The 115,343-nt window shown below is 48.4% G+C and carries 106 protein-coding genes, 1 rRNA gene and 2 pseudogenes (1 of these 109 running past the window's edge); 37 read left to right on the forward strand and 72 right to left on the reverse strand.

Features of this window, described 5'->3' with window-relative positions; translation table 11 throughout:
- Together ACWJJX_RS16755 and ACWJJX_RS16760 are read right to left on the reverse strand one after the other, a co-directional pair.
- Nucleotides 1-336 (reverse strand): 16S ribosomal RNA (locus tag ACWJJX_RS16755); the annotation flags it as partial.
- A gap of 292 nt (nucleotides 337-628) precedes the next feature.
- On the reverse strand, nucleotides 629-1,513 hold the full coding sequence (locus ACWJJX_RS16760) for a nucleotidyltransferase-like protein (protein ID WP_003155463.1): 885 nt from the start codon (nucleotides 1,511-1,513) through the stop codon (nucleotides 629-631).
- Between the two features lie 202 nt (nucleotides 1,514-1,715).
- Here ACWJJX_RS16760 and ACWJJX_RS16765 point away from each other — a divergent pair, with 202 nt between their 5' ends.
- A complete protein-coding gene (locus ACWJJX_RS16765; RefSeq protein ID WP_077721967.1) occupies nucleotides 1,716-2,069 on the forward strand; it encodes a YgzB family protein in 354 nt (117 codons plus the stop codon).
- A gap of 34 nt (nucleotides 2,070-2,103) precedes the next feature.
- Here ACWJJX_RS16765 and perR read toward each other — a convergent pair whose 3' ends face one another.
- On the reverse strand, nucleotides 2,104-2,541 hold the full coding sequence (perR, locus tag ACWJJX_RS16770; protein ID WP_003155465.1) for a peroxide-responsive transcriptional repressor PerR: 438 nt from the start codon (nucleotides 2,539-2,541) through the stop codon (nucleotides 2,104-2,106).
- 124 nt (nucleotides 2,542-2,665) lie between these two features.
- A complete protein-coding gene (bcp, locus tag ACWJJX_RS16775; protein ID WP_146283699.1) occupies nucleotides 2,666-3,139 on the reverse strand; it encodes a thioredoxin-dependent thiol peroxidase in 474 nt (157 codons plus the stop codon).
- A 157-nt stretch (nucleotides 3,140-3,296) separates the two neighbouring features.
- Here bcp and ACWJJX_RS16780 point away from each other — a divergent pair, with 157 nt between their 5' ends.
- A complete protein-coding gene (locus ACWJJX_RS16780) occupies nucleotides 3,297-4,586 on the forward strand; it encodes a glutamate-1-semialdehyde 2,1-aminomutase (protein ID WP_007408567.1) in 1,290 nt (429 codons plus the stop codon).
- Between the two features lie 210 nt (nucleotides 4,587-4,796).
- Complete coding sequence (locus ACWJJX_RS16785) at nucleotides 4,797-5,861, forward strand: aromatic acid exporter family protein (RefSeq protein WP_003155468.1); 1,065 nt, start codon at nucleotides 4,797-4,799, stop codon at nucleotides 5,859-5,861.
- 78 nt (nucleotides 5,862-5,939) lie between these two features.
- Here ACWJJX_RS16785 and ACWJJX_RS16790 read toward each other — a convergent pair whose 3' ends face one another.
- The 5 genes and pseudogenes from ACWJJX_RS16790 to fabL form a co-directional block, all read right to left on the reverse strand.
- Nucleotides 5,940-7,682, reverse strand: coding sequence for an ABC transporter ATP-binding protein (locus ACWJJX_RS16790; protein ID WP_145956745.1), 1,743 nt, complete (start codon nucleotides 7,680-7,682; stop codon nucleotides 5,940-5,942).
- An 82-nt stretch (nucleotides 7,683-7,764) separates the two neighbouring features.
- Nucleotides 7,765-8,295 (reverse strand): nucleoside tri-diphosphate phosphatase, encoded by a 531-nt coding sequence (gene ntdP, locus ACWJJX_RS16795; protein WP_003155475.1) that lies wholly within the window; start codon nucleotides 8,293-8,295, stop codon nucleotides 7,765-7,767.
- Between the two features lie 135 nt (nucleotides 8,296-8,430).
- Nucleotides 8,431-8,697, reverse strand: coding sequence for a YgaB family protein (locus tag ACWJJX_RS16800; RefSeq protein ID WP_102421933.1), 267 nt, complete (start codon nucleotides 8,695-8,697; stop codon nucleotides 8,431-8,433).
- A gap of 160 nt (nucleotides 8,698-8,857) precedes the next feature.
- A pseudogene (locus ACWJJX_RS16805) lies at nucleotides 8,858-9,010 on the reverse strand (gamma-type small acid-soluble spore protein); the annotation flags it as partial.
- A gap of 83 nt (nucleotides 9,011-9,093) precedes the next feature.
- Nucleotides 9,094-9,846, reverse strand: a complete 753-nt coding sequence (gene fabL, locus ACWJJX_RS16810) for an enoyl-[acyl-carrier-protein] reductase FabL (RefSeq protein ID WP_003155478.1) — start codon at nucleotides 9,844-9,846, stop codon at nucleotides 9,094-9,096.
- 81 nt (nucleotides 9,847-9,927) lie between these two features.
- On the opposite strand from fabL, the gene ACWJJX_RS16815 reads away from it, so the two are divergent.
- Nucleotides 9,928-10,152: a hypothetical protein gene (locus tag ACWJJX_RS16815; protein ID WP_003155479.1), complete on the forward strand. Its 225-nt coding sequence runs from the start codon at nucleotides 9,928-9,930 to the stop codon at nucleotides 10,150-10,152.
- A 6-nt stretch (nucleotides 10,153-10,158) separates the two neighbouring features.
- Here ACWJJX_RS16815 and mutY read toward each other — a convergent pair whose 3' ends face one another.
- Nucleotides 10,159-11,256 (reverse strand): A/G-specific adenine glycosylase, encoded by a 1,098-nt coding sequence (mutY, locus tag ACWJJX_RS16820; protein ID WP_252206737.1) that lies wholly within the window; start codon nucleotides 11,254-11,256, stop codon nucleotides 10,159-10,161.
- Nucleotides 11,257-11,481: 225 nt separating this feature from the next.
- On the opposite strand from mutY, the gene ACWJJX_RS16825 reads away from it, so the two are divergent.
- Complete coding sequence (locus ACWJJX_RS16825; RefSeq protein WP_003155481.1) at nucleotides 11,482-12,465, forward strand: metal-dependent hydrolase; 984 nt, start codon at nucleotides 11,482-11,484, stop codon at nucleotides 12,463-12,465.
- Here ACWJJX_RS16825 and ACWJJX_RS16830 read toward each other — a convergent pair.
- From ACWJJX_RS16830 to ACWJJX_RS16855, 6 genes are all read right to left on the reverse strand, one after another.
- Complete coding sequence (locus ACWJJX_RS16830) at nucleotides 12,462-15,047, reverse strand: YfhO family protein (RefSeq protein WP_454023128.1); 2,586 nt, start codon at nucleotides 15,045-15,047, stop codon at nucleotides 12,462-12,464. The genes ACWJJX_RS16825 and ACWJJX_RS16830 overlap by 4 nt on opposite strands.
- Before the next feature lie 36 nt (nucleotides 15,048-15,083).
- Nucleotides 15,084-16,064, reverse strand: coding sequence for a glycosyltransferase family 2 protein (locus tag ACWJJX_RS16835; protein ID WP_003155484.1), 981 nt, complete (start codon nucleotides 16,062-16,064; stop codon nucleotides 15,084-15,086).
- A 210-nt stretch (nucleotides 16,065-16,274) separates the two neighbouring features.
- Nucleotides 16,275-17,135 carry an alpha/beta fold hydrolase gene (locus ACWJJX_RS16840; RefSeq protein WP_070081525.1) on the reverse strand — a complete coding sequence of 287 codons (861 nt, stop codon included), beginning with the start codon at nucleotides 17,133-17,135 and terminating at the stop codon, nucleotides 16,275-16,277.
- Complete coding sequence (locus tag ACWJJX_RS16845) at nucleotides 17,128-17,463, reverse strand: SdpI family protein (protein ID WP_070081524.1); 336 nt, start codon at nucleotides 17,461-17,463, stop codon at nucleotides 17,128-17,130. The genes ACWJJX_RS16840 and ACWJJX_RS16845 overlap by 8 nt, the downstream gene beginning before the upstream one ends.
- A gap of 85 nt (nucleotides 17,464-17,548) precedes the next feature.
- Nucleotides 17,549-18,076: an SH3 domain-containing protein gene (locus ACWJJX_RS16850; RefSeq protein WP_454023129.1), complete on the reverse strand. Its 528-nt coding sequence runs from the start codon at nucleotides 18,074-18,076 to the stop codon at nucleotides 17,549-17,551.
- 131 nt (nucleotides 18,077-18,207) lie between these two features.
- Nucleotides 18,208-18,477 carry a YfhJ family protein gene (locus ACWJJX_RS16855; RefSeq protein ID WP_003155492.1) on the reverse strand — a complete coding sequence of 90 codons (270 nt, stop codon included), beginning with the start codon at nucleotides 18,475-18,477 and terminating at the stop codon, nucleotides 18,208-18,210.
- Between the two features lie 123 nt (nucleotides 18,478-18,600).
- On the opposite strand from ACWJJX_RS16855, the gene ACWJJX_RS16860 reads away from it, so the two are divergent.
- The 3 genes from ACWJJX_RS16860 to ACWJJX_RS16870 all read left to right on the forward strand — a co-directional run bounded on the left by ACWJJX_RS16860 (nucleotide 18,601) and on the right by ACWJJX_RS16870 (nucleotide 20,160).
- On the forward strand, nucleotides 18,601-18,753 hold the full coding sequence (locus ACWJJX_RS16860) for a small, acid-soluble spore protein K (RefSeq protein ID WP_003155495.1): 153 nt from the start codon (nucleotides 18,601-18,603) through the stop codon (nucleotides 18,751-18,753).
- Nucleotides 18,754-18,896: 143 nt separating this feature from the next.
- Nucleotides 18,897-19,808, forward strand: a complete 912-nt coding sequence (locus ACWJJX_RS16865) for a trypsin-like serine peptidase (RefSeq protein ID WP_454023130.1) — start codon at nucleotides 18,897-18,899, stop codon at nucleotides 19,806-19,808.
- Nucleotides 19,771-20,160: a DUF2606 family protein gene (locus tag ACWJJX_RS16870; protein WP_071391450.1), complete on the forward strand. Its 390-nt coding sequence runs from the start codon at nucleotides 19,771-19,773 to the stop codon at nucleotides 20,158-20,160. Before ACWJJX_RS16865 ends, ACWJJX_RS16870 begins: the two co-directional genes overlap by 38 nt.
- Before the next feature lie 39 nt (nucleotides 20,161-20,199).
- Here the strand turns inward: ACWJJX_RS16870 and ACWJJX_RS16875 are convergent, their stop codons facing one another.
- From ACWJJX_RS16875 to recX, 3 genes are all read right to left on the reverse strand, one after another.
- The gene (locus ACWJJX_RS16875) at nucleotides 20,200-21,393 is read right to left on the reverse strand and encodes an MFS transporter (RefSeq protein ID WP_025650229.1); all 1,194 of its coding nucleotides are present in this window, start codon (nucleotides 21,391-21,393) and stop codon (nucleotides 20,200-20,202) included.
- A gap of 146 nt (nucleotides 21,394-21,539) precedes the next feature.
- Nucleotides 21,540-21,851 carry a YfhH family protein gene (locus tag ACWJJX_RS16880; protein ID WP_025650230.1) on the reverse strand — a complete coding sequence of 104 codons (312 nt, stop codon included), beginning with the start codon at nucleotides 21,849-21,851 and terminating at the stop codon, nucleotides 21,540-21,542.
- A 6-nt stretch (nucleotides 21,852-21,857) separates the two neighbouring features.
- Nucleotides 21,858-22,649, reverse strand: a complete 792-nt coding sequence (gene recX / locus ACWJJX_RS16885) for a recombination regulator RecX (protein ID WP_003155502.1) — start codon at nucleotides 22,647-22,649, stop codon at nucleotides 21,858-21,860.
- A gap of 91 nt (nucleotides 22,650-22,740) precedes the next feature.
- Here recX and ACWJJX_RS16890 point away from each other — a divergent pair, with 91 nt between their 5' ends.
- The 3 genes from ACWJJX_RS16890 (at nucleotide 22,741) to ACWJJX_RS16900 (ending at nucleotide 24,070) form a co-directional block, all read left to right on the forward strand.
- Nucleotides 22,741-23,640: a TIGR01777 family oxidoreductase gene (locus ACWJJX_RS16890; protein WP_454023131.1), complete on the forward strand. Its 900-nt coding sequence runs from the start codon at nucleotides 22,741-22,743 to the stop codon at nucleotides 23,638-23,640.
- A 57-nt stretch (nucleotides 23,641-23,697) separates the two neighbouring features.
- Nucleotides 23,698-23,808 carry a YfhE family protein gene (locus ACWJJX_RS16895; RefSeq protein ID WP_003155504.1) on the forward strand — a complete coding sequence of 37 codons (111 nt, stop codon included), beginning with the start codon at nucleotides 23,698-23,700 and terminating at the stop codon, nucleotides 23,806-23,808.
- A 70-nt stretch (nucleotides 23,809-23,878) separates the two neighbouring features.
- Nucleotides 23,879-24,070 carry a YfhD family protein gene (locus ACWJJX_RS16900; protein WP_003155508.1) on the forward strand — a complete coding sequence of 64 codons (192 nt, stop codon included), beginning with the start codon at nucleotides 23,879-23,881 and terminating at the stop codon, nucleotides 24,068-24,070.
- Nucleotides 24,071-24,108: 38 nt separating this feature from the next.
- Here ACWJJX_RS16900 and ACWJJX_RS16905 read toward each other — a convergent pair whose 3' ends face one another.
- From ACWJJX_RS16905 to mprF, 3 genes are all read right to left on the reverse strand, one after another.
- Nucleotides 24,109-24,693, reverse strand: coding sequence for a nitroreductase family protein (locus tag ACWJJX_RS16905; RefSeq protein WP_007408549.1), 585 nt, complete (start codon nucleotides 24,691-24,693; stop codon nucleotides 24,109-24,111).
- A 76-nt stretch (nucleotides 24,694-24,769) separates the two neighbouring features.
- Nucleotides 24,770-25,654, reverse strand: a complete 885-nt coding sequence (locus ACWJJX_RS16910; RefSeq protein WP_454023132.1) for a PhzF family phenazine biosynthesis isomerase — start codon at nucleotides 25,652-25,654, stop codon at nucleotides 24,770-24,772.
- A 92-nt stretch (nucleotides 25,655-25,746) separates the two neighbouring features.
- The gene (gene mprF, locus ACWJJX_RS16915; protein ID WP_353575401.1) at nucleotides 25,747-28,317 is read right to left on the reverse strand and encodes a bifunctional lysylphosphatidylglycerol flippase/synthetase MprF; all 2,571 of its coding nucleotides are present in this window, start codon (nucleotides 28,315-28,317) and stop codon (nucleotides 25,747-25,749) included.
- Between the two features lie 168 nt (nucleotides 28,318-28,485).
- On the opposite strand from mprF, the gene ACWJJX_RS16920 reads away from it, so the two are divergent.
- Entirely contained in the window at nucleotides 28,486-28,968 is a 483-nt protein-coding gene (locus ACWJJX_RS16920; RefSeq protein ID WP_003155512.1) for a MarR family transcriptional regulator, read from the forward strand.
- Nucleotides 28,969-29,076: 108 nt separating this feature from the next.
- A complete protein-coding gene (locus tag ACWJJX_RS16925) occupies nucleotides 29,077-30,669 on the forward strand; it encodes an MFS transporter (protein WP_454023133.1) in 1,593 nt (530 codons plus the stop codon).
- Here ACWJJX_RS16925 and ACWJJX_RS16930 read toward each other — a convergent pair.
- The 5 genes from ACWJJX_RS16930 to ACWJJX_RS16950 form a co-directional block, all read right to left on the reverse strand.
- Nucleotides 30,629-31,171, reverse strand: coding sequence for a YfiT family bacillithiol transferase (locus tag ACWJJX_RS16930; RefSeq protein WP_064778748.1), 543 nt, complete (start codon nucleotides 31,169-31,171; stop codon nucleotides 30,629-30,631). The two genes, ACWJJX_RS16925 and ACWJJX_RS16930, sit on opposite strands and share 41 nt — an antisense overlap.
- A gap of 25 nt (nucleotides 31,172-31,196) precedes the next feature.
- A complete protein-coding gene (locus ACWJJX_RS16935; protein ID WP_007408543.1) occupies nucleotides 31,197-31,469 on the reverse strand; it encodes a ribonuclease inhibitor Barstar in 273 nt (90 codons plus the stop codon).
- 22 nt (nucleotides 31,470-31,491) lie between these two features.
- On the reverse strand, nucleotides 31,492-33,903 hold the full coding sequence (locus ACWJJX_RS16940; protein ID WP_454023134.1) for a PEP/pyruvate-binding domain-containing protein: 2,412 nt from the start codon (nucleotides 33,901-33,903) through the stop codon (nucleotides 31,492-31,494).
- A 256-nt stretch (nucleotides 33,904-34,159) separates the two neighbouring features.
- Nucleotides 34,160-35,248 carry an acyltransferase family protein gene (locus ACWJJX_RS16945; protein ID WP_454023135.1) on the reverse strand — a complete coding sequence of 363 codons (1,089 nt, stop codon included), beginning with the start codon at nucleotides 35,246-35,248 and terminating at the stop codon, nucleotides 34,160-34,162.
- Nucleotides 35,239-35,841, reverse strand: a complete 603-nt coding sequence (locus ACWJJX_RS16950) for an NAD(P)H-dependent oxidoreductase (protein WP_003155520.1) — start codon at nucleotides 35,839-35,841, stop codon at nucleotides 35,239-35,241. The genes ACWJJX_RS16945 and ACWJJX_RS16950 overlap by 10 nt, the downstream gene beginning before the upstream one ends.
- A 232-nt stretch (nucleotides 35,842-36,073) precedes the next feature.
- Here ACWJJX_RS16950 and ACWJJX_RS16955 point away from each other — a divergent pair, with 232 nt between their 5' ends.
- Nucleotides 36,074-36,625: a PadR family transcriptional regulator gene (locus tag ACWJJX_RS16955; RefSeq protein ID WP_146283712.1), complete on the forward strand. Its 552-nt coding sequence runs from the start codon at nucleotides 36,074-36,076 to the stop codon at nucleotides 36,623-36,625.
- Between the two features lie 37 nt (nucleotides 36,626-36,662).
- On the opposite strand, the gene cyoE is transcribed toward ACWJJX_RS16955, so the two are convergent.
- The 21 genes and pseudogenes from cyoE to ACWJJX_RS17060 form a co-directional block, all read right to left on the reverse strand.
- Nucleotides 36,663-37,610 (reverse strand): heme o synthase, encoded by a 948-nt coding sequence (gene cyoE, locus ACWJJX_RS16960; RefSeq protein WP_454023136.1) that lies wholly within the window; start codon nucleotides 37,608-37,610, stop codon nucleotides 36,663-36,665.
- Between the two features lie 243 nt (nucleotides 37,611-37,853).
- Nucleotides 37,854-37,928, reverse strand: a pseudogene (locus ACWJJX_RS16965) (hypothetical protein); the annotation flags it as partial.
- 72 nt (nucleotides 37,929-38,000) lie between these two features.
- Complete coding sequence (locus tag ACWJJX_RS16970; protein WP_070081514.1) at nucleotides 38,001-38,858, reverse strand: VOC family protein; 858 nt, start codon at nucleotides 38,856-38,858, stop codon at nucleotides 38,001-38,003.
- Between the two features lie 16 nt (nucleotides 38,859-38,874).
- Complete coding sequence (locus ACWJJX_RS16975) at nucleotides 38,875-39,279, reverse strand: DoxX family protein (RefSeq protein WP_014304646.1); 405 nt, start codon at nucleotides 39,277-39,279, stop codon at nucleotides 38,875-38,877.
- Nucleotides 39,280-39,445: 166 nt separating this feature from the next.
- Nucleotides 39,446-41,263 carry an ABC transporter ATP-binding protein gene (locus tag ACWJJX_RS16980; protein ID WP_454023137.1) on the reverse strand — a complete coding sequence of 606 codons (1,818 nt, stop codon included), beginning with the start codon at nucleotides 41,261-41,263 and terminating at the stop codon, nucleotides 39,446-39,448.
- The gene (locus ACWJJX_RS16985) at nucleotides 41,244-42,977 is read right to left on the reverse strand and encodes an ABC transporter ATP-binding protein (protein ID WP_454023138.1); all 1,734 of its coding nucleotides are present in this window, start codon (nucleotides 42,975-42,977) and stop codon (nucleotides 41,244-41,246) included. Before ACWJJX_RS16985 ends, ACWJJX_RS16980 begins: the two co-directional genes overlap by 20 nt.
- A 296-nt stretch (nucleotides 42,978-43,273) precedes the next feature.
- Nucleotides 43,274-45,598 (reverse strand): peptidase G2 autoproteolytic cleavage domain-containing protein, encoded by a 2,325-nt coding sequence (locus ACWJJX_RS16990; protein WP_176283200.1) that lies wholly within the window; start codon nucleotides 45,596-45,598, stop codon nucleotides 43,274-43,276.
- A 188-nt stretch (nucleotides 45,599-45,786) separates the two neighbouring features.
- Nucleotides 45,787-47,373, reverse strand: coding sequence for an alpha-glucoside-specific PTS transporter subunit IIBC (locus ACWJJX_RS16995; protein WP_059366640.1), 1,587 nt, complete (start codon nucleotides 47,371-47,373; stop codon nucleotides 45,787-45,789).
- A gap of 16 nt (nucleotides 47,374-47,389) precedes the next feature.
- The gene (locus ACWJJX_RS17000; protein WP_077721947.1) at nucleotides 47,390-48,151 is read right to left on the reverse strand and encodes a MurR/RpiR family transcriptional regulator; all 762 of its coding nucleotides are present in this window, start codon (nucleotides 48,149-48,151) and stop codon (nucleotides 47,390-47,392) included.
- A gap of 68 nt (nucleotides 48,152-48,219) precedes the next feature.
- A complete protein-coding gene (gene glvA / locus ACWJJX_RS17005; protein ID WP_454023139.1) occupies nucleotides 48,220-49,569 on the reverse strand; it encodes a maltose-6'-phosphate glucosidase in 1,350 nt (449 codons plus the stop codon).
- 170 nt (nucleotides 49,570-49,739) lie between these two features.
- Entirely contained in the window at nucleotides 49,740-49,922 is a 183-nt protein-coding gene (locus tag ACWJJX_RS17010; protein ID WP_003155535.1) for an H-type small acid-soluble spore protein, read from the reverse strand.
- Nucleotides 49,923-49,987: 65 nt separating this feature from the next.
- Nucleotides 49,988-51,796: a sigma-54-dependent Fis family transcriptional regulator gene (locus ACWJJX_RS17015; protein WP_063637095.1), complete on the reverse strand. Its 1,809-nt coding sequence runs from the start codon at nucleotides 51,794-51,796 to the stop codon at nucleotides 49,988-49,990.
- Nucleotides 51,797-51,902: 106 nt separating this feature from the next.
- Nucleotides 51,903-53,282: a dihydrolipoyl dehydrogenase gene (lpdA, locus tag ACWJJX_RS17020; RefSeq protein ID WP_102421918.1), complete on the reverse strand. Its 1,380-nt coding sequence runs from the start codon at nucleotides 53,280-53,282 to the stop codon at nucleotides 51,903-51,905.
- Between the two features lie 14 nt (nucleotides 53,283-53,296).
- Nucleotides 53,297-54,490, reverse strand: coding sequence for a dihydrolipoamide acetyltransferase family protein (locus ACWJJX_RS17025; RefSeq protein WP_017419130.1), 1,194 nt, complete (start codon nucleotides 54,488-54,490; stop codon nucleotides 53,297-53,299).
- Nucleotides 54,491-54,504: 14 nt separating this feature from the next.
- The gene (acoB, locus tag ACWJJX_RS17030; protein ID WP_094247150.1) at nucleotides 54,505-55,533 is read right to left on the reverse strand and encodes an acetoin:2,6-dichlorophenolindophenol oxidoreductase subunit beta; all 1,029 of its coding nucleotides are present in this window, start codon (nucleotides 55,531-55,533) and stop codon (nucleotides 54,505-54,507) included.
- A gap of 1 nt (nucleotide 55,534) precedes the next feature.
- Nucleotides 55,535-56,536 (reverse strand): acetoin:2,6-dichlorophenolindophenol oxidoreductase subunit alpha, encoded by a 1,002-nt coding sequence (gene acoA, locus ACWJJX_RS17035; protein ID WP_003155540.1) that lies wholly within the window; start codon nucleotides 56,534-56,536, stop codon nucleotides 55,535-55,537.
- 275 nt (nucleotides 56,537-56,811) lie between these two features.
- Entirely contained in the window at nucleotides 56,812-57,291 is a 480-nt protein-coding gene (locus ACWJJX_RS17040; RefSeq protein ID WP_057080400.1) for a DUF6884 domain-containing protein, read from the reverse strand.
- 157 nt (nucleotides 57,292-57,448) lie between these two features.
- Complete coding sequence (locus ACWJJX_RS17045) at nucleotides 57,449-58,432, reverse strand: tRNA dihydrouridine synthase (RefSeq protein ID WP_057080401.1); 984 nt, start codon at nucleotides 58,430-58,432, stop codon at nucleotides 57,449-57,451.
- Between the two features lie 884 nt (nucleotides 58,433-59,316).
- Complete coding sequence (locus ACWJJX_RS17050) at nucleotides 59,317-59,616, reverse strand: YfzA family protein (protein WP_077721943.1); 300 nt, start codon at nucleotides 59,614-59,616, stop codon at nucleotides 59,317-59,319.
- A gap of 737 nt (nucleotides 59,617-60,353) precedes the next feature.
- The gene (rlmD, locus tag ACWJJX_RS17055) at nucleotides 60,354-61,754 is read right to left on the reverse strand and encodes a 23S rRNA (uracil(1939)-C(5))-methyltransferase RlmD (protein WP_007408520.1); all 1,401 of its coding nucleotides are present in this window, start codon (nucleotides 61,752-61,754) and stop codon (nucleotides 60,354-60,356) included.
- A gap of 144 nt (nucleotides 61,755-61,898) precedes the next feature.
- The gene (locus ACWJJX_RS17060; protein WP_077721942.1) at nucleotides 61,899-62,762 is read right to left on the reverse strand and encodes a DNA-3-methyladenine glycosylase family protein; all 864 of its coding nucleotides are present in this window, start codon (nucleotides 62,760-62,762) and stop codon (nucleotides 61,899-61,901) included.
- 106 nt (nucleotides 62,763-62,868) lie between these two features.
- On the opposite strand from ACWJJX_RS17060, the gene corA reads away from it, so the two are divergent.
- From corA to ACWJJX_RS17075, 3 genes are all read left to right on the forward strand, one after another.
- On the forward strand, nucleotides 62,869-63,828 hold the full coding sequence (gene corA, locus ACWJJX_RS17065) for a magnesium/cobalt transporter CorA (protein ID WP_003155549.1): 960 nt from the start codon (nucleotides 62,869-62,871) through the stop codon (nucleotides 63,826-63,828).
- Between the two features lie 63 nt (nucleotides 63,829-63,891).
- The gene (locus ACWJJX_RS17070; RefSeq protein ID WP_454023140.1) at nucleotides 63,892-64,539 is read left to right on the forward strand and encodes a hypothetical protein; all 648 of its coding nucleotides are present in this window, start codon (nucleotides 63,892-63,894) and stop codon (nucleotides 64,537-64,539) included.
- A 50-nt stretch (nucleotides 64,540-64,589) separates the two neighbouring features.
- On the forward strand, nucleotides 64,590-65,450 hold the full coding sequence (locus ACWJJX_RS17075; RefSeq protein ID WP_069013137.1) for an NAD(P)-dependent oxidoreductase: 861 nt from the start codon (nucleotides 64,590-64,592) through the stop codon (nucleotides 65,448-65,450).
- A gap of 34 nt (nucleotides 65,451-65,484) precedes the next feature.
- Here ACWJJX_RS17075 and pdaA read toward each other — a convergent pair whose 3' ends face one another.
- Both pdaA and ACWJJX_RS17085 read right to left on the reverse strand, forming a co-directional pair.
- Nucleotides 65,485-66,276 (reverse strand): delta-lactam-biosynthetic de-N-acetylase, encoded by a 792-nt coding sequence (gene pdaA, locus ACWJJX_RS17080; protein WP_003155556.1) that lies wholly within the window; start codon nucleotides 66,274-66,276, stop codon nucleotides 65,485-65,487.
- A 100-nt stretch (nucleotides 66,277-66,376) separates the two neighbouring features.
- A complete protein-coding gene (locus ACWJJX_RS17085; protein WP_003155558.1) occupies nucleotides 66,377-66,562 on the reverse strand; it encodes an SE1561 family protein in 186 nt (61 codons plus the stop codon).
- Between the two features lie 145 nt (nucleotides 66,563-66,707).
- Between ACWJJX_RS17085 and yfkAB the strand changes: the two genes are divergently transcribed.
- Entirely contained in the window at nucleotides 66,708-67,829 is a 1,122-nt protein-coding gene (gene yfkAB / locus ACWJJX_RS17090) for a radical SAM/CxCxxxxC motif protein YfkAB (RefSeq protein WP_196616286.1), read from the forward strand.
- A gap of 6 nt (nucleotides 67,830-67,835) precedes the next feature.
- Nucleotides 67,836-68,669, forward strand: coding sequence for a mechanosensitive ion channel family protein (locus ACWJJX_RS17095; RefSeq protein WP_043866918.1), 834 nt, complete (start codon nucleotides 67,836-67,838; stop codon nucleotides 68,667-68,669).
- A 28-nt stretch (nucleotides 68,670-68,697) separates the two neighbouring features.
- On the opposite strand, the gene ACWJJX_RS17100 is transcribed toward ACWJJX_RS17095, so the two are convergent.
- Complete coding sequence (locus ACWJJX_RS17100; protein ID WP_088005349.1) at nucleotides 68,698-69,492, reverse strand: YfkD famly protein; 795 nt, start codon at nucleotides 69,490-69,492, stop codon at nucleotides 68,698-68,700.
- Nucleotides 69,493-69,562: 70 nt separating this feature from the next.
- Complete coding sequence (gene cax / locus ACWJJX_RS17105) at nucleotides 69,563-70,618, reverse strand: calcium/proton exchanger (protein WP_003155564.1); 1,056 nt, start codon at nucleotides 70,616-70,618, stop codon at nucleotides 69,563-69,565.
- Nucleotides 70,619-70,776: 158 nt separating this feature from the next.
- Here cax and ACWJJX_RS17110 point away from each other — a divergent pair, with 158 nt between their 5' ends.
- Nucleotides 70,777-71,955, forward strand: a complete 1,179-nt coding sequence (locus tag ACWJJX_RS17110) for an MFS transporter (protein WP_014304624.1) — start codon at nucleotides 70,777-70,779, stop codon at nucleotides 71,953-71,955.
- Between the two features lie 185 nt (nucleotides 71,956-72,140).
- On the opposite strand, the gene ACWJJX_RS17115 is transcribed toward ACWJJX_RS17110, so the two are convergent.
- The 3 genes from ACWJJX_RS17115 to ACWJJX_RS17125 are packed head-to-tail and all read right to left on the reverse strand — an operon-like array spanning nucleotide 72,141 to nucleotide 73,805.
- Complete coding sequence (locus ACWJJX_RS17115) at nucleotides 72,141-72,980, reverse strand: YihY family inner membrane protein (RefSeq protein WP_003155567.1); 840 nt, start codon at nucleotides 72,978-72,980, stop codon at nucleotides 72,141-72,143.
- A gap of 11 nt (nucleotides 72,981-72,991) precedes the next feature.
- On the reverse strand, nucleotides 72,992-73,318 hold the full coding sequence (locus ACWJJX_RS17120; RefSeq protein WP_014304623.1) for a hypothetical protein: 327 nt from the start codon (nucleotides 73,316-73,318) through the stop codon (nucleotides 72,992-72,994).
- Nucleotides 73,319-73,331: 13 nt separating this feature from the next.
- A complete protein-coding gene (locus tag ACWJJX_RS17125) occupies nucleotides 73,332-73,805 on the reverse strand; it encodes a low molecular weight protein-tyrosine-phosphatase (RefSeq protein ID WP_014304622.1) in 474 nt (157 codons plus the stop codon).
- A 155-nt stretch (nucleotides 73,806-73,960) separates the two neighbouring features.
- Between ACWJJX_RS17125 and ACWJJX_RS17130 the strand changes: the two genes are divergently transcribed.
- The 5 genes from ACWJJX_RS17130 to ACWJJX_RS17150 all read left to right on the forward strand — a co-directional run bounded on the left by ACWJJX_RS17130 (nucleotide 73,961) and on the right by ACWJJX_RS17150 (nucleotide 78,610).
- Nucleotides 73,961-74,176, forward strand: a complete 216-nt coding sequence (locus ACWJJX_RS17130; protein WP_003155571.1) for a DUF1128 domain-containing protein — start codon at nucleotides 73,961-73,963, stop codon at nucleotides 74,174-74,176.
- A gap of 334 nt (nucleotides 74,177-74,510) precedes the next feature.
- Entirely contained in the window at nucleotides 74,511-75,704 is a 1,194-nt protein-coding gene (locus tag ACWJJX_RS17135) for an MFS transporter (protein ID WP_024085014.1), read from the forward strand.
- A gap of 26 nt (nucleotides 75,705-75,730) precedes the next feature.
- Entirely contained in the window at nucleotides 75,731-76,492 is a 762-nt protein-coding gene (gene aroD / locus ACWJJX_RS17140) for a type I 3-dehydroquinate dehydratase (protein ID WP_024085013.1), read from the forward strand.
- Between the two features lie 64 nt (nucleotides 76,493-76,556).
- On the forward strand, nucleotides 76,557-77,441 hold the full coding sequence (locus ACWJJX_RS17145; protein WP_073981960.1) for a shikimate dehydrogenase: 885 nt from the start codon (nucleotides 76,557-76,559) through the stop codon (nucleotides 77,439-77,441).
- A 137-nt stretch (nucleotides 77,442-77,578) separates the two neighbouring features.
- On the forward strand, nucleotides 77,579-78,610 hold the full coding sequence (locus ACWJJX_RS17150) for a LacI family DNA-binding transcriptional regulator (RefSeq protein ID WP_025854009.1): 1,032 nt from the start codon (nucleotides 77,579-77,581) through the stop codon (nucleotides 78,608-78,610).
- Between the two features lie 20 nt (nucleotides 78,611-78,630).
- Here ACWJJX_RS17150 and ACWJJX_RS17155 read toward each other — a convergent pair whose 3' ends face one another.
- Nucleotides 78,631-79,146, reverse strand: coding sequence for a type 1 glutamine amidotransferase domain-containing protein (locus ACWJJX_RS17155; protein WP_003155578.1), 516 nt, complete (start codon nucleotides 79,144-79,146; stop codon nucleotides 78,631-78,633).
- A 220-nt stretch (nucleotides 79,147-79,366) separates the two neighbouring features.
- On the opposite strand from ACWJJX_RS17155, the gene ACWJJX_RS17160 reads away from it, so the two are divergent.
- The 3 genes from ACWJJX_RS17160 (at nucleotide 79,367) to ACWJJX_RS17170 (ending at nucleotide 85,767) form a co-directional block, all read left to right on the forward strand.
- The gene (locus ACWJJX_RS17160; RefSeq protein ID WP_454023141.1) at nucleotides 79,367-83,659 is read left to right on the forward strand and encodes a multifunctional 2',3'-cyclic-nucleotide 2'-phosphodiesterase/3'-nucleotidase/5'-nucleotidase; all 4,293 of its coding nucleotides are present in this window, start codon (nucleotides 79,367-79,369) and stop codon (nucleotides 83,657-83,659) included.
- A 210-nt stretch (nucleotides 83,660-83,869) separates the two neighbouring features.
- Nucleotides 83,870-85,009: a YibE/F family protein gene (locus ACWJJX_RS17165; protein WP_454023142.1), complete on the forward strand. Its 1,140-nt coding sequence runs from the start codon at nucleotides 83,870-83,872 to the stop codon at nucleotides 85,007-85,009.
- Nucleotides 85,006-85,767 carry a YibE/F family protein gene (locus ACWJJX_RS17170; RefSeq protein ID WP_454023143.1) on the forward strand — a complete coding sequence of 254 codons (762 nt, stop codon included), beginning with the start codon at nucleotides 85,006-85,008 and terminating at the stop codon, nucleotides 85,765-85,767. Before ACWJJX_RS17165 ends, ACWJJX_RS17170 begins: the two co-directional genes overlap by 4 nt.
- A 35-nt stretch (nucleotides 85,768-85,802) precedes the next feature.
- Here ACWJJX_RS17170 and ACWJJX_RS17175 read toward each other — a convergent pair whose 3' ends face one another.
- The 4 genes from ACWJJX_RS17175 to treP form a co-directional block, all read right to left on the reverse strand.
- Nucleotides 85,803-86,468 carry an NAD(P)H-dependent oxidoreductase gene (locus ACWJJX_RS17175; RefSeq protein WP_003155588.1) on the reverse strand — a complete coding sequence of 222 codons (666 nt, stop codon included), beginning with the start codon at nucleotides 86,466-86,468 and terminating at the stop codon, nucleotides 85,803-85,805.
- A 133-nt stretch (nucleotides 86,469-86,601) separates the two neighbouring features.
- Entirely contained in the window at nucleotides 86,602-87,318 is a 717-nt protein-coding gene (gene treR / locus ACWJJX_RS17180) for a trehalose operon repressor (RefSeq protein WP_014304613.1), read from the reverse strand.
- Between the two features lie 23 nt (nucleotides 87,319-87,341).
- Nucleotides 87,342-89,027 (reverse strand): alpha,alpha-phosphotrehalase, encoded by a 1,686-nt coding sequence (gene treC / locus ACWJJX_RS17185; RefSeq protein ID WP_072588259.1) that lies wholly within the window; start codon nucleotides 89,025-89,027, stop codon nucleotides 87,342-87,344.
- A 75-nt stretch (nucleotides 89,028-89,102) separates the two neighbouring features.
- Nucleotides 89,103-90,518, reverse strand: a complete 1,416-nt coding sequence (treP, locus tag ACWJJX_RS17190; RefSeq protein WP_454023144.1) for a PTS system trehalose-specific EIIBC component — start codon at nucleotides 90,516-90,518, stop codon at nucleotides 89,103-89,105.
- Nucleotides 90,519-90,788: 270 nt separating this feature from the next.
- On the opposite strand from treP, the gene ACWJJX_RS17195 reads away from it, so the two are divergent.
- From ACWJJX_RS17195 to ACWJJX_RS17205, 3 genes are read left to right on the forward strand one after another with little or no spacing between them, the layout of a single operon-like run.
- Nucleotides 90,789-91,049, forward strand: coding sequence for a spore germination protein (locus tag ACWJJX_RS17195; protein ID WP_007408496.1), 261 nt, complete (start codon nucleotides 90,789-90,791; stop codon nucleotides 91,047-91,049).
- 14 nt (nucleotides 91,050-91,063) lie between these two features.
- Complete coding sequence (locus ACWJJX_RS17200) at nucleotides 91,064-91,306, forward strand: spore germination protein (RefSeq protein ID WP_003155595.1); 243 nt, start codon at nucleotides 91,064-91,066, stop codon at nucleotides 91,304-91,306.
- Between the two features lie 15 nt (nucleotides 91,307-91,321).
- Complete coding sequence (locus ACWJJX_RS17205; protein WP_003155596.1) at nucleotides 91,322-91,753, forward strand: Hsp20/alpha crystallin family protein; 432 nt, start codon at nucleotides 91,322-91,324, stop codon at nucleotides 91,751-91,753.
- A 9-nt stretch (nucleotides 91,754-91,762) separates the two neighbouring features.
- Here the strand turns inward: ACWJJX_RS17205 and ACWJJX_RS17210 are convergent, their stop codons facing one another.
- Nucleotides 91,763-92,140 carry a DnaJ family domain-containing protein gene (locus ACWJJX_RS17210; RefSeq protein WP_070081496.1) on the reverse strand — a complete coding sequence of 126 codons (378 nt, stop codon included), beginning with the start codon at nucleotides 92,138-92,140 and terminating at the stop codon, nucleotides 91,763-91,765.
- Nucleotides 92,141-92,385: 245 nt separating this feature from the next.
- Here ACWJJX_RS17210 and ACWJJX_RS17215 point away from each other — a divergent pair, with 245 nt between their 5' ends.
- A complete protein-coding gene (locus ACWJJX_RS17215; protein ID WP_003155599.1) occupies nucleotides 92,386-94,323 on the forward strand; it encodes an LTA synthase family protein in 1,938 nt (645 codons plus the stop codon).
- Nucleotides 94,324-94,363: 40 nt separating this feature from the next.
- On the opposite strand, the gene ACWJJX_RS17220 is transcribed toward ACWJJX_RS17215, so the two are convergent.
- Nucleotides 94,364-94,807 (reverse strand): YfmQ family protein, encoded by a 444-nt coding sequence (locus ACWJJX_RS17220; protein ID WP_003155601.1) that lies wholly within the window; start codon nucleotides 94,805-94,807, stop codon nucleotides 94,364-94,366.
- 125 nt (nucleotides 94,808-94,932) lie between these two features.
- A complete protein-coding gene (nagE, locus tag ACWJJX_RS17225) occupies nucleotides 94,933-96,315 on the reverse strand; it encodes an N-acetylglucosamine-specific PTS transporter subunit IIBC (RefSeq protein ID WP_012117066.1) in 1,383 nt (460 codons plus the stop codon).
- A gap of 164 nt (nucleotides 96,316-96,479) precedes the next feature.
- Here nagE and map point away from each other — a divergent pair, with 164 nt between their 5' ends.
- The 4 genes from map (at nucleotide 96,480) to ACWJJX_RS17245 (ending at nucleotide 98,149) form a co-directional block, all read left to right on the forward strand.
- Complete coding sequence (gene map / locus ACWJJX_RS17230) at nucleotides 96,480-97,229, forward strand: type I methionyl aminopeptidase (protein ID WP_003155605.1); 750 nt, start codon at nucleotides 96,480-96,482, stop codon at nucleotides 97,227-97,229.
- A 56-nt stretch (nucleotides 97,230-97,285) separates the two neighbouring features.
- Nucleotides 97,286-97,597, forward strand: a complete 312-nt coding sequence (locus ACWJJX_RS17235) for a DUF3243 domain-containing protein (RefSeq protein WP_003155607.1) — start codon at nucleotides 97,286-97,288, stop codon at nucleotides 97,595-97,597.
- An 82-nt stretch (nucleotides 97,598-97,679) separates the two neighbouring features.
- Entirely contained in the window at nucleotides 97,680-97,835 is a 156-nt protein-coding gene (locus tag ACWJJX_RS17240; RefSeq protein WP_003155608.1) for a hypothetical protein, read from the forward strand.
- A gap of 179 nt (nucleotides 97,836-98,014) precedes the next feature.
- Nucleotides 98,015-98,149, forward strand: coding sequence for a YflJ family protein (locus tag ACWJJX_RS17245; protein ID WP_003155609.1), 135 nt, complete (start codon nucleotides 98,015-98,017; stop codon nucleotides 98,147-98,149).
- 40 nt (nucleotides 98,150-98,189) lie between these two features.
- On the opposite strand, the gene ACWJJX_RS17250 is transcribed toward ACWJJX_RS17245, so the two are convergent.
- Entirely contained in the window at nucleotides 98,190-98,849 is a 660-nt protein-coding gene (locus ACWJJX_RS17250) for an MOSC domain-containing protein (RefSeq protein WP_015239385.1), read from the reverse strand.
- Between the two features lie 67 nt (nucleotides 98,850-98,916).
- On the opposite strand from ACWJJX_RS17250, the gene ACWJJX_RS17255 reads away from it, so the two are divergent.
- A complete protein-coding gene (locus tag ACWJJX_RS17255; RefSeq protein WP_003155611.1) occupies nucleotides 98,917-99,189 on the forward strand; it encodes an acylphosphatase in 273 nt (90 codons plus the stop codon).
- On the opposite strand, the gene nosA is transcribed toward ACWJJX_RS17255, so the two are convergent.
- The 8 genes from nosA to ACWJJX_RS17295 form a co-directional block, all read right to left on the reverse strand.
- Entirely contained in the window at nucleotides 99,183-100,274 is a 1,092-nt protein-coding gene (gene nosA / locus ACWJJX_RS17260) for a nitric oxide synthase (protein ID WP_015417020.1), read from the reverse strand. The two genes, ACWJJX_RS17255 and nosA, sit on opposite strands and share 7 nt — an antisense overlap.
- A 123-nt stretch (nucleotides 100,275-100,397) precedes the next feature.
- Entirely contained in the window at nucleotides 100,398-101,192 is a 795-nt protein-coding gene (locus tag ACWJJX_RS17265; protein ID WP_031378875.1) for an MBL fold metallo-hydrolase, read from the reverse strand.
- A 51-nt stretch (nucleotides 101,193-101,243) separates the two neighbouring features.
- A complete protein-coding gene (locus tag ACWJJX_RS17270) occupies nucleotides 101,244-102,542 on the reverse strand; it encodes a citrate:proton symporter (protein WP_003155615.1) in 1,299 nt (432 codons plus the stop codon).
- A gap of 192 nt (nucleotides 102,543-102,734) precedes the next feature.
- The gene (locus tag ACWJJX_RS17275; protein WP_434686120.1) at nucleotides 102,735-103,697 is read right to left on the reverse strand and encodes a tripartite tricarboxylate transporter substrate-binding protein; all 963 of its coding nucleotides are present in this window, start codon (nucleotides 103,695-103,697) and stop codon (nucleotides 102,735-102,737) included.
- 12 nt (nucleotides 103,698-103,709) lie between these two features.
- On the reverse strand, nucleotides 103,710-104,390 hold the full coding sequence (locus ACWJJX_RS17280) for a response regulator (RefSeq protein ID WP_003155619.1): 681 nt from the start codon (nucleotides 104,388-104,390) through the stop codon (nucleotides 103,710-103,712).
- Nucleotides 104,387-105,991 (reverse strand): sensor histidine kinase, encoded by a 1,605-nt coding sequence (locus tag ACWJJX_RS17285; protein WP_025650266.1) that lies wholly within the window; start codon nucleotides 105,989-105,991, stop codon nucleotides 104,387-104,389. Before ACWJJX_RS17285 ends, ACWJJX_RS17280 begins: the two co-directional genes overlap by 4 nt.
- Nucleotides 105,992-106,174: 183 nt before the next feature.
- Entirely contained in the window at nucleotides 106,175-108,787 is a 2,613-nt protein-coding gene (locus tag ACWJJX_RS17290; protein WP_454023145.1) for an exosporium glycoprotein BclB-related protein, read from the reverse strand.
- A gap of 180 nt (nucleotides 108,788-108,967) precedes the next feature.
- A protein-coding gene (locus tag ACWJJX_RS17295) for an NTTRR-F1 domain (RefSeq protein ID WP_454023179.1) crosses the window boundary here: on the reverse strand, nucleotides 108,968-115,343 show its 3' portion. 860 nt of this gene lie beyond the right edge of the window; the window shows 6,376 of its 7,236 coding nt (coding positions 861-7,236); its start codon lies beyond the right edge, outside the window; it ends in the stop codon at nucleotides 108,968-108,970.

The following is a 115,343-nucleotide window of genomic DNA, read 5'->3' on the forward strand; positions in this document are numbered from 1 at the left end:
GTGTCTCAGTCCCAGTGTGGCCGATCACCCTCTCAGGTCGGCTACGCATCGTTGCCTTGGTGAGCCGTTACCTCACCAACTAGCTAATGCGCCGCGGGTCCATCTGTAAGTGGTAGCCGAAGCCACCTTTTATGTCTGAAGCATGCGGTTCAAACAACCATCCGGTATTAGCCCCGGTTTCCCGGAGTTATCCCAGTCTTACAGGCAGGTTACCCACGTGTTACTCACCCGTCCGCCGCTAACATCAGGGAGCAAGCTCCCATCTGTCCGCTCGACTTGCATGTATTAGGCACGCCGCCAGCGTTCGTCCTGAGCCAGGATCAAACTCTCCGATAAATGGATCACAGACTAAGTTCACTGCATCCTGCAGTAACGTCTGTGTGATCTGCATCATGCAGACCTTAGTTTGACTGACTACGCACATCGCTGTGCGATTTATTTAAAACTTTGAATTAACAGGTACGTTTTGTCTTGTTTAGTTTTCAAAGATCATCTCAACCTCATCTCGAGGCGACTTTTTCAGTATAACATTTCAGCGTTTTGCTGTCAAATGTTTTTTGTTTTTATTTCTCCGCCGCTGTGAGCTTTTTGGTGAAGCGCATCAGCGACGTTTAATAATATACCATGCCTATGATTCAGCGTCAACACTTTTTTTGAAAGAATATCCTCGATGATATACTTCCTGCCCTTTGGTCTCTATTTGAGATACTTCAACAAAGCCTTTTTCCGTCAGGTAATCAAGCATGACACCGAGATCTTGGGTGAAGTGCACCAGTTCAGGGTGCTGAAGCAATTCTCCAAACTGCCACATTTCTTTTTCTTTCATCACTTGAAAAAGGTGCGCAGAACCGATTTCAGCTTTTGAATGGATGAGAAAATCATTTGCTAAGAATAATAATTCAAGCCTTTTCTCCAAGCTTTCGTGACTCTCGACAAGTTCGGAATATAGCTTATATACCTGCGGCTCAATGTGACGGACCTGGTTCCAGACTGTCGTTTCGGGATAAAACCCCCGGTCAATCACTTCTATGCGGGCCAAGTGGTGAAGAGCGTGCACTACCGCATAATATGCATCCAGAAAATGATCAGCTTCAAAAAACGCTTTTCCTTCTACAAATCTTCTGATCAGCTTGCCGTATTCCATTCCGATCTTTAATTTCCGCTCGGCGAAAGGAAAAGTGCTGAGCCGGTCATTGAGTTCAGATATATATTCATTGCGGTCAAACAGCACTTTACCGTTGATGATCCAATCTATGACTCTTCTATTTGTCCCAAGCAGAATCCATTCCTGAAGCAGAGCATCCGTTACAATATGTAAAGAAGCGGTTTTGTGTTCGAATTCATAATGCTTTATAAAAAGAGGTTCATCAGCCTGTTTGACAATGACAAGCATGACCGCATCAAAGTTATCCGTGATGGATGATGCTTTACTCCTTCTCTCAATCATAAGGACGGCCAGCGTATCGGGATGACTTGCTCTTTCTTGGTAAATTGGACGGAGAAGATTGTCCATTACGATTCCTCCAATGCGATTGTTTCACTAGCTATTGTTTCTACATTTCTATGATAAAACATGAAAGTCCTTTTTTCTAAACACATTGCACTATTATAACAAATTTCCTTTCAGGTGCCATATTTATTCTTCCCTTTTCTTACGAAAACATGAAGAATATGCCATCTGTTTTGTGCTATAGTTAAACGAGAGGGGGATGGACATGGCGAAATACTCAAGCAAAATTAATAAGATCAGAACGTTTGCGTTAAGTTTGGTTTTCGTTGGGTTTATCATTATGTACATCGGGCTGTTCTTTAAGCAGTCTGTTTTGCTTGCCAGCTTGTTTATGATTCTCGGCCTGCTGTCGATCGGACTCAGCACCGCCGTTTATTTTTGGATCGGCATGCTGTCCACAAAAGCGATCCGGGTGATGTGCCCCGCTTGCGAGAAAGAAACGAAGATTCTGGGCAGAGTGGATATGTGCATGCATTGCAGAGAGCCGCTTACATTGGATAAAGGATTGGAAGGCAAAGCGTTCGATGAGTCTTATAACAGAAAAAACAGTGTAAAATAAACGAAGCTGACCGTATCAAAGCGGTCAGCTTCGTTTAGTGGTTTTCTTTTTTGGAACATTCTTGGCAGACGCCGTAAATCTCCAAACGGTGGTGGCTTACCTTAAACCCTGTGACGTGAGCAGCAAGCTGTTCCACTTCGTCAAGCCCGGGATAATGGAAGTCCACGATTTTTCCGCAGCTTTCACAAATGGCGTGATAATGGTCAGAGGTGACAAAGTCAAATCTGCTGGACGCATCTCCGTACGTCAGTTCCTTTACAAGCCCCGCTTCCCGGAATACACGCAAATTGTTATACACTGTCGCAACACTCATATTAGGGAATTTCCCTTCCAAGGCTTTATATATATCGTCCGCTGTCGGATGTGCCATAGAATCCACGAGATATTCCAGAATGGCATGACGTTGAGGAGTAATCCGGACTCCCGTATCCTTCAACGTGTCTAAGGCTTCTTTTAATTCATGTGCAGCCATCCGTCATGCACCTCTCTTCTAAAAAAGATTCTTACTTTATAATGTTTATAATTAGTGTACATCTTTTTCCGGTCTCCTGTCAAATGTAATCTGAAGAAAACCCCGTGAGTTCAGCATTTGTCCATTAATTAGACGCAATTTGTTCCAATTCGCGAAGCGCCTCGGCAACGTGATCTTTCACTTTTACCTTTCTCCACTCCTTCACAAGACGGCCTTCTTTGTCTAACAAAAAAGTGGATCGCTCGATACCCATATATTCTTTCCCAAAATTCTTCTTCAGCTTCCACACATCAAAAGCTTCCGCCAGTTTGTGCTCATCATCAACGAGGAGCTGGAAAGGAAGATCGTGTTTTTGCTTAAATTTTTCATGTTTATCACGGCTGTCAGTGCTTACTCCGATGATAACCGCATCAAGTCCCGCGAAACTTTCGTGCTGATCACGGAAATCACATGCTTCCGTCGTGCATCCGGGTGTCATGTCTTTCGGATAAAAATAGAGAACGACGTACTTCCCTTTAAAATCCGTCAGTGCTACTTCATCCCCGCTGTCATTCACTAATTTCATATCCGGTGCTGTTTGTCCGATTTCAATCGTCATTTCTTATACCTCCGGGTTTTTTATTAAGCGTATCCAATTCACGTTAAGATTACAACCGTTATCCCCCCGCTCTTTTCTGGAAGCATGAACCGTTGTGCTCGCAATGAAGCATGCTACAATAGAACATGATGTAAGGAGATATTAGGAGGGTCATTTTTTGTATACAAAATCAGTTGAACTTCATAAGGAAGCGTTAGAGCATATCGTCGGGGGTGTGAACAGCCCGTCCAGATCCTATAAAGCGGTAGGCGGCGGTTCACCCGTTGCGATGGAAAAAGCGAACGGCGCTTATTTCTGGGATGTAGACGGGAATCAGTATATCGATTATTTAGCGGCTTACGGCCCGATTATTACCGGACATGCCCATCCGCATATTACTGAAGCGATTAAAACAGCGGCTGAAAACGGCGTGCTGTACGGGACGCCGACCAAACATGAGGTCACTTTCGCCAAAATGCTGAAGGAGGCCATTCCTTCACTTGATAAAGTACGATTCGTAAACTCAGGCACTGAAGCGGTGATGACAACGATCCGGGTTGCACGCGCTTATACAGGCCGCACAAAAATCATTAAATTCGCCGGCTGCTATCACGGCCATTCTGATCTCGTACTTGTCGCTGCGGGTTCCGGCCCGTCTACGCTCGGCACCCCTGATTCCGCCGGCGTGCCGAAAAGCATCGCCAATGAGGTGATTACCGTTCCTTTCAATGACATTGAAAGCTACAAAGCCGCGCTGGATAAATGGGGTTCAGAAATTGCAGCGGTTCTCGTCGAGCCGATCGTCGGCAACTTCGGCATCGTTGAACCTGAAGAAGGATTTTTAGAACAGGTAAATGAGTTGACCCATAAAGCGGGCGCGCTCGTCATTTATGATGAAGTGATCACGGCGTTCCGTTTTATGTACGGAGGCGCGCAGGATCTTCTTCAAGTGAAGCCTGATTTAACGGCGCTCGGTAAAATTATCGGGGGCGGCTTGCCGATCGGCGCTTACGGAGGTAAAAAAGAGATCATGGAGCAGGTTGCTCCGCTCGGCCCGGCATATCAAGCCGGCACGATGGCCGGAAACCCGGCATCTATCCTATCAGGCATCGCCTGCCTGGAAGTGCTGAAGGAAGAAGGCGTTTACGAGCGGCTTGATGAGCTCGGCGCCAGACTTGAGCAGGGCATTCTCGCCCATGCGGAGACACATGGCATTACCATCACCGTCAACCGTTTAAAAGGCGCGCTCACGGTTTACTTCACTGATGAAAAGATCGTCAATTACGAGCAGGCGGAAAATACGGACGGAGAAGCATTCGCCAAGTTCTTCAAGCTGATGCTTGAGCGCGGGATCAATCTCGCTCCATCGAAGTATGAAGCTTGGTTTATCACAACCGCACATACTGAAGAGGATATCGACGCCACTTTACAAGCCGTTGAAGATGCGTTCAGACATATGAAAAAATAACTGCTGAAACAAGCGGGAGCCCGGGGCTTCCGCTTTTTCTTTTTGTCCGATTTGTGAGATAATGGTTTTTTCAAAAAAAGACCCTTGAATAATTGGTATGATCCCTGTATATTACTTTATTGTTTAGCAAATCAGCCGACAGGGAAATGTAAGTGTCAGCCGTTCGTTCGGCACATAATTTATTAGAGAAAGGAATGCACGCACAAACCAATGAAACTTGGTGCCCGCATTTTTAAAACAGGGATTGCGATTACGCTCGCGCTCTACTTAGCATCATGGATCGGACTTCCGTCGCCGATCTTTGCCGGGATTGCAGCTATATTTGCCATACAGCCCTCTATTTACAGGTCTTTTCTTATCATTATTGATCAGGTTCAGGCAAATATCATCGGCGCTGTCATCGCTACGGTATTCGGACTGATTTTCGGACCGAGTCCGATTATGATCGGATTGACCGCAGTGATTGTCATCACGATCATGTTAAAACTGAAAATTGAACACACCATTTCGATTGCGCTCGTGACGGTTATCGCGATTTTAGAAACACCGGGAAACAGCTTCCTGACGTTCGCTCTGATACGAACAAGCACCGTTATTTTAGGCGTGCTGTCTTCTTTTATTGTGAACCTTGTGTTTCTTCCGCCGAAATACGAAACGAAGCTGACTCATCATACGGTTGAATATACCGATGAGATCATGAAATGGATCAGGCTGACGATGCGTCAGTCCACGGAACACTCGATATTGAAAGAGGATATTGAGAAGCTGAAGGAAAAAATGATGAAGCTTGATCATACGTACCTTCTTTATAAAGAGGAGAGAAGCTACTTTAAGAAAACGACGTATGTAAAGTCGCGCAAGCTTGTTTTATTCAGACAGGCGATTATTACGGCAAATCGGGCGCTTGATACGCTGAAAAAGCTGCACCGCTATGAAAACGAGATTTATCATATGCCGGAGGAATTTCAGGAGACGCTGACAGAAGAAATTGATTATCTGCTTCATTGGCACGAAAGGATTCTGATGCGGACGGTCGGCAAGATCAAACCGCATGATGACGATGCTGAAGAAAGCATAAGATATAAACAGCTTTTGACGAAGTCTTTCTTGAAAAATCAGCAGAACTGCGAGGATGAACTGCTTGATTACAATATGCTCAGCATTATGGCTGCGGTTGCGGAATACCGCGAGCAGCTGGAGCATCTCGATACATTAATTACGAGTTTTCAGACATACCACCCGAAAGACAGCGAATTAGAAACAGACGAAGAGTAACCCGGTGCTTCCGTAAACCGGGTTTTTTTGCATTCAAAAAAACGTATGCCGCCCATTCGGACGGCATACGTTTTTGTATCAGTTCAAATTCTGAATCGTAAATAAGTGTCTGTACTGGCCGCCTCGGGCCATTAATTCCTCGTGCGTGCCGGTTTCGACGACGGCGCCGTTTTCCATGACGACAATTTTATCCGCGTGGGTAATCGTGGACAGCCTGTGGGCGACGATAAAAGTCGTCCGGTTTTTCGCAAGCTTTTCCATCGCTTCCTGAATGTAGTGTTCACTTTCAAGATCAAGAGCCGATGTCGCTTCATCCAAAATCAGCAGCGGCGGATTTTTTAAGAATACACGGGCGATCGAAATCCGCTGCTTCTGCCCGCCTGACAATTTGACGCCCCGTTCGCCGACTTTGGTTTCGTAGCCTTCGGGGAAGTTCATAATAAATTCATGGGCATTTGCCGCTTTCGCAGCCGCAACCACCTCATCCAGAGACGCTCCCGGTTTACCGATGGCGATATTTTCACGAATCGTCTCACTGAACAGAAACGTATCCTGAAGCACCATTCCGACTTGATTGCGGAGGCTTCTCGCTTCATAATCGCGAATATCTGTGCCGTCAATCAGCAGGCTGCCGCCGGATACATCATAAAAACGCGGTATGAGGCTGACAAGCGTCGATTTTCCGCCGCCGCTCATCCCGACGAGCGCGACGGTTTCCCCTTTTGTCACCTTTAAGGAAACGTCCTGCAAAATCGTTTCTTTTCCTTCCTCATAACGGAACGAGACATTTCGGAATTCAACTTCGCCCTTAATGCCGTCAGCTTTTAGTGCATTCGGTTTATCAGTCAGTTCATACGGCTCGTCGATAAATTCAAATATGCGGTCCATTGAAGCGATCGACTGGGTCAGCGTCGTCGATGAGTTGATCAATCTTCTGACCGGATTGTACATTCTGTCAATATAGCCGACGAACGCAACCATCGTCCCTACCGTCAGCGGGCCGTTTATGACAAAATAACCCGCAAATGCGATAACGAGCAGCGGCGCCAAATCCGTAATGGTGTTCACGACCGCGAACGTTTTCGCGTTCCAATTCGTATGACGGATCGCTTTGTCCAGAAAATGTCCGTTTTTTTCATCAAAATTGGCTTGTTCATAATCTTCAATGGCGAAACTTCTGATAACGGGCATCCCCTGAACTCTTTCGTGCAAATGTCCCTGAACTTGGGCGAGTGCCTGAGAACGCTCACGTGTCAGTTTTCGGAGGCGGCCGTAAAAGTATTTCACTGAAATTCCGTATAACGGAAACAAAATGACAGATATCAATGTCAGCTTGACATCGAGTGTAAACATAATACAGATGACGATCAGCACCGTCATCATATCAAGCCAGATATTCATCAGTCCCGTTATGACAAAGTCTTTTGTCTGTTCGACATCATTTATCACCCGGGAAATGACTTCGCCCGTTCTCGTGTTTGCATAAAACCTCAGGCTCAATTTTTGAATATGATCGAACAATACCCCCCTGATATCGTAGAGCACCCGGCTGCCCGTCCATTGCGCGAAGTATTGCCGATAGTACTCTACCGGGGGACGCAGAATTAAAAACAGCACGAACATGATGCCCATTATCGTGAATAGCGATGATGTTTTAGCGCTTGCCGTTCCGCTCCCTTGAATAATGTCATCGACCACGTATTTTAACAGAAGCGGGAGAGCCAGCGGGATGGAGAATTTTATAATGCCGATTAACACTGTGATAAAAATTTGTTTTTTATAAGGTTTTACAAATTGCATATAGCGTCTGATTACGCCCACACTTTATCCCCCTCTCTCTTTAAGGCGTGTGAGCCCATGTGAAAAACCTGTTGACACCCCAACAGGTTTTTTATTGTATTCTTTATTTTGTATAGCGCAGATACCGTTCATACCACATATCTACAAATTCCGGAGCAAACGGTCCTTTCCGCTGATGAATCCAGTGCAGCAGCGTATTCAGATACTCCTTCAGAATGCTGTCGATCTCTTTAGGGTAATTCATTGATTTGCGGTGGTCATCGTATTCATCCTCGTCAAGAATGTTATATGTCATATCCGGAAACACCTTGACATCCAAATCGTAATCAATATATTTGATGGCCTCTCCGTCATAAGCGAACGGCGAGCTGATGTTGCAATAATAGTGTACCCCGTCATCTCTCAGCATTCCGATGACGTTAAACCACTGACGGGCATGAAAGTAGCAGATCGCCGGTTCTCTCGTCACCCACGTCCGTCCGTCGGATTCCGTCACCATTGTCCGGTCGTTAGCTCCGATGATACACAATTCCGTACTTTTTAAAATCGTCGTTTCATTCCAAATTCGATGAAGCAGCCCGTTATGCTTATAGCTGTGAATTTGAATGGTTTCTCCTTCCTTGGGATATCCCATATTTCTCCCCTACTTTCTGTAAAGCCCTGCAGTCAATGCAGCCGCAATTGCTTTCCGACAAGTCTTTTCACTATTATAACGTTACGAATTAAAAAATGAAAATAAAAGAACCACTCCGCTTCCGGAATGGCACATTCATTTCTGCACATAGGAAGACGGCTTTTCCGTGCTGCGATAAGACTGGATGACTTGCTCTGTCTGCCTTTGGAATAACTCCTGTATGCCGGCCAGGTCTTTTCGCTTTGTCGCAATTTCGTCCTGTACATTGTTCAGCTTTGCATCTCTTTCCAGACTGATGAGTTCCGCTTCCACCTGCCGGCAGCGGTCAAGTTCTGACTGCAGCTCGAGAAGCTGATCCATGATTTTCATCTGTTCACTTACAAGCTTTTCAAACTCTGACATCGGGTTCCTCCTTAGGCTTTTAGGTTGATACTCCTTACCATTTCGATTTTACGCCGGAAAACCCTTTGACTCATTCTGTAGAGGAATCACAAGTTTTGTCGTTTTGGCAACAGAAAAAAGCACTTCCATCCGAAGATGAAGTGCTTTTTCGTTTCAGTGATTAGCTGTTTTGCTGTTTGTTTTGTTCAGCAGATTGGTTTTGCTTTCTAACCTGCTGCGCATCAGTTTCACTGCCGAATTCAGTGCCGTATTGACCCTGACCGGAAGCTGATTGCTGGTTTTGTTTTTTCACCTGCTGAACGTCTGTTTTGCTGTATTTTGAGTTTGCCATTGTTATCACCTCCACGCACTTTAGAATGCGCAGGAGACGATAAGGCTATTCATCTTTTTTAAAACTTATACGAGCAGAGAGCGTCCGCCGTCAATAATGATGGTCTGGCCGCGGATCATGTCCGCTTTTGAAGAAACTAAAAACTCCACCGTGTCGATCATATCTTTAATCTCGACCATTCTGCCGGCCGGCGTATTTTGGCGGGCATCTTCCAGCAGTTCATCTCTGTTAGGGAAATGCTTCAGCGCGTCCGTATCAATCGCTCCGCCTGACACCGCGTTTACGATGATGTTTTTCGGAGAAAGCTCAACCGCCAGATAACGGGTTAACGATTCTAAAGCGGCTTTTGAGACACCGACCGTCGTATAGTTTTCAAGATAGCGGATGCTGCCGAGCGAGCTGATGCTGACGATGTGGCCGCCTCCGTTTTTCTCCATCATCTTTGCCGCTTCCTGGGCGCAGAAAAGCAATGCTTTCGCGTTGATATTCATCGTCCAGTCCCAGTGTGTTTCTTCGAGTTCCATAACCGGTCTCAGCACGCCTGAAGCCGCATTATTGACGAACACGTCCAGTCTGCCGAATGTTTCGTCAATCTGGCGGAACATGTCTTTGATTTTTGCCGGCTGGCCGACATTGGCTTTAATGACGAGCGTTTTAACGCCGAGTTTTTCAATTTCTTCGGCGGTTTCTAATGCCGCTTTTTTACTGCGGGCGTAATTGATGACGATATTGTATCCTTTTTCCGCGAGTCTGATGGCGGCTGCTTTCCCGACGCCTCGGCTGCTTCCCGTGATCAGTGCGCATTTATTTTGTTCCATTTTTCCTCAGCTCCTTGCTGTGTATAGTTCTTTTCATTCAACAAACAATAAAAGCAATATGTGTTGAAAGGGGTCTTTTATATGTATGTCGGACGTGATATGGGCGAATTGGCCATGATGCCCAAACAAGATTGGAGAGATTCAGAGCTCGCCTATTTCCATCATGCCTTCCAGCAAATTATGCCGTATTTAAACGAAGAAGGCCAGTCCAAATACCGGGAACTGATTCAGGAAATCGAAGCCCGCGGCGGACTGAAACGGAATGAAGCGGATTACGGCCACGGCACTCGCGTCAGCTATGACTGACGCTTTTTACAGGCGGCCGCTTTCTTCCGCCATTTTCCATATCTTTTGATGGGAAACGGGAAATGCGTATTCCTTGAGCTCCTCTTTTGTGACCCGTATGAATTCCGTTGTATCCGACACTTGTTTTACTTTACCGAAAAAGACCGAAATATTCCAGACGAGATGGGTGAAAACATGTTCTACGATGCCTTCCAGCTCCCCGATTTCAGCGGTTATTCCCATCTCTTTTTCTAAATAGGCTTCAAGCTGCTCTCTTTCGGTTTTGATTCCTTTCTGGGTTTCGGTATTCGGAAACTCCCACAGGTTGGCGAGCAAGCCTTTTGGCGGCCGTTTATGAATATAGACATCGCCTTGGTCGTCTGTCAGCACAACGGCTGCCATTGTTTTTATTCCGGGCTTTTTCTTTTTGCTTTTAACGGGCAGCTCCCGCTCTGTCCCTTCCGCAAATGCCGAACAGTGCTTTTGTACGGGGCAAAGCAGGCATGACGGCGATTTCGGGGTGCAGATGATCGCGCCGAGCTCCATTAAACCCTGATTGAATTCAGATGGTTTTTCATGAGAAATGAAAGCGGATACCGCCTGTTCGAAAATGGTTCTGGTTTTAGGTTTTGCGATATCGTCCCATATGGAAAGAATTCTCGACATGACACGCATCACATTGCCGTCTACGGCGGGAATCGGTTTGTTGTATGCGATGCTGAGCACGGCGCCTTTTGTATAAGGGCCGACGCCTTTCAGTCCGCCAAATTCCTTTTCCCCGGCAGGGACGACTCCCCCGTACCGCTCATGCACTTCTTTTACGGCACTTTGCAGATTTCTTACACGGGAGTAATAACCTAGCCCTTCCCAGGCTTTGAGCACTTTTTCCTCATCGGCTTCAGCGAGCGCCGAAACGGTCGGAAATTGCTCAACAAACCGCCGGAAATAAGGAATGACGGTATCTACGCGCGTCTGCTGCAGCATCACCTCTGACACCCACACCCGATACGGGTCCTGATTTTCTCTCCACGGCAGAATTCTCTGTTCTCTTTCGAACCATGTAATTAAGTCCTCGCGAAATTTGTCTATATCTTTTTGTTTCATTTTTTCTTCAAGTGCGTTCATATCTTCTCCTCAGATGTTTCGGGTTCCGCTTTTCTTGACACTGTATTTTGGTGTAAACTAAGGGCACGTTACGATAATATGTTACATTAAATAGTGATAAAGAAAAAGCGGAAACATATGAGAACGGCGGATAAACGCCATGATTGGGCAAACAGAAAATGGGGAATATCTTATAATGCGAAATATGCGGGCGGCTGATTTTTAACGCCTGCTAGGAGGTCAACAATGGATACTGGCACTCACGTTGTCATGGGTATCGCGCTTGGCGGAATCGCAACTCTTGATCCTGCCGTCGGCATGCACACCCCCATGTCTCAGGCAGTTATGATCGCCGCGCTTGCCGGCTCTCAGGCACCTGATATTGATACCATATTGAAGCTGAAAAATAATGCCGTTTATATTCGAAATCATAGAGGATTCACGCACTCCATTCCCGCCGTATTATTTTGGTCCGTTCTGATTCCGGGCATTTTGTTTATGTTTTATCCGGAAGCGAACTTTTTGCACCTGTGGCTGTGGACGCTTCTGGCTGTCGTTTTGCATGTGTTTGTTGACATTTTTAACGCGTACGGCACACAGGCCATCCGTCCGTTTTCGAGAAAATGGATCGCTCTCGGTTTAATCAATACCTTTGATCCGTTTATTTTCGTCAGCCACTTGGCCGCGATTGCCGTGTGGTATATCGGAGGTCATCCGGGCGTGACATTTCTGATGCTTTATATCATCCTCGCAGGATATTACGCCGTCCGGTTTTTGATGCAGCTGCGGATAAAGCGAAGGCTGCGCGAAATGATTGAAGAGGAGATTGAAACCATCATTATTTCGCCGACGATGAAATTCAGGCAGTGGCGTATCGCCGTGACGACGGCGCATGCCTTTTATGTCGGCAGAAGCCTTGACGGCCATGTCGTGATATTGGATACATTCAACCGCGTGCCCGTTCCGGAAACCGACGTGATGAAGGCCGCGAAACAGGACGAAAATATTGCAGCCTTTCTTTCATTTTCCCCCGTTTACAGGTGGGAGGTCGATACTTTTAAAGATCATTATGAGGTGCGCTTTATTGATTTGCGCTACCGGAGCAAAGGCCACTATCCTTTTGTCGCCATCGTCCACCTCAGTCATGATTTAGAGCTTCTCTCTTCCTACACGGGCTGGATTTTCAGCGAGGAAAAACTGCAGAAAAAATTAAAGCTCGGCTCTGTTTAAGAGCCGGGCTTTTTTTGTCTTCTCACATATATAGCGGCAAACACGAGACTGATCACCGATAGGGCGGCCGCGGGTTTAAAAAACGGCGGGTAATACGTTAATTGAATATCGTTTTTTCCTTTTTGCGCTTTAAATCCGATAAAGGAATAATCCGCTTTTTCAATCTGTTCTTTTCTGCCGTTTATCTTCAGCTCCCAGCCTTTTTCATATGAAATCGGAAGCATGATATACGGTGCGCGGGTTTTGTTTTCATACGAGATATGAAGCGTATTTCCGCGCCATCTGAGATCGGCCCGCGGTTCTTTTTCCGCTTTTCGGTATGCGTTTTTCAGCGTATCGTACCGTTCTTCGTAAAGCGCCAGTCTGTCAAGCTGATACGATCCTTTCGGCAGACGGATTTGGATATTTTTTGTTTTCGGCACTCTGACAGTAAGATCGTTGACACCTGTTTTGTAAATGGATTGATTCGATTTTCTCGTTGTCGTGTAATCGTTCACTTTTAATGTAAAGCCCTGGTCCTTCGCTTTATTCTTCAAATAAAAGCTGACGTAATAATCGCCGCCGTCCATCTTAGCGGCTTGCGGCGTAATGATCAGGCCGCCGCCGTCTTCGTTTACCGTCAGGATGCCGTCTTGATAATCCGCATGGTCGGCCGTTACCTTTGCCTGACGGATCATATTTTTCGCCTCAGGCGCTTTTTTCGTGTTGGCTGTGCTTGATTCCGTGATGATCCCGTCAAGCATTGCCCGTTCTCTGGCAAGGGCGGGCGCTTTTTTCAGACCGTCCTCGTTATATACGCGATCAGCTGTCCGTACGAACGGAAGCATATATTGATTTTGATAAACCGCATAATGGGATGATTCCATGGTTTTTTTGAACCCGTACGGCACGCCGGCCTCGTTTGTTTTTTCCGTCATATAATATTTTCCGTAAAGCAGGCTGTATAAATTAGCCCTGTTTCCTAATGTCGCATAGCGGCTGACGCTTTCTCTGCCCATATCAATCCGGAGATCGTTCCAGTAAAAGGACAGCAGATTGCGGTTCAGAATGCTTGAGTATACGCTGAATCCGTTGAACCCGTAAATGATCGGGGTGTTATTGAAAACACCGTTCATCCAATCTAAACGGGCAAACGGATCAGGGTCTTTTTCTTTCAGACGCTGAATAAGCTCTGTTTGTTCTTTGCCCTTATAGTCAGGACCCGTCATAAAGGTATGCGATACCGTATAAATCTTCCCGCCTTCTGATAACGCATATTTTTCATATGTATTAGCCGTCAGCACCGCCGTCAAGAGAATGACGGCATAGACGGCGGGCACCGCGCCTTTCAGTCTTGTCTTTGCTGCAAGGAAAGCGGCAATGGTCAGCCCCAGAAGGAGCAGGATAGGCAGGTTGGCCTGATCAGAAATATCCAGGCTGAACCGTCTCACTTGGCTCCAATAGAGCAGAACGGCGAGTACGGCGGATATCAGCATACTCTTCATGCTGATGTCTGAAAGCTTAGAAAGCCCTGCTGCAACCGTTCCCGCAATCGTGAAGCACAGGACGTATTCAAACCTGTTTTGCGGAGCTGAAAAACCGTTAAAGGCGCTTGCCGCAAACGGACTGAAGTGAAACAGAATGTACAGCAGACTGATTCCCGCAAACAGCCGGAACAGCCGGTTTTTATATAAAGAAAATGTAAATAGAAAAAGTAAAAAAACCGCCGGCAGAATGATTATCCGGCTTGAAAATAAAATGTTGTCGGAAAAATCAAGCCATGCAATTTGCTCTGAATACGGCGGCCGCAGATTATGAAGATATCCGTATACGACAGGGATAAAGGAGACTGCGCTTATGCCGAAGCCGAGCAGGCCTGACAGAATAAACATTCTGCATTGAGTGAGCTTTTTGACTTCATTGTCTTCAAGATGAATGGTCCATCTGAATAAGATGTAAATGCCGATGAAAATCAGATTAATATACGCAAAATAAAAGTTGTTGATCAATGTCAGCGCACAGGCGAAGATAAACCACGCCGGCTTTTTTTCCCTGATGATTTTTTCCGCGCCGAGCACGAGCAGCGGCAGCCACACCATACTGTCAGTGAAAAAGTCCCAATACACCTCATGCCGGAAGTAGATAATCGAGACCCCGTACAACACGGCGCCGGCAAAAGCAGGCACCGTCCGTTTGACGAAATAGCGGAACACACACGCCGCCGTGAATATGATAAAACTCTGCTTGGCGATGCTGATAAAAACGGAGGCCTGCGCCCAAAACAGCGCATCAGCCTCACCCGTCAGCTGAATAAGCTGCAAAAAGCGGACAGCGGCGGAGATAAACAGGAATAGAAAAGAAGTAGAGAAATAATAGCCGAGCTGACTGTACACTCCCCCGCCCAGTCCGAACGAATAGCTGTAAAACAGCCTGCCGTTCATATATTGATCAAACAGCAGCTTTTTGAAGACCGCCATTTGGGCGATCCCGTCTCCAGACCCCGTCATATAGCGGCCTGCCGACCACTCTTTTAAGAAAAAAATATGAGCGGCTGCCGCAGCCAGCACACAGGCTGCCGGCAAGATCCATTTATTTTTTTTCATACAACGTCCCCAGACCCTGCGCACAGCGGCGGCTGTTTAATGGTTCCACTTGCGCTTTTTTGTATAATTCGTTTCATTTTGTTCTCCGTACGTTATATTCGCTTCTTTAATTAAATAGTGCGGGCGTTTTTTTGTTTCATAGTAAATCCGGCCGATGTATTCTCCGATGATGCCGAGACTCAAAAGCTGGATGCCCCCTAAAAACAGCACGGCGGAAATAATAGTGAAGTATCCGGGTACGGACACGCCGTGTGTCAGAATATGAACAAAGGTTGTTACAATATAAACCATCGACAGAAGCAATATCAGAATACCGGTGAAAAAGCATACCCTGAGGGGCTTGTTGTTGAAGGAGACGACACCGTCCATTCCGTAGTTGAACAGATTGCTGAATGACCATTTGGACGTGCCGTTCTTCCTTTCGACATTTTCATAAAATACGATTTTCTGGTCAAACCCGATCCAGCAGAACAGCCCTTTCGAGAAACGGTTCCCTTCACTCAGCTTCAAAAGAGCATCAACGGCCTGCCGGCTCAGCAGGCGGAAATCTCCGACCCCGTCACGCAGGTCCACTTCGACGGCTTTGTTGATAAATTTATAATACAGGGAAGAAAGCACGGAACGCACGGGGCTGTCCCCTTTTCGGTTGCGCTGCGCGATGACTTGGTCATACCCTTCTTCATAGCCTTGAATGAAGTCTTTCAGCAGATGGGTCGGATGCTGCAGATCGGCGTCCATCACGATTACCGCTTCGCCCTGCACGTGTTCAAATCCTGCCAGAATGGCCGCTTCTTTCCCGAAGTTGCGGGAAAAAGATATGTATTTGACGCGATGGTTTCTGGCGGCCAGTTCTTTAATCTGCTGAAGGGTGTCATCCGCGCTTCCGTCATTGATGTAGAAAATTTCATAGTCATAATGAATCGTCTGAAATTCTTTTTTTAAAGATTCATGGATGAGCTTGACGTTGTTCCCTTCATTGTAAGACGGAATAATAATTGAGATTAACCTTTGTTTCATGAAGGCACCTTCTTTGTATTATTCTTTTTTTAGGACGGCCTTAAAGGAATTGTCCGCAAAACTTCAGTAAGGCTTTTCCTTTTTTTAATGACGTTTAAACCCTTTTTTTGTTACAGAGAAAGAAATTTTTTTCTGCATATGGTTTATATTTTGTCATGTTTTTCGGCAGATATGAGAAAAAAAAGAAAAAGTCTGTACGCGGGACAGACTTTATTGCTGAAGGTATTCATGAATCAAATGGCTGACGATGCGCGGTTTTTCGTGAATGACCCAATGTGAGGCATCATCTATGAAGATTAAGTCGCCGTTTGGAATCATCCGTTTTGTTTCCTTGGCGAGCTTTTTGCTCAGCGCGCGGTCGTTGACGCCCCATATTAACCGGTACGGAACGGGCATTTTAAGCGGAACGGCAGGGCCTAAACCGCCGGCTCTGATCGCCCGGTACCAGTTCAGCATCGCCGTGAGCGCTCCTTTTCTGCCCCATGCTTCTTTGTAGCTGTCGACATCTTCCCGTGAAAAAAGCGCCGGGCGTTCGGATAAGCCGATCGCGTGATCCAATACGCGGTAATCGTCTTCAGACAATCTCCGTTCCGGCTTTTCCGGAAGCTGAAAGAAAGCGATATAAGAGCTTTTCTTCCACTGCGGCGGGTAGAACGGTGTGACCTTCCGCATAACCGCCGGGTGCGGGATATTGACCGTGATCAATTTTTCAACGTATTGCGGCCGCGTGGATGCCAAATGCCAGGCCACGGCTCCTCCCCAATCATGTCCGATGACGACGGCTTTGTCATTTGTAAAATGAGTGATCAGCCCGATAATGTCGTCTCTGAGCGTATCAATGGTATAGTTTTCAATGCCCTCCGGTTTGTCACTGAGATTATAGCCGCGCTGATCAGGCACGACAACATGGTATCCGGCATCCGCCAGCGGTTTGATCTGACTCTTCCAGCCGTACCAGAATTCCGGAAACCCGTGCAGCAGCACCGCCAAAGGACCGTCTTTCGGACCGGCTGAAGCCGTGTGCAGCGTCACTCCGTTTGTTTCGATCATGTGAAACGTAATGTCATTCATCGATTCTCCTCCCCGTTTGTTTCAATCTTCTTTCTGTTAAGACGATGATCAGTACGCTGATCGCAATCAACAATACGGCCTGAACAATCAGGGCGAACGGCTGAGTCAGCCGGATAAGCAGGCTGCCCGAAAATCCAGCTGCCGCCGAAATAAGGCCGAACAGAATCATGAGGAGCGCACTGAATCGATTGCCTTCTTTCCACTGCGACTCATCCGCCATAGAGCGCTTCGTCCGATATCCGTACAGGCTGTTGATCGACTTCGGCGGAAAAAATGTGACTGAAATGCCGGCCGCAGCCATCAGAAGGCCGCCGATCACCATTATCATATCCATCACTCTCCTTTTCATCTTTTACGAAAGGAAAGGCGAAAAGTTTCAGAAAAAAAGCAGGCTCATTCGCCTGCCTGAATCTTTATTTTTGAGTTAAGTCGGCCGTTTTCACATAACCTGCTTTCCCGCCGTATGTGATGTACGCCCATCTACGGTCAAACCCTCCGTCATGGCTGAACCCCCAGCCGAGCACATTGACGGTTTCACCCGCTTTAACGGACCCTTTTTTGCCGGTTTCCAAAGTCGGCGTATAAAAATCGGTTTGTTTCGCGGTCACCGCCTTCACCGGCTGCTTCATCAGAAAATGCGTGGAAATATAGGCTTTGTGACCTTTGTAGTCAATTTCAGCCCAATCTGCTCCTTGAAGCCGTTTAACCTTTACGGAATCCTCTGAACGAAGCGTGCCGATAATCCGCCCTTGTTTATTGGGTTCTTTGCGGACATTAAGTTCTCCTGCTTTCACGATATATGTATCTGCTGCGGTGTCTATTTTTGTCTGGTGAACTGCTGCGGCATTCGCTGCCGGATCAAAAAAAACGGTGCCTGCGGCTAAAAATAAGCAAAGTCCTGCGGCCGGAATAAATGCGGTTAACCCCTTTTTCATGTTCATTGTGGTTCCTCCCCGCTATTTTATAAGTTATTACACATTTCCACATTCTGCGGGTCGTCAAACATGATTTTCCCATTTCTTTTATAAAAAGAAAAAACCGCCGGACGGTATCCGGCGGGCGTACTGCTATATTAATGCAGGAGACCCCTGCTTTGATCCAAATAATGAGAAACGTCTTCCCGAACGCTCTGGAACATATGGAGCTTGCTGCCGTATGATTCGATCCATTCCTTGACGACGCGTTCCGTCATTTGCTCTCCTTGATACGGGCGGCCGGCTTTTGCGTAAGTCGCTTCGAAATCTCCCCATAAAAGCTCAACCCAAGTTCGCGCTTGCAAATAGCTGAGCATGTCATTTTTCTCAAGCAGCAAATTCGTCAGTTTGTCGATATATGTATTCATGTCTCTGTCTCCTTTCCTTGGGAAAACCTGCTGCTTTTACGCAGCTTGTCACAGGCATATACTAACTTTACGTCTTCAGTCCAGAAGGCGCAACCTTTTGATATTGGCCGAGGGGGAAAACAAATGGTCCGGAACAAGGCAAAAGGATTTCCTAATCAGAACAATAATAAGTTTGAAGGCGAACCGCGGGCAAAGGATGACTATGCTTCTAAACGGGCGGACGGTTCAATTAATTCGCACCCGCAAGAGCGCATGAGAGCTTCAGGCAGACGATAACACACACCGTAAGAGACCGGGAATGACCCGGTCTTTTTTTGCGGAAAAAAACATCCTCTTGCGGTCATAACGCTAAATAAATTCCATAATATGTTAAATGTTAAAGCGAAAGCCGGTAGACAAAAAAGGAGGGGTTTTATAAAATGAAGACAGTTTCAAAACGATTGCTGAGCCTTACCGCATTCTTACTGTCAGTTTCATTATTTGCTGTTTCAGCAGAAGCAGCGGGCAGCCCGCAGACATCTGTATCAAACAGCGGTGAGGAGTTTGACGCAAATCAGAATCAGCCTGTACAAACAACACAGACATCCCCCGCTTATGAAGGAACGGGCCTCACCAAAAGACAGCTTGCACAAAACAGCAAAGCTGACATCAAGTCATTAAAGCCTTCCAGTATTATTGGGACAGACGAACGAATCAGAATTTCTCCCACAACATCATTTCCATATCGAGCGACAGCACAGCTGACCGTTACATACAGCGGCAGCACAAGCACCTACGGATGCACCGGTTTTTTTGTCAATGCCGACACGATCGTTACGGCGGGACATTGCGTGTATGATCAGAAAAACGGCTGGGCATCGAAAATTACGGCAGCTCCCGGCCGCAACGGGTCATCGTACCCGTACGGCTCTTATTCAGGCAAGACATTCTACAGTGTCAAAGGGTGGACAGAAAACGGTGACACAAACTACGACTACGGCGCAATCAAAGTAAACGGGTCGCCCGGGAATACTGTCGGCTGGTACGGCTACCAGACGACCAACAGTTCCAGTCCGGCCGGGCTTTCCTCAACCGTGACAGGATATCCGTGCGACAAAGTGTCCGGTTCCATGTGGTCGGACAGCAAGCCGATACGTTCTGCCGAGACATATAAACTCACTTACACGACTGATACGTTCGGCTGCCAGAGCGGATCGCCCGTTTACCGCAATTACAGCGACACCGGCCAGACCGCCATTGCCATTCATACAAACGGCGGGTCGTCTTACAATCTGGGAACAAGGGTGACAAACAGTGTATTCGACAACATTCAATATTGGTCAAATCAATAAAGCTTTTGTTATCTTTCTCGCGGCGGCCGTTTTATGCGGATGCGGCAAAGCGGATGATTCCGCCGCCAAAAAAGCACTGCCCGTTACGCTCCATGTTGAGGATGCAGACGGTTCACCGGCTGCCGGTGTGACGGTTACCGTGATGAAAGCGGCGGAGTCAGATCATCAGCCCAATATAGATCGCGGAGAGATAATAGGCAAGACTGATCACCACGGCGAGATTACATGGAAAAGCGGCGCGAAAGGAACCTATGCCGTCGTTTTTGAAAAAGACGGAGTACCGGAAACCCGGAATATTTCCTTAGCTGAGAGCGATAAACATACGGTGATCAGCATTACATTGAAACACTGAAAAAAGCTTGCAGGCGGAATATCCCCTGCAAGCTTTTTGTTATCCTTTATGCACTTGGTATTCATAAACATCTTTCTTCTCAGACAGATGAGCGAACGTGGAAAGCACAAGGCCGAGAGCCGTCATCAGCGCACCGCCGGCAAACAGCCATGAGTAAGATCCCGTTCCCCCGAGAATCAATCCGCCGATCCAGGCGCCGAGCGCGTTTGCCAGGTTAAAGGCGGAAACGCTCACCGCAGCGGCTATTGTCGTGCCGTTTTCAGAGGAAGAAATAACCTTGGTCTGCAAAAGCGGCGGCGTGCCGAACGCACATGCGCCGAACAAAAATGTCGCTGAAACGGCGGCGGCGGGAAAGACAGCGATATAAGGGAAAATCGCCAAGACGCCGATCAAGCCGATCATCACACCGATCATCGTGCGCGTCAGCAGTTTGAGCGGCACTTTCCCCGCGAAGAAATTCCCCGCCACTCCGCCGAGACCGTAGGCAAATAACGCGCCTGTGATGCCGACTGTGCCGAACCCCGCTGAATCTCTTAAAATCGGCTCAATAAACGTGTAAGCGATAAATACGCCTGAGTAGCCGAGAATGGTGATCGCAAAGGAAAAAATCACTTGTTTATGCTTAAAGACACTCCATTCATTCATCAGCATCGGAATCACTTTCGGTTTTCGATTCGGTACGACCAGCATCAGTCCGATCAGACCGATCAGGCCTAAAACGGAAATAATGAAAAAGACGGCACGCCAATTAAGGGCATCCCCTAAATAAGAGCCGAACGGGACGCCGAGCATCAGCGCCACGGTTAATCCGCCGTTCATGGAAGCCGCGGCGGCGGAACGTTTTTCAGGCGGCACCATCTCACTCGCAAACACCATGGCGATCGCAAAAAAGGCTCCGTGAATGGATGCGGATAAAATTCTGGAAATCGCCAGCACGGCGAAGTTCGGCGCAAAGACGCTCATCAGGTTGGCAAGGACGAAGATGCCCATCAACCCTAGCAGCACCGGCTTTCTCGGCAGCTTAACCGCGATAATGGTTACGATCGGACCCGTCAGGCAGACGCTTGCCGCGTACGCCGTAACAAGCATGCCCGCTGAAGATACATGTATATGAAAGTCATCGGCAATCGACGTCAGAATACCCATGACAGCATATTCCGTATACCCGATGGAAAATGTGCAAATCATTAAAACAAAAATCATTAATTTCACAGATGGCTGTTTCATTTTGATATTCAACGCAAATCGCCTCCTTTTTATTAAAAAACAACGAATTCCATCTTAAAAGATATCAAAAATGAATTCAATCATTTTTTACTGAAAGGTTGAAACGAATGTGCCCGAAAAGAAAAAGAGGCCGGAACCGGCCTCTTTTGTTATTATTTTTCTTTTAAAACGGAAATCGGCAGTGCTTCTTCCCCGTCAGACGGGGAAGATCTGTGTCCCCAGGCGAATACGCCGTTGATGTAATCAATGCGGAAAGTGTCATCAGAACCTTCTATCTGATACACCCCGCCGGGCCGAAAGTCTTCCGGGTTCAGCATGTAAGCTTTGGCCATCGTCATTTTCCGTTCAAGCACGGCCAGTTCATTTACAATGCCCATCTGTTCCGCTTTTCGCGCTTTTTCCGTCAGTCCCGCAATTTCTGTCTGTAGTTCATGAGGCGTCATTTGACTGTATCGTTTGTCCATTTCAGTTTACTCCTCTTCCTGCAAGAATTGATCAATATCGTCAATCGAGAATCCTTTTCTGAATAAGTACTGTTTGACCTTCATTCCGCTTTCATAGCTGCCGTCATAGCGGTATTTCCTGATCGCTTTTTCCGCATGAGCCTTCAGAGCTTCCATCTCGGCTTCATCATCATTTTCATACTCCGTCTGCTCCAGAGCGGCATTGATGACGTCGAAAGGGAAACCTTTTCGCTGAAGCTGCATCTGCGCCCGCTGTCTGATCTCTTTTGTGGACAGCTTTTTGTCTTTTTTGAGGATTTTGCCGATATGTTTCAGCGCTTCTTGTATCTGCTCATCAAATGTAAACGCGCTGAGCGTCTCCTTGATGGTATCGTCGTCTATTCCTTTCGCTTTCAGCTCGCGGAACAGGACGTCAGGGCCTTTGCCGTTTGTTTTTTTGTGGGTGCTCGCATAGGCTTCGGCAAATTCTTTGTCATTTAAGTAGCGGTAATCGTACAGTTTATGGATGACTTCAGAAATGACCATGTCCGGTGTTTCTTTTTTCTTCAGGTGATCCCGGACTTCTTTTTCAGACCGCATCCGATATGATAAAAATTCTACGGCGCGGTTAAAGGCTTTTTTCACGTCATCACCGTGCTGGATTTCAAGAATGTCAAGCTCGTCCAGTTCTTTCCCTTTTTTTAGGTCAAAACGCACAAGCACGTCGGCATCGACGCTGAATGCATATTTCTCATCAAGAAAGATGTTGAAGCGCTCGGTATTTTTCTTTTGGGTCGATATTTTTGTAATAAACGGCATCCCGGTCTCCTTTCCCGCCCCGATGTTCAGGCGTTTTTCTTTTTGACAAATGAGGTACAGTATATGTATCAACGTGTAAGGAGAGATGGATATGAATATCGCGATGACAGGCGGCACTGGTTTTCTGGGCCGGCATCTGACAGGTGTGTTTACCCGCCGGGGACATCATGTCTATATTTTATCAAGAAAACAGAGAGAAACCGAACAAAAAAATGTGACATATGTTCAATGGCTGGCCGAAAACGCGGCGCCTGAGCGCGAGCTTCCCCCTATTGATGTATGGGTGAACCTCGCCGGCAAATCCATCTTTGACCGCTGGACGGACACAACGAAAGAACAAATCATTTCAAGCAGAATAGAAGCGACGAGAGAAGTCAGACGGATTATGAAGCAGCAGCCGAAAAAACCCCGGGCTTTAATTCAGGCAAGCGCAGTCGGCATTTACGGCACCAGCACAGAGAAAACGTTCACTGAGCAGTCCGATACGTCAAATGAAGACTTTCTCAGTCATACGGCTCATATGTGGGAGCGTGAAGGCCAGAAAATTGAAGCGCTCGGCATTCGGACGGTATATGCCAGATTCGGCGTGATGCTCGGTGAAAAAGGCGCCCTGCCGCTCATGGTTCTTCCTTATAAGCTGTTAGCCGGAGGCACCGTCGGCTCTGGACGGCAGTGGCTGTCATGGGTTCATGTCGATGACGCCGCGGAACTTATTGCTTTTGCGGCGGAGCATGATGACTTGTCCGGTCCCATGAATGTGACATCGCCGAACCCCGTAGAAATGAAGCAATTCGGAAAGACGATCGCAAGCGTCCTGCACCGCCCCCATTGGATTCCCGTACCGGAATTTTTTCTGGAGAAGGCCTTGGGAGAAATGAGCCTGCTGATCGTAAAAGGCCAGCGCGCCCTGCCTAAGCAGGCGCTGACATCCGGTTTTCAATTTACGTATGAAGAACTTGAGTTGGCTTTAAAGGATCTCTTATCTGCATAAAAACGGAAATAAAAGCCAATCCTATTGGTATTCTGTTTTGAAGGAGGGTCTTCTTTTATGGAAAAGAAGCGCGAAAAACATCAGCAGGGAGCCAATCTGAAAAAAATGCAGGAAGTCCTTTATTCCGGTGAATTCAAAAAAGCGGAAAGAGCAGCCAAACGGAAATAAACTGAATAAAGATCGGGACCGGGCAGATACTATGTTTGTTTGATATCACTTTTTTCAGGGGGCGATTGATATGGGCAGAAATCATACTCACAAAAACCGTGATAAAAACAAACAAAAACTTCCTCAAGTTCCGGATGCTTTGAAACGCGAAACAGACGGCACGTACGAGGAATATTCAAGCGAGCTTGCTGATTCCGCTGACCGCGAAGCGCAGGCGCGGATGAAAGCCGCTGACAACAGAGCTAAAAGCAAAACCCGCTAATACGAAATCCCCGCCTCTGTATGGAGACGGGGATTCTTTTACAACTCGGTAAACAGGCTTTTTGCCGGCGTCCGTTCTTTCGCCTTAGGCTGTTCATCCGGATAGCCCGTTTGAATGATGGCGGCGAAGCGCTCATTGTCTGCAAGGCCGAAGTCTTGGTGCACCTGTTTGTCATACATGATGCGGCCGCTTTTCCAGACCATGCCGATGCCGTTTTCATGTGCGAGAAGCTGAAGGTTTTGAATCATGCCGCTCAGCGCCGCGAAATCATCGTTTCTCGTAAATTCATTTTCATCTTCTTTTAAGACGACCAGCAAAAATCCCGGAACGGCGCTGAGATTTTTTCTCATGTTCCGCTCTTTTTCCTCGTTGAAATCATCTTTTATTTTTTTGAAAAATGAGACGTAGCTGTCCGCAAGCTTTGCTTTTCCCGCTTCGCTTGCTGCGTAGATAAAACGCCATGGCTCCGTCAGTCTGTGGTTCGGCGCGTAAACGGCCGTTTCAAGCATATCTAATATGACTTCAGAAGGTACAGTTTCCGGTTTAAACGACCGGATGGATCTTCTGTTTCTGATTGTATGTGCAAGACTTTCGTTTTGCTGTAATTGTTCGGTTTTCGGCATGCCGATTCACCTTCCTATTCAATTGAAAATGATTATCATTTATAATATAACGGATACGACCGTCTTTTGTAAACCGTTACGGAAGCTGAAAATTGATTGATTCGGCATACACGGCCGTTCCCGTCATCTTGATGTTCATTTCTCCGTTTTCCTCCGTAATCCTGATTTCCACTTTTCCGTCTTTCCCGATTTCCTGGCCTTGTTCGATCGTGAGGCATTCGGCTTCAGAGCCTCCGTATTGCCGCATATAGGCTGCCATGACGCCTGAAGCGGTTCCCGTGACGGGATCTTCGGTCGTTCCGGAGAAAGGGGAAGAAAAATGACGGCCGTGCAGATCACTTTCCGAATGAACGGTTTCCAGAGAAAACGGATGAACGCTCGCTTTCGGAAGATCGCGCAAAACAGCGGGGAATTGTGCGTTTTCAGGCACCATATTCCGTGATGCTTGAAGTGATCTCAGAGGAACAATCAGTGTCCAGATCCCCGTTGATCCGTAAACAATCGGCAGCTCGCTGTGAAAATCCTCAGCCGTAATCCCGAGCGAGGCCGCAAGCTTTTCTTTGTCTCCCGTAAACGGCAGAAATTGCGGGGGTGCCTGTTCGAGCGTGATGTATACCCGGCCGTTTCGTTCAGCGGCTTTTGCGGGAAGAATGCCGGCTTTTGTCTCAATTTGATATGTCTGATCAGCCTGAAGCCTTCCCTTTTCAATTAATGCGTAAAGAGAGGCGACGGTAGCATGTCCGCATAAATTCATTTCGTGGCCGGGTGTAAAATAGCGGATGCGCAGATCGGCTTCTCCGCTTTTGCAGAGAAATGAGGTTTCATTGTACCCTGCCATTTCGGCGATCATCTGCATCTCTTCATCTGAATAATCATCTCCGTTAAAGACGATTCCTGCGGGATTTCCCAGATCAGGAATATCGGTAAACGCTTCATATTTAAACACGGTTGCCTGTTTCATTCATCAGCCTTCCTTTCACCTTATGATCATGTTATTCAGTATAACAGAGTAAAATTAGAATTTTTAGTTAATTCTTCAAAAAAAGACGCCTTTTAACGGCGTCTTTTTTTGGTTTTTCCGATCAGGCGGGTGACGAGAATCATCGTGACGGACAGCGATCTGTTTTTGCGGTACGCCAAGTATTTCCCGCGCCACTCCGGTTTGTATTTTTCTTTAAAGGCCCGCAGCCCGCTGAAGCTGTACATATACCGGACGTTGTTGAAAATGACGGCCGCGATTCTTTCCGACCAGAAAGATGTAAAAGCCGTTCCTACGTTTGACAAAGGCGCCATGCCCATATTAAAGGTGGTATAGCCTTTTTCCTGCGCCCAGAGAAACAGACGGATGAAAAGCGCGTCCATAATCCCGTTCGGCGCACTTTTCCGATAACGCATCAAGTCGACTGATATCTCGCCTTCCTGATACATCGGCATCAGGTTGGCAAAAGCGATGATCTCCCCTTCCGCGTCTTTCACGTAAGCAATCGGCGCCTGTTCCAAATAGTCCTTGTCGAAGAAACCGAGAGAAAAACCTTTCTCTTTTTTCGGTCCGAGCCATTCGTCCGAAATGTCTTTCAGCTTGGCGATAAACTCGGAGGAAAACGGCGGTTCCCCGACATGAAATGTGTAGCCTTCGCGGTCAAATTTATTGTTAATCGCCCGCAGCCCCGCTTTTTTCTTACCTGACAGCGTAAATGCTTCCATATCCACGAACGCCTCTTCTCCGAGCTTGAAGAAGTTATAGCCGAAGTCATGGTACAGCGCCAGATCTTCACGTTCGATCTGATAAAACATGACACTCAGCCCCTGCTTATGCGCTTCATTCAGAAATTCCTCAATCACAAGCGGAAAAGAGTCTCTCTGTCCTGACGGATCACCGAGCACGACAAGCCTTCTGGAAATCTGGCCGAACAATAAAAGCGCTTTGCCGTCGCTTGAGAAATAAAACCGCTTATCCCCGAGAAAGCCGAGATGGCTGAGGGCGTTTCCGCCTTCTTCCGCCAAAAAGGACTTCAGCCGTTCAGGATCGGCCTTTTCTCCGATCGGCTTCGATCTTTTATGATAAAAGACCGTAAACAAAAGGAAAAACAGCGGCACAACAATAATGGCCGTCATCGTGGCATATGTAATGTGCGAATTGTTATGAACGAAATAATCGTGGCGCAGCAGCCGATTCATTTTATCCCAAATAAAGCCGGCAATGAGATTGTAGTTAAACAAGGCGATAATAAACAGAGCGGCGGCAAAAATCATCTGGCCGAGCGTATACGATGCCTGCTCTCTGATAAACTGCCGCTTTAACAACACCAACAATACGATGACGACAGGCAGAATAAAGATCGCGCTGATGTTCAATCCTTTTAAGAAACTGAACACAAAACCGCCGACCAGCGCGGCAACCGCCATTGAATAAGAACGTTTCGTCCGTTTGTATAATTCAATCGGCAAGATTAAAAGAATCAAAGCCGCGCTTAACGATAACGCGTTAAACGCAAGGAGCGCCGGGCGCGGAATATGCGGGATGACCGTCTCCCTGTCAATCGGCAGGGCGACGGACGCCAGCACAACGACTCCCGCCATAAAAACCAACAGCGACAGCGAACCGTAAAGCACTCTGATTAAGATGGCGCGCTGGAATACGAGAAGCACGTTCGTCGTTTCCACGGCGGGCGCCATCTTCGGATTTGATTCCAGCCGTTTAAGCGTATTTTCCGTTAAATCGCCGGCCGCAAAGAACAGCCCGAACACAAACGGAATAAATGAATACACAAACCGGTAGATGACGATGGATGTCACAACCGCCTCCTGCGGAAAGCCCATATTCTGCATGCCGAGCAGAAACAGAAGGTCAAACGAACCGAATCCTCCCGGCACAAGGCTGATGATTCCCCCGATAGCAGCAATGGCAAATACACCGAATACATGGCGGACATCCGCGTGAATCCCCATGACATACAGGGAATAATACATGACGACGGCCGCCGCAAACCATTCGGCAAACGATGCCCCGATGTAAGAAAAAACCGGATGCCTCGGTTTTGCTTCACCGTCTTCTGCGCCAGCTTTTTTATTGTTGATCCATGCGGCGATTAAGGCTGCCGGCACAATAAGCGCTACTCCGGCGATAACAGCCCACAGCCACGGTTTCTCACCTGTAATCTCTCCGACCGGCAGAATGCGGGCAATGGTCAGGATACTGAAGACGGACAGCCCGAGCAGCGCTGAGGACGTAAGCCAGGCGATGCCTGCGACGAGGCGTTTTACGTCATTCGTATGCTCTTTGTAAAGCATCGTCCGCAGCCCGACGCCCGCCAGACCGCCAAATCCAAGGACATTGTTAAAGGAATTGGCGATAAAAGAAACCCTGAAAACTTTCCAATTCGGAATGTCGAGGCGAAGCGTCCGTTTCAGCACAAAGTCATAAAAGGACATCGCGCTGACGGCAAGGAGGCCGAGCAGAACGAGAATAAATAAATCGTAACGCTCAATCCCGTTAATAATGTACAGCGTTCGTTTAAAAGAAAGGTCTGTCAATTCCTTTTTGGACTGATAAATGACTAAAAGCAAAACTGCAATAGGAAATAATACTTTTAATATCGATAAGGCATTCTTTTTAGTCAGCAATGTTCTCTCCAATCATCATAAAATAGCTTATTTATTATAATTCCCCCAATAATCTCCAACATATTATACACTACCACCTCACATTCAAACAAAACTCGTCTGCAACTTTCTTTCTCTGATTAAAATCAGTAATATGGTATGCAGGAGTATGAATGAGGAAGTGAGACGATGGATTATAATCTGCATGATACAACGGTATTAGGCGGCGATATTTTTTCTCCTGAGGAACGGGATATTTGGGTGCTGTACATGAAAGTGATGACCTCGGCGGGACTCGGCGATGTGTCGGAGTGGATGAAGCTTGATATGAGCATGCCGCAAATGAAGGTGCTGATGCTTCTGAACAACCACGGGACGCTTAAGGTGAGTGACATAGCGGAGAAAATGGGCGCTTCTCTTTCAAATACGACGGGGCTGCTTGACCGTTTAGAAAAATCATGTTTCATTACACGCGCTCCGTCAGAAGAAGACCGCCGTTCAGTCGTCGTTCAATTAACGGAAAACGCGAAAGATATTTTCCGCAGCCTTTATCAAAAAGGACATGTGAAATTGAAGCGTTCATTGGAAACGCTGACCGCTGAAGAAAAACAAACGGTCAATCAAGGACTTGCCATTTTGGCAAGAGCGCTTGATTCTTCCAAACAGGCATAGAGATGAAAAAGGCCTGCCGGTATCGGCGGCCTTTTTTTGTTTGACATTTAATTCACTCTAAGTGAATAATATATTCGAAGTGAATTAAAAAAGGAAGGATTGATCAGTATGCCGGATCCATTGCAAACAGAAAAAAACCAGAGCCGGGCCATCACTCTTTTTACGATCGGTGTGTTCATGGCGGCGCTGGACAACGGAATTATTTCCGCTGCTCTGACGACGATTAACAGCTCTTTTGATGTTTCTCCTTCATGGGGATCATGGGGAGTGACCCTTTACACATTGGGACTCAGTGTCAGTGTGCCGATTGTCGGCAAGCTGTCGGACCGATACGGGCGGAAAAAACTGTTTATGATGGAAGTCGGCCTGTTCGGACTCGGCTCTTTGCTTGTCGCACTCAGTCAGAGCTTCCCGGTGTTTTTGGCGGCACGGCTCATTCAGGCGCTTGGCGGCGGCGGAATTTTTATAATCGGGAGTTCGCATGTGCTGGCCGTGCTTCCGAAGGAGAAACAGGGGAAAGCTCTCGGGCTTTTAGGGGCGATGAACGGTATGGCGGCCGTCCTCGGACCGAATATCGGGAGCTTTTTGCTTGATGTAACCGGGTCGTGGCATTGGCTGTTCTTGATTAACCTGCCGATTGCCGCCGCTTTGGTTGTGTGCGGCGGTTTGTTTATCGCTGAAACGAAAGAGCCTGAGGCGAAACGGCTTGACCTCGCCGGCACAATGCTGCTGTCTCTTGCGATCTTATCTTGTATGATCGGTATCACGAATCTCGATGGGGCGAAGCTGTCAGAAAGCATAATGGACGTAAAGGTGTACGGGTATCTTTTGGGAGCGGCACTTCTCTTTCTGGTGCTGCTTAAGGTCGAAAAGCGGGTTGAAAACCTGGGGGGCGATCCGATTCTCGCTTACTCGCTGCTGCAAAATAAAGTGTTTCAATGGACGCTTGTCATCGGATTTTTATCGGGAGGGCTGCTCGCTGCGGTCATTTTTATTCCTTCTTATGCGGAGCAATATTTGCACGTATCGGCGGAGAAAGCGGGTTATTGGATGACGCCGCTTGCGTTGGCGTCAGGCATCGGAGCGTGGCTCGGCGGGGCGGTCACGGATAAAAAAGGGCCGGTCTTCTCCGCGGCTGTATCAGGCGCCATCGCCTTTGCCGGATTCAGCCTGTTTCCGTTATGGGTGACGGATAAATGGGAATTTGTCACGGCGAGTGTCATTGCGGGGATCGGTTTCGGATTTCTGCTCGGGGCTCCGCTGAATGTGCTTGTATCAGAAACGGCGGGCCAAAACAAAGGAACAGCGCTCGGCACGCTGTCACTCGTAAGGCAGGTCGGGCTGACGCTCGCTCCGGCTTTATATGCCGGCTTCATTACAGCGGGCTTTGACCGGATCGGAGCGGACATTAAAAACCGTTTAATGAAAAGCGGCATTCCCGCTGATCAGGCGCAAACGCCCGATATCGGCGGCGGACTTTCTTCGTTGCAGGAGCAGGTAAGCCGAATCCCCGTTCCCGCCGTCAAAAAAGCGGTTTCTGATGCGATTGAAGCGGGCATTTCCAGCGGCTACCACCATCTTTATACGGCAGCCGCCGTCATTTCATTATGCACGATCATGTCTGCGGCTGTTTTGGCGTTTTTCCGGAAGCCGGCATCCTCTAAGACAAATGCCAGTCCATCCGCCGGCAAAGCTCAGTAATATGGGCAATATGATGTTCAGAATGCCAGACATATAATCCGAGCGCTTGTTCCAGCGTAACCGTCTCTTTGGATACAGGATGGAAGTATGTCCGTTTGAATTGGGCTTCCGTCATGGAGCGCAAAAGAGCGGCCCATCTTCTGTGCAGGATTGTTAACAGCTCAAGCGCATCCCCGCAAGCGGCGGTTTTTGAATCATGAAGATCGGCCCAGCCTTTTTCATCATAGGGACGGATTTCCGGTTCATCTTCTGTTAAAGCTAATTTAAACCGGGTATAACCGTTCATGTGGCTGTCCGCCAGATGGTGAACCACTTGACGGACAGTCCATCCCCCTTCGCGGTACGGCGTATCGAGCTGATTGTCCGACATCGCTCTGACAGCTTGTTTCAGTTTGGCCGGAGCGTGTTCCAGCGCATTGATCCATTCTTGTTTCTGTCCGGCCGAAATCGATTCAGCCGGCTGATATTCTCCAATCGGATAGCTGAGGGTTTGTTTTTCCATTTTTGTCTCTCTCCCGTTGATCGTATTATGAAAGTATGATGGTGATGTCGCAGCCTTCCGCTTTCGCTTCACGAAAGACTTGAAGCACACTCTCTGCGCCATTTTCTGTAAGCTGCTTGCTTTGTTCAAACTGTCTCCATTCTAAAACGAGGGGATACTCGACCCAGCCGGTCAGACAATCCCATAAAGCGTCAAGGTTTTCACCGTAGTATTCAGGAAGGGCAAGCTCCTTTTTCAATGTCTGGTGCAGGTCGCTCATACTTCTGATTTGCTCCCCGTTAATAACTGCTTTATTCATGCGCGACTCCTTTCTCTTGATTCTATTCTATCAGTTTACCATTTTCCTCTTCAGAAGTGACCGGAGTCTGCCGCGGTTCCAGCTGGACGATGCCTTGCCCGCCGTCAACGGCCACCCTGTCCCCCGTTTTCAGTTTTGACGTTGCATTTCCGCACCCGACAACGGCAGGAATCCCCAGTTCCCGGGCGACGATCGCCGCGTGGGACAAAGGGGCGCCGACGTCCGTTATGATGGCAGCCGCTCTTGGAAAAAGCGGGGTCCAGCCTACATTGGTTGTCGACGTCACTAAAATTTCCCCCGCCGCAAAAGAATCCCCGTCTTCCGGAGCATCAAGGACACGGACAATGCCCTCCACTCTCCCGGCCGCTCCCGCGAAACCTTTTAAAGTATGCGCATCATCCGTTTCCGCAGGCATAAAAGCATCGTAATAATCCGCTCTTTTGTCAGGATCCTCAGCCCATTTAAACGGATTGAATCTTCCGTTAATAAAGGATGGGAACGGCGGCAGTTTTTTATAGGTTTCATAGTTTTGCTTTCTCGCTTGAATCGATGCAACCGCCGGCTCTTTCCCCGCGAGCAGATCGGTTATTTCATGCAGATACAGGAAGAAAATATCGTTCTTCATGCCGGTCATTTCCGCCGCTCTGAGCGCGAATGCTCTGGCTGTCCGGTACACCCTGACAAATTCGGATCTGGTTGTTTCTCTCATATTCGCGTATTCTGACGCTTTTTCCATTTTGGCTTTGAGCCATTTGACCTTATGAGGAAACTTTTTTTCAAATCTTCGGAAGGCCTGTTCATGCGCCCGCTGCTGTTTCAAAAGCAGTTGTTCGGCATCAATACCCGACTCCTTGTGTTCTTTGATCTGCTTCGTCAGCCAATCCCGGTTTTCTCCCGGATGCGGTATGGAAAGTTCGTATTCATGCGGACCACGGTGGCCTTGGTTCCTGAGATATTCTTCCTCGCTCATACGGCCTTTCATGACTTGATCAATGCCGATAATCGGCTCCAGGCTGGCCAGTCCGCCTTTTCCCCTCAGATTGGAAAGCAGGAGATTCGCATCTTCTATGCCTGCGAGTTTTGTTAATTGAGAGGTTAACGACGAAGAGGATTGCGCAGAATCACGCCCGCCGGATATTAACGCAAACCACGCGTTGCATAAATACGGATAGATCTCATTGTTCCATATCGCTAATAATGCCCGCTCCGTTTCGGCGCGTTTCAGCTTTTCCTCAATATTCCGGCACCACTCCGGCGATTCGTCCAAGTAGGAGGACATGTTTTTTTTCGCTTGCTTCATTTTCGACAGATACGGTTTCAGTTTTTTCGGGATGATCTTCAAAAGTTCATACTTTGAGAACGGATATAAAGGAATCTTCATTTCCGCCGGGATTTCTCCCAATGTATCGCTCATCATTTTTCCAATTTTTCCGCCTTTCGGATTCAGACCGAAAGCGGCGAGAACGGAAAGAGGCTGGCTCATATTGTTATAGGCTCTGCCGCAAATATTGCCGGACCAGACATAATAGCCCGGAATGATGCCTGACTCTTCATCCAGATTCCGGAGGAGCGACCATGTCAGCGGCGTCATCACATCGGGAATCGCTTCTCCTATATTGGTGTTTGTCCATAAAAAATCACCGCTGAAAGAATCATTCCATTCATAGGTTTCCAGATTTCCGGCTTGTAAGTTCGTAATCGGGCGGGATTGAAGAATATACAATGTCCCGCCCGCGGCGGCCCATTCAATATCCTGCGGCCCTCCAAGATCTTTTTCCAGCTTTTTCGCCAGTTTATAGAGCTTTGACGCATATTTGCGAAATTCCCCGGGGCCGTCATATTTTTTCTTGGGCCGTGCCAGTTTAAAAGAATAGGCATCGGCTTCCCCGGAAACGAGCTGCTCCCCGAGACCGTAGACGTAATTGCCTGTCATCTCCCGCCTGCTCCCCGTAATCGGATCTGCGGTAAACAGCACTCCGGATATCTCAGACGGTATCATCAGCTGGATGACGATTGCGATTTCATGCTCATCTTCCATTCCCTGAACGGCGCTGTACGCTTTTACTCTTTCTGACTGTACCGACCGGCGGACTTCATCAATCGCCCTGGACATGTCTTGATCTGTTTTGACATTCAACACCGTATCGAATTCTCCGGCGAAGGAAGCCTGAGCGGAATCCTCGCTCAGCGCGGATGAGCGTACGGCAAACAACGCAGCTGCATGGCGGCTGCGGATGGAATTCACATATTGATCAACAGCCTCTCTCGCCTGATGGCGGAGCTGTCCGTCCTGAAAGGCTGACGGCAAAATCACAAACCCTTCAGGCACAGGATACCCGCTTTGATACATTTTAGAGAGAATGCTTCCTTTTCCTCCCGCAAAGGAATAAAGTTCGGCCGGAAGTTCTCCGAATGTTTTGACACAGTCATTCATAATGTCCCCGCTCCTTTTTAGTCGTTCATCCAAGCTCACAGTTTTTCTCTTTTTCACTTTTTTTGAAAGTATTTCCTATAAGTATACAATATATCGGTCTTCACAAGGGAGAAAATCAATGGCGTTATTTTGTCATAAATGCATCCGTCAAAACAGCCGCAGGCGGGGGCTTTGTTTGCAGGATGTACAACTATCCGTCCTCGTGCAGGATAAAGCGGACCCGTATCAAAAAGGCGGCCGAAACGCCGCCTTTTTTTCAGACTGTGCGGCCTTGATGCGCCGCCGTATTTCTTTTGGTCTGCTTGGGCTGATACACTTTCCCGACAAACAGGTATCCGTATCTGAAATGGTTGCACCCCCAAGATACGAAAATGGGACCGAACGTGCAGATCAAAAATAAAAGAAGGATGGCAGCCGCTAAAGGCATTGACCGCAAATAGCCTTCCAGAAGATATCCGCTGATTAAAAAGTAGGAGTGCAGCAGATAGATTGAAAACGAATAGTTGCTGATCATCATCACAATCGCGGGCACTTTTTTGAGCTTTGAAAACAGATGAAAACACAGAAAGATCATACTGACCGCGTAAATCATAATATCCGGACGCTTAGAGGAAATGGAGCCGCCGCTGATATATGAAACGGCCACAATCAATATTGCCGATACGGCCGCACTGAAGTAAACCGCATAACGATACTGATTGATGAGCGATAAAAAACGCGGATATTCCTTTCCGCAATAAAATGCCAGACAGAAATAAAACACCCAGCCCGGAAACGGAACCCAAAAGAACGGAAAAATAGAATCAAGCCCCGATGATGCCGGCGGATGAAAGATCGAAAAGTAAGCCAGATAGACGGCGTTGATGATAAACGAAACAGACAGCACCCACACTGGGGATGTGTTGGTCAGCCAGCGGTGCAGCAGCATATGGAGAATGTAAAATTGAAAGATCACAAGAATGAAGTAGCCGATGAAGTTTCCTAAAAACACATTTTCTAAAAATTTACCGATCACTGAAACGAATCCGGCTCCTTCTTCCGCCACGCTTTTCATTAAAATGGCATCCACCGCGGCAATAAACAGAAACGGCACGAAAATGACTTTGCCCCTTTTCTTTAAAAAACCCGCTGGAACGCCTTTCGGGTATGACCTGGCAAGCAGAAATTCCGAAATAAAGATAAACGCCGGCGTGCTGAACATCAACAGGGTCCGAAAAGCATCAACCGTATGGGCGGCACTGGCTAAGGACTCTTCCTGAATCATCAGCACCATTGAAACTCCGTGAAGCAGAACGACACTTAAACAGGACAGGCAGCGAATTACGAAAATTTCTTTTATCTGCATGCGGCCGCTCCTTTTTCACAAGCGCGCCGGACTTTGGCGTATGCTTGGCGCAGCCATTTTTCCCGCAGTTCGGGTGTGCTCGTTCTGACGACAGAAAAAAGGTTCCGCTCGGCTTTTTGAATGCCGCAAAATTGCAGAATGCTTTTTTTCAGCGTAATCCAGTCCGAGTTTTTCCGGAACCACTTTAAGTACCAGCCCGGGGAGTCCGCCGTATAAAAGACCTGTGCCGTCTCTGCCCGTAGCAGTCCTTTTACGCGGCCGTTTTCATATGTGTAGGCTTCTCCGGCGACAAGCACTCTGTCAAAAAAGCCTTTCATAATCGCCGGAACGCCTCCCCACCACAGCGGGTAGATGAAAATGAGATGATCCGCTTCTTTCATCAGTTTCCGGTATTTCTTCGTTTCAGCGTCCCGGTTCATGTCAGAGCGCTTTTTTTCGCCGCCGTACTTCAGCACGGGATCAAATTGATCGGCGTATAAGTCAATGACCGTATAGCTTTGGCCGCTGTCCTTTAAAGCCATGGCGACGTATTTTACGAGAGCCGCATTGAAACTGTTCTCATCCGGGTTTGCATACACAATCACCGTCTTCATATGTCCCTCCCAGTATTTATTAATTTTTACAATGATTATATCATGATGTCATATGAATGAGGCAAAGACACGAGAAAGGCTTTTTCCAGTTCTGCTGCCGTTTCGATAACCCCTTTCTGCATATTTTGCTGATTTTGCCGCCGCGGATTCAATGACAAGCATCCGGCGCTTCTGCGTTTTTAAGCGGCCGTATGGTATACTAGCTGTCAAATGAATGGGCTTGGAGGACAACATGAGAATTTTAAAGTACGCGATTTTAGGGCTTTTGCGAAAAGGCGAATTGAGCGGATATGATATATCGAGCTATTTTAAGGAAGAGCTCGGCCAGTTTTGGAGCGCAAAGCACAGCCAGATTTATCCGGAATTAAAAAAACTGACGGCTGAGGGATTTATTACGTTTCGCACTGCGATTCAAGGAACAAAGCTTGAGAAAAAAATGTACACGCTGACTGACAAGGGAGAGCTGGAGCTTGCTGCCTGGCTGACGAAAAAAGACCCGATTCCGGAAACGGTGAAGGATGAATTTATGCTGAAGGCTTATTTCATCTCAGCTTTGACGCAGGAAGAAGCGGATGAGCTATTCACCGATCAGCTCATAAAGCGTAAGGAGAAATTGTCCGATCTGGAAAACAGTTATCAAGAACTGATGACATCGTCCGCGGAGGCGGATTCATTTTCTTCTCCTGATTTCGGCCATTATCTCGTGCTGACAAAAGCGCTTGAGCGGGAACGGAATTATATTTCCTGGCTTGAAGATATTTTGGCTCTCATCAAAAAAGCATAAACAAAACGGGGCGGCTCTGTATCTGCAGGCCGCCTGTTTACGTTCTGAGAACCGCATTGATAAACGAATCAGCCATTAAAATAAGAAAAAGCATACTGAAATAAACAATCGAATAAAAAAACATCCCCTTCGACCATTGCGTGTCATCCGCCGCCTGAAAGCCTCTGACGCTCCGGTACAGCCAGATGGCCCCGAGCAGGAGAGCGGTTGCGGTATAAAACGGGCTGACGTCTATATAAAGAGGAACGAGCAGCGAAACTGCAGTCAGAACGGCGATATAGCGCAGCATTTTTATTTTTGTGACGCGATTGCCTTTTATGATCGGCAAAAGCGGAATGCCGGCGGCACGATACTCTTCCTTTCGCCTGATTCCGATCGCCCAGAAATGCGGCGGCTGCCACAAAAACATAATCGCGAATAACAAAATCGCGGGCATATCAATGTACCCGGCCAGCGCGCAATAACCGATTAAAGGCGGAGCCGCCCCGGGAAAGCTGCCGACAAATGTGCTCCAGACGGATTGTCTTTTAAACCAAAGCGTATAAACGACGGCATACAGCAAAAATGCAAGCAGGCCAAGAACGGCGGTCAGTACATTAAGCGAAGCAAGCATGATGAATCCGCATGCGCCGAGACATGTGCCGTACAGGATCATGACCGTCGGCGGTATTTTTCCCGTGACGCTGGCGCGGGTGCGGGTTCGCGCCATCTTTGCGTCCATGCCGCGGTCAAAGAAGTTATTAAAAACAGTGCTTGACGCCATGACTAACGCCGTTCCGATCATGGCAACCGCCATGGCGGCAAATATACCGGGCCCTCCGCCCGTCCTTTCCGACTGAAGCCACGCGATCCAAAATCCGCCCAATGCGGCGAGTGAATTTGAGATGATAATCCCCGGTTTGGCAAGAATGATAAAGTCCTTGACCGTCATCCGGTTTCCGTTATGCTTCATAGACTGTTCCGTCTGTGCTGCATTTGAATTCATTTGTTGAGGTTCTCCTTTTTCGGCTTATCATATCAGGAAGAATCAGGAAGCACAATTTATTTTGGGCATTTTTCACACAATTGTAAATTGTATATGAAAAGCCGCATCTTGTGACCGGATGCGGCTTTTCCCTTTTTCTATTCAAAGTCTGCCCATACTGCTCCCTGATCCGCCGAACGGACACCATTTTCAATCCAGCGGATGCCCTGAGCCCGGGCCGGCGATGGCGGGCTCCACGCATCATTTTTGCGCCTCACTGAGATGTTCGCTCTCTTCAGTCACACAAAAGCCGTGTGTATATTGCAAATCGACGTACTTCTTTCCCGAGCCTTCCCAAGAAAACTTCGGAAAAATAAAAACCCTTGCCGGTTAGACGGCAAGGGTTGTTTCTTACAGTGTAAATGCGATATCCGCCCCTGATACAGGGTCTTTGACGAATACGCCCTCTTCTTTTTCTTCGATCTCAAAGCCGGCATCGGTCAGCGCTTTTGTCACACGTGACAGCTCTTTTTGATGCGGCAGTGCGATGGTGTAATAATCCAGCCCGCTTGCATTTCCCGGTTTCGGCGGCGCATGTTTTCCGGCCCATATATTCAGACCGATGTGATGGTGATACCCTCCCGCTGAAACAAACAGAGCGGACATGCCCGCGTAATTGCCGACAATGTCAAAACCGAGGATATCGGTGTAAAACGCTTTGGCTTCCTGTAAATCCGTCACATGAAGATGGATGTGACCGATTACGGTTCCTTCCGGGAGACGGCTTTTCCGTTCAGCTCCGGCTTCTTCCAAAAGCCCGTCCACATCGACGGGCGCCGTTTGCATGACGTAATTGCCCTCTGCATCCCGGCGCCACGTGCTGCGGGGACGATCGGCGTATATTTCAATGCCGTTGCCGTCCGGATCAGACAGGTAAAGAGCCTCACTGACTGCGTGATCCCCCTGCCCGAGCGCGATGCCGTTTTCAATCAGCCTGGCCAATGCGATGCCGAGTTCTTTCCGGTCAGGCAGAAGTATTGCGAAATGGTAAAGGCCGGTGACAGACCGCTCCGGGAGAACGACGGCGCTTGGATTTTCTTCAAGCACCAGCAGGACGCGTTTTCCGTCTGCTGACAGTTCTGCGGAACGATCGGTTTGCGAGATGACTTGAAGGCCGATCACATTTTGGTAAAAGCCGAGCGACCGTTCCATATTTTTAATGGTCAATTTGACATAACCGATTGCCGTATCTTGATGAATGCCGGTCATTTGAACGCCTTCTTTCTTATGCTGAAAAAGTTTCTCCCTTTTTTGATTTGAAAAGGAGCTGATCCAATGAAAGCAGTCGGCTTCCTGAAAGCGCTAAGTGAATTGACGCAACCAGTAAGATGAAATCAAATTCCGATCCGCCCATAAATGGTGAGGAAAGCTTCGCCGTGAAGATGGCGCCGACTAATGTGAGGGCAAACAGAACGCCGATTATGCGCGTCGCCAAACCGAAAAAGATCAGAACCCCGCCGACAAGCTCAATCGTCGCGATGACGTAGACCATAAAGGCCGGAAGCCCGATGCTCTGGAAAAATTGCGTAGTTCCTTCCAACCCTTGAAACTTGGATAAACCGTGAACAAAAAAGATAATACCTGTTACAACCCTTAAAAGCAGTGTTCCTGTTTCGAATGATTTATTCATAAAATCCTCCTTGAAAATTATTATCACTTACTTTATGTAAGCTAGTATATATACATAACTTATTTACGTCAAGTAATTTTGTTACATTTAACGAAAATAACTTAAAAGTACTATTTGTCTTCGCAAAAAAAGACCTCCGCACTCTGTCGGAGGTCTTTTTCCCTATCTATGATTCCCGGAACTGGCTTTCATATAATTCCCGGTAAAACCCGTTCTGGCTGAGCAGTTCGGCATGGGTTCCTTTTTCAGCCATTTCGCCGTCTTTCAGCACAAGAATCTGATCGGCTTTTTGAATCGTGTTCAGCCTGTGAGCGATGATGACGCTTGTTCTGCCCGCCATTAAACGGCCGAGCGCTTCTTGTATTTTCACTTCCGTCACCGTATCAATGTTGCTCGTCGCTTCATCCAAAATGAGCAGCACAGGGTCCGCCAGCACAGCTCTCGCGATGGAAATAAGCTGTTTTTGTCCTTGGCTGATGCCCGCGCCGTTTTGGGTAAGGACGGTATCGTAGCCTTTCGGGAGCCGTTCGATGAATCCGTGGGCATTGGCGGCTTTTGCGGCTGCCTCCACCTCTTGGTCAGATGCATCCAGACGGCCGTAACGGATATTTTCCCTGATGGTGCCCTGAAAGAGAAAGGAATCCTGCAGGACAAACCCCATGTTTTTTCTCAGACTGGATCTCGTCAGTTTTTTGATGTCCGTTCCGTCGATGAGGATTTTCCCGTTATTCGGCTCGTAAAAGCGGGCGATCAGGCTCGTAACGGTCGTTTTACCCGCTCCGGTCGGTCCGACGAAGGCGATTGACTGTTCTTTCGGAACGCTGAAGGACAGATGTTTTAAGATCAGGCTGTCTTCCTGATAGCCGAAGGAGACATCTCGGAATTCAATCTCTCCCGTTTTGATCGGCTGGTGCGTCGCATGCTCTTCATCTTCACGCTCCTCTTTTTCATCCAGCACGTCAAACACCCGTTCAGCCCCGGCGATGGCCGATAACATCGTATTGAACTGATTGGCTAAATCATTTAAAGGGCGCGTGAACTGCCGCGAGTATTCTGCGAATACGACGATGGAGCCGATCGAAATCCACCCCTTCAGCGCAAACAGCCCGCCGACCGCCGCTATAATCGTAAAGCTTAAATTGTTTAAAGAATTCATGACTTTCGGAATGAATCCCGAAATTGTCTGCGCCCAAAACCCTGATGATTGTAACGCCGCGTTTTTTTCTAAAAATTGCTCCATGACGCGGTCTTCCCTCGAATAGGCTTTAATGACCTTCGCTCCTGATATCGACTCTTCAATAAAACCGTTCAGCTCGCCGAGGTTTTTCTGCTGCTGCTTAAACAGGAGTCCCGTCCGGTTGGTGATCCATTTAATGCTCAAAAGCATGATCGGAATAATCAAAAGCGTGATCAATGTTAAAAGCGGGCTCATGTACAGCATGACGGCGATTGTGCCGACGAATGTAATGACGCTCGACAGCACTTGAATGACGGATGTATTTAAAGTGGAGCTGACATTTTCGATATCATTGGTAACCCGGCTCATCAAGTCGCCGAGGCGCTGTTTATCAAAAAACGGTATCGGCAGCTCATGCAGATGGGTGAACAGTTCGCTCCGCATTTTAAACACGGTGCTTTGCGAGATATTGATCATCCAATAGTTTTGAAACCATAAGGACAATGATTGCACGAGGTAAATCCCAAACAGTATGAACAGTACACCCGCCAATCCGTCCGTCGTCCGTCCGACGATAAAATGATCAATTGCTTTCCCGATGACGAACGGTCCGAGCAGGCCGAATATGGCGCTTATGACTACCATGATGATCACAAGGGTTAAAAGCCCTTTTTTCTCGGCTACATACGACCAGATTCTGCGCAGCGTGCCTTTTGTATCTTTTGCTTTCGCGCGTTTTCTGCCGCCTTCATTTGGTTTGAGCGGTATTTTCGGATATCGGAAAGGTTTACGAATGTCTTTCTCCACTGTCAGCTCCCTCCTTTCCGAATTGTGATTCATAAATCTGCCGGTACAGATGAGACTGTGCCATCAGCTCTTTGTGCGTGCCTTTTGCCAGCAGTTCGCCGTCTTCAAGTAATAAGATGGTGTCAGCCTTCATCGCGGTCGTTATTTTCTGCGTAATAAGCAGTGTCGTGCATTCATAGGATCTGATGGCTTGTAAAAGCTTCGCTTCCGTTTGAAGATCGAGCGCGCTCGTACTGTCATCTAACAGCAGGAGGGACGGCTTTCTGATAAAAGCGCGCGCGATGGAAATCCGCTGCTTCTGCCCGCCTGACAAATTGACGCCCCGCTGTCCCAGCACCGTGTCGTATCCGTTTGACAGTTTCATAATCGTGTCATGGATTTGCGCGTCTTTGGCCGCTTCCATTACTTCATCTAGTGAAGCATCCTCCCGTCCCCAGGCGATATTTTCACGGATTGTGCCCGAAAACAGAAGCACTTCCTGCGGCACATAGCCGATTTCCCTGCGCAGCCCGCAAGCGGAGAATTCACCGATCGGTTTGCCGTCTATGAAAATACTGCCCGAATCAGCCGTGTACAGGCGCGGAATCAGCTGAAAAAGCGTTGATTTCCCTGAACCTGTCGCGCCCATAATGGCAACCGTTTCTCTCGGGCTGGCAGAAAAGGACACGTGATGCAGCGCGTCTTTTTCCATGTCCGGATAGCGGAAGGACACTTCGCGAAACTCAATCCCGCCTGCAAGCGCCCGTGCCGGGTCGTGCCCCGTTCCCTCGCCGCCTTCTGTTTCCAGCACCTCACCGATTCTTTCCCCGGAAGCCTTCGCCCGGGAAAATACCATGATGAGAAAAGGAAGGACGGACAGCGCGCCTGTAATCCGCGTCGCATAGTTAATGACGGAAACGACATCGCCGACCTGCGCTCCGCCCTGAGCAATGCTTTTGGCGCCGAACCATAAGATAAACAAAATGCAGCTGTTCATCAGCAGCATTAAAATCGGCATCGCCGCTTCCACGAGACGAAAAGCGGAGACCGTTTTTTCCATCAGCTTCGTATTCGATTTCAAAAAACGTTTCACTTCGTGGTTTGCACGGAGGAGCGCTTTAATCAGTTTGATCGCCGTCAGGTTTTCCTGCATGATCGTGTTGACCTGATCAAGCCGCTTTTGCACGGACCGAAACAGCGCGCCGCCTCTTTTCAGCACCCACAGCAAAAACAAAAGCAAAATCGGCACCGTGATCAGCAGAAAAAACCCGAGTTTCGCATTGACGGTCAGCGAGAGAATAATGCCGCCCGCGATCATTAACGGCGCACGAAGCATAAACCGGAGACTCATGAAAAGCATATTCTGGACCTGCGTCACATCGTTTGTCAGCCTGGTGATAAACGACGTAGATGAGAATTGCGCAAACGTCGAATAAGAGAAGGATTGAATTTTTTGAAAAAGCCCTTTTCGCGTATCATACGCATAGCTCTGGCTGATGTGGGCGGAGTAGAATGAATTTAAAATTCCCGATGCGAATGAAACAGCGGTCAGCCCGATCATCACGCCGCCCCACAGCCAAACCGTACCGAGATCCTGCTTTAAAATTCCTTCGTCAATGATTTTCCCGATCAGCAGGGGCTGTATCAGCTCTACCGCAAGCTCGATGAGCATGAAAAACAGAGCGATTCCCGCCAAAAGGGAATACGGTTTTACATATGATAAAGCCTTTGACATGTGTAAGCCTCCAAATCCTTTGTTCAATATGTATGTATATTTATTTTATTTGTTTGTCTTAAATGAATAAAGGATTAACCCTTGAACCCGCACTTTTATTATGTACTTTGTGTAAAAAAAACGAAAATCATTGAGGATAAAAATTGAGGATATGAGGCGTGCAGATATATGGAGGCTGTCTTATCTTTTCTTTTTTACCAGCTCCTGAACCGGAGCTTTGATTTTAAAATGAATTAGCGGAGCCTTTAAAAAGGCGTCCGCTATTCAGGAAGGTCATTTATGCTTTTTCATTTCATTTAACGAATGAAAACGAGAGCGACCCCGAATCCTTTATCAGCATCAAACTCATTGATCACTTTCATGACCTGCCAGCGCTGATTTGGAGCATCAGATTTTGTTGCAATCCCGTTATGAGCGTGAATAAAATCTCCCGCTTTCACAGACTCATCGCATCTGACATATACCTGGCCGATGAGTCCGACAATGTTCCACTCGTCTCTCTCTTCTCTTGAAGCGTAATCTTCTTCAGGCCGAAAGTCCGGATTTTCCTTTGGCGCCATGACCATATGGCCGTTCGCATCTTTCTGTTCTTCATAAACATAGCCGCCAAATTCATTCTTTACGTATCGTCCCGACCAGTGAAAACTCGACTCGCCAAGAATCACTCCGGCGGTCTCGGAAATGACCCCCAGCATGAGGTCACCTTTTTCAGCCGGTCTGATCTTATCACCTTCAAGTGTGACAAGTGTTCCCGTCGGAATCTTTTCCCCTCTCAGGCTTTCAAAATACTCGGCGTAGTCAGAGAATGTCGAGGAACCTGTTACGCCTCCCGCAGCCTTAATTGTTCCTTCTTTTGCGTGAAGCTCAATCTTTCTGTTGGCTGATAACGGAGTGCTGCCGGAACCCCAGCCCCATACAGTTGAGTTCGCATTTGGGTTAATCGTATTATATGAACCGATTACTCCAGATTGAGAACCTCCTGCAGCCTGCCCCCGGACAGAACCGACGACAAAGCCATTAGTTCCTGTAACGTGGGAATCTTTAGATGCCATAACAGAAGATCCTTTATGTTTAAACAACTCATACGGTGTTTTTTTACCGCCTACATGAAATGTTGTTTCATATCCTTGAAAATCAATATTTGATATATTCAGATCCGGACCCGAAGAATAGAGTCCGACCGTTCCGCTGCCGGCTCCCAATCTATGCCCGTATACATTGCTCACTGTACAATTATCAACGCCTCCGCCAAAAGCAAGTCCCGTCGTGCCGCCGTCAACTAGAAAAACACCGTCAATCATGCACTTTCCTACCGCATTTTCTCCGCCAAGAACATACAGATCATGAGCAGCGGAGCGGAACCCGCGGATCGTAATATTCTTCAGATTGACATACCGCCCTTTGTAATAAATCATAATGATCGTGTCATTGCTGTAATCGTATGAACGATCTTCACAAATAGCTTGGAAATTCACTATATTAACTGAATCATAGCCCGAAACAACCAAAGCACTCGCCCCGACGCCTTTATATATAGAATTCTGTTTAGGATTTGTTGCCTGACAATTTACTAATTGAACATCATGGGCAGTTTTTGATGTCGGCTCACCCGATAAATGGTGGCCAATATGTCTAATACAAAAACCGATTGCATTTTCGTAAGCACGGCAATTAGCCAGTTGAACCCGTTTAGCCGCCGGTGCATAGTCATGCGCCTTAATTTCAAAACCGCGGGCACCGCCAATTGCAACACAGCTATCTAAAAATACATCTTGAGAACCGTCATCGATCTCAAAGCAATTTGAATTGGACGTGCCATTCCCATTTCCCATCGGGTGATAAGAAATACAATGGCTAAAAGTAGTATGGAATCCAAAATGACAAGTAAAGTTATCATCGCCGGACCCTGTTGCTTCACAATGAGAGAAAGTTACAAAGTTACAGCCGTTGGGCTGATAATAAGTGGGGTCGTCCATTTCTCCATGTCTGTTATAGTTCGGGCTCGTGGAATCAAAGCCGTGCAGGCCGGCGTTCTTCGCAAACACATGCTCGACAAAAGAATAGTCAACATTCGCAAAAAGCAAACAGCTTGAAGTAGGGCCCTTCGGAATCTTCCAGCCGGCAGGACGCGTATCCTTGTTCCAGTCCAACGTAAGATGGCCGACGTAAATATTTTCATTCCCGTTCGTATAATCGCTGTTGGTCAGAACAGAATGGCCGACCGGTGTTTCGTCTAATAATTTAATGACCGTTCTTTTCTTGCCTGCTCCGACAAGCATTGTATTTGACGGAACAAACAATCCGGATGTTCTGAATATACCCGGGGGTACTGTTACGACATAACCTCCGTCGGCCATGGCATCATGAAATGCCTGCGTATCATCCGTTACGCCGTCACCTTTAGCTCCAAAATCCATAACGTTCCGCTCTGTCACATGTTCAAATCTGTTTTCATACATTTTAAGTCTTTCGTTTAAATTTTCATAAGTTGACGTGCCATTGCTAAGCGCAGCACCGATTTTGCTGTCAATCGCTTCAAAGTTTTGAGCAATGCTTTCAACCTCAATCCCCTCCGTTTTATCGGGTTTGTAAAGTCCTAAGAAAGTCGTATAGTTTGTCATTGCCTTGCCTCCTATTTGTTAATTGCTATTTAAAATACCGCAGAAGTCATTTCGTTTTTTGCACCCCCTCGTTTTCACTCCTGCATGTACAGGTGGCAAAGGTATGACAAATACATACATTTTTTTCAAAACATAAAAAGAGCGCCGGATTAACAAGCGCTCTGCACATAGTCTGCTGCTGCAGTATTTTAACCGTTCAATATTTTCTCGACACGCTCCCGCATTTGCGGAACGCCTAATCCGACAATGACCTGAAGCGCCCTGCCTTTTCTGACGACGCCGTGGGCTCCCAGCTCTCTGAAATCGGCGTCACTTTTGACCTTTGATTCATCAGCGACAGTGACGCGGAGACGGGTGGCGCAATTGGTGACCTCCGTAATATTGTCCTTTCCGCCCAGCGCTTCAATATACAAAGCGGCCGTATCCCGCTGTGTTTCGTCTGCCGCCGCTGTTTCTTTTGAAGCCTGCTTCCGTTCTCTGTACTCCTTTTTCGAATAGAGCTTTGTTTCCTGCCCTTCCTCTTTTTCTCTGCCCGGTGTGGCGATGTTGAATTTGAGAATGAGGAAACGGAAGACGAAAAAGTAAACAGCGGTAAAACACAACCCGATGATGATCTGGTATACATACGTCAAGCCGTGGCTTGACGCCAGCGGGATCCAGTTCAAGGTCGCAGCTTCGATCAAACCGCCTCCCATATTTCCGACGACGCCGGCCATATACATGACGGTTGCCATGGAAGCGGCAAGCAAAGCATGAACCGCAAATAAAAACGGCGAGATAAAAAGGAATGTAAATTCAATCGGCTCTGTAATTCCCGCTACAATGGACGTCAAGGTGACCGGGATCAAAAGGCCGGCGACGATTTTTTTCTTTTCCTTTGAAGCCGTGGCGTAAAAAGCGAGCGCGATCCCCGGTATGCCGAAGATTTTCGAGTTGCCGTGAAGCGCGAAGCCCCCCTGCGGGAACAATTCTTTCAGCGGTTTGACGCTTTGAGAGTATTCCCCGAGATGCTGAGCCCAATAGGTAACGATACCGCCTTCAGCCACAGCCGGACCGTAAACAAACGGCGAGTAAATAAAATGATGCAGGCCGGTCGGTATTAAAATCCGCTCCAGGAATGTGTAAATCCACACGCCGATCGCCCCGGAAGAAACGAGAAAACTTTGCAGCGAGCCGATTCCGGATTGAACCATCGGCCATACGTATGCCACCGCAAGTGAAATCGGTATCATAATGAAGAAAGAAATGATAACGATGTAGGAAGATCCTTGAAAAATCCCCAGAAAATCCGGCAGTTTTTTATCAAAATAACGATTGTGCAAATACACGACAATAGAGGAAATAAAGATGGCGCCGATAATATTCGTATCAAGCGTTTTGATCCCGGCGATCATCGTCAGCCCGCTCGTTCCGCCGGCTTCCTGAGTCATATCGACATGAAAAGCCCCGCCCCAAACCGTTAGAATCGCATTGATAAAGTAATTGAATGTCAGATAAACTGTAAGCGCTTCCAAACAAGCCCGCGCCTGCGCTTTTTTCGCTAAGGCGACAGGGATGCCGATCGCAAACAGGAGCGGCATTTGATTAAAGACGGTCCAGCCGCCCTGTTCAATGACGTACCAGCATTGATACCAAAGCCCGTCAGGATCAGCCAGCGGCCCCATCAGCGTTTTATTTTTAAACAGCGTACTCAGACCGACAATAATACCGGAAAATGCAAATAACAAAACAGGCACAAACATCGCGCTGCCGAAGCGCTGGACTTTTTGCATCATTTCACGTGACCTCCCGCTATTCATCAAAATTTTCAAGCTCTTTATAATCAACATATGCACGGAATAACGATTCGCCCACCAGAAAAAACGGGGCAAATGCGACAATTTCCGTTTTATCGCTTAACGTCACCGGCTTGCTGGTCGCATAAAGATTATACGGCGTCGTTTGCGCCAGGACGTTGTTTTTCAGATTGGTGATTGAAATAAACGGAACTCCCTTTGCGGACAGGGTCCTTACCTGCGGAATTAATTCGGGTGTTTCGCCTGATAAAGAAATAATGATGAATACGTCATCAACCTTAAAATCATCACACATGATATCAAACTCTGTGATGTCCTGAATTAAAATCAGATACTTCCGCCGGGATACAAACATCCGCTGCAGCTCGCGGGCGCACACCCTCTGAGCCGTCCCCGATCCGTAAACGAAAATCCGTTTTGCTTCATCTATCAGCCGGCACATCTCCGTCATATCTTTTGACTTCACGTATTTTACATTGGCTTCAATATCATCCAGCAGCTTTTCAAACGTCATATTCTCGCCCTCTTCAGGCTGATCCTCCCATTTCAGAAAAACACGGAATTCACTATAGCCGCTGAAGCCCAGTTTTTGGGCGAGCCGCAGGATGGAAGACCGAGAGACATTGCAGGCTTTCGCCATGTCATTGATACCGAGATGGTAGCACGTATGCTTATGATTCAATATATATTTTAAAATATAAAAATCGTTGTCATTTAATTTCGCGTAATGCTGATTAACCAGTTCTTCAAGACTCATCCCAAAAATCCCCCCGTTTTCTTTCTATTATATAGAATAACAGATAAAGAAAACGGGGAAGATTGTCATCAGGAAATAGGAGACGGGCTTACATCAAGCTCAGGCCAGTAGTCTTTATTAGCCTCCATCAGATCTTCAAGAATCAGTCTTGCCACACGGGCATTCGGCACTGTTTTTGACAGGATCAGCGCCTGCCACAGCTTTTGAAACGACCGCTCTTCCCACGCTTCAGCCGTCAGTTTTTCGACAGACACCTGCTGTTCCATCAGGCCTTTTTGAAATTGCGGTATGTTCCCGACTGAGAGCGGTTCCGGTCCGTTTGAACCTACGAGACAAGGAATCTCAACCATGGCTGACGGATCAAAGTTTGCGATCGCGCCGTTATTTTCAACGATTAACAGCATTCTCTCCCCTGTGTTGTAAGCGATGGCCCGGGCAAGGTCGACGATATAGGAAGCATGATCATCAATTTTAATTTCACTGTTCTCCGATGATTGTTCGCGCGTAATCATATCGCATTGGCTGAAAATGAAAGCTTCCCGCCCTTCCATGACTTCGTTGGCTCTCGTATGGTTCGGGTTTGATTTTTTCACCATATCATCCGGGAATAAGTAATATTGCAGATATGTGTTCGGAAGCGTATCCGGATCAGCCGCCTGTACGTCGCGCGCTTTTTTGAATGTGTCATTCCAGCTTGCTTCAGTCTGTTCGGCCTCCGTCTTCGGAACGTAGCCGTATTCACGGACATGCTCTTTCAGCTTCGGCATTAAATCATTGCCCTCTCGATCGGTGATGGACGTCCACCAGCCAAAGTGGTTCAAGCCGTAGTAACGGACGTTCATTTCTTTTCGTGAAGATAATCCGAGGATGTTCGCCATGCGATCCTCAATTCCGACCGGCATGTCGCAGATGTTCAATATTTTTGAATTCGGTCTGAGGCGCCGTGTAGCTTCGGCCACAATCGCCGCCGGATTGGAGTAATTCAGCATCCATGCGTCAGGCGAGTACGTTTCCATATAATCAAGAATCTCCAGAACACCGCCGATAGAGCGCATGCCGTATGCGATTCCGCCCGGCCCGCATGTTTCCTGGCCGACCACGCCGTACTTCAGCGGGATTTGTTCATCGAGTGCGCGCATCGCATATTTTCCGACGCGGATATGCGCCATGACGAAGTCAACATCCGTAAAAGCCGTCTCTGGGTCATCAGTCGCCAAAAATTCAATGTTCGGCGCTTTTTCTTTTATGAATACCTCACACGCACCCGCAATCCGCTCCTGCCTTTCTTTATCATTGTCATAAAGTTTCAGCTTTCTGATCGGAAACTCTTCCAGGTGGTTCAAAAGCATTAATACAATTCCGGGGGTAAATGTGCTGCCGCCGCCTGCAATAACGATTGAGAATGATTTGTCTGTCATGTGAAGCCCTCCTCTGATAACGTTTACATTTTATTTATATCATGAGAAGGTCCGATCTGTACCGGGTTTGGAGGAGTTAGATCATTTGATCATTTTTAGTTATTTTTCTCAAAAATCGGGAAAGTTCCCACAGGTACAAAAAAGGCCTGCTGTCATCAGCAGACCCCTTCTCAAAAATGCTCTTGTAAATCAGAAAGCAGCACTTCCTGCTCAAATTGTGGATTTCCGATCGGAAAAATCCTGGCTGTTTCCTTGTCTTCGTTGACATGCTGAATATAAATCGGAACTCCTTCATACGTCACATACGCCATGGCGGCGGATTCCGAAATGTCTTTCGCACGCTGTGTATTCACGTCTCAAACCTCCTTTAGGCCTCACACATAACGTGTCCGGCAGCCAAGAGAAGTATGCTTGTTTCTTACAATTGTCCGGCGGTGAGTTTGAATTTTTTGAGGCGTTTGTAAAACGTGCTCCGCGGGATTCCGGCCATTTTGGCGGCCTGTGTAACATTCCCCTTCGCTGATTCAAGCGCGTTTACGATGATGTTTTTCTGAATGTGCTCCCGGATGGAGACAGGGGACGCTTCTTCCTGTTCATAAGACTCGGCCGCCTCTTTAAGACCTGACGCTTCAAGCAGGGCTGCGATGGGGCGCCCTGACAGCCGTCCGTCCGGGAACATGACGGAAAGACGTTCAAATACATTAAACAATTCCCTGATGTTCCCCGGCCATTTCCGGCTCTTTAATAGGTCTAAAAAATCATCAGGAAGCTCCCCCCGCCAGCCGCGATTTCGCTGAAATTCAAGGAAGAGGCCGGGAATGTCTTCGGTGCGTTCTCTTAATGGAGGGAGGTGGATCGGACAGACGTGAAGCCGGTAAAATAAATCTTCTCTCAGCTTTTTGCATTCGACAAGCTGTCTCAGATCAGTGTGGGTGGCAGTGATAATTCTGATGTCAACGGGAATCTCTTTTGTCCCGCCGACCGGGGTGACTTTCCGCTCCTGCAGCACCCGTAACAGAGCGACCTGCATGGAGTGTGATATTTCTCCGATTTCATCGAGGAAAAGCGTGCCTTTATCGGCTTTTTGCAAAGCGCCGTTATGTCCTTTCCGTTTGGCTCCGGTGAAGGCGCCTTCCGAGTAGCCGAACAGTTCGCTTTCAATCAGCTTTTCGGGGACCGCCCCGCAGTTGACAGCGATAAACGGGCCGTTTTTCCTGGAGCTGTTGTTGTGAATCGCCCGGGCGGCAATCTCCTTTCCCGTCCCGGTTTCTCCCGTAAGACAAACGGTTGCGTCCGTTCGGGCGACAAGCTCCAGCTGCTGGAGCATATGTCGGGATGACGGGCTTTTGCCTGCCGCACCATGAAATATAAACGACGGCTTTTCTTCTCGTTTAGATAAGTAAATGCATGAGAAGCCGTTCTCCTCCCGCTTCGTCTGCTTGATATGATAGCCCTGTTCCTCAAGCTCGCGCAGCATATGTCCGGTAAAATGCTGAACGGGACGGCTTGCGGCGATAACCCGGCTCATTTCATTGCAAAGCACGATCGGATCGTGAGACCGGGTAAGCCCGGCGAATTTGCTGATCATGTCAAGTTCTGTCATTTTGATCTTTAGGGCAAGCTCCCGTTCCGCCGTATAAGCGATGGAGGAGGCAATTCCGAGCATAAAAGGCTGAGCGCGGGCGGCGGGGCAGGAAATATCAATGACACCCGCCAGCCGCCCGTCTTCATAACGGATGGGCGCGGCGGAACAGCTCCATTGATGAGAAGCGAGCGAATAATGTTCAGAGCCGTGTATCATGACCGGCTCATTTGTATAAAGAGCTGTCCCGATCGCATTCGTGCCGACGGCCGTTTCCGTCCAGCGGGCGCCTTTTAAGAAATTGATGCGGTTCGCTTCATGAATGGTGCGCGGGTGGCCGTCAACTGAATGGACAACGCCGTCAGAATCAATCAGAAGAACCATCATTTCCATTTCCCGCATCGCCGTTTTCATTCTTTCTGCGTGCGGCGTTGAGGCCGCTAAAAATAACGCATGCTTTTCGGCCTGCCTTTCTAAATGATCTGCCGGCATTACATTCGGTCCCTTTTCTAGATAAGGGTTGACGTCGGCTTTTTTGCAGCGGTGCCATGAGGCGGCCACCCGCTTCTGAATACGGGATTCATCGAGCACGCCTTCTTTCACAAAACGCTTCCAGGTTTTAAAATCATTCCGAATGACATTCATTGTATTCGCTCCCCCCTGTTCAGACCATCTTTTCATATATTGTAGGGGAAAAGTAAAGCGCTTTCAACGAAAAATACCCCTTCTCATCTGAGAAAGGGTATTCCGGTTATACGGAATGCACCGCAAGTCCGGTGACATTCAGCAGGGCTTCCTGAAGCGTTTCTGACAGAGTCGGATGCGCCGCGATAAAGTGCTCCGACATATCCGCCGTCATTTCACCGTTCATCATCATGACCGCCTGACCGATCAATTCCGTCACGTCCGGCCCGATCATTGACACTCCGACGATTTCTCCGAATTCCGGTTCGGCAATGATTTTCATTTTGCCGCCGTGCTGATGCTTAATTAACGCTTTTCCGTTAGCAGAAAATGAGCATTCTCCGATTTTCACATCTCCGTATGTCTCTCTCGCCTGTGTTTCCGTCAGCCCGACAGCTGCCATTTCGGGCGATGTATAAATACAGCGGGGCACCGCCCGCATATTGACTTTGCTGTCCTTTCCCGAGGCATGCGCGGCGGCTGTGATTCCTTCATGAATGGCGGCATGCGCGAGCTGCATTCCTCCGGCCGCATCGCCGCACGCATATATATGAGGCACATTGGTCTGCATATGGTCATTGACTTCAATCCCGCGCGGAGAATACCGGATGCCGGCCTGCTCCAGATTCAGGCCTTGCAAACGCGGCTTTCTGCCGATTGCAACCAAAATGTGATCAGCCTGAGCTTCAATTTCTTTTCCGTCTTTTGTCCACACGGCGGTTTTCCTTTCTTTGTCAATCCGCTGAAGGGCGGCTTTTGTCTGAATATCAGCCCCGCTGTCTCTTAAAGAGTCTTCGAAAGCGGCGGCGATTTCCCCGTCTTCTGCCGGGAGCAGCCGGTCAGCCGATTCAATCACCGTCACTTTCGTTTTAAACCGGCTGAATAAAGAGGCAAATTCGCAGCCGATCACACCTCCCCCGACAATGAGCAGAGACGAAGGGATTTTCTGTAAAGAAAGCGCATCTTTGCTGTCGATCACCCAATCACCGTCAAATGGGGCAAACGGCAGCTCCGCCGATTCAGATCCGGATGCAATCAATATCCGGTCCGCTTCCAGAATGTCTTTTGCGCCTCCTTCTTCTTCAACAAGCAATGTCTGCTCTGTGAGAAATGAGGCTGTCCCGCTGATGACTTTAATCTGATTTGCTTTCATTAAGTATTGAATTCCCTGCACGAGCTGGCTGACGATTTGCCGTTTGCGCCCCTGCATGCGGTTCCAATTGAGTGTAATGTTTTGCGGCAGTTCGATGCCGAATGTATTTGCGTGCCTGATTTTATCGAGCACATTCGCACTTTCCAAAAGCGACTTTGTCGGGATGCACCCCTCATTGAGACAAGTGCCTCCGAGCGGCCCTTTGTCGATCAGAACGACTTCTTCTCCCCTCCGCGCGGCAGTCACGGCAGCTGCATATCCGGCCGGCCCGCCGCCGATAATGGCTAGTTTCATTTTTTCACCTCTCTCTATAAAATCAAACCGGCAGGCTCTTCAAGCAGCGCTTTGACCGTTTTCAGGAAGTCCGCAGCCGGGGCACCGTCACATACTCTGTGATCAAAGGTAAGGCTCAGCGGCAGCATGGTGCTTTTGACAAGCTCATCTCCTTTAAATGCCGGCGTTTCATAGCTTGCGCCTACTCCGAGAATACCGGCTTCAGGCGGATTAAGAATCGGGGTGAAATGCTCAATTCCGTAACCCCCGAGATTTGTAATAGAAAATGTCGATCCGTGCAGGTCATCTCCGGAAGCATTGCCTTCCCGCGCCCGGCGTGCCGATGTGCTGATGTGATCCGCAAGCTCAAGGAATGAAAGCTTTTCCGCATCCCGGATCACCGGCACGACGAGACCATTTTCAAGAGAAACCGCCATCCCGAGGTGGACATATGGATAGGTGATGATCCGCTCCTCTTGATAAGAGCTGTTCAGCTCAGGATGCTGTTTCAGCGCAAGCACCGCGGCCCGGGATACGAAATGTGTGACCGTCAGTTTAACACCGCTCCGCTTTTTCGCACTGTCGGCGAGCTGCTGCTGCCATTTTACAAGCTCCGTAATGTCCGCTTTCATCGTCAGCGTCAGCTGGGCGCTGTTTTGCAGGCTTTTGTGCATTCGGTCTGCAATCACTTTTCTCATCGCTGAAGCCGGTTTTCCCTCCGGCTGTGCCGTCTGAACCGAAGACTGCGGTTCAGCTTCTGTCTTCATGGCCTTGATGACGTCAGCTTTTACGATTCTGCCTCCGGGCCCCGTCCCGTTCAGCGTATCAACTTTCAACCCGGCTTTCTCCGCCATTTTTCGGGCAACGGGAGATATTTTCACGCGGTGTTTACGCTTTTGCCCGGCTTTGGGAGCGGGAATATGTTCAGGTTCAGATTGCGGTTTCCCTGCATTTTCAGGAGCCGGCGCCTCCTTCTCCCGCACTTCTTCGCCGTTTTCCCCGATATAACAGATGGGCGTTCCCGGGGGGACTCCTTCTCCCTCTTTGACTTTAATGTGAAGAAGCGTGCCGCTTTCAGGCGCTTCTATTTCCATTTCTATTTTTTCCGAGTTGATGCTGGCGATGCTCTCTCCCTTTTCAACCGGGTCGCCGACTTTTTTATTCCAGACGGATACTTCACCTTTCTTCATCGCCATTCCAAGCTTCGGCATTACTACTTTTACAGCCATTCTATATCCCTCCTTTAATTCATTGCCGGCTCGCCAAGCAATTCAAGTGTGACGCTGACAATACGGTCTGGTGTCGGCAAATATTGATCTTCAAGCACCGGCGAAAACGGCACCGGTGTATGCGGCGCTGTAATCCGCTTAATCGGCGCATCAAGCAAATCAAAGCCCTTATCGGCGACAATCGCAGCAATATCCGTGGCGATGCTGCAGCGCGGATTGGCTTCGTCAATGATGATCAGCCGGTTTGTTTTTTCTAACGATGTGAAAATCGCTTCCTCATCTAGAGGAGACAGACTCCGGGGATCAAGCACCTCGGCGTCGATGCCTTTCTCAGAAAGCTGTGCAGCCGCTTCAAGCGCGGTATTAACCTGCTTGCCGACCGCAAACAGCGTGATGTCGCTGCCTTCGCGTTTGATATCCGCTTTTCCGAGCGGAATTGTATAATAATCTTCCGGCACCTCGCCCTTCATGCTGTAGGACGTTTTGTCTTCAAAAAAGAATACCGGATCATTGTCTTCTATTGCCGCCAGCAGCAAACCTTTGGCGTCATACGGATTGGACGGCACAACCGTCTTCAGACCCGGGATGCTGGTGAACAGGCCATACAGCGCCTGCGAATGCTGAGCCGCTGCCCGGAACCCGGCTCCGTATGTGGTGCGGACGGTGATCGGCACTTGCGCTTTACCGCCGAACATATAGCGGAATTTCGCCCCTTGGTTAATCACTTGGTCAAAGCACGTTCCGATAAAATCATTAAACATCAGCTCGGCAATCGGTCTCAGCCCCGTGGATGCCGCAGCCATGGCCGCACCCATATAGCCCGCCTCAGAAATCGGTGTATCCAGCACTCGGCTGCGCCCGAATTCCTGTACGAGACCCTTTGTGACCCCGAGTACACCGCCCCATGCCTCATCATCTTGCAAATGATCGACCGCCGCTCCCCCGGCGACATCCTCACCGATTACAAGCACATTTTCATCTCTTCTCATCGCAAGCTTCATTGCTTCATTGATCGCGTCCGACATGCTTATGACTCTCGCCATCTCACATTCCCCCTTTTTCATATGACACGTAGACGTCTGTCAACAGCTCAGACTCTTTCGGATAAGGACTCTTTTCGCTGAACGAGACGGCTTTTTCAATCGATTCGCTGACTCGCTGTTCAATGTCTGACAATTTATTTGCATCTGTTTCTTTTAGAAGATAGTTTTTAAAGCCTTGGATAGCATCCTTTTCTTCAAGATGCTCAGTCTTTTCATCCTTTGTTTTATAAGTTTGGGCATCGCCTTCGAAATGGCCGTAGTTTCTGTAAGTCATACATTCAATCAAAGACGGGCCTCCGCCGTTTCTTGCTCTTTCTATCGCTTCCCCGGCTGCCTGATAAACCGCTAAAATATCTTTTCCGTCCACCGTGACCCCCGGCATGTTGTAGGCAGCCGCCCGATCGGCGATTGAATCACAGGCTGACGCGTACTCAAATGTCGTGGCTTCGCCGTAGCCGTTGTTTTCGGCGATGAACACGACAGGAAGGTTCCATACTGCCGCTAAGTTCAGCCCTTCATGGAAGGTGCCTTGGTTATTGGCTCCGTCTCCGAAAAAGCAAACGCTTACATTTTTAGTTTGTTTATATTTAGCCGTGAGCGCTGATCCGCATGCGAGCGTAAATCCGCCCCCGACGATTCCATTTGCGCCTAACATGCCTTTATCAAGATCCGCAATGTGCATAGAACCGCCTTTGCCTTTACACAGTCCGGTCGCTTTTCCGAATATTTCCGCCATCATGCCGTCCAGATCACAGCCTTTGGCGATACAATGGCCATGTCCCCTGTGTGTGCTTGTAATGCTGTCGCCATCATCTAAATGAGCGCACACCCCCGCAGCTACCGCTTCTTCACCGGCATACAAATGGACGAATCCGGGAAGCACTCCTTGCGCGAAAAGTTCATGCACTTTGTCTTCAAAGCCCCTGATTTCCAGCATCTTTTGGTACATCCACAGCGCTTTTTCCTCAGTTAATGACAAGCCTTCTCGTTTTAACAATTCCATTTTGTGCGCCTCCTTCTATTTAGGGTTCACACTTATAAATGCAAGAAGCATGCCAGCCTTTGAAGCCCGTAAAATGAATGTTTTTATTTTTTCAATGGAGACAGTTTGAGACAGGTGTCTCATTTTGTCTCGATCTGTTCCCTTTGTCTCGTTTTATGGCATACAAAAAAGACCGGGCATCACCCTGTCTTTGACAATGATCGACGTATTTATTTCCTCGGAAATCTTTTATTGCTTCATTCTTCCGCATACAGTCTATCACGGCGTTTGAGTGGTTACACTCTTTTTTTCATATCCACGCGCTGCAGTTCATCCTTTTCTTCAACAGCCCGATTCAGTGCTTGAAGCATGTAACCAATGCCTTTATACGATGACAGAGGCCAGGTGATATGCTGATGCTCTCCGATGACGGCGTTTAGAACGCTTCGGTATTTTTTCCCGCCAAGCATGACAAGCTCTTCGACGTCGGAAAAGCCTTTTTCATGAAATTGACGGCGCAGCTCGTCCGCTGCCATGATCTCCGGGTGACCGGTTCCAAAAGTGACATCGTAATTTCCGGGAACAGTATCATCCGGACGAAGAAATCCGTGCTTCGCCGACAAAATCACCCACTCATCGAAAAATGCTTTCGCATATCGCTCGCATGCCTGATGAAACGGGCTGAGATAAGCGTCTTCCGCCCTTACCGGCCCTGTATCTGAATGGACATCCCAAATTTTTTTCTTGCCGCAGGGGATGATGCACAGTCGTTTCATTTTTCTCTCCCCCTTTATGATGTATCTTCTATCAATGTACCATTATTCGTTTATTTCTGCATGACGAAACCGGCCATGGATCTGTCTGGGTAAAAGCTGCACACAAAAAGACCCGGAATTCAAACCGAACTCCGGGCCGGATGAAGAGTTGTTTATGTCACTCTTGCTCCATCCCATCAAGATACTTTCTCTCAAAGTCATCGAGCAATGCACGCACTTCATCTGTTGACTTTGTATTCATGCATTGATTTCTTAATTCACTTGCTCCCCGGAACCCGCGGAGATATATCTTGAAAAAGCGAGGGAGCGGTTTATATGCTCTAGCTTCTTCTTTTGAATACTCATCATGGAGATCCAGATGCAATCTCAAAAGATCAAGCAATTCCTTACTGCTATGCTCTCTCGGCTCCTTTTCAAAGGCGAACGGATTAGTAAAAATGCCTCGTCCAATCATAATCCCGTCAACACCGTATTGTTCAGCGAGTTTCAAGCCGGTCTCCCGGTCAGGAATATCCCCATTGATCGTCAAAAGGGTATCTGGCGCAATCTCGTCACGAAGTTTCTTAATTTCCGGAATCAACTCCCAATGCGCATCTACTTTACTCATTTCCGCTCTTGTACGCAGATGAATAGAAAGATTCGCAATGTCTTGTTTCAGTATGTGTGTCAGCCAGCCGCGCCATTCGTCAACATCCGTGTAGCCAAGTCTCGTCTTCACACTTACCGGCAGACCTCCTGCTTTCGCCGCCTGTATTAATTCTGCCGCAACTTCAGGACGGCAAATCAGGCCGCTTCCCTTTCCATTCCCCGCCACATTAGGGACAGGACAGCCCATATTGATATCCAGGCCCTTAAACCCTAATTCCGCCATCCCAATACTCATTTGGCGAAAGTTTTCAGGCTTATCTCCCCATATGTGGGCAACCATCGGCTGTTCATCCTCCGTGAAAGTCAAACGGCCGCGTACACTATCCTTCCCATCCGGGTGACAATAGCTTTCTGAGTTTGTAAACTCTGTGAAAAACACATCAGGTCTGCCTGCTTCACTCACAACATGGCGAAAAACGACATCCGTCACATCTTCCATTGGTGCCAGTACAAAAAATGGCCGCGGTAATTCACGCCAGAAATTATCTGTCATAACAAATCCAAATCCTTTCATGATGGGATACAGCCAAACCTTTATCCCAAAATTAAAAACTGACCATGCTTCTTTTACACTTATAGCATGTGTCAGCACTTCTTATCAAACGATAGTAAATTTTGAACATTTCACTTTTTACACCTTAAAAAGTGAAAAAGCAAACTGGAGTAGAACACATTAATTGAGTTAACGTAATAGACTATCGCTATAGTTAACCCCATATCGTTCATTTCTGATCAACTCAGTCAACTCCTTAACCTTTAAAAGGGTTTGAGAGAGAAAAAGTGTGATGATTATCTACACCTAATTTTTATTTATATTGTGGTTTATTAAGATTAGCGCTGACCTTCATCTTTCTTAGCGGCCTTACTTTTGCTCTTTTTGGATAAAAAGGAGTCCAACCTAAATAGAATATCATATGAGTTCTCCCTATTACCATAAAACAAATTTCAAGAAATAAGTTGATTAAGCAAATGGGGCTGGGGGGTATATCTGAGTACTGAAGAGAATGTAAAAAGAAAAAGCCTTAACTTGCCGATTGTGAATCACATGAAGTAAAGAGGATGGGAAGAGAAAATAAACTTGAACTTAACAGAATTCAAGAACTTCAATCTGGATCTTTTCGGATTTGCTCATGGTTTAGAAATAACCAACGCAGCAAGTGGCTTCTGGCTCTATACAGTATATGTACTAAGGGTCGATCGGCTTTCAAAGCCCATATGTTAATATCTTTATACAATCACCTATATATATTTGTATAAGGTTACGATCCGGTAATCCTGATCCAAAACCAATAAAATAGACTGCTGACTAAGTGCCGCAGTCTTCATTCATAAGATTAATAAGAAAGTGTTCATTTTCTTTCATCATTAAATAAGGCGTCAGAAGTTATTGCTTTCATTTCGAATATTCTTTGTTATACCGTTAATGATTTGTATAACAGTGAAAACCCCCAAGAAAACAGTGACAATATTAAACCATGGATTATCATAGAATGAAAGATATGTTTGAAAGAAATCCAGTTCAGCTATGTTTGCTGGGAATCCATTCATTTCTCTATAATTCGGACCCCATCCCGTTAATTCTACAAAACTAAAATAAAGCTGTGATATTAAAAATGCCAACAACGTGTGAAACCAACTTTTTTTATATAACGGTCGTTTTTTATATACTTTACCCATTTCAATTACCATTTCCTTTTCTGCAATACTTTTTAGCCAAGTGACAATCTAACATCATTATATGATGAAGCACGATTGTCGCGATAATTACTTATTAAGGATATATCCATCGCAGGTATTACTGTAAGAGTTGTTATCACTTGTGGTTCCGCCTCGGATTTATTCCTTTTTTGGGAATAAGGGAAATAATTGGGGTCCTTTTTTCCTGTTTAGGCTTTCATATTATGTATAACGACCAAACATGCTTTTTTAGTGTGTTTGATCTTTTATCGATGTGCCAACTGCCGCTGGTGATTAGTGTAAGTAAGCACCCTTGCCTTTTACAGCTTCTACTTCAGAACCTTCGTTCAGTTGTTGAAATTCCAATATCTCTCATTCGATTTCACCTCCTGTTTATCTTTTATTAAAGACCTACTTACTTTGGCATGATAAATACTTTACAGTTGAATAATGTTACAACTTCATCTCAAACCAATGATATCAAATTATTTTACATTATCCCAATAATGTCATAATACACCACAGCGTCATTATACAAACGAGGTCAAAATTGGCTGTTTTTCACTCGCTTTTCCACACATTTTTCAACTCTTTTCGTCAGTTTAAATAAAGATCTCCGAGAAAAGAAGAAACATAAAGTTTAGAAAAGACAGCCAGGGCAAAGGCTGCGCATAAAAAAACCCGGAAATCGGAATTGTTTATTTACCGAATCCAGGTCTGATTACGAATTGTTTATTTTAGTTAGACGATTTCAACACAAGCTTCGCCACGGCTTCCACATGAGCCGTCTGCGGAAACATATCCACAGGCTGAATATATTCGACGCGATAGTCCTTCGACAGCGTCTGCAAGTCTTTCGCCAGTGTGGAAGGATTGCAGGATACGTAGACGAAGCGTTTCGGTTTTACTTTTTTGATGGTATCTAAAAATGTTCTGTCACAGCCCGTTCTCGGCGGGTCGACGATGACCACGTCAGGACGGAAGCCTTCTTTCGTCCATTTCGGGAGCCAGTGTTCGGCTGTTCCTGTGACATATGCCGCGTTTTTGATGCCGTGTTTTTTGGCGTTTTTCTTCGCGTCATCAATTGATTCTTTAATGACGTCCATGCCGCGGATCTCTTTTGCGCCGCTTGAAACCCACATGCCGATCGTACCGACGCCGCAATACGCGTCTACGACTTTTTCTTTTCCTGTCAGCTGAGCCGCTTGTTTCACTTCGTCATACAGCTTGACCGTCTGCTCAGGGTTGAGCTGGAAGAAAGCGCGGGCGCTCAGTTCAAATGACACGTCACCGAGCACTTCTTGAATGGCATGGCTTCCGGCCAGCGCTTTTGTTTTGTCACCGAAAATGACGGATGTGCGCGCGCCATTGACGTTTTGAATAATCGATTTCACTTCCGGCAGCCGGTTCTGAATGGCTTTGACGATCTCATCTTTATTCGGCAGTGTCTCTTTCGCAGTGACAAGCACGACCTGCACTTCGCCTGTTTCAAAACCGACTCTCGTCACGATGGTGCGGACATCGCCTTTTTTGGTCCGTTCGTTATAAACGGATACGTTGTGTTTTTCCAAAATACGGCGGACGATACCCGTTGTTTTGTTTGTCGCCGGATGCTGGACAATGCATTCCTTAATCGGGACGATTTTATGGGAATCAAGTCCGTATAAGCCGGCAATGATGCTGCCGCTTTGCGAGCGTCCGACTTGGAACTGGCTTTTGTTCCGGTAATTCCAAGGGTTGTCCATTCCGATCGTATCTTTAATGTTCATTTCTTCGACATTGAATCTCGTATGACGTTCCAGAGACTGAATGACAATGTCGCGTTTTTCGCGAAGCTGCTGGGTGTATGCCAGATGCTGAAGCTGACAGCCGCCGCACTGGTCGTAGACCGGGCATGGCGGCGTGACGCGGTGTTCAGACGGCTTGCGGATTTTTTTGACGCGTGCTTCTGAAAATTTCGGCTGCACATTTGTCGCTTCGGCAACGACTTCTTCCCCGGGCAGAGCGCCGGGAACGAAGACAACTTTTTTCTTAAAATAGCCGACGCCCTCTCCGTTAATGCCGAGACGTTTGATGGTCAGCGGAAATGTCTGCCCGATTTTCAATTCGGCAGGCGCCTTTTTTTGATGTTGATTCACGTTTTTTTCTCTCCGTTTCTATATAAAGCCTTTCTCCTGGGAAAACGGCTGATTTGAAATATCACATCTTTTCAGTATAACATGCAGCCGGCTGTTCCTTCATGTTTTTCACTGGAAGTTTCCAAAAATCCTCAAAGCGGTTTTTCATTCAATACTTCTCCACAAATACAAGGACGCATAGCTTAAATATGGCGCCCATTCGCTGCTTACCTGAAGCATCACGTCTTTTGACGGTTTATCCTCAAGGGCGAAGCGGCGTTTGATGGCATTTTGCAGGCCGATATCCGCCAAAGGAAACAGATTCGGGCGGCCGAGGCCGAACATGAGGACGTTTTGGACGGTCCACGGGCCGATGCCTCTGATGGTGATCAGCTTTTTCATAATGTCTTCATCCGATAAATGGGTAAGTTCCGCCAGATTGAGCGCTCCGCCTGCAATCATGCGTGAAATGTCAATCGCATATTCCGCTTTTCTCATGCTGAACTGGAGCTCCCGCAAGTCCTGATAATCAAGCGCCGCGATCGTTTTCGGCTCGGGATAGCACCAGACGCCGTCTTTTTGTTCACCGAAGGCATGGACGAACCGTTCCGTTAAGGTAAATGCGAAAGACAGGTTGAGCTGCTGGTGGATGATGCATTTCATGAGACAGTTGTAGACGTCATATTCCAAGACGAGCGGGGTTCCCGCATGCTCCTCAAAAAGCGCCGACAGATTTGTTTTTGAGAAATGATCAAGCACAGGCTGAAGCGGCTGTTCCCATTGAAAAATGTGTTTGATCCGTTCAATCATCTCCTCGCGGTCCGTTTCTCCGCTGACGAGGAAGACCGGGTCTGCGGCGGTGCCTTCCGCTTGAACCGTGATGACGGACAGTTTGCCGTCCCGTGTTCTGAGCGGCACTTTGATTGATCTTGCATGAAGATCGACCGCATTCAGCGGATCGAGCGACAGCCTTTCAAGGACTTTATCAAAATGATACGGCGGCGTGACCGAAACCGTTTCCTTCCACATATGCTCCACCCCTTTTTGTCCAAGTATATCATGAAGCGGCCGGGCGGCAATTCGTATACTTTTCTTCATAACGCCGCATGATATAATGGCAGGCGGAGGGTTGTTTATGATACATATAACCGCAATCACAACACATAATGAGATATTAGATAATATCCCCCTATCACGTACAGAACAACCGGACATCGCATGGTACTGGATTGATTTTTTCGGCGCTGAGATGCATGAAACCGAGCTGCTGCGGGATTATTTTCACTTTCATCCGCTTGCGATCGAGGATTGCTTTCAGCACATGCAGCGGCCGAAGATCGACCATTATGACGGCTACCGTTTTTATGTGCTCCACGCCTTGAACCCGGACACACTGGAAATGGAAGAGGTGGACATTTTTCAGTCCGACCGTTTCATCGTCAGCTTCCATTTGCACGAATCGCCCGGCGTCTCAAGGGTGAGAGAACGGTTTTTCGCTTCTCCGGGGTTAGCCAAAAAAGGGCCGGGGCACATCACTTATATGATTATGGATCAGCTTGTCGATGAATATTTCCCCGTACTGTACAAAATAGAAGACCGGCTGAATGAAATTGAAGACAGCAGAACCCATAAATCTTACGGCACTTTAATGAATGAAGTCTTTGAATTGCGGACTGATCTTTTGAACCTGAGACGGACGATCATTCCGATGCGCGATTTAATGTACCGGATTTTGAGCCTTGACCATGTAAAAGAAAGCCGTGAAACGAAGGCGTATTTCAGCGATATTTATGACCACCTGTTAAAACTGGCCGAGCTGATCGAGTCAAACCGTGATATGACGTCAGATTTGCGGGACAGCTATGTGACGCTGAATTCAAACCGGATGAACGCCATTATGATGACATTAACCATCGTCTCGACCATTTTTATCCCGCTGACGTTCATCGCGGGGGTTTACGGCATGAATTTCGATAACATGCCTGAGCTTCATTGGAAATACGGGTATTTTATCGTTTTGGGCGTCATGGCCGTTCTTGTGGCCGCCATGCTGTTTTGGTTCGCCCGCAAAGGCTGGTTTAATATTTTCAAGTAAGAACGGCTGCCGGCTGTTCTTTTTTTTGAGAAAACATGATATGTTGGAAAAAAACGTAAAGAGGTGTGCGCCGTTACCATCTTTTCTCACAAAATCATTTCTTCTGTCCTCCTGCTATTCAGTGTTATGTCCATTGCCCCGCTGTATAACGGCTGTACGGTGTCTGATTACATCTTTGAGTCGCTCGGCTTTTCTTCCTGGTCTGAAGACGGAGCCCATATCTCCGTCATTCCCGGGGTCGTCCTTTACTTTGCGGCGTTAATCTGGTGTGCCGCCGCGTTCAGGCGGACGCTTCCCGCGGCGGGGCTGTTTCTGATCTTTCTCAGTATGGGGGCCGCTTCCGTTATCAGTCCTGCCACCGAATATGCCGCTTTTTCCTTAAAACAGTTCGCGCCCGAAAAAGAGTCTGTCGAATATTTGAAGCACCGCAGCGAATGCAGTCATCTGATTGAACGAAAAAGAGCGGGCATGAGCTGCACGCTTTATATCAATCATTACGGAAAAGGGGAACAAACCATTTCTGTCACGCCGGATTTATCAGAAAACATAAAGGACGTCACATTCAAATCAAAAACATTCACTGTAAAACCCCGTTCAAAAACAATCATCAAAACCCGATTTACCGGATTTTATAAGGGGACAGCCGCATCAGACTCCGGATGGTCTTCAGAACCTGAACTGAAAGTGGCAATCCTGTACACAGCAGATTAACCATTTTGCATGTATAATGGTGGAAAACTTTTCATTGGAGGGACTGTCAAATGAAGATCGCCATTGTCGGACTCGGCAATATGGGCCGCCCCATCGCCGAAAATATCATGAAAGCCGGATACAGCCTGACTGTATATAACCGGACGAAAGAAAAAGCGGCTGACCTGCTGGATAAAGGGGCCGAATATGCCGAAACGCCCCGCCAGGCAGCTGAACATGCGGACATTGTGCTTTCAATGCTGTCAGACGATGAAGCTGTAACAGGCGTGACGTTCGGAGCTTGCGGCATTATTGCCGGGTTATCTGAAAACGGCATTCATATTTCAATGAGCACGATCAGTACGGCGCTGTCAGAACAGCTTTCCGCCGCACATTCGGGCAGAGGGCAGTCCTTTATTGCCGCTCCCGTCCTCGGCCGCCCCGATGCCGCCGAGAAGGCCGAGCTTCGCATCATCACAGCCGGACCGGCAGAAGCGAAGAAAAAGGCCGAACCGCTGTTTAACATCCTGAGTCAGCAAGTATTTGACACGGGTGAAGAAACAAAAACGGCCAATGCCGCGAAAATCAGCGTCAATTTCTTGCTCGTTTCTATGCTGGAGGCGTTATCTGAATCATTCTTAATGATGGATAAGTTCGGTTTAGAACAAAAACAATTTCTAGAAATTGCCAACGCGCTCTTTGGCTCTCCCGTCTATCAAAATTACGGCACGATCATGGCTGAGGAGAAATTTGAGCCGGCCGGCTTCAAAATGTCTTTAGGGCTCAAGGATACCAATCTGGCGCTCGCCGCCGCAGAACAGGTTTCCGCAAAACTCCCTCTTGCCGAACTGGCGAAGAGCCATTTTGAAAGCGGGATCGCACAAGGCTGCGGAGATTTGGATTGGGCGGCATTGATTAAATGTATCAAATAACAAAACACCTCTCCATTACCAGGAGAGGTGTTTTTTACAGGCGCGGCAGCTTCATTTCTTTCTCAAACATCAGGTCATCAATGCTTTTAAACGTGTAGCCTTCTTTTTTCAAATCGGTAATGGCATCGTCCAGAGCTTCTGAATTGTCCTTTGAAACGGTGTGAAGAAGGTAGATCGCGCCGGGATGCGCCTGCTTTATCATGTGATCATAGGCGTATTGTTTTCCTTTTTGCTCGTTAACCTTCCAGTCGACAAATGCGACGGACCAGAAAACCGTTTGGTAGCCGAGACGCTTCGTTTCTTTGAGGACATATTCGCTGAATACGCCGCGCGGCGGACGGAGATACAGGTTGTCCCGCTTTCCGGTAATGTTGTACACAGCTTCCGTGACGGAATCGAGTTCGTCTTGAATCTGATCGCCCGTTTTTGTCGTCAGATCAGGATGATGAAAAGAATGATTGCCGATGATATGGCCTTCCTTTGACATCCGTTTAATCAAATCAGGCTGCTCTTTCACAAAATGACCCGTGACAAAAAAAGTGCCCGTGACGTGATGTTTTTTTAACACATCAAGCACTTTCGGGGTGTACCCATTTTCATATCCGTTATCAAACGTTAAATAGATGGTCTTTTCTTTCGTATTGCCCAAATAAAAGGCATCATATTTTTTGACCAGATTGTCCAGCTGTCTGCCGGCATCGGGCGGCTGATGATTGACGCTGCGTTTAAATCCCCAGTTTATCCGTTCATTCGGCACCGCTTCTGCGCTGTTGATGCCTCCTGCAAGTAAAACGGCCATGCAGCAAATTGAACAAAACCATTTCATGACCAGCACTCCTTCTGCATTTTTCCTTATTTTGCAGTAGGCCCTGCCCTTTTATACAGCCGCATTATGGAAAAAGAAAAACCCCGGCATCCGCCGGGGGTTATTCCCAATCCTTTTTAAAGCGTTCGTATTTTGCTTCCAGATCATCAAGCATGCCGATGAGCCGGTCTATATCTTCAACGTCCGTTGATTCAGGGTCTAATGAATCAATGACATTCATAAACATATCGAGTCTGTTCTTCAGGTAATCGAGCTGCTGATCTTTGCTGTTTACTGCATTCCCCATACTTCCACTCCATTCATTTTTTATAATGGTAGCGTATTTTTTGGCGTTTTTCAATGGTTCCGCTACTTGCGATCTTGGCAGATCAGGTCTAAAATTAACAGTTGGCAGACGTTAGTATGCCCATTTATAAAGGAGTTAGATAGTCATGACACAAAACACAGCACTGCGTCCGATCACACCGGAGTACGATCCTTGGGAAGCGTACATGGATGTCGACCAGTATGGAGATATGAAACTGACGAACGTTGAATTCACAACGACGACTTTGTGCAATATGAGATGCGAGCACTGCGCCGTCGGGTACACGCTCCAGCCGAAAGACCCGGATGCGCTGCCGATCGACCTTTTATTAAAGCGGCTTGATGAAATTCCTCTGTTGCGCTCTATCAGCATTACGGGCGGCGAACCGATGCTTTCGCTGAAATCGGTAAAGGAATACGTCGTCCCGCTTTTGAAATATGCGCATGAACGCGGCGTGCGCACACAGATCAATTCAAACCTGACGCTTGATATCGGGCGCTATGAACGGATTATTCCTTATTTGGACGTTCTTCACATTTCCCACAACTGGGGAACGGTCGAGGACTTTGCCGACATCGGATTTGCGATGATGGAGAAGAAACCGACATTTGAACAGCGGGCGCGCTATTTTGACAAAATGATTGAAAACAGCCGCACGCTGGTCGAAGCAGGCGTAATGGTTTCAGCGGAAACGATGCTGAACAAGCGGACGCTGCCGCATATTGAACATATTCACCGGCAGATTACGGAAGAAATGAAATGCCAGCGGCACGAAGTCCATCCGATGTATCCGAGTGATTTCGCCAGCGCGCTTGAATCACTCAGCCTGAAGGACATGAGACACGCCATTCATCATCTGCTCGACATTCGCGATGAAGAGACATGGATGCTGTTCGGCACGCTTCCGTTTTACGCATGCAGCCCTGATGAAGAAGACCAGAAGCTCCTCCGCCGCCTGCGGGAAGCGAAAAACGTTACGGTGCGAAACGACCCTGACGGCCGCTCCCGCCTGAATGTCAACATTTTTGACGGAAATATCATTGTCACGGATTTCGGCGATACACCGCCGCTCGGCAATATTAAAACAGACAGCCTTCCCGATGCATATGACAAGTGGAGACAGACGAAGCTGAGCAAAGAGCTGAACTGCCGCTGCACAAACGTCCGGTGCCTCGGACCGAACGTCCTTGTCAAAAACAGTTATTATCAGGACACGGATTTTTCATTACGAAAAGCCAGAGGTTAACAGAAGATGGAAACGACAATTACGGATATTTTGAAAAGCAAAGTGGTTGAGATCATCATCGTCGCTCTCGTGCTTTACGCCGGTGTTTTTCTGATCAACCGCTTTGTCCAGGTGTTATTTAAACGCATAGATTTCTTGGAGGAACGGAAAGGGAAAACGATTGAAAGCCTCGTCCGATCCATCACCCAGTATACGGCGACGATCGGTTTTATCTTTTACGTCATTTCGTTATTCGTTCATGATTTCGGCCGAATTTTAGCCGGGGCGGGTGTTGCCGGTATCGTCATCGGTTTCGGCGCCCAGTCGTTAATCAAGGACATATTGGCCGGTGTCTTTTTGATATACGAACGCCAGCTTCATAAAGGCGATTACGTGACGATTAACAATCTGTTCAACGGCACAGTCGAAGAAATCGGGCTCCGTTCCCTCCAGATCCGTGAGTGGACCGGCAAGCTGCTTACCATTTCAAACGGTGAGGTCAGACAGCTTCAAAACTATAATATTGATTTTATGCGGATTACCGAGTCCGTCGTGATCAGTTATAAAGAAGATCCCGAGCGGGTATATGCCGTCTTAGAAAAAGCCTGCGACATGCTCAATGATGAGCTTCGCGATTCACTGAAGCGGGATGAATTTCTCAATGCGGCGGAGCCGTTTCAAGTGCATGGAATCATGAGCCTGAACAAATTGACGAGAGGCATAGAATTTACCGTCAAAGGCATGGTTCAAGATAAAGAATACTTCTCGGCAAGCCTTGCGGTGAGACGCGTTCTTGCCCGGGAGCTGTACAACAACAATGTGCAATTGCTTGAGGAAATGTATCACACACAAAAAAGCTGATTCCCGAACCGGAATCAGCTTTTTTTATTTATCTCGGCTGCGCTGTCATTTGAAAACCGAATGTGACGTGATCCTGCACCGGAATCCAAGCCCCGATTCCTTGCGAAGTCACATTTTTGACGACAAGTTTCCGCTTGCTGCCTTTCAGCACCAAATACACTTCACCGTATGTTACTTTTCCTTTTTCATTAACGGCCGGAGCGTAGGCGTGCAGGTAGCCGAGCCGCTGCGGAGAAATTTTGTAGGTTTGATCGCGTTTTGTGCCTGCGCCGATAACCGTTTCAAACGCGAGCGGCAGTTTTGTTTTCTTCATCGCTTTTTGCATCATCATGCTTTTTACGTCTTCTGCGTTCGGCACCTTCGCTGTGAGCCCGCCTTTAATTTTGTACTGCTGTTCTTGGGCGTATGAGATAACCGCGGTTTGCTGTCCGCCCCGGTTATCCGCTCTGTTCGTATTGATTTTTTTATATTCCCAGTTGGCGACCGTTTCGTTCGATTGATAGCCGAGCGCCCATTTCCCGAGAAATATTGTCGCCCGGTAGCCGATGGCAAGCGGTGAACCGGAAACCGAGGATTCATTCAGCATTTTTATCAGATGCGGATTTTCGATGTTGATCTCGGATGTATCTAACAATTCCTTTGCCAGTTTGCTCGGCTGAAGCATCGGCTGGTCCTGTGAAGCATTCGGATACGTATTTTCCTTTGAAATGCTTACAACAGAGTTGGGAACCTTAAACGGTTTCTTTGCACCGGCAGACGGCATTGCGAAAAAACTAAAGGATAACAGCAGAATCAGTGTGGCATGAAACAGCTTTCTCATCATATCACTCTTTCTATAGCATTTTCCTTTAGTCTTTTCCTCCGCAATCGTTGTTATCCGCATTTTTTACAGGTTAAAGCAGGAAAAAACCGATCGCCATGATGACATAAGCGGCAAGGAGCGTAGCCCCTTCAAACCAGTTCGAATCGCCGTCATTTGAAATCATCGTCATCAAAAGGACGGATGATATCATCGCCACAAGCTCGGGCAATGTGAATACAAGCGGCATATTGACCGGAAAAAAGATAGAACAGATCACAAGAACCGGGGCTACAAACATGGCGATCTGCAAAGTCGAACCTACCGCGATTTCAACGGCGACATCCATCTTGTCTTTGTACGCCATAATAATCGCCGACGCATGCTCTGCGGCATTTCCGACAATTGCGACGATAATCACCCCGATAAACAGCTCGCTCCAGCCGAACTGTTCAGCCACCGCATGAAACGTATGGACAAGGTTTTCAGATATGTAGGCGACAATAATAGTTGAAATAAATAAGACGGCTGTCGCTCTTTTCCCCGACCACTCTGGCTGCTCCTCTTCTTCCTTTGCCTCCGGCTGATTCGGCTGATAAACACCGCGGTGAGTGACGAGCTTGAAATAAAGAGCTGCCACGTACAAAAGGATCATGATGATGCTGATGCCGACACTCAAATCAAGCTTGTTTTTTTCCCCCATATCCATGGAAAACACTTCGGGAATGACAAAAGCTACGATAATGGCAAAAATCAGCAGGCCTGAATTATGCCGGGCATCATGAATATTGAATTCCTGCCGCTTGTATTTCAAACCGCCGATAAAAAATGACAATCCCGCGACGAGCAAAAGATTGCCGAGCACCGAACCGGTCAGTGAAGCAAGCACGATGCCCGTCAGCCCTTCTTTTAAGGCGAAAATCGATATAATCAGCTCTACCGCATTGCCGAACGTGGCATTCAGCAGACCGCCGATCCGCGGTCCCGCGATAATGGCAAGAGATTCAGTCGCTCTCCCCATATAACTTGCAAGCGCAATAATCGTCAAGCAATAAATAATAAACAAAACCGCTGACGGCCAGTGCATCAGGCCGCCGATGACTGAAAGCGGCACTCCCGCCGCAGCCGTAAAGAAAAAAATCCGATTCATATCTGCCTGGCTCCTTTTTTCGAATAAGTCTTTTTATATCCTTCTCAAAAACTCCTTCAATTACACTTCCTCGGCAGCCCGAATTGGCATTTTCAGGTTGCCGGACGCGGCAAATCCGTGTACGATCAAGAAAGATACTGAAGAAGGAGAAATACGCGATGTCACGACTGTACTTCTTTATTTTGGTTCTGCTTGTTTCCATCTCCGGATTTTCCCAAGGCATGCTTCTGCCGGTGATCTCCGTCATTTTTGAAACGAACGGAGAATCCGCAGCCATAAACGGACTTCACGCAACCGGCCTTTATATCGGCGTGCTTCTGGCGTCGCCGTTTATGGAGGCCCCGCTGCGCAAGCTCGGATTCAAACCTCTGATGGTCATGGGCGGATTTCTTGTTATCATCAGCTTATTCAGTTTTATTTGGCTTCAATCCATATGGTTATGGTTTTTTCTTCGGCTGCTTATCGGAATCGGGGATCATATGCTGCATTTTTCAACCCAAACGTGGGTGACTTCCAAGTCAACGCCCCGAAACAGAGGAAGAAACATTTCGCTGTACGGACTGTCCTTCGGGCTTGGATTCGCTGTCGGCCCGTTCATGGTCCCTCTTGTGAAAACAAGTCCGTCCCTTCCGTTTATCGTATCCGGCTGTATCAGTCTTTGTGCCTGGCTGTTTGTGTTTGCCTTACGTAACGAGTACCCGGCGCAAGGTCCGGATGAAACATCCGGGGACAACAGCGCAAAACGGTTTTACCGCGCCCTTCTTTTCGGCTGGGTCGCTTTTCTCCCGGCTTTCGGGTACGGTTTTTTAGAAACGGCGCTGAACGGAAGCTTTCCCGTGTACGCCCTTCGTTTAGGCATATCCGTGGATGCCGTCGCGCTGATATTGCCCGCTTTTGCCATCGGAAGTATTGTATTCCAGTTCCCTCTCGGTTTATTAAGCGATCGATTCGGGAGAAAACGTGTCCTGCTCGTCATCTTATTAACGGGTGCCCTTTGCTTTTTGACGGCCGGACTGTTTCCGTCGCCTTCTGTCATCGGCTGCTGCTTTTTCACGGCGGGGATGGCGGTCGGCAGTATGTTTTCCCTCGGCATCAGCTATATGAGCGACCTGCTGCCGTCCCATCTGCTGCCGGCGGGCAACCTGCTCTGCGGCATTTCCTTCAGCCTCGGAAGCATGATCGGCCCGGTGGCGGGCGGCTGGTATATGCAGCGGTTTGAAAGCGCCAACTTGTTTTACTTTATTACGGTGATTCTGGTCTGTATTTGGCTTGCGCTCGTCTTCGGGAAAACAAAGCACAGCCCCGCTTCCGAATCCCATTCTTTTCCGGCCACATAAAAAAGCCGCCTGATCTGAGCCAGGCGGCTTCTTTCTAGTGGTATCCGTTCTGCCCGTTGGCGCTTCCGCTTGTTTTATTCTTCGGGCCGTTTTTTGAGTTTTGTTTATTATGGCTTCCGCCTTTTTTCGTATGCTTGGTCATAGCCGATTCCCTCCGTTTTTCAGCTTGAACGTCATCCGTTCCTCTATAGCTTGCTCCCGCGGTACGGATTTTCATCAGGAAGCTTTTTACGTTTATGTAAAAGCGCGTTGATTTCTCCTCCTAAAATCAACAGGGTTCCCGTAAGGTAAAACCAGATCATAAGGACGATAATTCCCCCGATGCTCCCGTATGTGGCGCTGTAGTTGGCAAAGGTGCCGACGTAAAATGAGAACAGCATACTGACGATAATCCAGCCGGCTGCCGCGAATACAGCTCCCGGCAGGACAAAACGGAGGGAAAGCTTTTTATTCGGCGCGAATATGTAAAGCGCGGTAAACACGATTAAAAGGATAAGCGGACTGATACCCCAGCGGACAACCGACCACACCTGCAAAAACAGGTCCGAGGCGCCGATGAAATCCGCGGCCAGCATTCCGATTTCTCTGCCGAACACCGGCAGAAGCAGTGCGATTAAAATCGTAACCACCATCGCAATGGTTAAAAAAATTGAGGTCAGGCGAATGATGATAAATGAGCGGTTTTCCTCGACTTCGTAGGCATGGTTAAATGCTCTGACAATCGCGTTCATACCATTCGAAGCCGACCAGATGACGGCGATAATCCCGAATGACAAAAGCCCGCCGCTGCGCTTGTTCAGCGTTTGCTCCGTTATGGATTTCACCATGGACATGGCGCTGTCGGGCGCGTATTGATCGACCGCCCCGAGCACGTCTTCTGCCGATATGGGAAGATAGGCGGTGAGCGTCAGCATGAAAATCATCAACGGAAACAATGACAGCAGGAAAAAATACGCCAGCTCCGCCGATTTACTTTGTCCTTCATGCAGAGAAAACCTTGCAAACAGCTCCTTTATAAAACTCATGACATCCCACCTCAATGATCGTTTTTCGAAAAATGCTCCTTCGTTTCTTTTAACAGGTCAATGACCTGCGGCGTCGTCTGCTTCAGCTTGGTGATCTGCCCGTTTAAAAAACTCAGATCTTCCGATACGGTATTGGCAATGTTTTTCACTTGATCCAGTTTTGCGGAAGCCTGCTGCTTCAGGGCTTCAGGATGTTTTCGGTAAAATGCCGCACGCCGCCTGCACGCGTCCATGTTCCGGAAACATGCCTCTCTCGTCGGCTTATGTAATAAGGACAGTGCTCCGCCGGCGGCAGCGCCGATCAGAATCGCTTTTGCCATGATGCGTGTCTGCTTCATCGGTCAATCCCCCTTATAAATGATGGTCTTTCTTTATTGTCTCCAGCAAATGACGGCACCCGGACTCGACCAAAGCGTACACCTCGCTGAAATTTCCGGTATAATACGGATCGGGCACGTCGGCAAGGTCTGACTCCGGTACATAATCAAGCAGCCTTGCAATACGCGGCGCCGCTTTTTTATAACCGGCCATGCTGCGCAGATGTCCGATATTTTCTGCATCCATCGCAATGACGTAATCAAAATCGGTCAGATCAGACTCACGGACCTGCCTCGCCGTGATGCCGCTTGCGCTGATCCCTTTCTCCTTCAGGATCTCCTTTGTCCCTTCATGCGGCGGATTTCCCGCATGCCAGGCGCCGATTCCCGCTGAATCAATGTTAATCTGCCCGTTCAGCCCGTTTTTCTTCACCATATCAGAAAATACCGCCTCTGCCATAGGCGACCGGCAAATATTTCCCAGACAGACAAACAGCACATGTATCATATCGATAACCTCCCTATTCTTTCCCCGCATTTTGAGGATCAAAAACCTTATCAACATCTTAGCAATTTTTCTGCGGCTGTGGAAATAAGCTTTTATTCTAAATGAATTCTGTTAGAATAAAGGGTACGAAAACGGTCATGAAAGGATGCATGAATTTGCCGAGCCAACAAACAGAAACGTTAAATAAAATGATTGAAGACATTTCGCAAAAGCTCAACATGCTCAATGTCGGCGTCATCAGAGCGGAAGATTTCAGTGATGAAAAAATAGAAGATCTTACATACCTTCATCAAATGGTCATGAAAAAAGCATCATTCAGTCCGAGTGAAATGCAGGCCATTGCCGAGGAGCTCGCCTCTCTCAGGAAATAAACCCATGTCAGACCTGCCGAAAAACGGCGGGTCTTTTTTGATTTAAAAAAGTAAAAAATAAAAGTTCATCGGTTTGACACATATAAAAAGAAGGAGTATAGTAACTGTGAACTTGGTAGAACGATATACTAAATGAGCGGGCCGCTTATCTTTTTTTGTTTAGTAGAACGATATACTCATTGTGATATCAGCGTTATTCAAGTTTGTCTATGCAACCGTTGTATCAAACAGTTTTCAAAGAAAGGCAGTGGTTCAATAAAGGGGAATGGTGCTGTGCTTTTATCAATTAAAAAAATAATTTAATTCTTTATTAACCGCATTAGGGGATGTCATCATGAAAAACATATACACCAAAATGGCAGCGGGTCTTTATATTAACTATTTCCTGCTGGGCATGATCAATATTATTATCGCATCCAATATGGAGGCATTATCAAAACAGCTTCATACTTCCGCAGCCGGTGTCAGCTATTTGGTCTCCGCCATCGGGATCGGGAAGCTGATTTCGCTTCTGTTTGCCGGGAAGCTTTCGGATACATTCGGGAGACGGCCGTTTATCGTGTCGGGCGCCTTTCTGTATCTGATTTTCCTAATCGGGATTCCGCTTTCGACAAACTATACGGCCGCGTTTATCTTCGCCATTTTCGCCGGGATCGCCAATTCCTTTTTGGATTCCGGGACATATCCGGCGCTTATTGAAGGATTTCCGAAAAACGCAAGCTCTGCAACCGTGTTAATCAAAGCATTTGTATCAATCGGCGCGACGGTGCTTCCGTTTTTTATCGCGTTTATTGCGGACAGGCATTTGTTTTACGGCTGGACGTTTTTCGTACCGGGCATTATTTTCTTCCTGAACGGCTTTTTTCTGTTGAAAGTTCCGTTTCCGAATCATAAGCAAAAAGAAGACGGCGGCCGGACGGAAGCCTCTCCGTCTGATGACGCGTTCACATCACAGCCGTCGATATGGCGCGAAGGCGTTGCGATCATTCTGTTAGGCTTTTCATCAACGGCGCTGTTTATGCTCGTTCAAGTATGGCTTCCTAAGTTCGGGCAATCCGTTTTGGGCATGCCTGAGGTGCAGGCCGTCAAATTGTTGAGCTATTACAGCATCGGGGCGCTTGTGTCCGTGTTATTGCTGGCTGTGCTGTTAAACAGAGTGATTCAGCCGATTACGGTAATGGTGCTGTACCCTGTGATCGCGGCAATCGCGCTGCTTGCTCTGATTTTCATTCAGCAGCCGGCCGTATCGGTCATCAGCTCCTTTGTCATCGGACTTTCAACTGCGGGCATTCTGCAATTGGCGATGACGGTTATGGCTGTTTTATTCCCTAAAAATAAAGGTACAATCACATCTTTTGTTAATATAGCATCAAGCTTATCTTTTATTGTCATTCCGCTTGTAACGGGAGCGATATCCAAAGCCGCCGGCCTGACGCCTGTTTTTCTGCTTGATATCGGAATTGCGGCCGTCAGCGCCCTCCTCGCATTGTTTATCGGAATCCGCTTTAAGCAAGTGATGAAAGCCTGACTATTTTTTAAGGGAGAGGATTTATCATGCAATCTATCACAATCAGAAACACGGTCATCGGTGAAGGGCTTCCGAAGATCATTGTGCCGCTGATGGCGGCCGGAGAGAAAGAACTGCTCGAAGAAATTGAAGCCGTCAACAGGCTTCGCCCGGATATCATTGAGTGGCGGGCGGATGTATACGAGCATGTTGACAGCCTGGACGCCGTAAAAGGCATGCTTGAAAAGCTGCGGAAAGCCGCAGGCGCAACACCGCTGCTTTTCACATTCAGAACCCATAAAGAAGGCGGAAATAAAGTTATTGATGACCGCTTTTACATTGAATTGCTTAAAACCGCCATCGAAACAAAACATATTGACCTTGCAGACGTTGAGCTGTTTACGGGAGAAGCGGAAGTCAAATCAATTGTGAAAACCGCTGAAGACAACGGCGTATATGTCGTCATGTCCAATCATGATTTTCATCAGACACCGAAAAAAGAAGAAATCATTTCCCGGCTCCGGAACATGCAGGCGTACGGCGCGCACATTCCGAAAATCGCGGTGATGCCGCAAAGCACTGAAGATGTTTTCGTCTTATTGGATGCCACTCACACGATGAAAACACAATACGCGGACCGGCCGATCATCACGATGTCAATGGCGGGAACAGGCCTGATCAGCCGGCTGGCCGGCGAAGTCTTCGGCTCAGCGTGCACGTTCGGAGCGGGCAAAGAAGCATCAGCGCCCGGGCAGATTCCCGTTGAGGAATTGCGCAGCGTACTCAGCATTTTAAATAAACATATGTAATCAGCGTTTTTTGCCCTCAAAGCGGGAGGAAAAACAAATGAATGGACTAACGGAGGAATACATCATGAAGAAAGAATTAGGACGGATTAACGGAAAAACTCAGCTTATCGGATTATTCGCGACACCGATCGGACACTCATTATCTCCGGCGATGCACAACCTGGCGTTTAAAAAATTAGGATTGAACTACGCTTACCTCGCGTTTGAAGTCGGCAATGAACAGCTGGAAGATGTGGTAACGGGAATGCGTGCCTTAAACGTCAGAGGCTTCAATGTCTCGATGCCGAACAAGATGAACATTCTCCCTTACCTCGATGAACTCGCGGATTCAGCGAAATTCACCGGCGCGGTAAATACAGTCGTTAATGAAAACGGCAGACTGATCGGACACTCCACTGACGGTATGGGATACGTCCGCAACTTAAAAGAACACGGCGTCGATATCACAGGCAAAAAAATGACGCTGGTCGGTTCCGGCGGGGCCGCCACTCCGATAGCGATTCAATCTGCATTGGAAGGCCTCGGAGAAATCTCTATTTTCGCCCGCAATGACGCGTTTTTCGAAAAAGCGGAAGAAAATGTCCGCATCATCAATGAAGAAATGAAGGGATCTTCTTGTAAAGCGAAAGTCTTCCCGCTCGAAGATCAAGATGCGCTGCGTGCTGAAATCGCTTCAAGCGATATTTTCACAAACGGAACAGGTGTCGGCATGAAACCGCTTGAAGGCTTAAGCGTTATTGAAGATACATCCATGCTCCGTCCGGATTTGATTGTGACAGACGTCGTTTACAACCCCGTTACGTCGAAATTGCTTGAACAAGCTCAAGCAGCCAGCTGCAACACCATTAACGGTCTCGGCATGATGCTTTGGCAGGGCGCCATGGCGTTTGAATATTGGACAGGCCGTGAAATGCCGGTTCAGTATATTAAAGAGCAAATGTTTGAATAACCTATTGTGACAGAAGCGCCGAAGGACAATCCGTCTTCCGGCGCTTTATCTTTTTCTCCCTCCTCTCTCTTTCTTCTCATGCGCCAAAACGCTTATAATGGATGTAACGAATAAAAACCAAGTGAGGAATGCGACGTATGAAACAGCAAAAAAAACGCCGGGTGACATTGCAGCAGGTCGCCGAACATGCCGGCGTCTCAACATCCACCGCTTCATTAATTGTCCGCAATAATCCCCGAATTTCCGAAGCGACCCGTGAGAAAGTGCTGCAATCCATGCGGGAGCTGGGGTACGTATATGATCGGGTCGCCGCGAATTTACGATCACAGACGTCCACAACGGTAGGATTGATTATCACTGACATTTCCAATACGTTTTTCTCAGAATTTCTGATCGGCGTTCAGAATACGCTTGAGGAAGTCGGATTAACGGTGCTGTTAGGCACGACATTTGATTCCGTCGCCAAGCAGGAGCAGCTGATCTCGACCATGCTGGAGCACAGGGTCGGCGGATTGATTTTGTGTCCGGTTTCAGGGACGGCTGAGGAAACCCTTTCCCGCCTTGAGCAGCTTGACATTCCGGTCGTGCTCGCCGTCAGGGAGATTGCCGATGCCAACTGTGATTTTGTCGGAGCCGATTATGAGGAAGGCACCTATAAGGCAGTGCGTCATTTCATTGAGAAAGGCCATCAGGAGATTGCGTTTCTGGGCGGCGTGAAGCACTCATCAACATGGACGAAGCGTATGAAAGGGTTTAAAAAAGCGCTCCGTGAAGCGGATCTGGAAGTGAAAAATGAATATGTCATTGACAGCGCGCCGACCCGCGAAGCAGGCTGTGACGCCGTGACGGAGCTCCTCCGCCGGTCTGAGCGCCCGACCGCGATTTTCTGCTTCAGTGATTTGGTCGCGTTCGGCGTCATGCAAGGGATCAGAAAAGCCGGGCTCGTTCCGGGCGAAGATATTGACATTGTCGGCTTTGATAACGTGCCGGAAGCTGAAATTTCTTATCCTCCGCTTACAACCGTTTCTTCCTTTCCGCGGCAGTCGGGAAAAGAAGCGGCTCAATTGCTGCATCATAAAATCACCAATTCCCAGCACAAAAAACAGCGCATTATTCTGGCGCCTGAGCTGGTCATCCGGGAATCTTCACAAAAAAAGCGGAACGCCTGATACGGCGCTCCGCTTTTATATTACGCAAGCAGTTTTAATGATTCGCGGTTGAATGCCGGAATGTCATCCGGTGTGCGGCTTGTGACCAGCTGGTTCTGGCAGACGACGACTTCTTCATCCACCACATTCGCGCCCGCGTTTTCCATATCGATTCGGATTGAAGTAAATCCTGTCGCTTTGCGCCCGTCCAATGCTTTCGCGTTGATGAGAAGCTGAGGGCCGTGGCAGATGGCGAACACCGGTTTTTTATCATCCATAAACGCTTTGGCAAATTGGACGAAACGGTCATCCGCACGCAGCATGTCAGGTGAGAATCCGCCCGGGATCAGCAATGCGTCAAAGTCTTTCGGATTCACATCATCGATGGACGCGTCCACTTTCACTTCCGCTTCCCCTTGTTTTCCTTTGACTGTTTTTCCTTTTTCCTGTTCAATTACGGTTAATTCATGACCCGCATCTTTAAAAGCTTTCGCAGGTTCAGTATACTCGACATCCTCAAAGTAATCCGTTAATACAACTGCAATTTTTTTACCCATAGTTACTACCTCCTGCTTGATGAAGTCTACATAAATCCATGTACCCCAGCCACACTAACATCAAACATAGGTAACGCGTTTACCGCCCGCCTGTTTTACATAGGTCATTATCCTCATTTTTTATCTTTTCACAAGAATCATCATGAAATCTATATAAACTTTCACAAAATATTCTTACAATGGTACTGCATGACAAAATTTGTTGAAAGGTGGAGAACAGGTGAGAATACAGAAAAGACGATGCAGCGTCAATATGACACTCCGTATTCTGCTGCCCCTAGTTATGATACTTAGTCTGATCCTCCCAACATCACCCATTAAAGCAGAAGAAAACAAATCCTCCAGTGTGAATCTCAGCATTTTAGCCACAACTGACGTTCACGCTAACATGATGGACTACGATTACTACAGCGACAAACCGACAACGGAATTCGGGCTGGCCCGAACGGCTCAGCTTATTGAGAAGCACAGGCGCGAAAACCCGAATACGCTGCTTGTCGATAACGGAGACCTGATTCAGGGGAATCCCCTCGGAGAATACGCCGTAAAATATGAGAAAAATGATATCATTTCAGGCGCAAAGACCCATCCGATCATTGAAGTGATGAACAGTCTGCATTATGACGCAGGAACACTCGGCAATCATGAATTTAATTACGGGCTTGAATTCCTGGACGGGACAATCAAAGGCGCTGATTATCCGATCGTTAACGCCAATGTGAAAACAGTAAGCGGCGAAAACCGTTATACGCCTTATGTCATAAAAGACAAAACCGTCACGGATGAAAACGGCGGCAAGCATCAGCTAAAAGTCGGCTATATCGGCTTTGTTCCTCCCCAGATCATGACGTGGGATAAGAAAAATCTCGAAGGCCGCGTTCAGGTCGAGGACATTGTGGAATCCGCAAAGAAAACCGTTCCGAAAATGAAAGCTGAAGGAGCCGATATCGTCATCGCCCTCGCCCACAGCGGCATCGAAAAAAAAGCGCAGTCTTCCGGAGCGGAAAACGCCGTTTTTGACCTGGCAACGAAAGTCAGCGGAATTGACGCGATCGTATCCGGCCATCAGCACGGGCTTTTCCCTGATGCCGAATACAAAGGCGCTGCTCAATTCGACGTCGATAAAGGCACGATTAACGGCATCCCCGTTGTTATGTCAAGCAGCTGGGGCAAATATGCGGGCGTCATCGACCTTAGGCTTGAAAAAACAGACAGCGCGTGGCATGTGGAAGATGCAAAAGGCAGCATCGAGCCGATTGCCGGTAATGTGACTTCGGAAAACGAAACCGTCGTCAATACCGTCAAAAAAGCGCACGAAGGCACTTTAAAATACATCAGAGAACCCGTCGGCCAGACAAAAGCCGATATCAACAGTTTCTTCGCCCAAGTCAAAGATGATCCGTCCATTCAAATCGTAACGGATGCGCAAAAATGGTACGCCGAAAATAAGATGAAGGATACGGAATACAAAGATCTGCCTATCCTCTCGGCGGGCGCCCCGTTTAAAGCCGGCGGGCGGAACGGCTCAAATTACTATACAAACATTTCCGCGGGCGACCTCGCCATCAAAAACATCGGCGATTTGTACCTGTATGACAACACGGTTCAGATCGTCAAGCTGAACGGAAGCGAAGTGAAAGACTGGCTCGAAATGTCCGCGGGGCAATTTAATCAGATCGATCAGGCAAAAGGCGGCAGCCAAGCGCTTTTAAATGACGCCTACCGCTCATACAATTTTGATGTCATTGACGGTGTCACCTATCAGGTCGATGTCACAAAACCGGCGAAATACAACGAAAACGGAACAGTCATTCATCCCGATGCAAGCCGGATCGTCAACCTTTCTTATCAAGGAAAGCCCGTCAGCGCCAAGCAGGAATTTCTGATCGTCACAAATAATTACCGCGCTTCAGGCGGCGGAGGATTCCCTCACTTAAGCAATGACAAAATCGTATACTCTTCTGCCGATGAGAACAGGCAGGTCTTAATGGATTACATCATCCAGCAGAAAACGATTAATCCGCAGGCTGATCATAACTGGTCCATTCTTCCGGTCAAAGGGACAAACCTGACATTTGAATCTTCCTTGGCCGCAAAGCCGTTTGCCGACCGCGCAGATGACGTCGCCTATATCGGTGAATCACAAAACGCGGGCTACGGACAGTACAAGCTCCAATTCAAAGATGATGAACCGGGCACAGATCCGCCGAAAGATGACGCATGGAAACTCACCGTTATGCATACAAACGACACGCACGCCCACCTTGATAACGCGGCGAGGCGGATGACGAAAATCAAAGAAATCAGAAGCAAAACCGACCGCAGTATTTTGCTGGATGCGGGAGACGTTTTCTCAGGCGATCTCTATTTCACAAAGTGGCAGGGGCTGGCTGATTTAAAATTGATGAACAGCATGGGCTACGACGCAATGACCTTCGGAAATCATGAGTTTGATAAAGGTCCGGATGCTCTCGCCAGCTTCCTGAGCGGTAACGGGAGCGCGTCTGACCCATCCGGGAAATACAATTTTCAAGCGCCTGACTTTCCGCTCGTCAGCTCAAATGTCGATGTGTCCAAAGAGTCAAAACTCAGACCATTCATGAAAAAAGCAGACACATTTACGGCAGGGAAAAAGAAAAAAGCAGGCATCTATCCATATATTCTGCTTGATGTAAACGGAGAAAAAGTCGCCGTGTTCGGCTTGACGACAGAAGATACGTCCGTCACATCAAGCCCGGGAAAAAGCATTGTCTTTCATGATGCCTTCCAATCCGCACAAGATACGGTAAAAGAAATACAGAACAAGGAACATGTCAATAAAATTATCGCCCTGACCCATATCGGGCATCAGCGTGATCTCGATCTCGCCAAAAAGGTAAAAGGCATCGACTTAATCGTCGGCGGACATACGCATACGCTTGTAGATAAAATGGAAATTGTCAAAAACGAAGAGCCGACCATCGTCGCCCAGGCAAAAGAATACGGCGAATATTTAGGCCGTGTCGATGTCGCATTTGACAAAAACGGCGTCGTCCTGCCGGAACAATCCTCTCTTCAAGCGCTGCCGGTGAATGAGCAGACGAAAGAAGACCCGGATCTGAAAAAAGAGCTTGATCCGTTTAAAAAAGAGCTCGTCTCAGTTAAAAATGAAAAAGTCGGTTCAACGAAGGTCGCACTTGACGGCCAGCGCGAGCATGTCCGCTCCAAAGAAACCAATCTCGGAAACTTCATCGCGGACGGCATGCTGCAAAAAGCGAAGGAAGCGGCCGGCGCCCAAATCGCGATCACAAACGGGGGCGGCATCCGCGCGGGCATTGATAAAGGAGACATCACACTCGGCGACGTGCTGAATGTAATGCCGTTCGGCAACACGCTTTACGTCGCGGATTTAACCGGAAAACAGATCAAACAAGCCCTGGAACAAGGGTTAAGCGGAATTGAGGCTCAAGGCGGCGCCTTCCCTCAAGTTGCCGGTTTAACATACACGTTTACACTGAATAAAAAGCCGGGACACCGTGTTCTTCAAGCTTCGGCCGTACAGGATGACGGCAGTGTAAAGCCGATTTCTGATAAGAAGACATACAGAGTCGCCACCAGTAACTTTGTCGGTGAAGGCGGAGACGGATATTCCGTCTTTAACGAAGCGTCCCATAAAGAAGACCTTGGCTTTGCCGACTATGAGGTCTTCGTTGAGCAGCTTGAAAAAGCGGGAAAAGCGGTGGGACCGAAAGTTGACGGCCGCGCGCAGGAAGTGTACCTGCCGACGAGACAAAAAAACGGTTCGTGGACGCTTGAAGATGACAGCGCATTTGCCGTCTATGCAAAAAACGCCAACACGCCGATCGTGTATTATGATAAGAATGACGGCGCCAAAAAGCCGATTGATCTCAGCGTGACCAAAAAACAAATCGGCCTGTTAAAGGACAGAACATCGGATTCTTCCCTTACGATCCTGCATGACAAGTTCAGCATGAAAATGCCGATGGCAAACGCTGCTTCAGCTGATACACGATTCGGTGTGACGCCGAAAGGAAAAGTTAGCGGGGCGCTTTCAAATGTATACGACTTTACAATGAAGCAGAAAAACAAAGACATCAAAACATTCAAAGCGCCGGTAAAGCTCACCCTGCGCATTGAGAATATGAAAAAGGCGAAACAGCCCGGCATTTATCATGTAGACCGGAAAAAGAACGTCTATACAAAAACAGACAACGGTTCGGTTTCACACGATCTCGTCACGGGCTATACAAATCATTTCAGTGAATACACCATATTAAACGCAAACACGAAGAGCGCGCCGCCGACAAGCGGAGATCACGGCTCCGGAAAGCAGCCAAGCGGACAAAAACCGTCATCCGGCCCTGCGCAGGACGGAGTATCGCCGGGCGGCCTGCTTCCTGATACGGCCACAACGATGTATTCCATCCTTCTTGCCGGGTTACTCATCAGCGCGCTCGGAACGGCACTGTATCTGTATCAAAGAAGAAAAGCAAAAAAAGTGAACGAAGCATAAAAAGACCGCTTTTATCAGGCGGTTCATCCCAAAAGCTCTCCTGATCTGATATCAGGAGAGCTTTTTCTGCCGGTCCCCCCTCTGAGTCGACAGCCGTATGGCCGAGTGATAAAATATGAACGTTATTCGCGAAAGACTGCATCCGCATCGTTTAACACTTCACGGCGGGGCCTCTCTTTTACACGGCGCCGCCTGTTTGGAGGACTTTTTTTGAAGATTACAGGAAACAAACGAATCCGCATGTCTTACAAGAAAAAGCTGTTTTACGTGATAACAGCGCTTTGTTTTATCAGCTCGCTCATTTTTGTCACTCACAACGCTTCTTTTTATGAGCGGCCGATTGCCAGAGTGACGAAAACAACATTGGAACACCAGTCTGACGTACAGGACATGCATAAAAACAAAGATAAGATTTTCACTCAGACGATCACAGCCAGACTTGAAAACGGAAGTCAGAAAGGGCAGCTCATTCATTTGTCCAATCAGTATTCTTTATCCGGAGCGAATGATCAGAAATATTCGATTGGCGATGAAGTATTCGTTTCTATTGATAAAGGGAAACCATCAAACAAAGATATATCGGGAAGCATTATAGATAAAAAACGGGATAAACAGCTTTTGCTGATCGCCTGGGTTTTCATCTTCACCTTGCTTATCGTCGGCAAAAAACAAGGCTTCTTTTCGATCGTCAGCCTGATGTTTAACGCCGTTTTACTGTCGTTTGCATTAGATTTGTACAGGAAGCATCCTAATATAGGGTTAATTTTCATCTGCGGTATCTGTATTCTCATCTTTACTGTCATCTCATTGCTGCTTGTCAGCGGTTTTCACGCGAAAACATACGCCGCCATAGCCGCGACGCTCGCAGGCACTTTCGTTTCCCTGCTGATTACGTATCTGGTGATGCTGGCAACCGGAGAGAAAGGTCTCAGATATGAGGAAATGCAGTATTTAACCCGCCCTTATCACACGGTGTTTATGGCCGGGGTATTTATCGGATCACTGGGAGCGGTCATGGATGTGGCCATTACCATGACGTCATCTGTCTTCGGATTATATGAAGAAAACAAGGGTATCTCATTACAAGCTCTCAGACGTTCCGGGATGGAGATCGGAAAAGACATCATGGGGGCGATGACCAACATTCTGTTTTTTGCTTATATAAGCGGCTCTATTCCGATGATGCTTTTGTATTTGAAAAATGATTCCCCGATAGGATTCACTCTTTCTATGAACATTTCCTTGGAAATAGCCAGAGCATTGGCCGGAGGGATCGGAATTGTATTAACCATCCCCGCCAGTCTGTATGCTTCTGTCTTTTTTATTAAACGAAAGAAGGCAAGCTCATGAATGTCATCGTAATTCTCGCGGCGATTTTATTTCTATTAATGGTCATCATCGGCGGAAAAAAAGGAGCGAGGTCTTTTATTGCGTTATTCTTAAATTTCGGTGTTCTCTTTCTCACCATTATTTTCATGACAGACCCGCATATCAATCCGATTGTTTTAACATTGCTCTCTTCCTCCGTGATTTGCAGCATTACTCTTTTTTATATTAATGGAGGAAACGTCAAAACCGTAACCGCCTTTATTTCTGCAATGCTGACCATTGCATTGCTGCTGTTTTTTATTATGTCCGTAACAAAACATACTTCGATTCAGGGATTCGGTGAAGAAGAATTGGGGGATATCGGCATATTCACACTGTTTGTCGGGGTGGATTTTGTGAAGGTTACCGCAGCTATGATCATCATGGGCACGATTGGGGCGATTACTGATGTCGCGATTTCCATTACTTCACCCATGCGGGAAATTTACAGTCATAATCCGTCCATGAGCAGAAAAGAACTGTACATATTCGGATTAAGCATCGGGAGAGATATTTTAGGAACGAATACGAATACGTTATTCTTTGCTTTTTTCGGCAGCTATTTGGCTTTAATTATCTGGTTTAAAGACTTATCATACTCAGCTGAAAAAATAGTGAACTCAAAAGTATTCAGTGCGGAAGCCGTCACCATTCTTTGCGCCGGAATCGGGATCGGCATCATCATTCCCGTTACGTCCTGGATCACCGCCTGTTTTTTAGCAAAACCAAATAAACATTAAAAGCTGCCGGGACACGCCCGGCAGCTTTTTTTATCTTATACCCACTTTACAACGTCTTTTGAGGCAGATCTTGTTTTCGGGCGCGGTTCTCTGACACGGTAGCCGAATGCGGCCATGACAGAGATGTCGAAACTTCCGTTTTCCAGAAGCCCTTCTTCTTCAAGAATCCGGTGGATCTCTTTGTAGTTGAAGCCTTCAACAGGGCAGGAATCGATGCCGATCTGCGCAGCGGCTGTCATCATATTGCCGAGGGCGATGTAAGTCTGTTTGGATGCCCAGTCAAACAGCGCGCGATCTGATTCAAGCAGATTGAAATCATTTTTCTGGAAGTCTTCCGTTTTGCTGATATAGCCTTCATACATATCTTCCGGCATTTTTTTGACTTCCCGCAAGTGGTTTTTGACATAGTCGGCGTCAAAACGGATATCCTTTGCCGTCCGGGCAAGCAGAAGTACGAAATGGCTTGCGGTCGGCAGCTGCTTTTGCGCCCCCCATGTGAACTCGCGGAGTTTTTCACGAAGCTCCGGATTTTGAACGACGACAAATTTCCAAGGCTCCAAACCGAGTGAGCTTGGGGATAATCTTCCCGTTTCTAAAATGAATTCAAAATCGCTTTCTGAAATTTTTTTCTCAGGATCAAATTCCTTTGTAGCGTGTCTGAATTGATACGCTTCGATGATCTGCTGTTTTTTATCTGACATTCATGATCTCTCCTTTTTATCTCGTTATGTACTATTGTAGCCATTATTTTTGAAAGTACCAGTACGCACATTTTTGTTGGATAGTATTCATTTTGATACTGACAAAAAAACGGGCTGCCGCGGCAGTCCGTTTTTATTTTTCTCTTCTCGCAAAGTCGACGAAACGGAATTTATCGAGCCTGTGCCGGCTTTCCGTGTACTGAAAGAGGCTGGTATCCTCCAAAAAGACGCGGTTTTTCACGACCGCCATATGGCTGAACCCGCCGAGATCCAAATACTTCCGGTCTTCCTCCCCCGCCGGCTCCACGACAATTTCCTTTTGCGCGTAGCTGATGGACAGGCCGAGCTCTCCTTCGAGATACTCATAGATCGAATCTTCACAAATCGCCTTCGTTAATAGAGGCACATGTTTTTTCACAAAGTAATCCTTGTCCAAAATAATATGTTCTCCGTCAATCCGTCTTGATCTGACGACTTCCCACACCTTTTCATCCGCCACTGTACCAAGCTCTTTTGCGGCTTCTGAGGGAGGCAGGATCAGCCCGAGACGGTGAACCTCCGTTCGCGTCTCTTTTCCGAGCGTTTCCGAAAGCTCTTTGAAGCTGATCAGGCCTGAGACGGGAAAGCGCATTTTTTCTCTGTCTAATATGACGGAGCCTTTGCCTTTGATTTTCTGGATGTAGCCGTTTTGCGCCAGCATATTGAGCGCTTTACGGACGGTTTCTCGTGATGTGCCGTATTGATCGCATAAATCATTTTCAGACGGAAGAACGTCTTCAGCCTTCCGCTGGCCGCTTTCAATCTGCCGCACCATATCTTTATAGATTGTGATATATTTATTCACTTTCATTCATGACCACCCAGATTAGTGTATCACGCTTTTGTCAGATGATAAACGATCGATTCATACGGACGGAGCGTCAATCGTTCCGGCCGCCCTTCCCTCGGTTCATCATTCGTCAGCAGCACCGTAAACCGCCAGCCGTCCGTGTCTTTAAGCGGAACCGTAAAGTCCGCTTCTTTCCCGTAGAAGTTGTTGATGCACAGAAGTTTTTCATCCTTGCCGTGTCTGACGTACGCCAGAACCGCCGGATCATCTTCAGCAAGCAGCTCAAACGTTCCTTCAGTCACGATGTCATATTCCTTTCTGAGCTTGATGAGCTTCTGATAATGGTAGAAAATTGAATCCGGGTCCCGCAAAGCCGCTTCCGCGTTAATGTCCCGATAATCATCCGCCGCCGGAATCCAAGGCGTTCCCGTCGTGAAGCCGCCATGCGGCCCGCTGTTCCATTGAACGGGGGTTCTTGCATTGTCTCTTGATTTCTCTTTTAAAATGGCGATAATGTCTTTTTCTGACACGCCTTCTTCCTTCATCTTTTTGTAAATGTTCAGTGATTCGACATCGCGGTATGAGCCGATGTCATCGAACTTCGGATTGCCCATGCCGATCTCCTCACCTTGATAAATGTAAGGCGTGCCCTGCATCATATGAATGGCCGCCGCCAGCATTTTGGCTGATTTCGTCCGGTATACGCCATCGTCTCCGTATCTGGATACGGCCCGCGGCTGGTCATGGTTGCACCAGAATAATGCGTTCCAGCCTCCGCCGTTTTGCATCTCCGTCTGCCAAAACGCTAAAATCCGTTTCAGCTTCAGAAAATCAAACGGAGCGAGCGCCCATTTTTCACCATTCGGATAATCCACTTTTAAATGATGAAAGTTAAAGGTCATATCGAGTTCTTTATTTTCAGGGTTTGTGTACCGGATGCAGTGGTCAGCCGTTGTCGAGGACATTTCACCGACCGTCATGCTGTCATATTTCGAAAACACTTCCCGGTTCATCTCATGAAGAAATTCGTGCACGCGCGGCCCGTCCGTATAATAAGGGCGCCCGTCACGACCATCCTCGGCATCAGGAAACGATTGGTCTTTAGAAATGAGGTTGATCACATCCAGCCGGAAGCCGTCGATCCCTTTTCGGAACCAAAAATGCATCATGTCGTAAACCTGTTTTCTCATCTCTTCATTTTCCCAGTTCAAATCGGCCTGCGACACATCGAATAAATGCAGATAGTGCTGGCCTGAGGCCGGGTCGAGCTCCCAAGCGGAACCGCCGAATTTTGATTCCCAGTTGTTCGGCGCCCGGCCGTCTTCCTTTCCGTCTTTCCAAATGTAAAAATCCCGATACGGACTGTCGGGTGACGAAACCGCTTCTTTGAACCACTGATGCTCGACTGATGTATGGTTTACGACAAGATCCATGACGACCTTTATTCCTCTTTTGTGCGCTTCATCGAGAAGGCGTTCAAAATCCTCCATCGTTCCGTATTCTTCATAAATGGTGCAGTAATCGCGAATGTCATAACCGTTGTCATTCTGCGGCGAATCGTAAATCGGCGTAAGCCAAATGACATCAATCAAAAGCTTCTGCAAATAATCAAGCTTCTCGATAATACCGTTCAGATCACCGATCCCGTTTCCCGTCGTATCATTAAAGCTCTTCGGATAAATTTGATATACCGCTGCCTTTTTCCACCATGGTGTGCTGTCTGTTTTCATTTTTCTTCACCGCCTGTATTGTTTTGAATGGAAAGGGGAAAGGGACAGCCTGTTAGAAGGCGCCCCGCAGGTTTTCTATTTTTGCCGTTTCAGCCGCGCATACCCGTATGTTCCCGCAAACGGGAGAATCAGCACAATCAGCATTCCGATCGCAAACGGACCCCAGTACCGGCTCATAATGGAGAAGATCCCCGGCACGCCGCCGACTCCGACCGAGCTTGCGAGAACGCCTTTGACGGAGATGAACATCCCCGCGATTCCCGAACTGATCATAGCGATCACAAACGGAAATTTGTAACGCAGATTCACGCCGAAAATCGCCGGCTCTGTAATGCCCAAATATGCGGAAATGCCGGCCGTCAGTGAAAGCCCCCGCTGTTTTTTATCTTTTGTAATCAGCATCATGGCCAGAGCCGCCGATCCTTGAGCGATATTTGACAATGCGAGCATCGGCCATAAAAATGTGCCGCCGAGCTTTGATCCGATTAATTGAAGATCGACCGCGAGAAACGTATGATGCATCCCCGTGATCACAAGCGCCGAATACAGCCCTCCGTACAGCAGGCCTCCGATGGCGGAGAATTGGCCGAAAACGGCAATCAACCCCGCCGTCAGCGCGTTACCGATCGCAAAGGTGATCGGACCGATGATAACAAAGGATAGAAAACCGATGACCAAAAGCGTCACCGGCGCGACGACCAACAGCTGAATGCCCTCCGGCGTCCGTTTCGTCAAAAAGAGCTCAAGCCTGGCAAGTAAATAAGACGCCAGCAGAATCGGGAGCACCTGACCTTGATACCCGACTTTCTGCACCTCAAGGCCGAACAGGTTCCACACCGGAATATCGCCGCTCTGCTCGGCAGCCCCGTAGCCCCATGCGTTTAACAGATCAGGATGCACCAGCATCAGCCCGAGCACGATGCCCAAAAGCGGGCTTCCTCCGAACCGCTTCACTGCCGACCAGCCGATTAAAGCCGGCAGAAAAGCGAAGGCCGTCCCCGCGATCAGATTAATCATATTGGCAAGATCCGCCCATTGCGGATACACTTGGACAATCGATTTCGTGCTGTAAAAAATACCTTCCGCCGTTAAGATATTGTTCAGACCCATTAAAAGCCCAGCCGTGACGATCGCCGGCAAGATCGGAATAAAGATGTCCGCAAGCGTTTTCACAGCACGCTGTAAAGGATTCATGTTTTGCGCTGCCGCCTTCTTTACGTCATCCTTGGACGCTTCACCGATACCCGTTTCCTTCACTAATTCCGCATATACTTTGTTGACCGTCCCCTGCCCGATCACGACTTGAAACTGCCCGTTTACCGCAAAAGATCCTTTGACAATGTCTATTGCATCAAGCATTTTTTGGTTTACCTTGGTTTCATCTATTAATGCAAACCGCAAACGCGTCACACAATGAGTCGCCGCCTCAATATTTTCAATTCCGCCGACAGCTTCAGCGATCTGCCGCGCAGCCCGGTTAAAATCACCCATGCCAACCCCTCCGTAACCGTTTTCATTTTGTCTCGCAAACTTGTATATACATGTTTATGACTCTATTGTAATGATGTATATACATGTCGTCAATCTATTTTTATAGCGCTTTCATCACAAATATACTGCGAAAGACCCTGAAACAAAAAAAGCCCCGCCGGAACCGGGCCTTGACTTCTTGTTTGGTCGGGAACATGTCCGGGCGGAATTCACAACAGGAGCACAAAAAGCATACAGTACTGTACAACTAAGTTAAAGAGGTGTGAAGAGATGCCATCCACTGTTATCAACCTGTACTATCTGAAGATTAACAGTATTTCTGGCAACGGATCTATTACGATTGGGGAAGCGGCATACAACAGTCCCACCACAAATAACAAATCACAAGGACTGAACTCTTCATTCGGCGATACGTCACCTATAGAATCGATGATGGAGAACTTGTTAAATGATCCTGATGTCAACGACCAGACAGCCATCGGAACCGCAGATACCGCAAATATTACGCCGGTGCCGCCCATTATAGATTAAAGGGGTTTTTATGAATGCCTTACCAAATTAACGTCGTCAATATAAAAGTAAACGGAGCAACGCAAAACGGAAACGTCGATATCGGTCAGACCGTACAAAACAGCCACACCGCCAACAGCAAGTTTGTCGGCGCGAACTTTTCTTTAGGGGATTTTTCGCCGGCCGCCGGATGTTTGAATTCGGGCCATCTTGACCCTGACGTGAGCGACCAGGATCAGATCGCCAACCCGTCAATGCCGATCGCAAATCAAATATAGGGAGGTTCTGCCGAAGTGGATATCGAAAAAATGAGAAAGTGGCTTGAGATTACGAACGAGCACAAGCCCAGCGACTTTTGGACCAATGTCCTGAAACGGAAATCTCCCGAAGATTTTTTCTCCTTACAAAAAAACACCCTGACTTATGATATTTATCAGGATGAACAGCACACATTTGTCATTGTGGAAATGCCCGGCGTTTACGAAGAAGAATTGACATTGAGGCTGCTGTCAAGGACACGGCTGCATATAAGAGGAAACATCACACCCCTTTTTCCGAAGAACATGGGCGTCTGCCAAAACCGGTATTACGGGGAAATCGATGAGACGATTGAGCTTCCTGAACCGGCTGAGCCCCACCTGTTACAGGCGCAGTGCGTAAACGGCCTGCTCCACATTTCCTACCCGCGCCTTATGGAGCACATTCCTTTTCAGAAAAAAATCTAAAGAGCCGGCTTACGGGCGGCCCAGCCGTCTGTACACTTTCTCCTTATAATGAGAAGATGCGGGTTTTGAGAACATGGCTTTCTCCTCCGTCAGTTTGTCGAGTCTGACTTGTTTTTCCGTCCGTTTGTTCCGCAGGGTATCCCGCTCCTGTTCATTGCGGCACTTGGCGATCAAATAATCGAGCGTCATCAGCTCTTTCTTCAGCGCGCCCTCATCCTCGGCGATCCCGGCGTTTTTTAATATGCGGTAGCCCATTCTGAGCGACTCCGGAAGATGTGCGGCATCGTCTTTCGGCAGGGGCTTTCCCATTCCATTGATGCCGGCGAACTCTCCATCCTTAATGGCGCGCTTGATTTTATCTTCAGCCACGATATGGGCAATATCCATCACTGTTCACCTCTTTTTTCAATAGAACCGGGTGTGATCATACGGAAATTCACATCCCAGTTTGTGCCAATTGTGTTTTTTAAAGCTGTCATTCAACAGATGAACCGCTGTTGCGACAGCGTTTTTCGCCCTTTTTCCGATGAGCCTTTTCCACCTTTTCTATTTGCTGGTTTCATGGTATATTGATTACGTTCGTTTTTTCTATCGTTCCGTGTAAACCGTGATCGGAAAAAAGGAGTGTAACAATGAAAACATTTATAAAAGAAAGAGGACTTGCCTTCTTCTTGATAGCGGTCGTGTTATTGTGGGTGAAAACATATGTCGCTTATATTTTAAACTTTAACCTCGGCATAGACAACACGATCCAGAAAATATTGCTTTTTGTGAATCCGCTGAGCTCCAGCTTGTTCTTTCTTGGATTTGGGCTTCTTTTCAAGAAAAAATTACAGCAGACAGCCATTATTGTGATTCATTTTTTATTGTCTTTTTTGCTTTTTGCAAACATCGTCTATTATAGATTCTTTAATGATTTCATTACCATCCCGGTCATGATGCAGGCAAAGACAAACGGCGGCCAGCTCGGAGACAGCGCGTTCTCGTTAATGAGATGGACAGACGCCTTCTACTTCCTGGATACCGTCATTTTGATTATTTTGGCCCTTAAGATGAAAAAACCGGCTGAAAAACCGGCGAAGAAATCATTCAGAATCGTTTTGGCTTCCGCCGTGCTTGTGTTCCTGATCAACCTCGCCGTCGCGGAATCCGACCGTCCCGAGCTTTTGACACGCTCATTTGACCGAAATTATCTGGTGAAATACTTGGGCACGTACAACTTTACGATTTACGATGCCGTGCAGAATGTGAAATCAAACAGCCAGCGCGCGCTTGCCGATTCAAGCGATGTAACGGATGTGGAAAACTATATGAAGGCCAACTATGACGTGCCGAATAACGTCTACTTCGGAAAAGCCGAAGGAAAAAACGTCATCTACGTCTCATTAGAGTCTCTGCAGTCCTTTATCATTGATTACAAAATTAACGGCAAGGAAGTGACGCCGTTTTTAAACAAACTGGCGCACGATAATCAAACATTCTACTTTGATAACTTTTTCCACCAAACGGGACAAGGTAAAACATCTGATGCGGAATTTATGATGGAGAACTCTCTGTACCCGCTTTCGCAAGGTTCGGTTTTCGTCAATAAAGCGCAAAACACGCTGCAGTCCGTTCCTGCGATCTTAAAAGGCAAAAAGTACACGTCTGCCGCTTTCCACGGAAATACGCAGACTTTCTGGAACCGTAACGAAATGTACAAATCGGAAGGCATCGATAAGTTTTTCGATTCCGCTTATTATGACATGAGCGAAGAAAATACGAAAAACTACGGCATGAAAGACAAACCGTATTTCAAAGAATCCATGCCGCTCTTAAAGAGCCTGCCGCAGCCGTTCTATACGAAGTTCATTACGCTGTCCAACCACTTCCCGTTCGGAATGGATAAAGAAGACACGGACTTCCCGGCGGGAGACTTTGGCGATTCAGTCGTCAATAATTACTTCCAGTCCGCGAACTATCTGGATGAATCAATTGAACAGTTCTTTAATGACCTGAAAAAAGACGGCCTGTACGATAAGTCGATTATCGTGATGTACGGAGACCACTACGGCATCTCCGAAAACCATAATAAAGCGATGGCGAAAGTGCTCGGCAAAGATGAGATCACTGAATACGACAATGCCCAGCTTCAGCGGGTGCCGCTCTTTATCCACGCTCCCGGCGTGAAAGGCGGCCGCAATCATAAATTTGCCGGTGAAGTCGATGTCGCGCCGACCGTTCTTCATCTGCTCGGCGTCGATACGAAAGATTATCTCATGTCAGGTTCTGATATCTTATCGAAAGAGCACAGAGAAGTCATTCCGTTCCGTAACGGAGACTTCATCTCACCGAACTATACGAAAGTGTCCGGCAAGTATTACGATACGAAAACCGGAAGACTTTTAGATGATTCAGAAGTCGACAAAAAAGAAGACTCTCTCGTCAAGACTGAGCTTGAAATGTCTGATAAGATCATCAACGGCGATCTGCTTCGTTTCTATCAGCCGAAAGGCTTCAAGAAAGTGGATCCGTCACAATTCGATTATACGAAGCGTGAAGATTCCTCAGCAGACGATCAAAAAGAATAAACAAAAGCCAGATCATATCAATGATCTGGCTTTTTTATGTTCAGCTCCCGGCGGCGGCCATAGTGCGCTTTTGCAGGCTGTCGGAAAGGACTGAATAAGCGACGACTTTCTTTTTCTGCTGCTTGACGACATCTACATGATCTTCGTAGCTGTATACAAACACCGTCACATCTTTTTTTCCTTTTCTCGTCTTAATGACAAGCGGATCGGCTCCGTTTTGCGGATGAAGATAACGCTCTTCATCCCCTGGGTATATATAATGCCGTTCGATAAACACGGCTTCGTTAAAATCATCAATCACCCGTCGTTTGTCTTCGCCTTCCAGACGTTTTCCGCCGAGGGAAACGGCAGCGGACTCGTCACTGAGCTTTGAATGGGTTTCAAACTTGCGGAGGATCCATTCCACCGCTCCGGTAGGAAGGCATGTCAGCACAATCTTAATCAGGCTTATGACAACAATTGAAACAACTGCAATCCATGTCACCTTACATCATCTCCATACTTGTTCTACATGAATCTTAACATAGAAGAAAACATTGTTTTTTGTACATTATGTGAAACTTGATATATGTTCAAAAAAATCCGGATCACCTAGGTGATCCGGATTTTTCAAGTCTGCTTCTGATCGTCAAGGCGGACGGCTTCTCTCAGCTCTTCCGCAACAAATTCGACGTTCGGCCCGATAATGACCTGCGCCGTTTTATTCCCCGTTTTGATAACCCCTTTTGCTCCCGCTTTTTTAAGCGCCGCCTCATTAATGAGAGACGTATCCTGCACGGTCAGCCTGAGGCGGGTCGCACAGTGATCAATCGTTTCGAGGTTTTGCCTGCCGCCGAGCCCCTTGAGCATGGCATGTTCTTCGACGGAACCGGCCGTATCTTCACTAAGCACTTCTTCCTCTTCCTCATCATCTTCCCGTCCCGGCGTTTTCAAGTTTAACGTTTTGATGAGCATATAGAAGACGACAAAATAGATCACCGCATAACAAAGCCCGACAACGAGCAGCAAAAGCGGTTTTTCGGCAATGCCGTAGCTGAGGAGATAATCGATCGCCCCCGCCGAGAATGAAAAACCTGACCTGATTCCGAGAACATTCACGATAAATAAAGAGAACCCGGTTAATATAGCATGAACCCCGTACAAAAGCGGTGATAAAAACATAAATGCAAATTCAATCGGCTCTGTAATTCCGGTAATAAATGCCGTCAGCGCGAGACCGATCATCATTCCGGCCGTCGCTTTGCGCTTACTTGGCTTAGCCGCGGCAATCATTGCCAGACATGCGGCCGGAAGCCCGAACATCATAATCGGGAAGAATCCCGTCATATAAGTCCCCGCCGTCGGATCCTTCGCAAAGAAGCGGGCCAGATCTCCCGTTTTTCCGTGAAAATCGCCAAACTGGAACCAAAAAATATTATTCAGCACATGATGAAGACCGAATGGAATCAAAAGCCGGTTAAAAATCCCGTAAATCCCGGCGCCGATCCCGCCAAGCCCGATCATCCATTCCCCGAAGGACGTAATCACCGACTGAATCGGCGGCCACACAAATCCGAAGATCCCCGCCAAAATAATGGTAATCAGCGCCGTTACAATCGGAACGAGCCTGCGCCCGCTGAAAAACCCGAGATATTCGGGCAGCTTCGTATCCTTAAAGCGATTATACGTGTATCCCGCAATTAACCCCGCGATAATCCCTCCGAAAACGGCCATATTATTTGTCGAATTGATTGATTTTACAGCCGCGTCCAGCATGATATAAGAAATGGCTCCCGACAGAGCGGCGGCCCCGTTGCTGTCTTTGGAAATCCCGATCGCGATTCCGATCGCGAAAATCAGCGGCAGATGATCAAATACCGCGGTCCCCGCCGCGTAAATGAACGGAATATTTAATAAGTCCTCTCTGCCGATGGCCAAAATAATACCAACGGCGGGCAGAACGGCAATCGGAAGCATAAAAGACTTTCCGAGTTTTTGCAAAAATTGAAGCATTTTACCCATCCCCCTTCTTTTTTCTTAAATATACCACATAAGTTATCTAGTGATCTATACCAATTTTCCTTCATTTATTCACATAAGGCTTGTTGGTTTTCTATTTATAAACCAGTTGTGGTAAGCTTGAATCAGATGATTAAAAATAGAAAGCGGGAATGACAATGATTGTAACGAACGATCAAGAATTAGAAGGCCTTAAAAAAATCGGCAGAATCGTCGCGCTGGCGCGTGAAGAAATGAAGAAAAAAGCCGAGCCCGGCATGAGCACGAAAGATCTTGACCTGATCGGAAAGGCGGTGCTTGACGAGCACGGAGCCGCTTCCGCTCCGGAGAAGGAATACGATTTCCCGGGCGTGACATGCATCAGCGTAAATGACGAAGTCGCTCACGGCATTCCGAGCGCCTCTAAAATCTTAAAAGCCGGAGATCTTGTCAATATCGATATTTCGGCGGAGTTCGGCGGTTTTTATTCCGATACGGGTATTTCATTTGTGCTCGGAGAAGGCGATGAACGTCTGCAAAAGCTTTGTAACTGTGCGGCATCCGCATTTCAGAAAGGATTGGATCAGGCAAAAGCCGGCAAACGTCAAAACCAGATCGGCAGAGCCGTCTACCATGAAGCCCGCTCCAACGGATTTACCGTCATTAAAACGCTGACGGGCCACGGAATCGGCAGAAACCTCCATGAAGCGCCGAACCACATCATGAATTACTACGATCCGTTTGATAACGCGCTGTTTAAAAACGGAACCGTGATCGCGCTTGAGCCGTTTATTTCCACGAAAGCGGAAACGATTGTTGAAGCGGGAGACGGCTGGACGTATAAAACGCCGGATAAAAGCCTTGTCGCCCAAGTGGAACACACCATCGTGATCACAAAAGACAAACCGATTATTTTAACTGCATTGTAATGTTTCATCTCCCTCCCGAACAGGTATACAACAACTAACCCGAAGGAGGGAGACGCATGAAAAAAGATAAAGAAAAAATCAAAATCGAAAACGAAATACACGCCATGCACGGCGTAACGAAACAGCAGATTTTAGAGGATTTCGAGGAATTTAAGGCGTACCTTCATCAGAAAATTTCCGCCGGAAAAAAACTGGGTCTGGATGACAGCAAAATCATTAAAAGCGCCGCCATCCTCGGGGACTATCTCGCCAAACACGAGGAGCCCCGCAATGCGGAAGAAAAACTTTTACAAGAACTGTGGGACATTGCGGATGACAATGAAAAACAGCATTTGGCCCAGCTTCTCGTCAAACTTGCCGGACACTGATACAGTGCCCGGCTTTTTTATGCTCCGTTATAAGAGTTGTGCTACACTGGACATATGTCTGTGAAAGGAGCCATTTTTCAACATGTGGTTTATTATCTTCGGGTTTATTTTCTTTATTGAAAGCATCATTCTTACCGTTTACGGGGTGAAGAAAAAGAAGGGGATGCTGATTTATTTCGGCGTCGTTTTCGGAATCATGACACTCGGAACAGTGCTGTTAAAATTAACCGGCCATTAAGCATGAAAAGACCGCCCTTTACATATATATGTAAGAAAGCTTTACATCTCTGAATCGAAAGGCTCAGTTTTTGCGTTATCCCTTTTCAGCGTCTTTTTATAGATGTTACAATGCCAAAAGTTTGGCAAAAACTGAAGAAACTCTCCCCAGCGGGAGAACGGAGAAAGGAGTTTTCTGACATGCATTATGGCAGTAAAGGCTGGTATGTAGAAGAGTTAAAGAAAAAAGGAATTACCCACTATGAAGGAAGAAAGCTTCAAAGCTTCAAAAAGTACTTCCTTGCCAATCTGCTGGAAACAAAGAAACAAGCATAACGTAAATCAGCCGTGCTGTCAGTGCAGCACGGCTTTTTTTCTATACATTAGTGAGCCTGTCCCTTTTTTTAAGGAAGGACTCCCTCCAGCTTTCTGACAGCGCTTCTTCCCGCAGTATTTCTTCAATCGCTGACAGATTGCCTGAATCACGGTATTTCACTTCGTTCGCATACCAGACGGAAATGCTTTCTTTGCCTCTCGACAGACGCTTGAGAACGGGACGCGGATCGACATATCCTTCTTCAAGCACCCTGAAATAAAAGCCGGTAAATCCCGTCTGCTGTACACGGAGCACCATATCTTTGATGCCATATTTGAGCGCGAGTTTGACGCAGGGCTGGCGCGGCTGGCTTACTTGAACGACGGCTTCCCCCAGCTGAAAGACGTCTCCGATCCACACGTCTTGTTCGGCCAGTCCTTTGACCGTTACATTCTCTCCGAACGCGGCGGCGGGAAGTTTTCTCGCGAGCGTTGTTTCCCAATATGAATAATGCTCGGCGGGATACACGCACACCGCTTTATCGGGACCTCCGTGATGCTTCAGATCAGCCTGCCCGTCCCCGTCAAAATGGGTTTTATACAGCATGACGGGAGAATCTGCGGGCCGCTTGATGATGCCTGAATTGATTTGTCTGCCGGCAAATTCATGAATTGCGGGCTTTCCGAGATTGATAGATAAGACAGAATAGTCTTGCGTCATCTCGTTCACATCCTTTGCGAAATATCCTATCTTTCCTTTATCATAGTAAGAAAAAGGTGGTTTTTCCATGCTTCAGTATCATATGATTGCAGACGGCCGGGTTCAGGGCGTAGGTTTTCGCTACTTCGTCCAGATGGAAGCCGACAGACATAAGATAGCCGGCTGGGTAAAAAACCGTGATGACGGCCGGGTGGAAATCCTTGCCGAAGGCCCTGAAGAGTCGTTAAAACAATTTGCCGAAGCGGTCAGAAAAGGCAGCCCCTTCTCAAATGTCACAAACGTAACCATCGAAGAATCACACCGTCTGAAAGGGTACCGCACCTTTTCCATCAGTTACTGATAAGGCTTGTCCTGATAAAAATAATTCGGCTTCACAATCGTATCGTCATATGATTTATGAAAAATGTGGGTGGAAGCCGGCGAGATCGGCGGAATCAGCCAGGTCCAGTCGCCCGTCAGCTTTCTGCCCGCGTCTTGTTCCTGTTCTTCAAAGCGCTTAAATTGATTCGCGGCCGTATGGTGATCGACAATGCTGACACCGTGTTTTTTGTATGAATAGAGCACTGCCTTATTCAGTTCCACCAGCACCTGATCTTTCCACAGGTCAGTATTCAGGCTGGCGGAAATCCCCATGACCGAAGCGGCTTTTTTGAGCATATCATACCGCTTTTCGTCAGCAAGATTCCTTGCGCCGATTTCGGTTCCCATATACCATCCGTTAAAAGGCGCCGCGTTGTACGACAGTCCGCCGATTTCAAGCCTCATATCGGCGATAATCGGAACCCCGTACCATCTGAGATTTAAATCGGCAAACTCTTCAATATCCGGATGGGTGATCGGCACTTCTTTCACGAGCGTCTGAGGCAGGTCATACCAGACCGGCTGCCCGTCCCCTTTCATCCGGAAAAGCAGCGGCAGAATATCAAAATCGGTCCGCTTCCCGCGCCAGCCGAGTTTTTCGCAGACAGCCGTCAGCTCATATGATGCCGGATCACCGACTCTTCCTTTTTCAGTCTCATATCCCGCATAGCGGATGAGCTGGTGATTCCAGATTTCCACTTGTTTCTCCCCGTTCTTCTCAGGAGGGAAAATCGTAATCGTCGGTTTAATTTTTCCGCCGTTCGTGGCGATTTCAATATGTTCAAATAATGCGTCACGCACCTCTTCTTTCGTGTTCACATTGCGCCGGTCAATGACGTTCAGCGATTGCCAGAACAGACGCCCGATACAGCGGTTGCTGTTGCGCCACGCCATTTTCGCCCCGTGTTCAAGCTCTTCCGCAGTATGGACGTAACTTCCCGTCCGCTCTATCTCATCTTTTATCGCGTGCAGTCGCGCGTTGATTTGCGATTCCATTCCGAGTTCCCGATAGCAGACATCAATAAAATCCTTCGCCTCATCCCAAAGTATTTCCGTATGTTTCAAAAAACTCTCTCCTTCAATTTACATCTGTTTCCCATTGTATCGTTTTTAGGTGTGAACACAATGGTTTTTTTGTATCATACTGGAAACTGCAAAGAAAAAACACCTGTGATTTTCGCAGGTGTTTCACAAAACGGAATGCAGTTTTTCAGCCAGTGTAAGCAAATCCTCACGGTAGTTTTTTCCCGTCATCGGAATTCCGTGACCCGTCAAAAGCGCTTCCGGCTCCAGTTCCGCCAGTTTCTGAACGGATGCGGCCGCCGTCTGCGTATCAGCTGTAAAATAGGCGGGCGGCCCGTGAAGCTCTTGCTTTTGAATGACAACGTCCGCAAGCGATTCCTGTTCAACAGTGATCACGGCATCACCGGCAAGCAGCACGCGGTCTTTATCCCGGAATAATGAAATATGGCCGGGTGTGTGGCCGGGCGTATGCACCCATCTCCATTCCTCAAGAAACGGAACGGTACCGTCTGAAGGCAGTGCCTGAACGGACGGAATGCGGATCGTATGGCGCGGAAACAGCGGTGACAGCTTTGCGACAAGCCCTTTTTTCGCATCGGGCCTGGCAGGCGGATAATCCGCTTTCCCCGTGACGTACGGGAGCTCCTTTTCATGAATGTAAACCGGCACATCCCAAAGCTCAAGCAGTTCTTCAATCGCACCGACATGATCAAAATGACCGTGTGTCAAAATGACCGCCTTCAGCTCATACCCCTCTTTGAATCGGCGTTTCATTTCTTCTGTTATCATCTCCGCCGATTGAGGCATTCCCGCGTCAACCAGAATGATTTCCCGCGGAGCTGAGGGATTTTCGATAAAGTAAACATTCGCAATCTGCACGGTCAGTCCGTAAACGCCGTCCGCCGCTTTAAAACCGGCGCCGCTTCTCACTGAAAAAAGCGGCATAAACGGATCACTCATCATGGCACCTCCTCTGATGCCTTTAGTGTGCGACGAACCGGGTGTTTTATGTTAAAAAATCGTGATTGCGCCGATGATGAGCGCAAAGGCCGTCATGACGATAACGGCAAGAACCGCCCATTTCATCGCAAATTTCTGGTGTTCATCAATGGTGACCCCGGCAAGCCCGACTAATAAATGCGTCGACGGCACGAGCGGGCTTAACATATGAATCGGCTGGCCGATAATCGAAGCGCGGGCGATTTCCACCTTATCTACACCGTACGCCACGGCGGTCTCAGATAAAATGGGCAGCACGCCGTAAAAATAGGCGTCATTAGGCATCAGAAACGTAAAGATACCGCTCGTTAAGGCAACAATCGCCGGAATAAAACCTCCCATCTGTTCCGGAATAAGCGATACGAGGGAAATGGCCATTTCATCAACCATCTTCGTCCCCGTTAAAATTCCGGTAAACACGCCTGCGGCAAAAATCATCGAACCGATCGCAAGCACATTGCTCGAATGGGCTGAAATGCGCTCCCTTTGATCGTTAAGTTTCGGATAGTTGACAATCAGTGCGATACAAAACGCAATGATGAACAGCACGGTTAAATTCACTTTTCCTGACACTAAAAATCCCACTAAAGAAAGCGTTAACAGTAAATTGAACCACCACAGTTTCGGCCGCTTCCATTCATCTTCCGCAGCCGCAGCCGTTTCATTTGTATGGGACGGCTGTTTTAATTCGATCACCCCGAGCCGTTTCCTTTCCATCCTTCCGAGTACATAAGCGACCACAATCATACACACCATTCCGCTCGCGATGACGGGCAGCATCGGCCCCGTCAGCTCTGCCGGGTCAACGCCGAGCGCACTCGCCGCACGCGGCGTCGCGCCGCCCCATGGTATCGTGTTCATGATACCCATGCCGACCCCGGCGATTCCCGCTAAAATAATCGGACGGATTCCGAGCATGATATACAAAGGCAGCATTGCGCTTGTCGTAATCATATACGTCGTCGAGCCGTCTCCGTCCAGTGCGACAAGCATGGTCAAAACGGCTGTTCCGACCACAATTTTGAGCGGGTCGCCTTTAACCAGCTTTAAAATACGCGACACCATCGGATCAAATAAACCGGTATCAATCATAATGCCGAAATAAAGAATCGCAAACATAATCATCACTGCGATCGGCGCCACCTGTTCAATGCCGGAGATCATCATCTCGCCGACCCGGTTAAAAGAAAACCCGGCAATCAGCGCAAACACGATCGGCGTTAATACGAGCGCCGTTAACACTGAAAGCCGTTTTGTCATAATCAGCACCATAAAAACAAGCATCATAAGAAAGCCTAAGATTGCTAACACAGTATGTCCCCCTTATTATGAATACGCTTACATTTTAAAGGCCCGATCCCCTTTATCCGCCTTTTTGCTATCTTATGAGAATTGGATATTGAAGTAAATATTTTGGATTTTAAAGATTTTTAATTTTTTATAACCTTTTCGTTCATTTTGTTCATTTATAAATCAAAAGCCTTCCGCAAATATGCGGAAGGCTTATTTTTCGCTGCTCATCATCTCTTTATAAAACTCGGTCTGCTCTTCTAAAAAGCGTTTTGCGCCGCTGCTGTTTTTATAAAAGCTCTCCCAATCCCGTTTTTTCAACATTTGCTTCCACTCCGCGGATGAAGTAATCTGTTTCAAAGCCTGATCCCAATAGGCGATCTCGCCTTCGGTCATGTCTTTCGGCCCCATGATGCCTCTCCAGTGCGCAAAGACAAACGGCACCCCCTGCTCTTTCCATGTCGGCACATCGCTGAAGCCGGAGAGCCTTTTGTCAGACGTAACGGCCGCCAATGTGATTTTCCCTTTCCGATAGGCGTCTCTCGCTTCTGAAATGGTCATTGAGGCGGCGTCTATCTCGTGACTGATAAGAGCTTCAATGACTTCATTGCTGCTTCCGTATTGAAAAAAGCGGATATCAAACGGAGAAATTCCGGCCATTTCCGCCGCTCTCGCAAAGGAGAGCTGGTCATCATTTCCGAGGCCGGGCGCAAATCCGATTTTTATGCCGCCCGGATTTGCTTTAATATCGCCGAGCAGCCGCTTTCCGCTTTTTATCTTTGAATCCTTCGGAAGAGCGACGGTCTGCCACTCTTTTGCGATAATGGCCAAAGGCGTAAAATCAGCTGCCTTCAGCCGGCTTTGTCCCAAAATTTCATTGCTTAACAGCAGGCTTGAATTCATACTGATGACATCCGTTTTTCGTTCGTTTACATATTTCCAGCCGCTGTCTCCGCCTCCGCCGGGTTTATAGATGATCTTTACGGGCCGGCCTAATATTTGCTTCCGCTCTATTACCGATTGCAAAGCTTTTGCCGTTACGTCCCAGCCCCCTTGAGGCGCTGCCGGGACGACAATTTCAACCGGCCCTTCAGCTGAGCGGAAGCCCGCCATCTGCCGTCCGTCAAAAGAAACCAGCGCCGCCAGCATGACAAGAAGCACTCCCAACCGCTTCATTTCTCCCATCCCTTATTCATGTGCTAAATAATATTTCCGTTCCGGCCTGCCGATAATGCCGTACTCTAATTCAGCGAGCGCTTCTTCCCGAGAAACGAGAAACTCGGCATAGCGCCGCGCCGTTGTTCTGGAGGCGCCCATTTTTTCGCCCAGTTCTTCAGCCGTCATCCCTTTTTGGGCCGCCCTGAGCGCGTTTTTGATTTTTTGAAGCGTAATCGAATTAATGCCTGTCGGCAGATCATTGTGCTGTTTTTGTTCTTTCTGACCGCTTCCGAAAAACATGTCGATCACGGACTGGCTCAGCTCCGGCTGTGAGTGCAGCCATTCTCTTTTTTCACGGTACTTCAAAAGCACTTCTGTAAATTTATGTGCCGACACCGGTTTTATGACATAATGGGAAACGCCTGATCTGAGCGCTTCCTGCAGCAGCCTTGTTTCGGCAGAAGCCGTAATAATGATGATATCAACGGAAGGAAAACGGCCGCGGATAAGCGGGAGCAGATCTGTCCCCAGCTCATCCGGCATATAAATATCCAAAAGCAGCAGATCAGGCTGCCGTTTCTCAAGCAGCGATATGGTGTCTTTGGCATTGATTGCTTTGCCGATGACATTGAATCCATCAAGATGTTCGATAAATTTTTCATGGATTTGCGCTATTCGAAAGTCGTCCTCTGCAATCGCGATGTTAATCACACCGATTCCCCCTTTGGCCTTTCTTTCGGTATAAACACCGTAAATACAGCACCGCCGCTCTTTTGCTGCGAAATCTCTATCGATCCCTGCAATTCACTGACGGCTTCTTTCAGATTGGCTAAGCCGTATCCTCTCCTAGTCCCCTTTGAAGAGTAGCCCTTTTCAAATATCGTTTCTGTTTTTTCCTGAGGCACGCCGTCTCCTGAGTCCGCCACTTCGATGACGATATCCCTGCCGATATCGGTCATGAAAAAGGATACCTCTTTTTTCTCTTTTTCGGCGACGGCTTCGAAAGCGTTATCAATAAGATTTCCGATGATCGTAATGAGCTGGGATGAACCCACATGCTCCGGCAGCGATTCTAAAAAGCTGTTTTCATCTATTGAAAGCTTCACTTTCTTCTCAGACGCCTTTCCCATTTTTCCTAATAGTATGGCCTGAACCCGCTGTGAATGAATGTTTTGAAAGAGGATTTCATGCTGTTCATTCTGGATGGCGTACTCTTCTTTTATCAGTTCAATGGCTTCATTATATTCTCCCAGCTCTAACAGACCGAGTATCGCGTAAAGCTTATTCGAGAATTCATGCGTTTGCGCCCGGAGATCCTCCGAGTATTTTTTCATTTCAGTCAGCTTGTTGATCAGTTTCTTGAGCTCCGTTTTTTCGCGGAAGCTGATCACCGCTCCGTATACTTGTCCGGTCTGTTTCATTTCTTTCACATTTAAGATAAATACTTTATCTCCGGCACGCACCTCCACGTTCGGCGGTATTTCTCCCCCTGCCAACACCGGCATGAGCTTTGCGCCCGGCATGATTTCTTTTATATGCCTTCCGATCATCGGTTCCGGAAGATTCAGCATATCAGCCGCAGATAAATTCATCATGGTTACCGCGCCTTCTTTGTTTACGGCGATAATCCCTTCTTTAATCGCAAGGAGCATCGCATTGCGTTCCCTGTACAGCGCTGCAATTTCATGCGGTTCAAGGCCGAGTGTATCTTTACGGATGCTTTTTGCGAGCGCCGCCGCTCCCCCGATGCCGATAAGAAACACCAAACATGCAAAATAGCCTAAATGCCGCAGATGCGCTTTCATATCTTTTTCTATCTCATCTTGTAGAAACTCGACTGTCACCGTTCCGACGACTTCGTTATGATTTTTTTCCTCCAAAATAACCGGGGCGCTTCCCCGGACGGCCTTCATTCCGTCGGAAACCGGAGACCCGCCGAACATGACGGTTTTGTTTTGCAGATTTTGATTTTCTTTCGGAATACTGCTTCGGGCCGAATGAAATGCAACATGCCCTTTTTGATCAGTGATGTAGACGGCGTGCGCGCCTGCCTGTTCTTTCATTTGTTCAATGACGTCTAACTTTGTAAAAGCCTCTTGATCCGCAAGCCGGAACGCCTCTTTTACGGGAGGCATATATGAAATGGTTTTTGCCGTTTGCACCGCCAGCTGTTCAGCCTGCTTCTGCCCTTCCTTTAATTGCTGAAAGGCAAATATAACCGTGAGCGTTCCGATAACAAGTATTAATAAAGCCGTAATTAATCCGGCGATTTTCATTTGCAGAGAGACATAAAACCGCTTCGCTTCCAACACAGCACCAGCCGTCCTTTCCTCCTAAAATCATACCATTTTTCAAATCTTTATTTCTCATTTTTGAGAATTTTCGTGATCTTTTTCTCTTGCGGCTTACCAAAAAGGTGATGATAGGTATATATTTACTTTTACACAATTGATATAACACATAAAAAAGACTGACCGAAGTCAGTCTGCAATCTATCAGGAAATTGTAACTCCCGCGCTTGCATATCCCGCCACTGTATTAATAAGCGAAAGGCCTGTCGCAGTGGCGGAGAATACCATTAACAGCCGGGTTTGAGGAGTTACCGCAATGTTCAGCCCTGTCGTGATTCCGTTGCTGATGCTGCCGATTGACAATACGCCGGTGAGGGGAGGAGCTAAAGTGACGGATGCTCCGGGGATCGGCGTGAACGTATTGTTCGGCACAGTAGAACTGTATAGTTGTGCGGTTATCGTAACAGTCGAGCCGACAAGCGACAATGCTGCGGTTGTACTGAAATAGGCGGCAATTGATGTAATGGTTCCGCTTCTCGGAGCAGAAAAAGCAAAGTTCAGCAGAGTTCCTCCAGCCCCGGTAAGATCAATTGCGCCTCCCCCTCCGACATTGACGCCCGTCACAGAATTGCCGAACCCGACAAGGCTCACCGTTCCGATTAATCCTCCGGCAATGGTCGTCACGGCAGTGGGAAGACCTGAAGCATAAGGAATGATCGCGCCTGCTCCGGTGATCCCAGTTGCTCCGGTTATTCCAGTGGCTCCGGTGATCCCAGTTGCGCCTGTTACTCCGGTTGTTCCAGTTGATCCCGTTACTCCGGTAGCGCCTGTTTCTCCGGTTGCTCCCGTTATTCCGGTAGATCCAGTAGCTCCGGTTGCTCCGGTCAAGCCTGTTACTCCAGTAGCTCCGGTAGCGCCTGTTACTCCGGTGGCTCCCGTTATCCCGGTGGCTCCCGTTACTCCGGTAGCGCCTGTTTCTCCGGTGGCTCCCGTTATCCCGGTGGCTCCGGTTGCTCCGGTAGCGCCTGTTATCCCGATGGCTCCTGTTACTCCGGTGGCTCCCGTTATTCCTGTCGCTCCGGTTACTCCCGTTACCCCGGTGGCGCCTGTTACTCCAGTAGCTCCGGTGATCCCGGTTGCTCCCGTTTCTCCGGTAGCACCTGTTACCCCGGTTGCTCCTGTTATTCCTGTAGCTCCTGTTACTCCCGTTATCCCGGTTGCTCCCGTTATCCCGGTTGCTCCCGTTATCCCGGTTGCTCCCGTTATCCCGGTTGCTCCAGTTGATCCCGTTACTCCTGTGACTCCGGTGATCCCGGTGGCGCCTGTTTCTCCGGTGGCTCCCGTTATTCCTGTCGCTCCTGTTACTCCCGTTACCCCGGTGGCGCCTGTTACTCCAGTAGCTCCGGTGATCCCGGTTGCTCCCGTTAATCCTGTAGCTCCTGTAGCTCCTGTTACTCCCGTTATCCCGGTTGCTCCGGTCAAGCCCGTTACTCCAGTAGCTCCGGTGATCCCAGTGGCTCCCGTTATCCCGGTTGCTCCCGTTATCCCGGTGGCTCCTGTTGCTCCGGTTACTCCCGTTACCCCGGTTGCTCCTGTTACTCCGGTCGCTCCTGTTATTCCGGTAGATCCAGTATCTCCGGTGGCGCCTGTTACTCCGGTAGCACCTGTTACTCCGATAGCCCCTGTTACTCCGGTAGCACCTGTTACTCCGATAGCCCCTGTTACTCCGGTAGCCCCTGTTACTCCGGTGGCTCCTGTTACTCCGGTAGCACCTGTTACTCCGGTGGCTCCTGTTACCCCGGTGGCTCCTGTTATTCCGGTAGATCCAGTATCTCCTGTTGCTCCTGTTACTCCGGTGGCTCCCGTTATTCCGGTAGATCCAGTAGCTCCGGTTGCTCCGGTTAAGCCCGTTACTCCAGTAGCTCCGATGGCTCCGGTTACCCCGGTTGCTCCTGTTACTCCCGTTACCCCGGTTACTCCAGTTGATCCCGTTACTCCTGTTACTCCGGTAGCGCCTGTTACTCCGGTGGCGCCTGTTACTCCGGTGGCGCCTGTTACTCCGGTAGCGCCTGTTACTCCGGTAGCGCCTGTTACCCCGGTGGCTCCCGTTATTCCTGTCGCTCCTGTTACTCCGGTAGCGCCTGTTACTCCGGTAGCGCCTGTTACCCCGGTGGCTCCCGTTATTCCTGTCGCTCCTGTTACTCCGGTAGCGCCTGTTACTCCGGTAGCGCCTGTTACTCCGGTAGCGCCTGTTACCCCGGTGATCCCGGTTGCTCCGGTCAAGCCCGTTACTCCAGTAACTCCGGTTACCCCGGTTGCTCCCGTTACTCCCGTGGCTCCCGTGGCGCCAGTTGCTCCAGTCGTGCCGGGATCTCCAGTGACGCCGGTTGCTCCCGTGGCACCGGTTACACCAGTCGCGCCGGTATTCCCGGTCGAGCCCGTTGCTCCGGTAAACCCCGTTGCTCCGGTCAGCCCTGTTGCTCCAGTGAACCCCGTTGCTCCGGTCAGCCCTGTTGCTCCAGTGAACCCCGTTGCTCCAGTCAGCCCTGTTGCTCCGGTCAGCCCCGTTGCTCCGGTGCACCCCGTTGCTCCGGTGAATCCTCTTACATGAAAATGATTTGGATGACAGCATGGACACCATCTTTCATGACAGCAAGAGGTTTTGCAACAGAACTCTTCACAGCAATGGGCCCGATTTTGATAACTGCGCCTTTGATTTCTTCTTTTATGTTGAAAATGACAGCAGCACTCATTACAATTCCGGCAGTCGTAATCCCAAGAGTCGTATCTGTTATACCAAGTATCTCCTTTTCTCATTACACCACCTCTTCTTGCATAATATTTCCGCAAAAGAAAAAGGTGTGGCAAAATCCCATTTCTATTGGGCGAATTTTCAAATGTTCTTAAGGCTGCACCAGGCACAGCTTTTAGAGAAAAAAGACCTAACTGTGCATAAGTCAGGTCTTTCATCTTTAAAATATCAGTCTGCTATTGTCATTAGGTTGTTGGGAAACGAATGCTGTTAAAATCGATATTGAGAGCTGACGCTGCTGTTATATTATTTGCAGTTGTGAAAACAACTCTCAACTGGTACGTATTTGTTCCTGCGGTCGGCGCTGTATCCACTGTTGTATCAGCAATCGAAAAACTATCCGTAGATGCGGTAGTATTAGTTCGCGACAGAGTTCTTGTATGAATTTGCACTGCTCCCCTATATAATCTCACTTCAAAAACAAAGTTTGAATTGGCTGCAGTTGTTAGCGCGACACTGAGTGCATAATCAAGCTTTACATTCTGCAAAGCGTTAACCGGGATTGCCAGCGTAGCAATGGGAACCTCTGTATTTAACGGCGGATAAATAGTGAGCGGCCCGTTGGTTCTTGTGAAGAGCAAGGTTGGTGTACTGCCTGTGGCGCCGGTTGGGCCTGTTGGGCCCGTTACTCCGGTTGCACCTGTTACTCCAGTCGGGCCGGTTATGCCTGTCAAGCCGGTTGCTCCTGTTGCTCCTGTCACTCCCGTTGCTCCAGTTACTCCCGTTGCTCCAGTTGGACCCGTTAGGCCTGTTGTACCTGTCGCTCCTGTTACTCCAGTTACTCCGGTTGCCCCAGTTTCTCCTGTTATTCCGGTTGAGCCTGTTGATCCGGTTGCTCCTGTTGGGCCGGTTGTACCGGTTGCGCCAGTCGATCCTGTTGCTCCTGTTGAGCCAGTAACCCCTGTTGGGCCAGTCACACCGGTTGGGCCCGTCGCGCCTGTTATTCCAGTTAGCCCGGTTGCACCAGTTGCTCCTGTTATCCCCGTTGCTCCAGTCACTCCAGTTGCTCCGGTTTCTCCTGTTACACCTGTTGATCCCGTTACACCAGTTGGACCCGTTACTCCGGTTGGGCCAGTTACTCCCGTTGCACCAGTTACTCCGGTCGCTCCAGTTACTCCCGTTGCACCTGTTGGGCCGGTTGAGCCTGTCGATCCCGTTGCTCCGGTTATTCCTGTTGACCCTGTTACACCGGTCGCGCCGGTTTCTCCTGTTGACCCAGTCACTCCTGTTGCACCAGTTACGCCGGTTGGGCCAGTTTCTCCCGTTGAACCTGTTACACCAGTCATTCCGGTTGAACCCGTGGTTCCGGTTGCTCCTGTTGATCCTGTTACACCTGTTGGCCCTGTTGGCCCTGTTGGTCCTGTCGATCCTGTTGCGCCCGTTTCTCCGGTTGGACCGGTCTCTCCCGTTGGGCCGGTTGGGCCGGTTTCTCCTGTCGGTCCTGTCGGTCCGGTTGTTCCCGTTCCCCCGGTTACACCCGTTACCCCAGTCGCTCCGGTTGGACCGGTCTCTCCAGTTACCCCCGTTGCCCCTGTTGGGCCGGTTACTCCAGTAGCTCCGGTATCCCCGGTCGAGCCAGTTTCTCCGGTTGCTCCAGTTGCCCCAGTAACTCCAGTTGGACCGGTTGCTCCAGTCGCTCCGGTTATCCCCGTTGCTCCAGTCTCCCCAGTTGACCCGGTTGCTCCTGTCGCGCCTGTTACCCCCGTTGCTCCGGTTGGGCCGGTTACTCCAGTAGCTCCGGTTGCCCCGGTCGCGCCTGTTTCTCCTGTTGGCCCTGTTACACCGGTTTCTCCGGTTGTGCCTGTTACTCCTGTTGCACCAGTCGATCCAGTTGGACCTGTTACACCAGTTGAGCCCGTGACCCCAGTTGGGCCGGTTTCTCCGGTTGAACCAGTCACTCCCGTTAAACCAGTTGACCCTGTTGGACCCGTTGCCCCTGTTATTCCGGTTGAGCCTGTTGATCCGGTTACACCAGTCGATCCTGTTGCTCCGGTTTCTCCAGTTATTCCCGTTGCGCCGGTTGCTCCGGATGCACCCGTTGCTCCGGTTGAACCGGTTTCTCCCGTTGAGCCAGTCGGTCCGGTTATTCCNATCCCCGTTGCTCCTGTCGCGCCTGTTACTCCTGTTGACCCAGTTACACCGATCGCTCCGGTTGCGCCAGTCGATCCAGTTGGACCTGTTACACCAGTTGAGCCCGTGACCCCAGTTGGGCCGGTTTCTCCGGTTGAACCAGTCACTCCCGTTAAACCAGTTGCCCCTGTTGGACCCGTTGCCCCTGTTATTCCGGTTGAGCCTGTTGATCCGGTTACACCAGTCGATCCTGTTGCTCCGGTTTCTCCAGTTATTCCCGTTGCGCCGGTTGCTCCGGATGCACCCGTTGCTCCGGTTGAACCGGTTTCTCCCGTTGAGCCAGTCGGTCCGGTTATTCCTGTTGACCCAGTTACACCGGTCGCTCCGGTTTCTCCGGTTGCTCCTGTTGGCCCTGTTGCACCAGTCGATCCGGTTATCCCCGTTGACCCAGTCACTCCCGTTACACCGGTTGGGCCGGTTGTGCCTGTCGATCCCGTGGTTCCAGTTACTCCCGTTGCTCCGGTTGGGCCTGTTGCTCCTGTTATCCCCGTTGCTCCTGTCGCGCCTGTTACTCCTGTTGACCCAGTTACACCGATCGCTCCGGTTGCGCCAGTCGATCCAGTTGGACCTGTTACACCAGTTGAGCCCGTGACCCCAGTTGGGCCGGTTTCTCCGGTTGAACCAGTCACTCCCGTTAAACCAGTTGCCCCTGTTATTCCGGTTGAGCCTGTTGATCCGGTTACACCAGTTACCCCAGTCGATCCTGTTGCTCCGGTTTCTCCAGTTATTCCCGTTGCGCCGGTCGCTCCGGTTGCTCCGGTTATACCCGTTACCCCAGTCGCGCCGGTTGAGCCGGTTGCTCCCGTTACACCAGTTGAGCCCGTGGTTCCGGTTGCTCCTGTTGATCCTGTTAAACCTGTTGGCCCTGTTGCGCCGGTTGGTCCTGTCGATCCGGTTGGTCCTGTCGATCCGGTTGGTCCTGTCGATCCGGTTGGACCGGCCTCTCCCGTTGGGCCGATTTCTCCAGTTACCCCCGTTGCCCCTGTTGGGCCGGTTTCTCCAGTAGCTCCGGTATCCCCGATCGAGCCAGTTTCTCCGGTTGCTCCAGTCGGTCCTGTTGCTCCAGTTACTCCCGTTGCCCCTGTTACTCCGGTTGAACCCGTGGTTCCGGTTTCTCCGGTTGAACCCGTGGTTCCGGTTTCTCCGGTTGGACCTGTTACACCGGTTTCTCCGGTTGAACCCGTTGCTCCGGTTGGGCCTGTTGCTCCTGTTATCCCCGTTGCTCCTGTCGCGCCTGTTACCCCCGTTGCTCCGGTTGGGCCGGTTACTCCAGTAGCTCCGGTTGCCCCGGTCGAGCCTGTTTCTCCTGTTGGCCCTGTTACACCGGTTTCTCCGGTTGTGCCTGTTACTCCTGTTGCACCAGTCGATCCAGTTGGACCTGTTACACCAGTTGAGCCCGTGACCCCAGTTGGGCCGGTTTCTCCAGTTATTCCCGTTGCGCCGGTCGCCCCGGATGCACCCGTTGCTCCGGTTGAACCGGTTTTTCCCGTTGAGCCAGTCGGTCCGGTTATTCCTGTTGACCCAGTTACACCGGTCGCTCCGGTTTCTCCGGTTGCTCCTGTTGGCCCTGTTGGACCCGTGATTCCGGTTGGGCCGGTTTCTCCGGTCGCCCCAGTTACTCCCGTTGCTCCAGTCACACCCGTTGGACCGGTTGGGCCTGTCATTCCGGTTGTACCGGTTGCGCCAGTCACTCCAATTGAACCGGTTTCTCCTGTTGAGCCAGTAACCCCTGTTGGGCCAGTCACACCGGTTGGGCCCGTCGCGCCTGTTATCCCAGTTAGCCCGGTTACACCAGTTGCGCCTGTTGCTCCGGTTGATCCCGTTATTCCGGTCGCTCCTGTTGCACCGGTTGAGCCTGTTGCTCCTGTTATCCCCGTTGCTCCAGTCACTCCAGTTGAACCGGTTTCTCCCGTTGTCCCAGTTACTCCGGTTGATCCCGTGGTTCCGGTTTCTCCTGTTACACCTGTTGGGCCGGTTGGACCGGTCGCTCCGGTTATTCCTGTTGACCCTGTTACACCGGTCGCTCCGGTTTCTCCTGTTGACCCAGTCACTCCTGTTGCACCAGTTACGCCGGTTGGGCCGGTTTCTCCCGTTACACCGGTTGCTCCGGTTGAGCCTGTTACACCTGTTGGGCCTGTTACACCGGTCAAGCCGATTGCTCCGGTTGGACCCGTTTCTCCCGTTGCACCTGTTACTCCAGTTGGGCCGGTTGCTCCAGTTACTCCCGTTGAACCTGTTACCCCGGTTGGACCGGTTTCTCCGATTGAACCTGTTGCTCCGGTTGGGCCTGTCGATCCTGTTGGGCCCGTTATTCCAGTTACTCCGGTCGCTCCAGTTGAACCAGTTACTCCCGTGGCTCCGGTTGGTCCCGTTTCTCCCGTTGAACCTGTTACTCCTGTTGGGCCTGTTACTCCCGTCGCTCCTGTTTCACCGTTTATTCCTGTTGACCCAGTCACTCCTGTTGCACCAGTTACGCCGGTTGGGCCAGTTTCTCCCGTTGCACCGGTTACACCAGTTGAACCGGTTGAGCCTGTTACTCCAGTCATTCCGGTTGAACCCGTGGTTCCGGTTGCTCCTGTTGATCCTGTTACACCTGTTGGCCCTGTTGGTCCTGTTGGTCCTGTCGATCCTGTTGCACCCGTTTCTCCGGTTGGACCGGTCTCTCCCGTTGGGCCAGTTTCTCCCGTTGCACCGGTTACACCAGTCGAACCGGTTGTTCCTGTTACTCCAGTCATTCCGGTTGAACCCGTGGTTCCGGTTGCTCCTGTTGATCCTGTTAAACCTGTTGGCCCTGTTGGTCCTGTCGATCCTGTTGCACCCGTTTCTCCGGTTGGACCGGTCTCTCCCGTTGGGCCGGTTGGGCCGGTTGGGCCGGTTGGGCCGGTTGCTCCGATTGAACCTGTTGCTCCGGTTGGGCCTGTCGATCCTGTTGGGCCCGTTATTCCAGTTACTCCGGTCGCTCCAGTTGAGCCTGTTACCCCAGTCAAACCGGTTGAACCCGTGGTTCCGGTTGCTCCTGTTGATCCTGTTAAACCTGTTGGCCCTGTTGGTCCAGTCGATCCTGTTGCTCCTGTTACTCCGGTTGGACCGGTTTCTCCTGTTGGGCCAGTTTCTCCCGTTGCCCCGGTTACTCCTGTTGACCCAGTTACACCGGTCGCTCCAGTTGCACCGGTTTCTCCTGTTGAGCCAGTAACCCCTGTTGGTCCAGTCACACCGGTTGGGCCCGTCGCGCCTGTTATTCCAGTTAGCCCGGTTACACCAGTTGCGCCTGTTGCTCCTGTTATCCCCGTTGCTCCAGTCACTCCAGTTGCACCGGTTTCTCCCATTGTCCCAGTTACTCCGGTTGATCCCGTGGTTCCGGTTTCTCCTGTTACACCAGTTGCTCCGGTTGGACCGGTTTCTCCTGTTGTTCCAGTCACTCCGGTTGGGCCCGTTGCTCCTGTTGAACCAGTTGAACCGGTTCCTCCTGTTACACCCGTTGAACCTGTTCCCCCGGTCGAGCCAGTTTCTCCGGTTATCCCCGTTGCCCCAGTCACTCCCGCTACACCGGTTGGGCCGGTTGAGCCTGTTAAACCTGTTGGCCCTGTTGCGCCGGTTGATCCCGTTGCTCCTGCGGGGCCGGTTACTCCAGTAGCTCCGGTATCCCCGGTCGAGCCAGTTACTCCAGTTGGACCGGTTGCTCCTGTCGGTCCTGTTGCTCCTGTTATTCCGGTTGAGCCTGTTGATCCGGTTGGACCGGCCTCTCCCGTTGGGCCGGTTTCTCCAGTTACCCCCGTTGCCCCGGTTGCGCCGGTTACTCCAGTCGCTCCGGTTATCCCCGTTGACCCAGTCACTCCCGTTACACCGGTTGTGCCGGTTGAGCCTGTCGATCCCGTTGCTCCTGTTACACCAGTTGAGCCCGTTACACCAGTTGGACCGGTTGCTCCGGTTGAACCAGTTGACCCTGTTGGACCGGTTGCTCCGGTTGCTCCTGTTGAGCCCGTTACACCAGTTGGACCCGTTACTCCGGTTGCGCCGGTTGCTCCTGTTGGACCCGTTTCTCCGGTTTCTCCGGTTGGCCCTGTTGCGCCGGTTGGGCCAGTTTCTCCGGTTGCACCGGTTACACCAGTCGCTCCGGTTATCCCCGTTGCTCCTGTTACTCCCGTTGCTCCAGTTGGTCCTGTTACTCCGGTCGATCCGGTTGAGCCTGTTGGCCCTGTTACTCCGGTTGCACCCGTTACTCCTGTTACTCCAGTTGCTCCAGTTGCTCCAGTCACACCCGTTGCTCCAGTCACACCCGTTGCTCCAGTCACACCCGTTGCTCCAGTCACTCCAGTGGCTCCTGTTACTCCAGTGGCTCCTGTTACTCCAGTTGCTCCGGTTGGACCCGTGATTCCTGTTGGGCCGGTTTCTCCAGTCGCCCCTGTTACTCCAGTCGGTCCTGTTGCACCA

The sequence above is a fragment of the Bacillus sp. YH3-2-B2 genome (assembly GCF_053663335.1).

Excerpts from the sequence above, each read along its gene's own strand:
- ACWJJX_RS17100 (WP_088005349.1), bottom strand. The coding sequence starts at position 69,492 with ATGATGAGAAAGCTGTTTCATGCCACACTGATTCTGCTGTTATCCTTT.
- ACWJJX_RS16955 (WP_146283712.1), top strand. The coding sequence starts at position 36,074 with ATGAGAATTTTAAAGTACGCGATTTTAGGGCTTTTGCGAAAAGGCGAA.
- ACWJJX_RS16835 (WP_003155484.1), bottom strand. The coding sequence starts at position 16,064 with ATGAAACAAAGGTTAATCTCAATTATTATTCCGTCTTACAATGAAGGG.
- ACWJJX_RS17210 (WP_070081496.1), bottom strand. The coding sequence starts at position 92,140 with ATGGATATTGCCCATATCGTGGCTGAAGATAAAATCAAGCGCGCCATT.
- ACWJJX_RS17110 (WP_014304624.1), top strand. The coding sequence starts at position 70,777 with ATGTCACGACTGTACTTCTTTATTTTGGTTCTGCTTGTTTCCATCTCC.
- ACWJJX_RS16850 (WP_454023129.1), bottom strand. The coding sequence starts at position 18,076 with ATGAACATGAAAAAGGGGTTAACCGCATTTATTCCGGCCGCAGGACTT.
- ACWJJX_RS17135 (WP_024085014.1), top strand. The coding sequence starts at position 74,511 with ATGAAAAACATATACACCAAAATGGCAGCGGGTCTTTATATTAACTAT.
- ACWJJX_RS17255 (WP_003155611.1), top strand. The coding sequence starts at position 98,917 with ATGCTTCAGTATCATATGATTGCAGACGGCCGGGTTCAGGGCGTAGGT.
- ACWJJX_RS16840 (WP_070081525.1), bottom strand. The coding sequence starts at position 17,135 with ATGAATGACATTACGTTTCACATGATCGAAACAAACGGAGTGACGCTG.
- perR (WP_003155465.1), bottom strand. The coding sequence starts at position 2,541 with ATGGCTGCACATGAATTAAAAGAAGCCTTAGACACGTTGAAGGATACG.
- fabL (WP_003155478.1), bottom strand. The coding sequence starts at position 9,846 with ATGGAACAAAATAAATGCGCACTGATCACGGGAAGCAGCCGAGGCGTC.
- treP (WP_454023144.1), bottom strand. The coding sequence starts at position 90,518 with ATGGGTGATTTTAACCGGGCTGCGCGGCAGATCGCTGAAGCTGTCGGC.
- ntdP (WP_003155475.1), bottom strand. The coding sequence starts at position 8,295 with ATGGGATATCCCAAGGAAGGAGAAACCATTCAAATTCACAGCTATAAG.
- ACWJJX_RS17245 (WP_003155609.1), top strand. The coding sequence starts at position 98,015 with ATGCATTATGGCAGTAAAGGCTGGTATGTAGAAGAGTTAAAGAAAAAA.
- ACWJJX_RS17040 (WP_057080400.1), bottom strand. The coding sequence starts at position 57,291 with ATGAAACGACTGTGCATCATCCCCTGCGGCAAGAAAAAAATTTGGGAT.
- mutY (WP_252206737.1), bottom strand. The coding sequence starts at position 11,256 with ATGAACGCACTTGAAGAAAAAATGAAACAAAAAGATATAGACAAATTT.
- ACWJJX_RS17215 (WP_003155599.1), top strand. The coding sequence starts at position 92,386 with ATGAAAACATTTATAAAAGAAAGAGGACTTGCCTTCTTCTTGATAGCG.
- ACWJJX_RS16920 (WP_003155512.1), top strand. The coding sequence starts at position 28,486 with ATGGATTATAATCTGCATGATACAACGGTATTAGGCGGCGATATTTTT.
- ACWJJX_RS16990 (WP_176283200.1), bottom strand. The coding sequence starts at position 45,598 with ATGACAAACTATACGACTTTCTTAGGACTTTACAAACCCGATAAAACG.
- ACWJJX_RS16785 (WP_003155468.1), top strand. The coding sequence starts at position 4,797 with ATGAAACTTGGTGCCCGCATTTTTAAAACAGGGATTGCGATTACGCTC.
- ACWJJX_RS17075 (WP_069013137.1), top strand. The coding sequence starts at position 64,590 with ATGAAGATCGCCATTGTCGGACTCGGCAATATGGGCCGCCCCATCGCC.
- ACWJJX_RS16950 (WP_003155520.1), bottom strand. The coding sequence starts at position 35,841 with ATGAAGACGGTGATTGTGTATGCAAACCCGGATGAGAACAGTTTCAAT.
- cyoE (WP_454023136.1), bottom strand. The coding sequence starts at position 37,610 with ATGAATTCAAATGCAGCACAGACGGAACAGTCTATGAAGCATAACGGA.
- ACWJJX_RS17175 (WP_003155588.1), bottom strand. The coding sequence starts at position 86,468 with ATGTCAGATAAAAAACAGCAGATCATCGAAGCGTATCAATTCAGACAC.
- bcp (WP_146283699.1), bottom strand. The coding sequence starts at position 3,139 with ATGACGATTGAAATCGGACAAACAGCACCGGATATGAAATTAGTGAAT.
- recX (WP_003155502.1), bottom strand. The coding sequence starts at position 22,649 with ATGCCGTTTATTACAAAAATATCGACCCAAAAGAAAAATACCGAGCGC.
- ACWJJX_RS16940 (WP_454023134.1), bottom strand. The coding sequence starts at position 33,903 with ATGAATGACTGTGTCAAAACATTCGGAGAACTTCCGGCCGAACTTTAT.
- ACWJJX_RS16925 (WP_454023133.1), top strand. The coding sequence starts at position 29,077 with ATGCCGGATCCATTGCAAACAGAAAAAAACCAGAGCCGGGCCATCACT.
- ACWJJX_RS16900 (WP_003155508.1), top strand. The coding sequence starts at position 23,879 with ATGGGCAGAAATCATACTCACAAAAACCGTGATAAAAACAAACAAAAA.
- ACWJJX_RS17200 (WP_003155595.1), top strand. The coding sequence starts at position 91,064 with ATGCCTTACCAAATTAACGTCGTCAATATAAAAGTAAACGGAGCAACG.
- ACWJJX_RS16860 (WP_003155495.1), top strand. The coding sequence starts at position 18,601 with ATGGTCCGGAACAAGGCAAAAGGATTTCCTAATCAGAACAATAATAAG.
- map (WP_003155605.1), top strand. The coding sequence starts at position 96,480 with ATGATTGTAACGAACGATCAAGAATTAGAAGGCCTTAAAAAAATCGGC.
- ACWJJX_RS16995 (WP_059366640.1), bottom strand. The coding sequence starts at position 47,373 with ATGATGCAAAAAGTCCAGCGCTTCGGCAGCGCGATGTTTGTGCCTGTT.
- ACWJJX_RS16880 (WP_025650230.1), bottom strand. The coding sequence starts at position 21,851 with ATGGACAAACGATACAGTCAAATGACGCCTCATGAACTACAGACAGAA.
- ACWJJX_RS17015 (WP_063637095.1), bottom strand. The coding sequence starts at position 51,796 with ATGAATGTCATTCGGAATGATTTTAAAACCTGGAAGCGTTTTGTGAAA.
- treR (WP_014304613.1), bottom strand. The coding sequence starts at position 87,318 with ATGAAAGTGAATAAATATATCACAATCTATAAAGATATGGTGCGGCAG.
- acoA (WP_003155540.1), bottom strand. The coding sequence starts at position 56,536 with ATGGAATTGTTAAAACGAGAAGGCTTGTCATTAACTGAGGAAAAAGCG.
- nagE (WP_012117066.1), bottom strand. The coding sequence starts at position 96,315 with ATGCTTCAATTTTTGCAAAAACTCGGAAAGTCTTTTATGCTTCCGATT.
- ACWJJX_RS16890 (WP_454023131.1), top strand. The coding sequence starts at position 22,741 with ATGAATATCGCGATGACAGGCGGCACTGGTTTTCTGGGCCGGCATCTG.
- ACWJJX_RS16905 (WP_007408549.1), bottom strand. The coding sequence starts at position 24,693 with ATGCCGAAAACCGAACAATTACAGCAAAACGAAAGTCTTGCACATACA.
- ACWJJX_RS16895 (WP_003155504.1), top strand. The coding sequence starts at position 23,698 with ATGGAAAAGAAGCGCGAAAAACATCAGCAGGGAGCCAATCTGAAAAAA.
- treC (WP_072588259.1), bottom strand. The coding sequence starts at position 89,027 with ATGAAAACAGACAGCACACCATGGTGGAAAAAGGCAGCGGTATATCAA.
- ACWJJX_RS16815 (WP_003155479.1), top strand. The coding sequence starts at position 9,928 with ATGTATGTCGGACGTGATATGGGCGAATTGGCCATGATGCCCAAACAA.
- ACWJJX_RS16765 (WP_077721967.1), top strand. The coding sequence starts at position 1,716 with ATGGCGAAATACTCAAGCAAAATTAATAAGATCAGAACGTTTGCGTTA.
- ACWJJX_RS17095 (WP_043866918.1), top strand. The coding sequence starts at position 67,836 with ATGGAAACGACAATTACGGATATTTTGAAAAGCAAAGTGGTTGAGATC.
- ACWJJX_RS16855 (WP_003155492.1), bottom strand. The coding sequence starts at position 18,477 with ATGAATACATATATCGACAAACTGACGAATTTGCTGCTTGAGAAAAAT.
- ACWJJX_RS17060 (WP_077721942.1), bottom strand. The coding sequence starts at position 62,762 with ATGTGGAAGGAAACGGTTTCGGTCACGCCGCCGTATCATTTTGATAAA.
- ACWJJX_RS16760 (WP_003155463.1), bottom strand. The coding sequence starts at position 1,513 with ATGGACAATCTTCTCCGTCCAATTTACCAAGAAAGAGCAAGTCATCCC.
- ACWJJX_RS17115 (WP_003155567.1), bottom strand. The coding sequence starts at position 72,980 with ATGAGTTTTATAAAGGAGCTGTTTGCAAGGTTTTCTCTGCATGAAGGA.
- ACWJJX_RS16970 (WP_070081514.1), bottom strand. The coding sequence starts at position 38,858 with ATGACCGGCATTCATCAAGATACGGCAATCGGTTATGTCAAATTGACC.
- ACWJJX_RS17025 (WP_017419130.1), bottom strand. The coding sequence starts at position 54,490 with ATGGCTGTAAAAGTAGTAATGCCGAAGCTTGGAATGGCGATGAAGAAA.
- ACWJJX_RS17265 (WP_031378875.1), bottom strand. The coding sequence starts at position 101,192 with ATGAGTGATCCGTTTATGCCGCTTTTTTCAGTGAGAAGCGGCGCCGGT.
- ACWJJX_RS17120 (WP_014304623.1), bottom strand. The coding sequence starts at position 73,318 with ATGAAGCAGACACGCATCATGGCAAAAGCGATTCTGATCGGCGCTGCC.
- lpdA (WP_102421918.1), bottom strand. The coding sequence starts at position 53,282 with ATGAAACTAGCCATTATCGGCGGCGGGCCGGCCGGATATGCAGCTGCC.
- ACWJJX_RS17275 (WP_434686120.1), bottom strand. The coding sequence starts at position 103,697 with ATGAAGCGGTTGGGAGTGCTTCTTGTCATGCTGGCGGCGCTGGTTTCT.
- ACWJJX_RS16865 (WP_454023130.1), top strand. The coding sequence starts at position 18,897 with ATGAAGACAGTTTCAAAACGATTGCTGAGCCTTACCGCATTCTTACTG.
- ACWJJX_RS17045 (WP_057080401.1), bottom strand. The coding sequence starts at position 58,432 with ATGACAGATAATTTCTGGCGTGAATTACCGCGGCCATTTTTTGTACTG.
- ACWJJX_RS17000 (WP_077721947.1), bottom strand. The coding sequence starts at position 48,151 with ATGAGTCTTGAAGAACTGGTTAATCAGCATTACGCGAAATTAAATGAC.
- ACWJJX_RS17145 (WP_073981960.1), top strand. The coding sequence starts at position 76,557 with ATGAAGAAAGAATTAGGACGGATTAACGGAAAAACTCAGCTTATCGGA.
- ACWJJX_RS16845 (WP_070081524.1), bottom strand. The coding sequence starts at position 17,463 with ATGATAATGGTGATCGGCGGCCTTCTGATGGCTGCGGCCGGCATTTCA.
- glvA (WP_454023139.1), bottom strand. The coding sequence starts at position 49,569 with ATGACAGACAAATCATTCTCAATCGTTATTGCAGGCGGCGGCAGCACA.
- ACWJJX_RS17125 (WP_014304622.1), bottom strand. The coding sequence starts at position 73,805 with ATGATACATGTGCTGTTTGTCTGTCTGGGAAATATTTGCCGGTCGCCT.
- ACWJJX_RS17150 (WP_025854009.1), top strand. The coding sequence starts at position 77,579 with ATGAAACAGCAAAAAAAACGCCGGGTGACATTGCAGCAGGTCGCCGAA.
- yfkAB (WP_196616286.1), top strand. The coding sequence starts at position 66,708 with ATGACACAAAACACAGCACTGCGTCCGATCACACCGGAGTACGATCCT.
- ACWJJX_RS16985 (WP_454023138.1), bottom strand. The coding sequence starts at position 42,977 with ATGTCAAAGGCTTTATCATATGTAAAACCGTATTCCCTTTTGGCGGGA.
- ACWJJX_RS16800 (WP_102421933.1), bottom strand. The coding sequence starts at position 8,697 with ATGTCAGAGTTTGAAAAGCTTGTAAGTGAACAGATGAAAATCATGGAT.
- ACWJJX_RS17250 (WP_015239385.1), bottom strand. The coding sequence starts at position 98,849 with ATGACGCAAGACTATTCTGTCTTATCTATCAATCTCGGAAAGCCCGCA.
- acoB (WP_094247150.1), bottom strand. The coding sequence starts at position 55,533 with ATGGCGAGAGTCATAAGCATGTCGGACGCGATCAATGAAGCAATGAAG.
- ACWJJX_RS17050 (WP_077721943.1), bottom strand. The coding sequence starts at position 59,616 with ATGGGTAAAGTATATAAAAAACGACCGTTATATAAAAAAAGTTGGTTT.
- ACWJJX_RS16910 (WP_454023132.1), bottom strand. The coding sequence starts at position 25,654 with ATGAAACAGGCAACCGTGTTTAAATATGAAGCGTTTACCGATATTCCT.
- ACWJJX_RS17195 (WP_007408496.1), top strand. The coding sequence starts at position 90,789 with ATGCCATCCACTGTTATCAACCTGTACTATCTGAAGATTAACAGTATT.
- ACWJJX_RS16935 (WP_007408543.1), bottom strand. The coding sequence starts at position 31,469 with ATGAATAAAGCAGTTATTAACGGGGAGCAAATCAGAAGTATGAGCGAC.
- ACWJJX_RS16930 (WP_064778748.1), bottom strand. The coding sequence starts at position 31,171 with ATGGAAAAACAAACCCTCAGCTATCCGATTGGAGAATATCAGCCGGCT.
- ACWJJX_RS17290 (WP_454023145.1), bottom strand. The coding sequence starts at position 108,787 with ATGAGAAAAGGAGATACTTGGTATAACAGATACGACTCTTGGGATTAC.
- ACWJJX_RS16945 (WP_454023135.1), bottom strand. The coding sequence starts at position 35,248 with ATGCAGATAAAAGAAATTTTCGTAATTCGCTGCCTGTCCTGTTTAAGT.
- ACWJJX_RS16975 (WP_014304646.1), bottom strand. The coding sequence starts at position 39,279 with ATGAATAAATCATTCGAAACAGGAACACTGCTTTTAAGGGTTGTAACA.
- ACWJJX_RS17170 (WP_454023143.1), top strand. The coding sequence starts at position 85,006 with ATGAATGTCATCGTAATTCTCGCGGCGATTTTATTTCTATTAATGGTC.
- ACWJJX_RS16825 (WP_003155481.1), top strand. The coding sequence starts at position 11,482 with ATGGATACTGGCACTCACGTTGTCATGGGTATCGCGCTTGGCGGAATC.
- aroD (WP_024085013.1), top strand. The coding sequence starts at position 75,731 with ATGCAATCTATCACAATCAGAAACACGGTCATCGGTGAAGGGCTTCCG.
- ACWJJX_RS17235 (WP_003155607.1), top strand. The coding sequence starts at position 97,286 with ATGAAAAAAGATAAAGAAAAAATCAAAATCGAAAACGAAATACACGCC.
- pdaA (WP_003155556.1), bottom strand. The coding sequence starts at position 66,276 with ATGAAATGGTTTTGTTCAATTTGCTGCATGGCCGTTTTACTTGCAGGA.
- ACWJJX_RS17085 (WP_003155558.1), bottom strand. The coding sequence starts at position 66,562 with ATGGGGAATGCAGTAAACAGCAAAGATCAGCAGCTCGATTACCTGAAG.
- ACWJJX_RS16830 (WP_454023128.1), bottom strand. The coding sequence starts at position 15,047 with ATGAAAAAAAATAAATGGATCTTGCCGGCAGCCTGTGTGCTGGCTGCG.
- ACWJJX_RS17155 (WP_003155578.1), bottom strand. The coding sequence starts at position 79,146 with ATGGGTAAAAAAATTGCAGTTGTATTAACGGATTACTTTGAGGATGTC.
- corA (WP_003155549.1), top strand. The coding sequence starts at position 62,869 with ATGATACATATAACCGCAATCACAACACATAATGAGATATTAGATAAT.
- cax (WP_003155564.1), bottom strand. The coding sequence starts at position 70,618 with ATGAATCGGATTTTTTTCTTTACGGCTGCGGCGGGAGTGCCGCTTTCA.
- ACWJJX_RS17240 (WP_003155608.1), top strand. The coding sequence starts at position 97,680 with ATGTGGTTTATTATCTTCGGGTTTATTTTCTTTATTGAAAGCATCATT.